116 protein-coding genes (2 of these 116 running past the window's edge) are annotated in these 115,343 nt (G+C 47.9%); 1 reads left to right on the top strand and 115 read right to left on the bottom strand.

The window, feature by feature from the left end; translation table 11 throughout:
- From dapG to H7F26_RS15335, 98 genes are all read right to left on the bottom strand, one after another.
- On the bottom strand, positions 1-406 hold the 5' end (the start) of the coding sequence (dapG, locus tag H7F26_RS15820) for an aspartate kinase (RefSeq protein WP_003181894.1). It extends 809 nt beyond the left edge of the window; the window shows 406 of its 1,215 coding nt (coding positions 1-406); the start codon lies at positions 404-406; its stop codon lies beyond the left edge, outside the window.
- Between the two features lie 90 nt (positions 407-496).
- Positions 497-1,537, bottom strand: a complete 1,041-nt coding sequence (gene asd / locus H7F26_RS15815; protein WP_003181892.1) for an aspartate-semialdehyde dehydrogenase — start codon at positions 1,535-1,537, stop codon at positions 497-499.
- A 126-nt stretch (positions 1,538-1,663) separates the two neighbouring features.
- Entirely contained in the window at positions 1,664-2,257 is a 594-nt protein-coding gene (dpaB, locus tag H7F26_RS15810) for a dipicolinate synthase subunit B (RefSeq protein ID WP_025804556.1), read from the bottom strand.
- On the bottom strand, positions 2,254-3,153 hold the full coding sequence (gene dpaA / locus H7F26_RS15805; protein ID WP_003181889.1) for a dipicolinic acid synthetase subunit A: 900 nt from the start codon (positions 3,151-3,153) through the stop codon (positions 2,254-2,256). The genes dpaB and dpaA overlap by 4 nt, the downstream gene beginning before the upstream one ends.
- 142 nt (positions 3,154-3,295) lie before the next feature.
- Complete coding sequence (locus H7F26_RS15800) at positions 3,296-3,556, bottom strand: YlmC/YmxH family sporulation protein (protein WP_003181887.1); 261 nt, start codon at positions 3,554-3,556, stop codon at positions 3,296-3,298.
- An 85-nt stretch (positions 3,557-3,641) separates the two neighbouring features.
- On the bottom strand, positions 3,642-4,871 hold the full coding sequence (locus H7F26_RS15795; protein WP_003181885.1) for a M16 family metallopeptidase: 1,230 nt from the start codon (positions 4,869-4,871) through the stop codon (positions 3,642-3,644).
- Positions 4,872-4,907: 36 nt separating this feature from the next.
- Complete coding sequence (locus H7F26_RS15790) at positions 4,908-5,822, bottom strand: polysaccharide deacetylase family protein (RefSeq protein ID WP_011201653.1); 915 nt, start codon at positions 5,820-5,822, stop codon at positions 4,908-4,910.
- 194 nt (positions 5,823-6,016) lie between these two features.
- A complete protein-coding gene (gene pnp / locus H7F26_RS15785; RefSeq protein WP_003181881.1) occupies positions 6,017-8,134 on the bottom strand; it encodes a polyribonucleotide nucleotidyltransferase in 2,118 nt (705 codons plus the stop codon).
- Between the two features lie 201 nt (positions 8,135-8,335).
- The gene (gene rpsO, locus H7F26_RS15780) at positions 8,336-8,605 is read right to left on the bottom strand and encodes a 30S ribosomal protein S15 (protein WP_003181879.1); all 270 of its coding nucleotides are present in this window, start codon (positions 8,603-8,605) and stop codon (positions 8,336-8,338) included.
- A gap of 185 nt (positions 8,606-8,790) precedes the next feature.
- On the bottom strand, positions 8,791-9,750 hold the full coding sequence (gene ribF / locus H7F26_RS15775) for a bifunctional riboflavin kinase/FAD synthetase (protein WP_003181877.1): 960 nt from the start codon (positions 9,748-9,750) through the stop codon (positions 8,791-8,793).
- A 15-nt stretch (positions 9,751-9,765) separates the two neighbouring features.
- Positions 9,766-10,695 carry a tRNA pseudouridine(55) synthase TruB gene (gene truB, locus H7F26_RS15770; protein ID WP_003181875.1) on the bottom strand — a complete coding sequence of 310 codons (930 nt, stop codon included), beginning with the start codon at positions 10,693-10,695 and terminating at the stop codon, positions 9,766-9,768.
- A 71-nt stretch (positions 10,696-10,766) separates the two neighbouring features.
- The gene (gene rbfA, locus H7F26_RS15765) at positions 10,767-11,120 is read right to left on the bottom strand and encodes a 30S ribosome-binding factor RbfA (RefSeq protein ID WP_003181873.1); all 354 of its coding nucleotides are present in this window, start codon (positions 11,118-11,120) and stop codon (positions 10,767-10,769) included.
- Positions 11,121-11,138: 18 nt separating this feature from the next.
- The gene (locus tag H7F26_RS15760) at positions 11,139-11,417 is read right to left on the bottom strand and encodes a DUF503 domain-containing protein (protein ID WP_003181871.1); all 279 of its coding nucleotides are present in this window, start codon (positions 11,415-11,417) and stop codon (positions 11,139-11,141) included.
- Positions 11,414-13,564, bottom strand: a complete 2,151-nt coding sequence (infB, locus tag H7F26_RS15755) for a translation initiation factor IF-2 (protein ID WP_009328498.1) — start codon at positions 13,562-13,564, stop codon at positions 11,414-11,416. The genes H7F26_RS15760 and infB overlap by 4 nt, the downstream gene beginning before the upstream one ends.
- A gap of 20 nt (positions 13,565-13,584) precedes the next feature.
- Positions 13,585-13,887 carry a YlxQ family RNA-binding protein gene (locus H7F26_RS15750; protein WP_003181867.1) on the bottom strand — a complete coding sequence of 101 codons (303 nt, stop codon included), beginning with the start codon at positions 13,885-13,887 and terminating at the stop codon, positions 13,585-13,587.
- Entirely contained in the window at positions 13,888-14,163 is a 276-nt protein-coding gene (gene rnpM, locus H7F26_RS15745; protein ID WP_009328499.1) for an RNase P modulator RnpM, read from the bottom strand.
- Between the two features lie 13 nt (positions 14,164-14,176).
- Positions 14,177-15,295, bottom strand: coding sequence for a transcription termination factor NusA (nusA, locus tag H7F26_RS15740; RefSeq protein ID WP_017474804.1), 1,119 nt, complete (start codon positions 15,293-15,295; stop codon positions 14,177-14,179).
- Between the two features lie 31 nt (positions 15,296-15,326).
- The gene (gene rimP, locus H7F26_RS15735) at positions 15,327-15,800 is read right to left on the bottom strand and encodes a ribosome maturation factor RimP (RefSeq protein WP_009328500.1); all 474 of its coding nucleotides are present in this window, start codon (positions 15,798-15,800) and stop codon (positions 15,327-15,329) included.
- A 193-nt stretch (positions 15,801-15,993) separates the two neighbouring features.
- Positions 15,994-17,181: a glycoside hydrolase 5 family protein gene (locus H7F26_RS15730; RefSeq protein ID WP_003181860.1), complete on the bottom strand. Its 1,188-nt coding sequence runs from the start codon at positions 17,179-17,181 to the stop codon at positions 15,994-15,996.
- A 63-nt stretch (positions 17,182-17,244) separates the two neighbouring features.
- On the bottom strand, positions 17,245-18,927 hold the full coding sequence (locus tag H7F26_RS15725; protein WP_011197981.1) for a cellulase family glycosylhydrolase: 1,683 nt from the start codon (positions 18,925-18,927) through the stop codon (positions 17,245-17,247).
- Between the two features lie 133 nt (positions 18,928-19,060).
- Positions 19,061-21,175 carry a glycoside hydrolase family 48 protein gene (locus H7F26_RS15720; RefSeq protein WP_003181856.1) on the bottom strand — a complete coding sequence of 705 codons (2,115 nt, stop codon included), beginning with the start codon at positions 21,173-21,175 and terminating at the stop codon, positions 19,061-19,063.
- A gap of 27 nt (positions 21,176-21,202) precedes the next feature.
- A complete protein-coding gene (locus H7F26_RS15715) occupies positions 21,203-23,167 on the bottom strand; it encodes a glycoside hydrolase family 9 protein (protein WP_003181854.1) in 1,965 nt (654 codons plus the stop codon).
- A gap of 414 nt (positions 23,168-23,581) precedes the next feature.
- Complete coding sequence (locus H7F26_RS15710) at positions 23,582-27,898, bottom strand: PolC-type DNA polymerase III (RefSeq protein WP_003181852.1); 4,317 nt, start codon at positions 27,896-27,898, stop codon at positions 23,582-23,584.
- A gap of 88 nt (positions 27,899-27,986) precedes the next feature.
- Entirely contained in the window at positions 27,987-29,705 is a 1,719-nt protein-coding gene (locus H7F26_RS15705; RefSeq protein WP_003181850.1) for a proline--tRNA ligase, read from the bottom strand.
- 109 nt (positions 29,706-29,814) lie between these two features.
- Positions 29,815-31,080, bottom strand: coding sequence for an RIP metalloprotease RseP (gene rseP, locus H7F26_RS15700; protein ID WP_085959892.1), 1,266 nt, complete (start codon positions 31,078-31,080; stop codon positions 29,815-29,817).
- Between the two features lie 6 nt (positions 31,081-31,086).
- Positions 31,087-32,238: a 1-deoxy-D-xylulose-5-phosphate reductoisomerase gene (gene dxr, locus H7F26_RS15695; RefSeq protein ID WP_003181846.1), complete on the bottom strand. Its 1,152-nt coding sequence runs from the start codon at positions 32,236-32,238 to the stop codon at positions 31,087-31,089.
- Positions 32,239-32,284: 46 nt separating this feature from the next.
- Positions 32,285-33,088 carry a phosphatidate cytidylyltransferase gene (locus H7F26_RS15690; RefSeq protein WP_016885472.1) on the bottom strand — a complete coding sequence of 268 codons (804 nt, stop codon included), beginning with the start codon at positions 33,086-33,088 and terminating at the stop codon, positions 32,285-32,287.
- A gap of 12 nt (positions 33,089-33,100) precedes the next feature.
- A complete protein-coding gene (locus tag H7F26_RS15685; RefSeq protein WP_003181841.1) occupies positions 33,101-33,883 on the bottom strand; it encodes an undecaprenyl pyrophosphate synthase in 783 nt (260 codons plus the stop codon).
- 129 nt (positions 33,884-34,012) lie between these two features.
- On the bottom strand, positions 34,013-34,555 hold the full coding sequence (frr, locus tag H7F26_RS15680; RefSeq protein WP_202604249.1) for a ribosome recycling factor: 543 nt from the start codon (positions 34,553-34,555) through the stop codon (positions 34,013-34,015).
- Between the two features lie 16 nt (positions 34,556-34,571).
- Positions 34,572-35,294, bottom strand: coding sequence for a UMP kinase (gene pyrH, locus H7F26_RS15675; protein ID WP_009328506.1), 723 nt, complete (start codon positions 35,292-35,294; stop codon positions 34,572-34,574).
- A 149-nt stretch (positions 35,295-35,443) separates the two neighbouring features.
- Entirely contained in the window at positions 35,444-36,325 is an 882-nt protein-coding gene (gene tsf / locus H7F26_RS15670; RefSeq protein WP_003181832.1) for a translation elongation factor Ts, read from the bottom strand.
- Positions 36,326-36,425: 100 nt separating this feature from the next.
- Entirely contained in the window at positions 36,426-37,166 is a 741-nt protein-coding gene (gene rpsB, locus H7F26_RS15665; protein ID WP_003181828.1) for a 30S ribosomal protein S2, read from the bottom strand.
- Positions 37,167-37,319: 153 nt separating this feature from the next.
- The gene (locus tag H7F26_RS15660) at positions 37,320-37,832 is read right to left on the bottom strand and encodes a DUF6115 domain-containing protein (RefSeq protein WP_003181825.1); all 513 of its coding nucleotides are present in this window, start codon (positions 37,830-37,832) and stop codon (positions 37,320-37,322) included.
- Positions 37,833-37,926: 94 nt separating this feature from the next.
- Positions 37,927-38,691 (bottom strand): FliA/WhiG family RNA polymerase sigma factor, encoded by a 765-nt coding sequence (locus H7F26_RS15655; RefSeq protein WP_003181822.1) that lies wholly within the window; start codon positions 38,689-38,691, stop codon positions 37,927-37,929.
- 22 nt (positions 38,692-38,713) lie between these two features.
- A complete protein-coding gene (locus tag H7F26_RS15650; protein ID WP_003181820.1) occupies positions 38,714-39,220 on the bottom strand; it encodes a chemotaxis protein CheD in 507 nt (168 codons plus the stop codon).
- Positions 39,217-39,846, bottom strand: coding sequence for a chemotaxis protein CheC (locus H7F26_RS15645; protein WP_003181818.1), 630 nt, complete (start codon positions 39,844-39,846; stop codon positions 39,217-39,219). The genes H7F26_RS15650 and H7F26_RS15645 overlap by 4 nt, the downstream gene beginning before the upstream one ends.
- A gap of 10 nt (positions 39,847-39,856) precedes the next feature.
- A complete protein-coding gene (locus H7F26_RS15640; protein ID WP_003181816.1) occupies positions 39,857-40,333 on the bottom strand; it encodes a chemotaxis protein CheW in 477 nt (158 codons plus the stop codon).
- A 23-nt stretch (positions 40,334-40,356) separates the two neighbouring features.
- Positions 40,357-42,378, bottom strand: a complete 2,022-nt coding sequence (locus tag H7F26_RS15635) for a chemotaxis protein CheA (RefSeq protein WP_003181814.1) — start codon at positions 42,376-42,378, stop codon at positions 40,357-40,359.
- A gap of 5 nt (positions 42,379-42,383) precedes the next feature.
- Positions 42,384-43,457 carry a protein-glutamate methylesterase/protein-glutamine glutaminase gene (locus H7F26_RS15630; protein WP_003181813.1) on the bottom strand — a complete coding sequence of 358 codons (1,074 nt, stop codon included), beginning with the start codon at positions 43,455-43,457 and terminating at the stop codon, positions 42,384-42,386.
- Positions 43,454-44,341, bottom strand: coding sequence for a MinD/ParA family protein (locus H7F26_RS15625; RefSeq protein ID WP_003181811.1), 888 nt, complete (start codon positions 44,339-44,341; stop codon positions 43,454-43,456). Before H7F26_RS15625 ends, H7F26_RS15630 begins: the two co-directional genes overlap by 4 nt.
- Before the next feature lie 2 nt (positions 44,342-44,343).
- Entirely contained in the window at positions 44,344-45,456 is a 1,113-nt protein-coding gene (gene flhF, locus H7F26_RS15620; RefSeq protein WP_003181810.1) for a flagellar biosynthesis GTPase FlhF, read from the bottom strand.
- Positions 45,453-47,489 carry a flagellar biosynthesis protein FlhA gene (gene flhA, locus H7F26_RS15615; protein WP_003181808.1) on the bottom strand — a complete coding sequence of 679 codons (2,037 nt, stop codon included), beginning with the start codon at positions 47,487-47,489 and terminating at the stop codon, positions 45,453-45,455. Before flhA ends, flhF begins: the two co-directional genes overlap by 4 nt.
- A gap of 33 nt (positions 47,490-47,522) precedes the next feature.
- Positions 47,523-48,602 (bottom strand): flagellar biosynthesis protein FlhB, encoded by a 1,080-nt coding sequence (flhB, locus tag H7F26_RS15610; protein ID WP_003181806.1) that lies wholly within the window; start codon positions 48,600-48,602, stop codon positions 47,523-47,525.
- The gene (fliR, locus tag H7F26_RS15605; RefSeq protein WP_003181804.1) at positions 48,602-49,378 is read right to left on the bottom strand and encodes a flagellar biosynthetic protein FliR; all 777 of its coding nucleotides are present in this window, start codon (positions 49,376-49,378) and stop codon (positions 48,602-48,604) included. Before fliR ends, flhB begins: the two co-directional genes overlap by 1 nt.
- Before the next feature lie 7 nt (positions 49,379-49,385).
- Positions 49,386-49,655: a flagellar biosynthesis protein FliQ gene (gene fliQ / locus H7F26_RS15600; protein WP_003181801.1), complete on the bottom strand. Its 270-nt coding sequence runs from the start codon at positions 49,653-49,655 to the stop codon at positions 49,386-49,388.
- A gap of 15 nt (positions 49,656-49,670) precedes the next feature.
- The gene (gene fliP / locus H7F26_RS15595) at positions 49,671-50,336 is read right to left on the bottom strand and encodes a flagellar type III secretion system pore protein FliP (RefSeq protein ID WP_009328512.1); all 666 of its coding nucleotides are present in this window, start codon (positions 50,334-50,336) and stop codon (positions 49,671-49,673) included.
- Positions 50,329-51,003 (bottom strand): flagella biosynthesis regulatory protein FliZ, encoded by a 675-nt coding sequence (fliZ, locus tag H7F26_RS15590; RefSeq protein ID WP_003181797.1) that lies wholly within the window; start codon positions 51,001-51,003, stop codon positions 50,329-50,331. Before fliZ ends, fliP begins: the two co-directional genes overlap by 8 nt.
- Before the next feature lie 12 nt (positions 51,004-51,015).
- Positions 51,016-51,378, bottom strand: coding sequence for a chemotaxis protein CheY (locus tag H7F26_RS15585; RefSeq protein WP_003181796.1), 363 nt, complete (start codon positions 51,376-51,378; stop codon positions 51,016-51,018).
- A gap of 26 nt (positions 51,379-51,404) precedes the next feature.
- On the bottom strand, positions 51,405-52,538 hold the full coding sequence (gene fliY / locus H7F26_RS15580) for a flagellar motor switch phosphatase FliY (protein WP_003181794.1): 1,134 nt from the start codon (positions 52,536-52,538) through the stop codon (positions 51,405-51,407).
- Positions 52,528-53,526: a flagellar motor switch protein FliM gene (gene fliM / locus H7F26_RS15575; RefSeq protein WP_003181789.1), complete on the bottom strand. Its 999-nt coding sequence runs from the start codon at positions 53,524-53,526 to the stop codon at positions 52,528-52,530. Before fliM ends, fliY begins: the two co-directional genes overlap by 11 nt.
- A gap of 35 nt (positions 53,527-53,561) precedes the next feature.
- Positions 53,562-53,993 carry a flagellar basal body-associated protein FliL gene (gene fliL / locus H7F26_RS15570; protein WP_009328514.1) on the bottom strand — a complete coding sequence of 144 codons (432 nt, stop codon included), beginning with the start codon at positions 53,991-53,993 and terminating at the stop codon, positions 53,562-53,564.
- Entirely contained in the window at positions 53,990-54,205 is a 216-nt protein-coding gene (locus H7F26_RS15565; protein ID WP_003181786.1) for a swarming motility protein SwrD, read from the bottom strand. The genes fliL and H7F26_RS15565 overlap by 4 nt, the downstream gene beginning before the upstream one ends.
- A 42-nt stretch (positions 54,206-54,247) precedes the next feature.
- Positions 54,248-55,039: a flagellar basal body rod protein FlgG gene (flgG, locus tag H7F26_RS15560; protein ID WP_003181784.1), complete on the bottom strand. Its 792-nt coding sequence runs from the start codon at positions 55,037-55,039 to the stop codon at positions 54,248-54,250.
- 27 nt (positions 55,040-55,066) lie between these two features.
- Positions 55,067-55,534, bottom strand: a complete 468-nt coding sequence (gene flgD, locus H7F26_RS15555; protein WP_003181782.1) for a flagellar hook assembly protein FlgD — start codon at positions 55,532-55,534, stop codon at positions 55,067-55,069.
- Positions 55,534-56,913, bottom strand: a complete 1,380-nt coding sequence (locus H7F26_RS15550) for a flagellar hook-length control protein FliK (protein ID WP_003181780.1) — start codon at positions 56,911-56,913, stop codon at positions 55,534-55,536. The genes flgD and H7F26_RS15550 overlap by 1 nt, the downstream gene beginning before the upstream one ends.
- 1 nt (position 56,914) lies before the next feature.
- Complete coding sequence (locus H7F26_RS15545; protein WP_003181778.1) at positions 56,915-57,526, bottom strand: MotE family protein; 612 nt, start codon at positions 57,524-57,526, stop codon at positions 56,915-56,917.
- Between the two features lie 13 nt (positions 57,527-57,539).
- Positions 57,540-57,983: a flagellar export protein FliJ gene (fliJ, locus tag H7F26_RS15540; RefSeq protein WP_003181776.1), complete on the bottom strand. Its 444-nt coding sequence runs from the start codon at positions 57,981-57,983 to the stop codon at positions 57,540-57,542.
- Positions 57,984-57,985: 2 nt separating this feature from the next.
- Positions 57,986-59,299, bottom strand: a complete 1,314-nt coding sequence (fliI, locus tag H7F26_RS15535; protein WP_009328517.1) for a flagellar protein export ATPase FliI — start codon at positions 59,297-59,299, stop codon at positions 57,986-57,988.
- Positions 59,299-60,066 (bottom strand): flagellar assembly protein FliH, encoded by a 768-nt coding sequence (gene fliH, locus H7F26_RS15530; RefSeq protein ID WP_016885763.1) that lies wholly within the window; start codon positions 60,064-60,066, stop codon positions 59,299-59,301. Before fliH ends, fliI begins: the two co-directional genes overlap by 1 nt.
- Positions 60,050-61,066, bottom strand: coding sequence for a flagellar motor switch protein FliG (gene fliG / locus H7F26_RS15525; protein WP_003181768.1), 1,017 nt, complete (start codon positions 61,064-61,066; stop codon positions 60,050-60,052). Before fliG ends, fliH begins: the two co-directional genes overlap by 17 nt.
- A 13-nt stretch (positions 61,067-61,079) precedes the next feature.
- The gene (fliF, locus tag H7F26_RS15520; RefSeq protein WP_003181766.1) at positions 61,080-62,681 is read right to left on the bottom strand and encodes a flagellar basal-body MS-ring/collar protein FliF; all 1,602 of its coding nucleotides are present in this window, start codon (positions 62,679-62,681) and stop codon (positions 61,080-61,082) included.
- Positions 62,682-62,731: 50 nt separating this feature from the next.
- The gene (gene fliE / locus H7F26_RS15515; protein WP_003181764.1) at positions 62,732-63,049 is read right to left on the bottom strand and encodes a flagellar hook-basal body complex protein FliE; all 318 of its coding nucleotides are present in this window, start codon (positions 63,047-63,049) and stop codon (positions 62,732-62,734) included.
- A gap of 13 nt (positions 63,050-63,062) precedes the next feature.
- Positions 63,063-63,515 (bottom strand): flagellar basal body rod protein FlgC, encoded by a 453-nt coding sequence (gene flgC / locus H7F26_RS15510; RefSeq protein ID WP_009328519.1) that lies wholly within the window; start codon positions 63,513-63,515, stop codon positions 63,063-63,065.
- Complete coding sequence (gene flgB, locus H7F26_RS15505; RefSeq protein WP_003181758.1) at positions 63,515-63,904, bottom strand: flagellar basal body rod protein FlgB; 390 nt, start codon at positions 63,902-63,904, stop codon at positions 63,515-63,517. The genes flgC and flgB overlap by 1 nt, the downstream gene beginning before the upstream one ends.
- A 353-nt stretch (positions 63,905-64,257) precedes the next feature.
- Positions 64,258-65,037, bottom strand: a complete 780-nt coding sequence (gene codY, locus H7F26_RS15500) for a GTP-sensing pleiotropic transcriptional regulator CodY (RefSeq protein WP_003181756.1) — start codon at positions 65,035-65,037, stop codon at positions 64,258-64,260.
- 38 nt (positions 65,038-65,075) lie between these two features.
- Positions 65,076-66,479: an ATP-dependent protease ATPase subunit HslU gene (gene hslU / locus H7F26_RS15495; protein ID WP_003181754.1), complete on the bottom strand. Its 1,404-nt coding sequence runs from the start codon at positions 66,477-66,479 to the stop codon at positions 65,076-65,078.
- Positions 66,480-66,495: 16 nt separating this feature from the next.
- Positions 66,496-67,041 carry an ATP-dependent protease subunit HslV gene (gene hslV / locus H7F26_RS15490; protein WP_003181752.1) on the bottom strand — a complete coding sequence of 182 codons (546 nt, stop codon included), beginning with the start codon at positions 67,039-67,041 and terminating at the stop codon, positions 66,496-66,498.
- A gap of 13 nt (positions 67,042-67,054) precedes the next feature.
- Positions 67,055-67,969, bottom strand: coding sequence for a tyrosine recombinase XerC (gene xerC, locus H7F26_RS15485; protein ID WP_003181750.1), 915 nt, complete (start codon positions 67,967-67,969; stop codon positions 67,055-67,057).
- 66 nt (positions 67,970-68,035) lie between these two features.
- Positions 68,036-69,340 carry an FADH(2)-oxidizing methylenetetrahydrofolate--tRNA-(uracil(54)-C(5))-methyltransferase TrmFO gene (trmFO, locus tag H7F26_RS15480; protein ID WP_003181748.1) on the bottom strand — a complete coding sequence of 435 codons (1,305 nt, stop codon included), beginning with the start codon at positions 69,338-69,340 and terminating at the stop codon, positions 68,036-68,038.
- A gap of 75 nt (positions 69,341-69,415) precedes the next feature.
- Positions 69,416-71,491 carry a type I DNA topoisomerase gene (gene topA / locus H7F26_RS15475; protein WP_003181746.1) on the bottom strand — a complete coding sequence of 692 codons (2,076 nt, stop codon included), beginning with the start codon at positions 71,489-71,491 and terminating at the stop codon, positions 69,416-69,418.
- Positions 71,492-71,695: 204 nt separating this feature from the next.
- Entirely contained in the window at positions 71,696-72,598 is a 903-nt protein-coding gene (dprA, locus tag H7F26_RS15470; RefSeq protein ID WP_003181744.1) for a DNA-processing protein DprA, read from the bottom strand.
- Positions 72,599-72,711: 113 nt separating this feature from the next.
- Entirely contained in the window at positions 72,712-73,614 is a 903-nt protein-coding gene (sucD, locus tag H7F26_RS15465; RefSeq protein ID WP_003181741.1) for a succinate--CoA ligase subunit alpha, read from the bottom strand.
- An 18-nt stretch (positions 73,615-73,632) separates the two neighbouring features.
- On the bottom strand, positions 73,633-74,793 hold the full coding sequence (gene sucC / locus H7F26_RS15460) for an ADP-forming succinate--CoA ligase subunit beta (RefSeq protein ID WP_003181739.1): 1,161 nt from the start codon (positions 74,791-74,793) through the stop codon (positions 73,633-73,635).
- A 176-nt stretch (positions 74,794-74,969) separates the two neighbouring features.
- On the bottom strand, positions 74,970-75,251 hold the full coding sequence (locus tag H7F26_RS15455) for a FlhB-like flagellar biosynthesis protein (protein WP_003181737.1): 282 nt from the start codon (positions 75,249-75,251) through the stop codon (positions 74,970-74,972).
- Positions 75,248-76,936 carry a hypothetical protein gene (locus H7F26_RS15450; RefSeq protein WP_017474806.1) on the bottom strand — a complete coding sequence of 563 codons (1,689 nt, stop codon included), beginning with the start codon at positions 76,934-76,936 and terminating at the stop codon, positions 75,248-75,250. The genes H7F26_RS15455 and H7F26_RS15450 overlap by 4 nt, the downstream gene beginning before the upstream one ends.
- Positions 76,937-76,960: 24 nt before the next feature.
- Positions 76,961-77,728, bottom strand: a complete 768-nt coding sequence (locus H7F26_RS15445; RefSeq protein ID WP_003181732.1) for a ribonuclease HII — start codon at positions 77,726-77,728, stop codon at positions 76,961-76,963.
- Positions 77,729-77,805: 77 nt separating this feature from the next.
- Positions 77,806-78,657 (bottom strand): ribosome biogenesis GTPase YlqF, encoded by an 852-nt coding sequence (gene ylqF / locus H7F26_RS15440; RefSeq protein WP_003181730.1) that lies wholly within the window; start codon positions 78,655-78,657, stop codon positions 77,806-77,808.
- 114 nt (positions 78,658-78,771) lie between these two features.
- Positions 78,772-79,119 carry a 50S ribosomal protein L19 gene (gene rplS / locus H7F26_RS15435; protein WP_003181728.1) on the bottom strand — a complete coding sequence of 116 codons (348 nt, stop codon included), beginning with the start codon at positions 79,117-79,119 and terminating at the stop codon, positions 78,772-78,774.
- Positions 79,120-79,257: 138 nt separating this feature from the next.
- The gene (gene trmD, locus H7F26_RS15430) at positions 79,258-79,989 is read right to left on the bottom strand and encodes a tRNA (guanosine(37)-N1)-methyltransferase TrmD (protein WP_003181726.1); all 732 of its coding nucleotides are present in this window, start codon (positions 79,987-79,989) and stop codon (positions 79,258-79,260) included.
- On the bottom strand, positions 79,986-80,510 hold the full coding sequence (rimM, locus tag H7F26_RS15425; RefSeq protein WP_003181725.1) for a ribosome maturation factor RimM: 525 nt from the start codon (positions 80,508-80,510) through the stop codon (positions 79,986-79,988). The genes trmD and rimM overlap by 4 nt, the downstream gene beginning before the upstream one ends.
- A 4-nt stretch (positions 80,511-80,514) precedes the next feature.
- Complete coding sequence (locus H7F26_RS15420) at positions 80,515-80,901, bottom strand: YlqD family protein (RefSeq protein ID WP_003181722.1); 387 nt, start codon at positions 80,899-80,901, stop codon at positions 80,515-80,517.
- Between the two features lie 137 nt (positions 80,902-81,038).
- Complete coding sequence (locus H7F26_RS15415; protein ID WP_003181721.1) at positions 81,039-81,284, bottom strand: KH domain-containing protein; 246 nt, start codon at positions 81,282-81,284, stop codon at positions 81,039-81,041.
- Positions 81,284-81,556 (bottom strand): 30S ribosomal protein S16, encoded by a 273-nt coding sequence (rpsP, locus tag H7F26_RS15410; RefSeq protein WP_003181719.1) that lies wholly within the window; start codon positions 81,554-81,556, stop codon positions 81,284-81,286. Before rpsP ends, H7F26_RS15415 begins: the two co-directional genes overlap by 1 nt.
- Before the next feature lie 107 nt (positions 81,557-81,663).
- Complete coding sequence (ffh, locus tag H7F26_RS15405; protein WP_003181717.1) at positions 81,664-83,004, bottom strand: signal recognition particle protein; 1,341 nt, start codon at positions 83,002-83,004, stop codon at positions 81,664-81,666.
- A gap of 15 nt (positions 83,005-83,019) precedes the next feature.
- The gene (locus tag H7F26_RS15400; protein ID WP_003181715.1) at positions 83,020-83,343 is read right to left on the bottom strand and encodes a putative DNA-binding protein; all 324 of its coding nucleotides are present in this window, start codon (positions 83,341-83,343) and stop codon (positions 83,020-83,022) included.
- Positions 83,344-83,476: 133 nt separating this feature from the next.
- On the bottom strand, positions 83,477-84,463 hold the full coding sequence (gene ftsY, locus H7F26_RS15395; protein ID WP_003181713.1) for a signal recognition particle-docking protein FtsY: 987 nt from the start codon (positions 84,461-84,463) through the stop codon (positions 83,477-83,479).
- Between the two features lie 16 nt (positions 84,464-84,479).
- Positions 84,480-88,040, bottom strand: a complete 3,561-nt coding sequence (gene smc, locus H7F26_RS15390; protein ID WP_026699221.1) for a chromosome segregation protein SMC — start codon at positions 88,038-88,040, stop codon at positions 84,480-84,482.
- A 99-nt stretch (positions 88,041-88,139) separates the two neighbouring features.
- Complete coding sequence (gene rnc / locus H7F26_RS15385) at positions 88,140-88,889, bottom strand: ribonuclease III (RefSeq protein WP_009328527.1); 750 nt, start codon at positions 88,887-88,889, stop codon at positions 88,140-88,142.
- 141 nt (positions 88,890-89,030) lie between these two features.
- Positions 89,031-89,264, bottom strand: coding sequence for an acyl carrier protein (gene acpP, locus H7F26_RS15380; protein WP_003181706.1), 234 nt, complete (start codon positions 89,262-89,264; stop codon positions 89,031-89,033).
- 76 nt (positions 89,265-89,340) lie between these two features.
- On the bottom strand, positions 89,341-90,084 hold the full coding sequence (gene fabG / locus H7F26_RS15375) for a 3-oxoacyl-[acyl-carrier-protein] reductase (protein ID WP_003181704.1): 744 nt from the start codon (positions 90,082-90,084) through the stop codon (positions 89,341-89,343).
- Positions 90,071-91,030 carry an ACP S-malonyltransferase gene (fabD, locus tag H7F26_RS15370; RefSeq protein WP_003181702.1) on the bottom strand — a complete coding sequence of 320 codons (960 nt, stop codon included), beginning with the start codon at positions 91,028-91,030 and terminating at the stop codon, positions 90,071-90,073. The genes fabG and fabD overlap by 14 nt, the downstream gene beginning before the upstream one ends.
- A 17-nt stretch (positions 91,031-91,047) precedes the next feature.
- A complete protein-coding gene (gene plsX / locus H7F26_RS15365) occupies positions 91,048-92,040 on the bottom strand; it encodes a phosphate acyltransferase PlsX (RefSeq protein ID WP_003181700.1) in 993 nt (330 codons plus the stop codon).
- Between the two features lie 17 nt (positions 92,041-92,057).
- Complete coding sequence (fapR, locus tag H7F26_RS15360; RefSeq protein ID WP_003181698.1) at positions 92,058-92,624, bottom strand: transcription factor FapR; 567 nt, start codon at positions 92,622-92,624, stop codon at positions 92,058-92,060.
- Positions 92,625-92,740: 116 nt separating this feature from the next.
- Positions 92,741-94,789, bottom strand: coding sequence for an ATP-dependent DNA helicase RecG (gene recG / locus H7F26_RS15355; protein ID WP_009328528.1), 2,049 nt, complete (start codon positions 94,787-94,789; stop codon positions 92,741-92,743).
- Positions 94,767-95,669, bottom strand: a complete 903-nt coding sequence (gene sdaAA / locus H7F26_RS15350) for an L-serine ammonia-lyase, iron-sulfur-dependent, subunit alpha (protein WP_009328529.1) — start codon at positions 95,667-95,669, stop codon at positions 94,767-94,769. Before sdaAA ends, recG begins: the two co-directional genes overlap by 23 nt.
- 18 nt (positions 95,670-95,687) lie before the next feature.
- Complete coding sequence (sdaAB, locus tag H7F26_RS15345; protein WP_003181691.1) at positions 95,688-96,350, bottom strand: L-serine ammonia-lyase, iron-sulfur-dependent subunit beta; 663 nt, start codon at positions 96,348-96,350, stop codon at positions 95,688-95,690.
- Between the two features lie 180 nt (positions 96,351-96,530).
- A complete protein-coding gene (locus tag H7F26_RS15340) occupies positions 96,531-98,201 on the bottom strand; it encodes a DAK2 domain-containing protein (RefSeq protein ID WP_026699222.1) in 1,671 nt (556 codons plus the stop codon).
- Positions 98,202-98,218: 17 nt separating this feature from the next.
- Positions 98,219-98,581, bottom strand: a complete 363-nt coding sequence (locus H7F26_RS15335; RefSeq protein WP_003181687.1) for an Asp23/Gls24 family envelope stress response protein — start codon at positions 98,579-98,581, stop codon at positions 98,219-98,221.
- Positions 98,582-98,868: 287 nt separating this feature from the next.
- Between H7F26_RS15335 and rpmB the strand changes: the two genes are divergently transcribed.
- Complete coding sequence (gene rpmB / locus H7F26_RS15330) at positions 98,869-99,057, top strand: 50S ribosomal protein L28 (RefSeq protein WP_003181685.1); 189 nt, start codon at positions 98,869-98,871, stop codon at positions 99,055-99,057.
- Between the two features lie 104 nt (positions 99,058-99,161).
- Here the strand turns inward: rpmB and spoVM are convergent, their stop codons facing one another.
- The 17 genes from spoVM to H7F26_RS15245 form a co-directional block, all read right to left on the bottom strand.
- Positions 99,162-99,242 carry a stage V sporulation protein SpoVM gene (spoVM, locus tag H7F26_RS15325; protein WP_003221545.1) on the bottom strand — a complete coding sequence of 27 codons (81 nt, stop codon included), beginning with the start codon at positions 99,240-99,242 and terminating at the stop codon, positions 99,162-99,164.
- An 85-nt stretch (positions 99,243-99,327) separates the two neighbouring features.
- On the bottom strand, positions 99,328-99,972 hold the full coding sequence (locus H7F26_RS15320; protein WP_026699223.1) for a thiamine diphosphokinase: 645 nt from the start codon (positions 99,970-99,972) through the stop codon (positions 99,328-99,330).
- A 75-nt stretch (positions 99,973-100,047) separates the two neighbouring features.
- Positions 100,048-100,704 carry a ribulose-phosphate 3-epimerase gene (gene rpe / locus H7F26_RS15315; protein WP_003181681.1) on the bottom strand — a complete coding sequence of 219 codons (657 nt, stop codon included), beginning with the start codon at positions 100,702-100,704 and terminating at the stop codon, positions 100,048-100,050.
- 3 nt (positions 100,705-100,707) lie between these two features.
- Positions 100,708-101,592: a ribosome small subunit-dependent GTPase A gene (gene rsgA / locus H7F26_RS15310; RefSeq protein ID WP_026699224.1), complete on the bottom strand. Its 885-nt coding sequence runs from the start codon at positions 101,590-101,592 to the stop codon at positions 100,708-100,710.
- Positions 101,593-101,604: 12 nt separating this feature from the next.
- The gene (gene pknB / locus H7F26_RS15305; protein WP_003181678.1) at positions 101,605-103,578 is read right to left on the bottom strand and encodes a Stk1 family PASTA domain-containing Ser/Thr kinase; all 1,974 of its coding nucleotides are present in this window, start codon (positions 103,576-103,578) and stop codon (positions 101,605-101,607) included.
- Positions 103,572-104,336 (bottom strand): Stp1/IreP family PP2C-type Ser/Thr phosphatase, encoded by a 765-nt coding sequence (locus H7F26_RS15300; protein ID WP_026699225.1) that lies wholly within the window; start codon positions 104,334-104,336, stop codon positions 103,572-103,574. The genes pknB and H7F26_RS15300 overlap by 7 nt, the downstream gene beginning before the upstream one ends.
- Positions 104,337-104,343: 7 nt before the next feature.
- Positions 104,344-105,429 carry a dual-specificity RNA methyltransferase RlmN gene (rlmN, locus tag H7F26_RS15295; RefSeq protein WP_003181673.1) on the bottom strand — a complete coding sequence of 362 codons (1,086 nt, stop codon included), beginning with the start codon at positions 105,427-105,429 and terminating at the stop codon, positions 104,344-104,346.
- A complete protein-coding gene (gene rsmB, locus H7F26_RS15290; protein WP_003181671.1) occupies positions 105,429-106,775 on the bottom strand; it encodes a 16S rRNA (cytosine(967)-C(5))-methyltransferase RsmB in 1,347 nt (448 codons plus the stop codon). Before rsmB ends, rlmN begins: the two co-directional genes overlap by 1 nt.
- Positions 106,765-107,715 carry a methionyl-tRNA formyltransferase gene (gene fmt, locus H7F26_RS15285; RefSeq protein WP_003181670.1) on the bottom strand — a complete coding sequence of 317 codons (951 nt, stop codon included), beginning with the start codon at positions 107,713-107,715 and terminating at the stop codon, positions 106,765-106,767. Before fmt ends, rsmB begins: the two co-directional genes overlap by 11 nt.
- Before the next feature lie 4 nt (positions 107,716-107,719).
- Entirely contained in the window at positions 107,720-108,202 is a 483-nt protein-coding gene (def, locus tag H7F26_RS15280) for a peptide deformylase (protein WP_009328532.1), read from the bottom strand.
- Between the two features lie 29 nt (positions 108,203-108,231).
- Positions 108,232-110,649, bottom strand: a complete 2,418-nt coding sequence (gene priA, locus H7F26_RS15275; protein ID WP_017474812.1) for a primosomal protein N' — start codon at positions 110,647-110,649, stop codon at positions 108,232-108,234.
- Positions 110,646-111,863 (bottom strand): bifunctional phosphopantothenoylcysteine decarboxylase/phosphopantothenate--cysteine ligase CoaBC, encoded by a 1,218-nt coding sequence (gene coaBC, locus H7F26_RS15270; protein ID WP_003181663.1) that lies wholly within the window; start codon positions 111,861-111,863, stop codon positions 110,646-110,648. The genes priA and coaBC overlap by 4 nt, the downstream gene beginning before the upstream one ends.
- Before the next feature lie 81 nt (positions 111,864-111,944).
- Entirely contained in the window at positions 111,945-112,145 is a 201-nt protein-coding gene (gene rpoZ / locus H7F26_RS15265; RefSeq protein WP_003181661.1) for a DNA-directed RNA polymerase subunit omega, read from the bottom strand.
- A 2-nt stretch (positions 112,146-112,147) separates the two neighbouring features.
- The gene (gene gmk / locus H7F26_RS15260; RefSeq protein WP_003181659.1) at positions 112,148-112,762 is read right to left on the bottom strand and encodes a guanylate kinase; all 615 of its coding nucleotides are present in this window, start codon (positions 112,760-112,762) and stop codon (positions 112,148-112,150) included.
- 7 nt (positions 112,763-112,769) lie between these two features.
- Positions 112,770-113,039, bottom strand: coding sequence for an extracellular matrix/biofilm regulator RemA (remA, locus tag H7F26_RS15255; RefSeq protein ID WP_003181657.1), 270 nt, complete (start codon positions 113,037-113,039; stop codon positions 112,770-112,772).
- 75 nt (positions 113,040-113,114) lie between these two features.
- Positions 113,115-113,990, bottom strand: coding sequence for a YicC/YloC family endoribonuclease (locus H7F26_RS15250; protein WP_003181655.1), 876 nt, complete (start codon positions 113,988-113,990; stop codon positions 113,115-113,117).
- A gap of 110 nt (positions 113,991-114,100) precedes the next feature.
- Positions 114,101-115,343, bottom strand: partial view of a calcium-translocating P-type ATPase, SERCA-type gene (locus H7F26_RS15245; protein WP_003181653.1) — the final stretch only. Its footprint extends 1,430 nt past the window's final position; 1,243 of the gene's 2,673 nt are visible here — the last part of the coding sequence; its start codon lies off the right edge, out of view — the gene reads right to left on this strand; the stop codon is at positions 114,101-114,103.

Below are 115,343 nucleotides of genomic sequence, written 5' to 3'. Positions count from 1 at the left end.
CCGCATCATGGTCGGCCAGCATGCTGACAAGCCGCTCCGGCTTCATTTCGAGAATCTTTGCATTCGTATGGTTGTTGTCTGTTAAAAAGCCCGCTTGCGCACCGGTTAAAGCAGCAGCTTTAATCCCGTTTTCCAAAAGCATGCTGGCGAACACAACAGAGGAAATCGTTTCCCCGCATGATAAAAGCATATCCTGCTCACGCTCGGTAATTGTATCCTGTCCGCCGTAAAGCAGATCAAGCAATGAATCAGTCGCATACGGATCGCCTTTCCGGCCCATGGCCGATACGACGACAACCGCTTTGTATCCTTCATTGACCGCTTCCTTAATATGGTTTAAGGCAAGCTTTCTGCCGCGGTCATCTTTTACAGACGTTCCGCCGAATTTTTGAACGATGATTTTCACTTTATTTCACTCCAAGTTGATTTCGGACGTAACAGAAGAGAGCAGGCCTTCATTTTTGCCTCACTCTCTTCTCACATCCCGTTAGAAATCTTAAACTAAATTTAAAGCTTTTAGGCTTTCTGCGATTTGTACGGAATTCCATGCCGCGCCTTTCAGCAGGTTGTCGGAAACGATCCACAGATGGAAACCGTTCGGGCGGTCAAGGTCTTTTCTCACCCGGCCGACAAATACGTCTCTTTTCCCTACTGCATCTGCAGGCATCGGATAGACCTGTTTAGCTGGATCATCCTGCAGAACGACGCCTGGAGCTTCTTTTAACAGATTTTTAATATCCTCTGCTGTCACATCATCACGGTCTGTTTCGATGTAGACGGATTCTGAATGCCCTGTTGCAATCGGCAGTCTGACACATGTGGCTGAAACTTGAAGCTCAGGCATGTGCATGATTTTTTTCGTTTCATTTATCATTTTCATTTCCTCAAACGTAAAGCCGTTTTCCTGGAATTTATCGATTTGAGGAATAGCGTTAAATGCGATTTGGTAGTGTTTTTCATCACTCTTCACCGGCATGATCTCAGGCTCGAACGGTTTGTCGTTCAAAATGGCTTCGGTTTGCCCGTAGAGCTCTTTTACAGCTTCGTTTCCGGCTCCAGACACCGCCTGATAAGTCGATACGATGATTTTGTTTAAACCGAAAGCCTTGCGGATCGGTTCGAGCGCAACAACCATCTGGATGGTTGAACAGTTCGGATTTGCAATAATCCCGTTGTGCTTGTGCAAATCTTCCTCATTGACCTCAGGTACGACGAGCGGAGTGTTTTGGTCCATCCGGAACGCGCTCGTATTGTCAATGACGATCGCCCCGCGTTTGACAGCCTCGTGAGCAAGCGCCTGCGAAACGCTTCCCCCGGCGCTGAAAAGCGCGATGTTGACGCCTTCAAAGCTCTCAGGACGAGCTTCTTCTACTGTGTACTCTTCGCCTTTGAAAGTCAGTTTCGTACCTGCTGAACGTTTTGAGGATAATAAAGTCAGTTTATCCAGTTCAAAATTCCTGTCTTCTAGTGTTTTTAACATTTGCTGTCCTACAGCGCCTGTCGCACCAACTACTGCTACATGTAATCCTCTGCCCAATTGTAAAACTCCTTCCACCTTAATCGTCGTAAACGATTGGTTGACTATGCATTTTACATTTTATTTTAACATAGATGTGTGCCGTGGTGATTGATATTTTTTGTTACATCTTTATTTTCAAAAGATTTATTGATCATTATGGACCAGGATAGGCTGTATTTGTTTATGGGAGAGCGCTTCTTCGACCGCCGGCACTAAAAGATCCATTTTGGCGACGAGCGAATTCGGCTTTTTGTAAGGGTCATCCTGGCCGAACGGAATAAAGTAAACATTTTTTGCCGCCATCAGCCTCATCAAGTTGACGCCGTTCAAGCCGAGCGCGTCATTCGTTGAAATGCCGAGGACGACGGGACGGGAGTTTCTCATCGTCGCTTTGGCCGCCATGAGAACCGGACTGTCCGTCTGGGCGTTTGCAAGCTTGCTCATCGAATTTCCCGTCAATGGCGCAACAACCATGCAGTCCAGCGGTGTTTTCGGCCCGAGAGGCTCAGCTTTCGGAATGGAATCAATGACTTCAAATCCAGTCAGCTCTTCTATTCTTCTGACCCATTCTTCCCCTTCTCCAAAGCGTGTATCCGTCGACTTGACAGTATGCGTCACGACCGGTCTGACTTCAGCCCCTTTGTTGATCAGCGCTTCAATCTGCGGAAAAACGGCATCATACGTACAATGTGAACCCGTTAGGCCAAATCCGATTCTTTTTCCTTTGATCGACATTATGACAGCCCCTTTCGGTCAGTTGTTAATTCAGACAAAAGGTTGCACAAAACATTGGCAATGATCTGTCCCGCCGTTTTAGGCGCGACGATCCCGGGAAGTCCTGGAGCAAGCAGCGCTTTAATGCCTTGCTTTTCGGCAAAATCAAAATCTGTGCCTCCGGGACGGGTTGCTAAATCGAGAATTAATGTTCTGGGTGTCATTCGTGAGAGGACATGTTTATCGAGAATCAGGCTTGGAATGGTATTGATGCATATGTCGATATTTTCAACATGCTCTGCAAGTTCGTTTGTGTGGAAAGGAGTGAGGCCCATCTCCATGATTCTGGCGAGGTGGGCGGAGTCGCGAGCTCCGACTTTTACGCGTGCGCCGAGCGCCGAGAACGTCCGGCTGATGCTCATTCCCGTCCGCCCCAGCCCGAGAACCATTACATTCGAGCCGTGAATCGTAAAGTCTGTATGCTGTATGGCCATCATAATGGCACCTTCGACTGTAGGTATCGAGTTGTAAATCGCAATATCGTCTCTTTCAAAGAGCTTGATAAGACGACGGTTCGCCCCTTTGGCCATGCCGTCTAAATATTGGTTTGAAATCCCTGAATAAATCGCGCAGTGCGGCTTGGTTTTTTCTAAATGTTCCTGTTTTAACACCACTTTTTCATTGGAAAAAACAGTCGCAACCGTTCCTTCCATCGATGTGCCCGATACAGGCAGAATAATGCTGTCTATTGTGCCAAAATCAAGTTCGTTCAGCTTTAGTTTTGTAGCTCCGGTAAACCCGTGATCAAGCTGATCAAAACCGATTAAAAAGACCTTTGCATCCTGTTCCGTCAGCTTGCGGATGATCTCGAGCTGCCTTGCATCGCCGCCGATGATTGCAATCGTCAATCCGGTTAACATGGCTCTAACATTCACCTTCTTTTTTGACAAGGATCTAATTCATAAGCTAATTTCATCATATGACAAAAAGGAAATAGCGGTGAATTGAAATCCAGAAAAACAAAAAGCCCGCCCCCATGGGACGGGCGGGTTTCCACCTTGCTTACTCCTCTTTTGTCACGCTGCTTTCCGGAACATCCAAAATGATCATATCCGAGCCGATTTTTTGAATTTGCGACCAGGGCACCTTAATGTCATTCCCCTGTTTTCTTCCTAGTCCGAACCATTTAACAGAAGGGATGATAAGAGCGGTAATCTGACCGTCCTGCTCATTGATCTCAAGGTCCGTCTGCCCCAGTACGCCGAGCCGTTCGGCCCGCTTAACATCAACGATTTCTTTTCCCGAAAGTTCACTCAGCCTCATGAAAAAAACCCCCTTTTGTTATGATGTATGAACCGATAACAAAAAACATGCCTGCCTAAAAAGACAAGCATGTTTTAAGGAGGCATTATTTCGGCAGCTCACCCGACGGGCTGATTAATGCAGATGAGTAATCATCGGTGAAAATCCGGTTGGCAAGATTGTTCACACGCTCGAGGCTGACGGCATTCAACTTTTCGATGATTTCATCAAGCGTCCGGTGTTTACCGAGCAAAAGCTCATTTTTGCCGTTGCGGCTCATTTTGCTGTTTGTGCTTTCGAGACTGAGCATCAGGCTGCCTTTCATTTGCTCTTTGCTGTTTTCAAGCTCTTTCGGTGTAATACCGTCGCTTTTCAGCGCACGCAGTGTTTCATGAATCGTTTCTGACAGGAGCTGAAGCTGATTTGCGCCGGTTCCCGCGTAGATGGTCATCATGCCGCTGTCTTCATAGGAAGTGTGGTAGCTGAACACGGAATATGCAAGACCTTTATCTTCGCGGACATCCTGAAAGAGGCGGCTGCTCATGCTTCCTCCCAAAATATTATTGAGAACGATCAAATCGTAGATTTCCGGATGGCCTGCTTCCAGCCCGTTGAAGCCGAGGCAGAGGTGAGCCTGTTCGGTTTCCTTTTTGCGCGTCATTTTCTCATGGTGAAAATCCGGTTTTGTCATGCCGGTTCTTTTGCCTTTGGCTTCATATGAACCGAAATGCTTTTCAGCTTCTTTTATAAAAGTTTCCGGCACATTTCCGGCTATGGAAATGACGACTCGGTCAGGCGTGTAATATTCGTTCATATATTTTCTGAGCGAATCTCCGTCAAATTCGGCAAGTGTTTCCTCTGTGCCGAGGATCGGATAGCCGAGGGAATGGCTGCCGTATGACGCCTTGCTCAAGAGATCGTGGACGATGTCATCAGGTGTGTCCTCATACATTTTAATCTCTTCATAGACGACGTTTTTTTCTTTTTTTAATTCTTCTTCGTCAAATGATGAATGAAAGAACATGTCAGAAAGCACTTCCAGAGCATAGCTTGCATGCTCATCGAGCACTTTGGCGTAATAGCACGTATATTCCTTTGAGGTAAACGCGTTGACCTGTCCGCCGATTCTATCGAAAGACTCTGCGATGTCCCTTGCAGTGCGCGTTTTTGTCCCCTTGAAAAACATGTGCTCAAGAAAGTGCGAAATGCCGTTAATTTCGGGTGTTTCATGTCTTGATCCGGTTCCAATCCAAACTCCGATGGCCACAGACCGGACGGTGGGATTGTTTTCGAATACGATTCTTACCCCATTTTGACAAGTATACCGTTTAATCAAATTTGTTCCTCCTATTCAAAGAACGGGCCGCACATCCTATTCTTCAACAAGCCTTTTTTCATTCATCAGCTGTGAAACAGTTCCGATTTGATAGCCTTTTTCATGCAGGTTCTGTATCAAAACGGCAAGACTTTTTGCAGTTGGATCTGTCGGATGCATTAATATCATGGCGCCGTTATGTACTTTGCTTAATACCCGTTGCTGTAAGACGGCCGGCTGCGGTTTCTGCCAATCGATCGTATCAACTGTCCACATGATCGTTCCCATCCCCATCTTGTGAGCCTGATCCACAACCTCTTTGCGGAAGCTGCCGCTCGGCGGGGCGAACCACTTCGGCTTGACGCCAAGCGTTTCCTGTATTTGTTCATTTGTCATCCGCAGCTGTTCTGAAATACGTTCTCTCGTCAGTTTGCTCATATCCGGATGATTGTATGAATGGTTTCCGATTTCATGCCCGCCGTTTTGTATGGCTTTGGCCAGCTCGGGGTGATGCTTCACCCATCTGCCCTCCAGAAAAAAGGTGGCTTTGATACGATGCTGTTGTAAGACGGGAAGCATCTCTTCTAAATATTCATTACCCCAAGCGACATTGATAATAAACGATACCATCGGTTTATCCGGGTGTCCGCGGTAGATCGGCTCAGGCTTTAAGGATTCTAAATGAACGTCAGGCTTCACTTGGTCATAAACGAGCAGTTTCTCATCAAATTCACCGGCCTGTTTCATTTTTTTGTACGATTTTTCGATGTTTACTTTTAAGCCGTTGTAGCCGGGCATCGCTTTCCATATGTGATCAATTTTCGCATTCTGGGCCTTCACTTCATATTCAGGCGCTTTTTGCAAAAGCTCCTGGTACAAATCGTCCTTTTGAGCGGCAACCGTGACCGCGTCTTTTTTCATCGCATCTATGTAATGTTGTGAATACGGACGGTTCATCATCTGATAGGACATCAGCAAAAGAAAGAAAAAAACGGAAATCCGAACAATCGTTCCTTTCAATTGTATTCCTCCCTTCCCCACAAAATATGTGAGAAAAGGACAAGATAGAACCGGACCGTTTTCACGGCTTAAAACAAAGAAGCCGGGTTACCCAGGCTTCCTGTTGCTTGAAGACGAAGACAGAAGCAAGATAGACACCGTTTTTTTTACGATTTTTGTTCTTCTTTTTCCTTCTGTTCACGCAGTACAGCTTTTCTTGATAAGTTGACGCGTCCTTGTTTATCGATTTCAGTAACCTTTACAAGGAGCTCGTCGCCGATTTTGACGACATCTTCGACTTTTCCTACCCGTTCGAGCGCAAGCTCTGAAATATGGACAAGACCGTCTTTTCCGCTGAACAGTTCAACGAAAGCTCCGAATTTTTCAATCCGCTTCACTTTACCTAAGTAAAGCTGTCCGACTTCAACTTCTCTGACAAGGTCTTCGATGATTTTCTTCGCTTTTTGGTTCATGCTTTCATCGGTAGAAGAAATGAAGATTGTGCCGTCTTGTTCAATATCGATTTTAACGCCTGTATCTTCAATGATCTTATTGATTTGTTTTCCGCTTGGTCCGATGACGTCGCGGATTTTATCCGGATTGATCGACATCGTCAAGATTTTCGGCGCATAAGGAGAAAGCTCTTTTCTTGATTCAGCCAATGTGCTCAGCATGCTTTCAAGGATCTCCATTCTGCCTTTTTTCGCCTGCTGAAGAGCCTCTTCCAAAATCTCTCTCGATAAGCCTTCGATCTTAATATCCATTTGCAGAGCTGTGACGCCTTTGGACGTTCCCGCCACTTTAAAGTCCATATCCCCGAGATGGTCTTCCATACCTTGAATATCGGTTAAGACGGTATAGTTGTCACCTGATTTGACAAGACCCATCGCGATTCCGGCAACCGGGGCTTTAATCGGCACCCCTGCATCCATCATCGCTAGCGTGCTTGCACAAATGCTCGCCTGGGAAGTGGAACCGTTTGATTCAAGCACTTCAGAGACGAGGCGGATGGTGTACGGGAAGTCTTTTTCAGACGGAACAATCGGCTCAAGCGCTCGTTCCCCGAGGGCTCCGTGCCCGATTTCGCGGCGTCCCGGCCCGCGCATCGGCCCTGTTTCCCCGACGCTGAACTGCGGGAAGTTGTAATGGTGCATAAAGCGTTTGGATTCTTCGACGCCGAGACCGTCTAAAATCTGCACATCGCCAAGCGCACCGAGCGTACAAATGCTGAGCGCCTGAGTCTGTCCCCTTGTAAAAAGTCCTGAACCGTGTGTTCTCGGAAGCAGTCCGACTTCTGAAGAAAGCGGGCGGATCTCATCGACAGCCCTGCCGTCAGGACGAACTTTTTCCTCCGTAATCAGACGGCGCACTTCATTTTTAACAAGCTGGGACAAAATGTCTTTCACTTGTTTCAGCGTTTCTTCATCGTGTTCCTCTTCTTCAAACTTGGCCAAAACCTCGTTTTTCACTTCGCTGATCGCGTCCTCGCGCGCATGCTTTTCATGAACCTGAATGGCTTTTAAGAGGTTCGATTCGGCCATTCCCCGCACTTTTTCTTTCAGATCGGAATCGATCTCATACAGGGTGATTTCTGATTTTTCTTTCCCGACAGCGGCGACGATTTCCTCCTGGAAGGCAATCAGCCGTTTGATCTCCTCGTGACCGAACATGATCGCTTCAAGCATGATCTCTTCCGGAACTTCGTCTGCTCCCGCTTCAACCATGTTGATCGCGTCCTTCGTTCCCGCTACGACGAGATGAATGTCGCTTTTTTCAAGCTGTTCAAGTGTCGGATTGATGATGAATTTGTTGTCAACCCGGCCTACCGTCACTCCGGCGATCGGCCCTTCAAACGGGATGTCGGATACGCACAGCGCAAGAGATGATCCAAACATTGCCGCCATTTCTGACGAACAATCCTGGTCAACGCTCATGACGATGCTGACGACTTGAACTTCATTCCGGAAGCCGTCTGCGAACAGCGGGCGGATCGGCCTGTCGATTAACCGGCTGGCGAGAATCGCTTTTTCGCTCGGTCTTCCCTCTCTTTTAATAAACCCGCCCGGAATCTTTCCGACGGCGTAAAGTCTTTCTTCGTAATTTACGGTTAACGGGAAAAAGTCTACGGTTTTAGGTTCTTTTGAAGCCGTTGCGGTGCTGAGCACTGCAGTGTCTCCATAACGCACCATGACAGCTCCGTTTGCTTGTTTTGCAAGCTGGCCGGTTTCTACTGTGAGCTTGCGGCCGGCCCAATCTATGGAAAAGACATGTTTCTCTTGTCCCATTCTTATATGAACTCCTCTCTTCGGATAGTTTTTAGGTTACTCCTATTATGAACGAAATGAATTGAACATATCAATGGCAAAGTGCTATGTAAAGAATGAATCGGTGTCATTTAAAATCATTTATATGAACAACGCGTTTTAGAGTTGCCGGATATTCGTTCTTATACGATAAAAAAGCGGGAATCCTCCCGCTTTTTACGATTATCGACGTAATCCAAGTTTGTTGATCAACTCACGGTAACGAGTTACGTCTTTGTTACGAAGATACGTAAGAAGATTACGACGTTTACCTACCATTTTAAGAAGACCGCGACGTGAGTGATGGTCTTTCTTGTGAGTGCGTAAATGCTCGTTCAAGTTGTTGATTTGATCTGTTAGGATAGCGATCTGAACTTCCGGTGATCCCGTGTCAGATTCGTGGGTTTTGAACTCATTGATGAGTTGTGTTTTACGCTCTTGAGTAATTGCCATCCTGTTTCACCTCCATATAATATTAGCCCCGATTACCTAGCAAACGCCGGTGATTCGATTTGCCAAGTGAACGGTTTTAAAGCTACAGACAATATGATACTAAAAGTTCGGGTCTAATGCAACCATTTATGATGAAGTTTACCTTTTTATCACCATTGTTGACGCGTATTGCCGTTTCCATACATCTAGATTCCGGCCGGCTTCCGCTCTCTGAAGAAGCGGATCGCTTCTTCTTTGTCTCTAGAAATCTGTTCGACAAGCTCGTCAACGCTGCCGAATTTTTTTTCGCTCCTCAGCCGCTTATACCATTCAACCTTGATTTCGGAGCCGTATATGTCACGGTCAAAATCGAATAAGTTGACTTCGATTGAAGGCTGACCCGGCCGTTTTTCGTAAAACGTCGGCTTGTATCCGACATTGCAGACGCCGTTGTAGACAGCGCCGCCGATTTCGGCTTTAACGGCGTACACACCTGTCGGCGGGACGATGTATGTGTCTTTAAGGCCGATATTCGCGGTCGGAAATCCGATCGTGCGGCCTCTTTTATCGCCGTGGATCACAAAGCCTTTCACATGGTACGGCCTGCCGAGCAGTTCAGCAGCGTACTCGACGTCACCGGCTCCCAGAACGCTGCGGATCCTCGTGGAGCTTACCTTTTGATCCTGATTGGAATATTTTGCGACAGACGTGCTTTTAACACGGCCTTTCGCATACTCCTGGAAGTTTTCCATAGTGCCTTTGCCGAATTTCCCGAAGGTAAAGTCAAATCCGGCTACAACATGAGTGACATGAAAGCCGAGTATATATTGATCGATAAATTCCTCAGGTGATAGAGAAGCGAATTCAGGGGTAAATGTGACAACGTATAAAAAATCGACCCCTAAATCTTCAATGATGCTGATTTTGTCTTGCAAAGGCGTGATTAAATCCTTCGGCTCCCGGCCTTTTTTGAGCACGGCAGAAGGGTGGGGATGAAAGGTCATCACGGACGTTTTGACCCCTTCTCTTGCCGCGGTGTTTTTTGCTGTAAGAATCACTTGCTGATGTCCCAGGTGAACACCGTCAAAATAACCTAATGCCATAACTGATGTCGGAAAATCCTCACGCTTCAAGTCGTGTGGGTGGGAAATATGTATCGTCTTCAAGAACGGTCACCTTTTCTATTGTTCGCTTTTTTGCACGAGTACTTTTGCCGGCTTCAACAAACCGGTTTTGGTCGGATGCGGATAATAGACGGCTGTGCACCGGCCTGCTTCCGTAAAGACCGCAATGCGGTCTTCGCTCGTCAAATGAGAAAAGCTGCCGGGCGTTTCAAGCACCGCTCCATTTTCCACTTTCTTAGCTAATGTATCACTAATTATCCATTTCGGCAAATGATCAAGCGCACGTTCGATGGGGACGAGCTTTTCAGACAATGTTCCGTCAGCGATCAAGCCTTCGACGTCTTCAAAGGTCAAGCATTCGTCAAGGGTGAAAGGGCCTGACGCGGTCCTGACCAGATTGGACATATGCGCGGGATATCCGAGCTTCTCCCCGATGGTTACCGCCAAGGTCCTGACATATGTGCCTTTTGAACATGTCACAACAAACCGGAAGCGGGCTTTATCCCCCTCATGGCGGATCTCGGATGTCAGTTCGATATGATGGATGGTGATGGTCCGCTTCGGCCGTTCAACCTCGATTCCAGCCCGCGCGTATTCATACAGCTTTTTGCCGCCTACCTTGACAGCTGAATACATCGGCGGAACCTGCTCAATCGTTCCTTCAAGAGATCTCAGGACGCTCTGCACGGTCTGTTCATCAGGCGGCGCTAAGACGGGTTTCTTTTCTGTGACTTCCCCCGTCTGATCCTCTGTCTCCGTGGAACAGCCAAGCGTGACCTCTGCATCATATGTTTTGGACTTTTCGGTCAAATACTCGACGATTTTGGTTGCCCTCCCGACGCAGATCGGGAGAACGCCCGACACCTCGGGATCCAGTGTACCGGTATGGCCGACCTTTTTTGTTTTCAGCAGTTTGCGGATCTTCATGACGCAGTCGTGCGAGGTCATGCCGACCGGTTTATGTAATAGAAGGACTCCGTTATACATTCGTGCTTCTTCGCCCCTTTCTCATTTGGAGCTAAAAAGGACAGGCAGTCGCCCGCCTATCCTTTTTCAGCTTATGATTCTTCTTTGTTTGCGTTCAGCTCGTGAATCAATGTTTCGATACGGTTTCCGTAATCGATCGATTCATCGAACTCAAAATGGATTTCAGGTGTTTTGCGAAGCCTGATTCGGTTTCCAAGTTCGGAACGAATAAAGCCCTTTGCTTTTGCCAGGCCTTTGAGCGTTTCTTCCCGTTTCTTTTCATCGCCTAAAACGGAAATATACACTTTGGCAATTTGCAAATCACCTGAGACCCTGACGTCGGTGACTGTTAAAAATCCGATTCGCGGATCTTTCAGCTTTCTGCCGATAATGTCACCAAGTTCTTTTTTCATCTGCTCTCCCACACGGGTAGCTCTCATCGTCATGACCATACCACCTCTACGTTAAAACCACTCTGTTCTCGTGATCGTCCGTTCAATTTCCGGAAAAGAGTCAATAAAGGCGAGGACCCGCTGCAGCTCTTTTTCCGTTTGCACGCGAGAGGAAGAAACGGCGGCGATACCAAAGCTTGTGCGCTGCCAAGTGTCCTGATAGTCAATTTCTGAAACAGAAACGTTGAACTTGGCGCGGATTCTTGTGATGATCCGCTTCAGCACCGCCCGCTTTTCCTTGAGTGATGATGCATCGTAAATGATGCATTCGCATTCAACGAAACCGATCACTTTCTTTCAATTTCTTGCATGACATACGCTTCGATCATATCGCCTTCGCGTATGTCGTTGTATTTCTTAATGGTGATACCACATTCATAGCCTTGTGAAACTTCTTTGACATCATCTTTAAAGCGTTTCAGCACATCGACTTCCCCTTCAAAGATGACGACGCCGTCGCGGATCAAGCGGATTCCGCTGTCGCGCGTGATCGTACCTTCCGTTACATAGCCTCCGGCAATCGTTCCGATTTTAGAGACTTTGAATGTTTGACGGACTTCAACCATGCCGATCACTTTTTCTTCATACTCAGGATCAAGCATGCCTTTCATGGCTGCTTCGATCTCATCGATGACTTTATAAATGATGCGGTGGAGGCGGATATCCACATTTTCGGCTTCGGCGGTACTCTTAGCATTTCCGTCAGGTCTGACATTAAACCCGATCACGATTGCATTTGATGCAGAAGCTAAAATAATGTCTGATTCGGTAATCGCACCTACGCCTGTGTGGATGATTTTGACTCTGACGCCTTCGACCTCAATTTTTTGCAAAGCTGCGGCCAGCGCTTCAACAGAGCCTTGAACATCGGCTTTTACGACGAGGTTAATTTCTTTGACATCGCCTTGTTTAATCTGTTCAAACAAGTCATCAAGGCTGAGCTTCGCTTTATCGCTGCGCTGTTCTTCAAGCTGTTTGGTAGCGCGCGCTTCGCCGACGGAACGGGCTGTTTTTTCGTCTTTGAACACAAGGAACTGATCCCCTGCGTTCGGAACTTCGTTCAACCCGGTGATCTCAACAGGAGTTGACGGTCCCGCCGATTTCACGCGTCTGCCGACATCATTGACCATCGCACGAACGCGTCCGAAAGTGTTCCCGACGACGATCGGATCTCCGACGTGAAGCGTTCCGTTTTGAACGAGCAACGTTGCGACAGAACCTTTACCTTTATCAAGCTCGGCTTCGATGACCGTTCCTTTTGCCCTGCGGTTCGGATTTGCTTTGAGCTCCTCGACTTCGCTGACGAGCAGGATCATTTCGATCAGCTCATCGATTCCCTCTCCTGAAAGTGCGGAAAGAGGAACAAAAATCGTCTCGCCTCCCCATGCTTCAGGAACAAGACCGTGTTCAGTCAGCTCCTGCATCACGCGGTCAGGGTTTGCCGTCGGTTTGTCGATTTTGTTGACAGCGACGATGATCGGCACTTCAGCCGCTTTCGCATGGTTGATCGCTTCAACCGTCTGCGGCATGACCCCGTCATCTGCAGCTACGACGAGAATCGTAATGTCCGTAACTTCCGCACCGCGTGCGCGCATCGTTGTAAACGCGGCGTGGCCCGGAGTGTCGAGGAAGGTAATCTTCTTGCCGTTTTCCTCGATCTGATAAGCGCCGATATGCTGAGTGATGCCTCCGGCTTCGCCTTCAACGACCTTCGTTTTTCTGATGCTGTCGAGAAGCGTTGTTTTTCCGTGGTCGACGTGACCCATGATCGTTACGACAGGAGGACGGATTTCGAGGTCTTCTTCGTTATCCGGCTCTTCGTATTTTTCGAATTCGGTTTCTTCATGGACGATCACTTCTTCGACTTCGACGCCGTATTCTGAAGCGATCAGCTCAACGGTATCTTTGTCAAGATCTTGGTTGATCGTCGCCATGATGCCGAGAAGCATTAATTTTTTAATGATTTCTGACGGTTCTTTTCCGAGCTCTTCGGCAAGCGCGCCGACCGACATTGAGTTGGTAAATTCGATTTTTTCAGGCAGTTCTTTTTTCGGCTTGAACTGCTTCTCCTGAGGAGATTGATGATTTTTACCGCGTTTGTTCTTTTTGTTGTTGTTGTTTTTCTTCTTGTTTTTATTGTTAAATTGAGTATTCTGCACGTTATTCTTCTTTCCGTCTCGATTTTTGTTTGGCTTACTTCCGGCATTCAGTTTTGCGGCTTCTTGCTGCGGCTTTTGTCCGCCTGTACCGGCATCCTTTTTATTTCCCGCAGGTTTAGCGCTCTTCTTGAATTTTTGATCGAGCTGTTTGATCGCATTTTCTTCGATCATCGCCATATGGTTATTGACTTCGATATTCATATCTTTCAATGCCGCGATAATATCCTTACTTGAAACATTTATGGCTTTTGCATATTCATAAACTCTCATTTTAGCCATTCGTTCACCCCCAAAAAAAATTAATCGAGCTTTCGGAGCAACGTATTCGCAAAACCTTGATCAGTGACAGCAACAACCACACGGGATTCTTTGCCGATTGAACGGCCCAGAAGCACACGATCACCGACTTTTTTCACCGGTACATCGTAGTGCCTGCATTTGTCGGTTACTTTTTTCTCCGTGTTAGCCGATGCGTCGTCTGCAAGCAAAACAAGCTTTGCGCGCGAATGCCTGATTTCTTTCACAACCAGGTCTTCTCCGGACACGACCTTTCGAGCTCGATTCGCCAGACCCAGCAAGGAAAACCATTCTGATTCCGACATTTATCTGTTCTCCTTTTCCGCCAGTTCCAGCAGTTCATCAAAAATCTGATCATCAATCTGTGCTTGAAGCTGATTTGCTAAGCTGTTTCTCTTTTTTGCAGTTAAAATGACGTCTTTATCAAGTGTAAGGTAGGCTCCCCGGCCGTTCTTCTTGCCGGTCGGGTCAACGGAAACTTCGCCTTCCTTCGAACGGACGACGCGGATGAGCTCTTTTTTAGGCTTCATTTCCCCTGTTACGACGCATTTTCTAAGCGGGATCTTCTTTCGGCTTTTCACCAAAGGTCACCTCTTATTCATCCGATTCTGGAGTTTCGCTTTCCAAGAAAAGCTCTTCCGGCTCCTCTTCTTCAAGCTCCCTTGGATAAATTCCAAGCTCTCTTGCATCTGTTTCGCTTTTAATATCGATCTTCCAGCTTGTCAGCTTGGCTGCCAGGCGGGCGTTTTGACCTCTTTTTCCGATGGCGAGCGACAGCTGATAGTCAGGAACGACAACCGTTGTCGCTTTATCCTCTTTATTGACGATGACGTCGAGCACTTTTGAAGGGCTCAGCGCATTGGCGACAAATTCAACCGGGTCGTTTGACCAGTGAACAATATCAATTTTCTCGCCTTTCAATTCATTGACGATCGCCTGAACGCGCTGACCCTTCGGTCCGACGCAGGCGCCGACGGGATCGATGTCGGGATTATCCGTGCGGACGGAAATCTTCGAGCGGTCTCCCGCTTCTCTCGCCACGGATTTGAGCTCGACCGTTCCATCGTAAATTTCCGGCACTTCGATTTCAAAGAGACGCTTTAATAAACCTGGATGAGTTCTTGAAACGTAAATCTGCGGACCCTTCGTCGTTTTTTCGACTTTTGTAATGAACACCTTGATCCGGTCATGAGGCTTGTAGACTTCATTCGGCATCTGTTCTGCAACCGGGAGAAGCGCCTCGATTTTTCCTAAAGAGACATAGATGAACTTATTGTCGATCCGCTGGACGATGCCTGTCATGATATCTTCCTCGCGGTCGATGAATTCAGAATAGATGACGCCGCGCTCCGCTTCGCGGACGCGCTGGGTCACGACCTGCTTTGCCGTCTGGGCAGCGATGCGGCCGAAATCTTTCGGCGTCACTTCGATTTCCACGACATCTCCGACAATGTAGTTCGGATTGATGTTTACGGCATCTTCAATCGAGATTTCAAGGCGCGGATCATACACTTCATCCACGACATCTTTGCGGGCGAAAACGCGGATTGAACCGGTGTCGCGGTTTAAATCTACCCTGACGTTCTGCGCCTGGTTGAAGTTCCGCTTATAAGCGGAAATGAGCGCAGCTTCAATTGCTTCAATAATAATGTCCTTACTGATTCCCTTTTCTTTTTCAAGAACAGTCAGGGCATCTAACAACTCACTACTCATGTTTATGGTTTCCCCCTTAAACAGTCAAAAATTAATTGAACGAAACAGCCAGCCTCGCTTTGGCTACTTTGTCATATGGAATATTGATCGTTTTCCGGCGCGTTTTGATCATCACCGTGACCTCCACGTTTTCACCGTCAAATGCGGAAAGCTCGCCTTCAAACTCTTTATTGCCTTCAATAGGTTCGTACGTTTTAATATATACGTTTTTTCCGAGCGCCTTCATGAAATCGGCTTCTTTCTTTAAAGGCCTCTCAGCTCCCGGGGACGATACTTCAAGAAAATAGTTTTGCTTGATCGGATCAGCCTCATCGAGCTTTTCACTAAGAGCTTCGCTAACCTTGGCACATTCCTCGATGTCTACGCCGTCATCTGAATCAATAAACACGCGAAGAAACCAGCTCTGGCCTTCCTTGACAAATTCGATGTCAACGAGCTCAAGCTGAAGATTGTCTAGTATAGGCTGGACCATTTCGCTGACGGTATCGATCACTTTGTTACTCATACTTTTCCTCCTTGTGCAGGCTCCCATTCATCAGCTCCCTCGTAAAAACCCTGCTTCAAAAGCAGGGGATTTTAGAAAAAACGATGAACATGTCGAGACAAAATTGCCTGTTCAATACAAAAGAGCGGGTTTCCCCACTCTTCGCCTCGGCTATCGTTAGCATTTCCAATAAAACTATACCATAACCATATTTTTATTGCAAATCATGACAGCGTTTAGTCTGAAGCATTTCGGAAGCGGCTGATTTTTCATTCATCCGCTCCGCGTGCTCTGAAATGACAGAAGCGGCAGAGCTCGGATAAACGATCCGAAAACCGTCATAGTCCGGATAAAGGGTCCCGTCATCCTGAATGCCGGTCAAAATCCAAAATTGGCTGCCCGCACCGCTCTGCTTTTCTATGAGTTCAAGCCAGGTTCTGTAGACGTAGTCCCTTCTGGACTTATCCTGATAGCCGTACTCTTCTAAAACGACCGGCTTGCCGATTTCTTTTCCATCGCAAATATGGTCTGTGATCCACTGATTCCCCCACTCGGCCGTTTTGCCCCAATGATCCGGATAGAGGTGATATGTGCCGTAATCAATATGCTTCAGAGCGGTCAGCCTTTTCCAATCCACACCCTCTCCGCCGTTGTAATGCCAATCAGGGTGCCCTTCTATATGATAAAATCCTTCATCTCCAACCGCTACAAGATGGTTCTGATCAATGGATTTAATAAATTCGCTCATCTCATCCGCCCATTCGACAAGTGTATTTCCGGTCCTGTCAGACTGGACCCTCGGTTCATTGGCAAGCTCCCACGCCATAATCGCGGGATCATCTTTATATTTGACGCCATTATATGTGTTGACTCGGTTCAGCATATAGGATACATAATTTTTATACGCCTCTTTAATGTCCGGATGAGTATAAAAGGCGTCATGTCCATCCGCCTGAAACCACCTGACATATTGATTCATTCCGCCGAAATCATCCCAGTTGTTCACAAAAGGGATGACTAGTTTTATCCCTGTCTGCCCCGCTTTATAAATGGCATAGTCAAGCTTTGAAAAGCCTGATTCATCATATATGCCCGGCCTTGGCTGCATGACTGTATTTTCCTGCGGCTGGCCGTCAAGAAATCCCCAGATGCGGATCACTTTCAAATTCATCGCTTTCATATCTTCGAACACATCATCGACCATTTTTTTAGATTTATAATGAAAATAATAGTTATTCGTCCCGGCAAAATAAAATTCTTTCCCATTTAAAGTGAACGATGTTCCGGCTGTCTCAACAAAAGGAGACGCGGCTAGTGCAGGCCGGGGATTGCCAAACTGAATGGCGGAAAGTGCAAGCAAAAACGGCATCAGCACTGTCAATAAACCCTTTTTCGTCATCATTATTTTTCCCTGCTTTCATAAAGAGGATGCATGGACGGCGTCATTGAGAGGATAGCCGGCCGTTCAAGGCGTGATTTTCACCTTCACGACCGCCTCCACGCCTTTCGGCCACAGTTCAAATGTAAAGGTGGAATCGCTTTTCAAATACTTTAAAACCCGCTCTTTCAAATACAAATCCCCGTCTTTTTCGTAAAAATCTTCGTCATAGTTCAAGTAGGGCGTCCATGACCATACTTCTTCAAGAACCGGCCTTCCTGTAGAATCGACGACTCCTTTAACCGTGGCCAGCTTCGTTCCGTTCAGTGACGCCGGGATTTTGAGATCACCGCTGATTGCCGATTGACTGATGGTGAATTCGCTTTTTTCAAGCTTCGGGTCATCATAAAGAATGATATCCATAACCTGGCTGGCTCCTTTATGAAACGTAAAAGTGAGCTGCGCTTTTACCCCAGGCTGCCCCGCCCCGTTCAGCAGCTTTGCCAAGCAGGATGCCTTAATAGAGACCGTTTTTCCGGCATTGTCAACTGTATAATCACTGCCTTCCTTTAATGGTTCAGATTTCTGATAAATGCCAGTCAGCACATTGCCGTTCAGCTGAATGTCCACCGTCTGATCGCTGATGCTTTGACCTTTTTTGATAAAAAGATCTGCCGGTTTGATGATCGCATTGGGAACGCCGCGTCCCGCCTGAATGACAATCTCTTTAACAACAGGATCACGCCACTGTCTCTCAGCCCGGTCAAACTGGTCATTCCCGTTGTCCCACCACATCGGGACCATTTGATATTTGTGGGCAAGGCGGACAAACGTATCATGATAGAGCCATTTTGAATGCTTTTCATTGGCGCCGAGGGTACCGTATTCACCGATGATAACCGGGTATCCTTCCCTTACAAATTTTTCATAAACCGGTTTGATATCCTCCTCCATCTCGGAGATTTCGGCTGCCGATCCCCAAGTCGTCCGGCCCCACCAGTTTGATACGTAATCCCAAGGAGAATAGTAGTGATATGTGAGGACAATCCGGTCATCATCAGGCGGTTCAAATGAATGAAGCAATTCATCTTTGTTATCTTCAAGCCCCCCGACGATTACGAGCCGCTGGCCGTTTTTGCCGCCGGTCGAACGGATGATGTTCAGCATCTCTCGGTTAAGCAGATTCATTTGATATGCGCTCATTCCGGTCGGCTCATTGACAATTTCAAACAGGAGGCGTTCACTTTTGTTTTTGAAGCGCTCGGCAATCTGCTTCCAGACTTTCCCCAGCTTATCTAATGTCTCCTGCTGGCTGTTTCCCATCCGGCTGATCCATAGCCAAGAATCGTGGTGAATATTTAACACGACGTAAAACTCTCTTTCCAAAGCCCAATCTGTCACTTCTTCTACCCGGTTCATCCAATCGGTATCGATCGGATACTCTGGAGCGCTGCCGATGTGGGAATCCCATGTCACCGGAATCCGGACGCTTTTAAACCCCGCATCGCGAATATCATCAAAAGTATGCTCGCGAACCGGCGGATTGTTCCAAGAGCCTTCTGTCGGAACAGCATCCAGCGTGTTGCCAAGGTTCCATCCAGGGCTCATGTTTTCCAAAAGATCAGCCGGGGTGATGATGCTCTGCTTTTCTTGCTTTGCTGGCCCGCTTGTTCCCGAAGCTTTCGGAACTGCGGATAAAAGAACGGTTCCCATGATCAAAACGAACAGAATGATCGACTTTAAACATAAGGCTAACCATTTTTCTCTCAAACTTTTGATCTCCTTTTTAGATAATCGTGTAAAACACTCGCTAAAATCCTAAATCCTGCCTTTAAAAAAGAAGGCGGCTGAACGCCGCCTTTGCCCAAACGGCCAAGCGCATCTAATATTCTCCTATTGATTGTTATGCATTTCCGATTAAACGGTCATACTCAGCATAAGCTGTCGCCATATCGACCTGAGACCAGAAACGGTGATATACAAAGGTCGGCAGTCCGTTTTCCCATTTGCCCGTATTCGGATTCCACGAGGTCTGATATTTGTTTTCCAAATAAGGCCACATCGGATCATTTTTAATTTTCGGCCGGAGCTCCGCATGACTGATATAGACGCCGTTACCGCCTTTTGCCGGATCAGACGGCACAGTGTTGGGGCCAGGGATGGTATTGCCCTGCCCGTTTCTGCCGCTCCAGCCATTCGGAAAGTAGATTTCCTTCGTAAAGTAGCGGATATAATCTTCATGTTCTTCCTCTGCTGCGATACCGATTCCGTCATTTTTACTCCATGCTGCATCAAGCAGTTCTTTTGCCAGATTTTTGGCTTTGTTTCCAAGAGCGGTAAAGCCGCCGGTTTCGGCTTTTGTTCCGGCCGCAAAGAAGACGAGCGTTTTAATATAGCTGCCGAGAACGCCGACATCTTGAGAAGGATTCTTCGTCGTGACATGCAGTCCCGGATTTCCGGTAAATGAATCAAATCCCTTCCACGGATCAGGCTGGCCGCTCCATTCAAGGTTTGCCGGAATCCAAAACTCGCCTGGGTCGGATTGTACGGCGATCTGCGGGTTTTGGCCGCCAAGGACGCGTTCTCCCGCATCATTTAAATAATAGCCTTCTTCGTCAGTAACCGGCCGTTCGCCCACAAACACATAATCAAGTGAATATGCGATCCATTTTTCAATCACATGCTTTGCCATGTGGAAGTTTTCAGACGATTTGTCACCTTTCTCTGCGAAAATATAATACAGTTCCGCCACCCTTTCCAGCGGCCAGACTTGCATCCCGAACCAATTGTTAGAAGGGGGATCGTGATATACAGGCGCTTCTGTGTAGGCCATTTCGTAAAATGTGCTGACATTCTGCGGATATGCGCTGTAGTTGCCGTTCCAGCTGTTCGTGGCGCCGCCGGCAACGGCTCCTTCTGAAGAAAGCAGCCATGTGTAAAGTTCTAGCTGCCTTTTCAGCGCCTTTTCCCAATCGCTTCGCGCTGTGGATGAATTTGGAATCAATCCGCCTTCAGCCGTTGACAGTGCATAAGAGGCAACAGGGTTTTGATAACCTTGATGCACATGGCTCGCACCGATCCGCCACGCCCAGTTTGCATACTGTCCCAATCCGCCTCCCCAAGCGGTGTACCACGCCATTAAATAATGACATGCATTTTTTCCAGCACCGCGGGAAGGCGAGCCGTCAGCGGCACTTCCAATCTCTTGAAAGTATTTGTCATACATGCCGTAACGGAGAAAGTCCCCCATTTTTTTAGCTTTTTCTAAATAATTAGTATTGCTGTAGCCCCATTGCCTGGCCCAGAACATCGCCTGAACGGCGCGCGCATCTGCATCCGTTGCATTGGTGTAGCGCCATTGCGGTGCTGGAGCCTGATTTTCTTTTGTAAAAAGGCTCATGAAACCTTCATTCGGTTTTCCGAACGTCTGATTATCCTGAGACGGATGCGGAACCGTTTCCCAAACGGATTCCTGTTCGCCCCGCTGGTAAGTGTTCACATAAACGGCAGTGTGCGAAGGGTTCAGAAGATTTCCGAAGCCATACCAGTTGTCAACATCTAACAGCCAATGCATTAAATACGTTTCGTTGCTTCCATATGTCGCTTTAAGCTCGGCATCGAGCGGGTCATTTCCTGCCGGATACTGTCCGGTCAGCGCTGAAGGGTACAGATCTGGGTAGGGGTGTTCTGCAGCATAAGTGGCTGGACTTGAGGGGTTGTAGTAGTTCATGGTCGGCTGTTCTTCGTTTCCGTCTCCTTCATTGACCGGGATAATATATTTCTCCATATTGTCCCAGGCGGCTTCTAGCTTTGACCAGTCCTGTGTGTACCGGCCATACATCGCTTCAAGCCACAGCCAATAGCTGTACGCTTCAGATGTCGTCATATGACCGTAGTCGGGCGCCTCACATATGAGCGTTTCAACCGAGTGATAGGGAATTCCTTCGGGTGAGAAATAACCGTTGTTCGGATTTTTAATTTGCTCATACAGCTGCATAAAACGTGTTTTATTATCCATGATGTTCCTCCTCTTGAAGTTCAATATCTAGTAACCGGGCTCATGTCCGAAAACGAGCCGTCCATCATCATAAACAGGAATATACCGCGTCTTCAGAAGCGCATGTGACAGACCCTGATAAGAGTGGTCATTTTCCGGGTTCCAAAAAGACGTTCCGTCTGGTGCCGAAAGGCGGAACTGCACTTCTTTTTTATGGGCGGATTGACCGCCTGGATAAATCAAAACCCCGCTGAAGCTGACTTCTGTATAGTAAATGTGCTTTGAAGCGTCATGCGGCTTCAGCTCTGATACCGAGGCCCCTTCGTTATAGCCGGCTGTGACTTTTATATCTTCGGCGGAATATCCCGCTTCTACAGCTTCCGTCAAGTCAACGTAGTAGCGGAAAGACAATTGATCGGTTTTCTTTGCCGGCCATCCCGAACGGTTATTGAGCTGCGCCCGGATTTCAGTATAGCTGTTTCCGGAGCTGTTGATTGATGCCTCTGCAAAATATTCGTCCTCAGGTGTTTCCTTCTCCGGAAAATCAGGCAGCGGAACATGGCCTTTCCCGAACAGCTGAAACATTTTCGCTACGTTGCCGGTAAAAGCGGCATTATAATCGATCGCAACTTCGTTTGACGCATAATCTGTTATGTCATCTCGGTACGAATCGTCCCTTCCCGGACCGCCGACTAATGCGCCGTATAGGGTATGGCGATGGTTTTCAGGCACATTCATCTGATTGGCCCATGAACCGTGTGCTGTACGGTGATGCGGATGTTTCGGCGGATTTTTACCGTATCCAACGACAAAGCTTCGCTGCTGCGGATTATCTCCTAGCATATACTCCGTTTGCCGAACAGCAAAATCCCGATATCTTTTCGCTTTTTCTGTATCCACCCAATCGGAATAAACGAAAGCGAGAAAAGCGGCATTCGAAGCGTATCGCAATGATCCCCACTGCTCAAGCCAGGCCAAACCGCCCGGCGTATACGTGATCCGTTCTATGCTTCCATTATGACTGTAGCCTGTCGACCAATAATCAAGATTGCGTTCGACAGATTTGACAAAACGGGAATCGTTTGTCAGACGAGCGAGCAGCAGCTGTGCTCCGTAAGTGACGTCATCCCAGGAAAGCGTCCAGCGGTAAGGCCAGTTTGCGGGATCGCCCCAATCTGAGACCGAAGCAAGGGCTTTATCCAAATATTGTTGTTCTTCTGTTGCCAAGTAGAGCCAGACAGCTCCCCATGTCAGTTCATCTTTATACCCGCTCCACGAATTATAATATTGCTGTGCGTCTGTAATGCAGTCTGAATATTTGCCGCGGTAGCGGTCGGCAAAATCATACAATTGCTTGGCATGAGCCAGTAATTTTTCAGAGTAAGAAGAATCTGTCGGCTTGAAAATAATTGATGCTGATGCTAGCGCTGCGGCTGTACCACCAGCAAGGTCTGACCCCGGACAGCCGGCATCGATCTTATAGGCAGGGCGCTTCATCGGCATTACTTCGGCCGGCCCCCACCATGCGTGGTCTAGAGCGCCATTTCCGACTTGGCCCCACAATTCATAAGGAGCCGTATGGGCTTTAAGAAAGTAGTCTGTCGCCCATTTAATATTGTCCAGCGCCGCATCAAGCTGACCCGATTCTTTGTAGGCATCTCGGTACTCATAGACCGACCATGACAGGATTGCGGCAGAATAAGCCATCGGCAGACCGAACTTCACGTGGTCGCCGGCATCATACCACCCTCCCGTTAAATCGAGGCCAACGTCTTTTCCGTCCTCAAGCCCGGAGTCTCCTCTCCAATTCAGCCGGCTGTTTTCCGGAAGTCTTCCCGAGCGCTGTGCTTCATAAAATAACAAAGACTTTTGCAGCAGTTCAGCATAATTATGAGGATATTCTTCAGCAGAAGCTGCACGGGTCTTTTCTGAAAACGACGCTATGCTCATAGAGAAGATCACTAAAAGTGCCAAACAAAGCGCTTTCATTTTTAAAAATACTTTCTGTTTCACGTACTGCTTCCTCCCCATCATGTTCGTTAAGATCAAGCAACTCCATCTGTCTACAACATGCTCACCTCCTTTTAGATTTGCCGGCGAACAAAACAAGGCCAAAGTTGAAAAACCGAAGATATTGATTGCACATTAAATCAGCACACGACTGCAAGCGAGGAATTTGATAAGTAACTTAGTTTATTTGTTCAATAAACTAAGTTATGAGAGTAGAAATCTAATAGACAGCACATTCCAAACGAAGTGTTATATTTTGGAAATTCTAACATTGATGTTTATTTATTGTCAACAGATCTGACAGCCCTTTATTTTTTTGTGATCATTTCTCCCCTGGCATTTGTCACCCAATTCCGAAAAAACGCTCTTTATGCCGTAAAACAGATAAAAAAACTGCCTGCTTTAAGCAGGCAGTTTCTAGAATAATGACAGCTGGTTCTGATCTGGAAGCGACTCGAGACAGCCGTGGCGCTCCAAGTATTCCATGATCGTTTTTGACACCTTTCCTCTTTTTTGCAAATCTTCTTTGGAAAGAAATTCGCCTTCTTCCCTCGCTTTGACAATATTCAAGGCGGCGTTTGTTCCAAGCCCCGGTATTGAATTAAACGGCGGAATCAAGCTGTTTCCATCAATGATGAATTCTGAAGCGCTCGATCTGTATAAATCGACTTTTTGGAAAGAGAAGCCCCTTTCGCACATTTCAAGCGCCAGCTCAAGCACCGTGAGCAAACTTTTCTCTTTTGGAGAAGCGTCAAGGCCTTTAGAGTTGATATCATCCATGACGGCTCTGATCGCTGTCGATCCTTTGATCATCGTTTCGATGTCAAAGTCGTCGGCCCGCACGGTGAAGTATGCTGCGTAGTAGAGCAGCGGATGATGGACTTTAAAATAAGCGATCCTGACCGCCATCAAAACATATGCCGCAGCGTGGGCTTTCGGGAACATGTATTTGATTTTTTTGCAGGAATCGATATACCAGTCCGGAACATTATTATTCTTCATTTCTTCTTCCCACTCAGGCGTCAGTCCCTTTCCTTTACGGACAAACTCCATAATCTTAAAGGCGAGGGATGGCTCAAGCCCCTGGTAGATTAAGTACACCATAATGTCATCACGGCAGCCGATCACTTCGCTCAGTTCACAAATATTGTTGTGAATCAGCTCCTGCGCGTTGCCGAGCCATACGTCCGTACCGTGTGACAGGCCGGAAATCTGTACGAGCTCGGAAAATGTCGTCGGCTTGGTGTCCTCAAGCATCTGTCTGACAAAGCGGGTTCCGAATTCAGGGATGCCGAGTGTACCGGTTTTACAGCCGATCTGTTCCTCGGTTACCCCTAAAGACTCTGTCCCTTGGAAAATTTTCATCACTTCAGGATCATCGGTCGGAATCGTTTTCGGATCAATCCCGCTAAGATCCTGGAGCATACGGATGACCGTCGGATCATCGTGTCCGAGAATATCAAGCTTCAGAAGGTTGTCATGGATGGAATGGAAGTCAAAATGCGTCGTCTTCCATTCGGAATCTGTGGCATCCGCCGGAAACTGGATTGGTGAAAAGTCGTAAATATCCATATAATCCGGCACAACGATAATTCCGCCCGGGTGCTGCCCTGTAGTCCGCTTGACGCCTGTACAGCCTTGGACAAGTCGGTCGATTTCCGCCCCGCGCATATGCAAATTGTTGTCGTTTGCATACCCTTTGACATACCCGTAAGCCGTTTTTTCGGCGACTGTTCCGATCGTTCCCGCACGGTAGACGTTATCCTCTCCGAACAGGACTTTCGTATAGTTGTGGGCATGCGGCTGGTATTCGCCCGAGAAGTTCAAGTCGATATCAGGAACCTTGTCCCCTTTAAACCCCAGGAACGTCTCAAACGGAATGTCGTGGCCGTCTTTTCTGTAGGCCGCTCCGCACTTCGGACAGTCTTTGTCAGGCAAATCAAATCCCGAACCGACCGATCCGTCGTTGAAAAACTCGGAATGGCGGCAATCCGGACAGACGTAATGCGGCGGCAGCGGGTTGACCTCGGTAATTTCCGTCAATGTTGCGACAAGGGAAGAACCGACCGATCCCCTCGAACCGACGAGATAGCCGTCATCAAGGGAGCGTTTTACAAGCTTATGAGAGATCAGATAGATGACGGCGAATCCGTGGCCGATTATGCTTTTCAGCTCTTTTTCGATCCGTTTTTCGACGATTTCGGGCAGGTCCTCGCCGTAAATGCTTCTTGCTTTCTCATAGCTCATGCGGCGGATTTCGTCATCTGCGCCTTCGATCTTCGGTGTGTAAAGATCGTCTTTGATCGGCTTGATTTCTTCGATTCGCTCGCTGATCATGCGGGTGTTCTTGACAACGATTTCTTTCGCTTTTTCCTCACCCAAAAATGAAAAGGCCTCAAGCATTTCATCCGTCGAACGGAAATGAACGTTCGGCAGCTCGTGCCTGTTGAGCGGATTTGCGCCGCCTTGCGAGGAAACTAGAATCTTCCGGTAAATTTTGTCCTCAGGGTTCAGATAATGGACATTTCCAGTTGCTACTACTGGGATATTCAGCTTCTCGCCGAGCTTTGTGATGTTGGCGATGATTTCTTTTAACGCTTTTTCATCCCTGACGAGTTCGAGCTGAAGCAGGTGCCGGTAGACTTCAGGCGGCATGACTTCAAGGTAGTCATAAAATGAAGCGATGTCTTCAACTTCTTCCGGCGATTTCTGCATCATGCCTTCAAATACTTCGCCTTTGTCGCACGCCGAACCGATTAAAAGCCCTTCTCTGTACTTTTCAAGCTGTGACCTTGGGATCCTCGGCACCCTGTAAAAATAATGGATATGCGACAGCGAAACAAGTTTGAAAAGGTTTTTCAAGCCTGTCTCATTAACCGCCAAAAGTGTCGCGTGATATGGCCTTGAACGCTGATAGGCATTGGACTGCCCCATATTTTCATTCAGCTGATCGTGGTACAGGATATTTTTTTCGGCCGCATCTTTCAGCATTTTCACAAGGAGATAACCCGTCGCTTCGGTATCATAAATCGCCCTGTGATGCTGGGTGAGCTCGATGTCAAACTTTTTACAAAGCGTATTCAGCCTGTGGTTTTTGAATTCCGGATAAAGAAAACGGCCCAGCTCAAGCGTGTCAATGACCGGGTTCTGCACTTTCTCCGAATTCAGCAGGCGCTTATAGGCGACATTGATGAAGCCGATGTCAAAGCTTGCATTGTGAGCGACAAGCGTGTGATCACCGACCCATTCTTTAAAATCGCGGATGACCTCTTCGACTTCGGGCGCATCTTTCAGCATATCATCGGTAATCCCCGTCAGCTCGATGATCGTAGCCGATAAAGGTCGATGCGGGTTGGCAAACCTTTCAAAGCGTTCGATGATTTCCCCGCCTTTTACTTTAACGGCGGCCAGCTCGATGATTGTATCATAGACGGCAGACAGCCCCGTCGTCTCGACGTCGAACACGACATATGTTTCCTCTTCAAGCAGACGGTGCACGGGATTGTAGGCAATCGGCACGCCGTCGTCGACGAGGTTGGCTTCAAGTCCGTAGATCATTTTCACGCCATGCTTTTTGCTTGCCGCGAATGCATCCGGAAACGATTGGACTACGGCATGGTCAGTGAGCGCGATAGCCGGGTGCCCCCATTTTTTCGCCTGTTCGACAAGCTTGCCGATGCTTGATACGGCATCCATCTGGCTCATTGGTGAATGGAGGTGGAGCTCGACTCGTTTTTCGTCCTCTGGCGCTGTATCCTCACGGGTTTTCGCTTTGATTTCATTGACATCGTTGGCGATCATCACCAAATCGCGGACGAATGTATCGTTTTGTATGCTTCCTCTCGCCTTGACCCACATCCCTTTTTTCAGGGACTTCATCAATACAGCGTCTTCTTTTTCGCGGGCGAACATTTTGACGAGAATGCTGTTTGTATAGTCGGTTATTTTAAAGATGCAAAGCGTTCTGCCGCTTTTCAGCTCTCTTGTTTCAGCGTCGAATACATAGCCTTGCACCGTAATTCTCCGCTCTTCATCCATGATGCTGTCAAGCGTTCTGATTTCTTCAGAGTCTTTAATCTGGTAGCCGATCTGAAGAGGGCCTGCCGGCGCTTCATCGTCTTGTGCTTCCTTATCCTGCTTCTCCATTTCGATTAAAGCCTGAAGGGCCCTCTCTTGATCTTCGGCCATTTTTTGCTCTCTGAATTTCTGAATCTCTTGATCTGATACAAAAATTTCTGTGTCCAGCTGGAGCTCAGGAAAGCCGAATGTGCGGTAGCTTGACTGGATGAGCGAGCTGTATTTCTTTTTTAAAGCGGACGCTTCTGTATCTGTTTTCGTTTTAAGCAGGATTTTGTTTCCCGTAAGCTTGGGCTTTTGGTCGTTCAAAAGCGCCAAGATCGGCGGAGAAATACCATCGAGTTCCTGAATGCAGCGCGTCCAGTAATCCTGAACAAGCTGCTCGTCAATCGAAGGGTTTTCCGCCTCGATGGAACAGGTGACCTGGGCGATATGGGAAAAGGTGCGGGTCAGCTGGCTGTGAAACCGTTCGAAGATTTGATAAGGCAGCACATTTCTCAATTTAAAGTGAAAGTGCCATGTCTTCTTGTTTTTATGAACGGTCAGCTTTATGATTTGTCCGCCTTCAAGGTGGCGGATCATCGTATCTTCCGTTACATTCAGCTGCTGCAGAAGAATTTGAAACTGTCTTCTGTTGACAGAAAGCTGGTCTTCCAAGACAGATTCCTCCCTAAAAGAAAATCATAATTGAAGGTACCTTGGGACGATTCCCGAGGTACCTTCCTTTACTCTAGTTTACCATGTTTTAAGAGTGAGAAGATAAGCTCTTGACTTGTTTTTCGATAAAGTCAAACAGCTCATCAGCAGCGATTTCAAAGGATTCTCCGGTTTTGCGGATCTTCACTTCGACAACGCCTTCGTCAGCTCTTTTTCCGACCGTGATGCGGATCGGCAGACCGATCAAATCGGAATCTGCAAATTTAACGCCGGCCCGTTCGGCACGGTCATCAAACAGTACGTCATAGCCGTTCGCTTTAAATTCTTCATACAGCTTTTCGGCAAGCTGAACTTGCGCGTCATTTTTCATATTAAGCGCGAGGATATGCAGGTCATACGGCGTCACTTCCAGCGGCCAGATCAAGCCTTTATCGTCATGATGCTGCTCAACGATGGCCGAAAGCGTCCGGGAAATCCCGATTCCATAGCAGCCCATCAGCATCGGCTGAGCGCGTCCGTTTTCATCAAGGTATGTGGCGTCCATCGCTTCAGAATAGCGGGTGCCGAGCTTAAAGACTTGTCCGACTTCGATTCCTTTTGCAAAACGGATCGTTCCTTTTCCATCCGGTGAAGGGTCTCCTTCCTGGATAAAGCGGAGATCGGCGAATGTCACATTGTGCGCATCCCGGCTGATATTCACGTTTTGATAATGGTAATCTGTTTTATTCGCTCCAGCTGCTGCGTTTGCCATCGCCTTCACAGCAAAGTCTGCAAAGATTTCGATTTCGCGGTCGAGCCCCACCGGTCCGACAAAACCGGGTTCAGTGCCTGTTATCTCTGCAACCTCTTCGGCGCTCGCGAATTCGATTATTTCTGCTTGAAGCAGGTTTTTCACCTTAACATCATTGACTTCGTGATCCCCTCTCGTCAAGACGAGGACAAAACGTCCGTCTGCTTTCATCAGCATTGATTTAATGCAGTCTGACGGGGATATGCCAAGAAATGCGGCAACCTCTTCGATCGTTTTGACCGAAGGTGTGTGGACTTCCTGCAGCTCTTTCATTTCTGCCTGCTCGCCGGCATCTGTTTCCTTCACTTCAGCCATTTCAATGTTGGCGGCGTATGAAGACTGATCAGAATACGCAATTGTATCCTCACCGACATCGGACAATGCCATAAATTCATGGGTATCCTTTCCGCCCATCGCGCCTGAGTCTGCAATGACCGGTCTGAAATTCAGGCCGCAGCGCGTAAACACATTCGTATACGCCTGATACATATCATTGTACGTTTCATCAAGGCTTTCGGCGGAGGAATGGAAGGAATACGCATCCTTCATGATGAATTCCCGGCCTCTCAACAGACCGAAGCGCGGGCGCTTTTCATCGCGGAACTTCGATTGGATCTGGTAAAGGGTCAGCGGAAGGCGCTTGTACGATTTCACTTCATCTCTGACGATGCTTGTGATGACCTCTTCGTGTGTTGCGCCTAGGGCAAATTCACGGCCGTGGCGGTCTTTCAGCCTCATGAGCTCAGGACCGTACGTATACCATCTTCCCGATTCCTGCCAAGTTTCCGCCTGCTGGAGCGCCGGCATCAGCATTTCGACGGCATTGATTTTCTCCATTTCTTCGCGGACAATGCTCTGGATTTTATGAATGACTTTATTGGCAAGAGGCATATAGCTGTATACACCGCTTGTGTTTTGTCTGATAAACCCTGCTCTGAGAAGAAGCTGATGGCTTTTCGCTTCAGCATCAGCCGGCACTTCGCGGAGCGTAGGAATTAAAGTCCTGCTCTGTCTCATTCATTCGCACCTCATTTGTTTCAGTTGGTTACTTTTTTGAGTCGGGAACGGTGTCCCTAAAAAAGAGCCTTTTAAAAGGCTTGGCTGCACTTAAAAAAGGCGATTGGTTTTACAGAAATAAGCGCTGGATATCGTTCCATGTGACGACAAGCATTAGGAGCATCAAAAATGCGACGCCGATAAAGACGACAAACGCTTCTTTTTCGCGGTTGATCGGCTTCCCGCGGATCGCTTCAATAAACAGGAACAACAGTCTTCCGCCGTCCAGCGCAGGGATTGGCAGAAGGTTGACGATCCCGAGGTTGATGCTTAAAAATGCGGCCAGCTTCAGCAGGTTGATAACGCCTGTCTTGGCCACTTGGTCTGTCATGTCATAAATGCCGACAGGACCGGCCAGCATGTCGATTGAGAATTGTCCTGTGACGAGCTTTCCGAGATTGGTGACGATGCTCTGGGCCACTGTCGCCGTTTCGGTCGCACCGTAGGAAATCGATGTCAGAACGCCTGTTTTCACAGGATTGTAAGCGCCGAATCTGCCGACGGTTTCATCCCCTGCCTTGACAGCTTCAGGTGTTACGTATTTCGTCAGCTTGACATTGTCGCGCATCAAAACGATTTTCAGTTCTTTTTCAGGGTGTTCTCTGACCGTGTTGACAATATCCGTCCACGACCTCATGTTCTCCCCGTTGATCGTTTGAATGCGGTCTCCCTCCTGGAGGCCTGCTTCCGCCGCCCGTCCGTTGTCTATCAACTTGCCGAGCACCGGCTCGTCAGACGGCACTCCCTGCATCAGTCCGAGCATCACGAGTATGACATAAGCCAAAATAAAGTTCATGATCGGTCCGGCAGCAATCGCTTTGATGCGCTGCCAAACCGTTTTCGAATGAAATTGGCGGTTGTAAGGAGCGATCTGGACTTCTTCCCCGTCTACGATGAAAAAGGACGTTTCACTGACAGAAAATGAAGAGAGATGATCTTCATTGCCGTGCTCATAGCCCGTAATCCTCATCTGGTGCTCCAGGTCGGCCTGCTCCACTTCAATGACCAATGCGTCGGGATACTTTTCTTTTTGGTTGATAATGATCTTTTCGACCTTGTTTTCGCTGTCGAACAACAGCCCGACCGTATAACCGGGCTTCACTTCAATCATCTCAGGATCTTCGCCGGCCATTCTGACAAAGCCGCCGATCGGAAGAAGCCTGATCGTATAAACGGTCTCATTTTTCTTAAACGAAAAGATTTTCGGACCGAAGCCGATAGCAAACTCCCGGCACAGTATTCCGGCTCTTTGAGCAAGGATGAGATGACCAAGCTCATGGAAAAATACGAGCGTTCCAAAAATAAGAATAAACGCGATCACAGTATTCACGAACATACCACCTTATGTGAGTAATGTTTGGACAAACTTTCTGGCGTCTTTGTCCACTTCACGGATCTCTTGAAGGCTCGGCTTTGCGATCACCTGATGGCGTTCCAAAGCCTTTTCAATGATGTCTTCTATTCCGAGAAAGGAAATCCTGCCCGAAAGAAATGCCGCAACGGCTTCCTCGTTGGCCGCGTTTAAAACAGTCGGCATTGTACCGCCTATTTTACCTGATTCATAAGCGAATTGTAAGCAGCGGAACCTTTCAAAATCAGCTTGGGCAAAATTCAGCTGTCCGACTTCCCAGAGATCGAGGGATTTTGCTTCATTAAACGGCAGGCGTTCCGGATGGCTGAGCGCATATTGAATCGGCACTCTCATATCAGGTGTGCCAAGCTGGGCGATGACGCTGCGGTCGTGGAATTCAACCATTGAATGAATAATGCTTTCTTTGTGAAGGAGGACATCGATCTGGTCATAGGGCAGATCAAACAGCCAGTGGGCTTCAATAACCTCGAGTCCTTTATTCATCATTGTAGCCGAATCGATCGTGATTTTTGCACCCATCGACCAATTTGGATGATTGAGGGCTTCTTCCACTGTGACGCCTTCAAGTTCCCGCCTTGTTCTGTCCCTGAAGCTGCCGCCTGAAGCCGTGACGATCAGCCGTTTGATATGCTTCGGATTTTCCCCCTGAAGGGCCTGGAAAATCGCGGAATGTTCGCTGTCGACGGGCAGGAGCGGGACATCGTATTTTTGGGCGTGTTCTTTCACTATATGACCGGCTGTCACGAGAGTTTCCTTATTTGCAAGCGCAATTGTTTTTTTATGCTCCATCGCCTTTAAAGTCGGAAGAAGACCGACGCTGCCGACGAGAGCATTGACGACGATATCCGCTTCCGGGATAACGGCCGCTTCGATTAAAGCTTCCTCCCCGATCCCTGTTTTAAAGGTGTAGGAGAAAGAATGCTGTTTTAATGTTTCATATGTATGCTCATCCCCAACGCCTACATACTTCGGTTTAAAGGTTTCAATGATTTCTGCCGCTTTTTCGGCGTTTTTGCCGAAAGTCATGGCGGTCAGCCGAAACTTATCGTCATGCGCTTTGATGACATCAAGCGTCTGTTCTCCTATGGAGCCTGTCGCTCCCAATAGACATATGTTCTTCAAAATTGCCGCACCTCTGTTTCTTTCTAGCTATCAGTACCCTTTTCTATCATAGCCCGAACGGCTGAAAAAGAACAAGCAGGAAGTACAGAACCGGCATGACAAATAAAAAGCTGTCAAAGCGGTCCAGCATTCCGCCGTGTCCCGGGAGGATCCGGCCCGAGTCTTTCACCTGGTAATGCCTTTTGAACGCAGACTCGGCCAAATCGCCGATCTGACCGACGATTGACAAAAGCACGGTAATGATCAGCACAAACAGATAAGCGTGCGGAAAACCTGTGGCGGCCTGATAAATCGCGGAAAAAACGACCGCTGTCAAAATTCCGCCCCAAAAGCCTTCTACCGTTTTGTTAGGGCTGATTTCAGGCCAGAGCTTCCGCTTTCCAAACGCCTTTCCGATAAAATAAGCGCCGGAATCTGTTGACCAGACGACGCCGATCGCAAAAAAGACATAGCTGAGTCCGATGTTTCTGATTTCAATAAAGTAATAAAACCCGAATCCGATATAAACTGCTGCCAGCGCCACGAATGCCGCTTCGTCAAAAGTAAACGAGTTTTTGCTGAGCACCGTATATGCCAAAAGCAAAAGGACCGCCAAAAAGACGACCTCCCCTTTGGTTATACCCAGCCCAGCGTCTTCCGCGTATTGGCTTGGACACAGCAAAACCGCCAACAGCAGCATGCTGATGATACCCGGAGCGCTGATCAGCTTCAGGCCTTTCATTCTTAAAAGTTCAAATAGAGCAAGTATACCTATTGCATAAACTAGCAGGGCGAACGGCAGCTCGCCGAAAATCACGAGCGGCAGAAAAACCGCTGCCGCGATCACACCCGTCAATATTCTCTGTTTCATCTGCACCATCCTCTAAATTCCGCCAAACCTTCTCCCGCGACGCTGATATTCTCCGATAGCCTGAAGCAAGTGAACGTCTTTAAAATCAGGCCACAATACATCGGTAAATAAAAATTCGCTGTAGGCAAGCTGCCAAAGCATGAAGTTGCTCAGCCTGATCTCGCCGCTTGTGCGAATCAGCAAATCAGGGTCCTGCAAAGTTTCTGTCATTAAATAATCGGAAAATAGCTTTTCGTCGATTTCCTCGGTATTCAATGTGCCTTTTTTGGCTTCTTCGGCAATTTTCTTTGCGGCTCTGACGATTTCTGCACGTCCCCCGTAATTCAATGCAAAATTAAGAATAAGTCCATCATTGTTCTCCGTATCACGGATGGCTTTTTCAACCGCGCGGATCGTGTGGGGCGGCAGTCCTTCCCTATCGCCTGTCATGCGGACCCGGACATTTTCTTCGACCAGCTCCGGGAGATACGTTCCCAGAAACTCTTCAGGCAGCTTCATCAGAAAGTCAACCTCAAGCTTTGGACGCTTCCAATTTTCCGTCGAAAAGGCATACAGCGTCAACGCTTTGACACCGAGCTCATTGGCAAGCTTTGTCGTCTGTCTGACCACTTTCATGCCTTCGTGATGACCCGCGATGCGGGGCATCGCCCGCTTCTTTGCCCAGCGGCCGTTTCCGTCCATAATAATGGCGATATGTTCAGGAATTTCTCCTTTTAAAATATTTTCTTTTGTGTAACATTCCATGTTGGAAGCAGCCGAATGCTGATTCTTCCAATTTTTGAGTATATTGAGCATGAGAGTCCTCCATCACCCAAAAGGTTGCTTTCCTGTTATATCGTTCTAGATAACAACAGTATTAACAAAAAAACCCCCTGTAAACATGAGAGGGTCTTTTCACTATTATCTATTGTACAGAGTTTTTCATTAAACTTCCATGATTTCTTTCTCTTTATCTTTTGTGATCTCATCAATTTTTGACACATATTCATCTGTCAGCTTTTGTACGTCTTCCGTTGAAGAGCGCAATTCATCCTCAGTCATTTCACCATTTTTCTCTAGTTTTTTCAGATCGTCATTTGCATCGCGGCGGATGTTGCGGACCGCGACTTTGGCATCTTCCGAATATTTTTTCACGAGTTTGGCAAGCTCTTTTCTGCGCTCCTCAGTTAGAGGAGGGATCGTGATCCGGATGATATTGCCGTCGTTTGACGGAGTTACACCGAGGTCGGCTTTTTGAATCGCTTTTTCGATATCGCCGAGCGCCGTTTTGTCATATGGTGTGATGACGAGCATGCGCGCTTCTGGAACTGTAATGGACGCAATCTGGTTTAAAGGCGTCTGCGCTCCGTAATACTCAACTGCCACTTTGTCCAGCAATGACGGATTTGCACGTCCTGCGCGGACAGTGGCCAATTCGCGCTGATAAGCGCTTATCGCTTTTTGCATCCGTTCTTTTGTTTCATTCATCACTTGAGTTGACACGTTATTTCCCCCTTACGATTGTACCGATTTGTTCGCCTAAAACGGCTCTTTTAATATTTCCTTCTTCCATAATAGAAAAGACGATCAGCGGGATGTCGTTATCCATGCAAAGTGAAGAAGCGGTTGAATCCATGACAGCCAAACCGTCTTTCAACACATCGAGATAAGACAATTTTTCATATTTTACGGCTGTTTCGTCAGTTCTAGGATCGGCATTGTATACACCGTCGACATTATTTTTGGCCATTAAGATGACGTCGGCTTCGATTTCAGCCGCTCTGAGCGCTGCTGTCGTATCCGTTGAGAAATATGGATTGCCTGTACCGGCAGCGAAGATAACGACGCGCTTCTTTTCAAGATGGCGAATCGCTTTTCTTCTTATGTATGGCTCAGCGACCTGCCTCATTTCGATGGATGTCTGAACTCTTGACTGAATCCCGAGCGTTTCAAGGCTGTCTTGCAGCGCAAGGGAATTCATAACCGTTGCAAGCATTCCCATGTAGTCCGCTGTTGCGCGGTCCATTCCGAGATCGCTGCCCGTTTTTCCGCGCCACAGGTTGCCGCCGCCGACGACGACCGCCACTTCAACATCAAGCTCGGCGATTTCTTTCACCTGTTTGGCGATGGACTGGATCACGGTCGGGTTGATGCCGTTTCCCTGTTCACCCGCAAGGGCTTCTCCGCTAAGCTTTAATACGATACGATTATACTTTGGTTTTTCCATAATAACCTCCAAGTGCATGCTTGCCGTTATTTATTATGCAAGAGAAAAAAAGGTTTGTAAACTGTTTTAAAAATAGGGACACAAATTGTGTCCCCTATTTTCCTTGAAAAGATCCTGCCGTGTGTTTTATGGCAAGCGGCTTTTCAATCTTATTTTTTCACTTGGTTCATAACTTCTTCAGCAAAGTTTTCTTGGCGTTTTTCGATACCTTCTCCAACTTCGTAGCGGACGAACGTTTCAACCGTTGCGTTTTTCGCAGCAACGACCTGTTTCACTTTTTCATCCGGGTTTTTAACGAACGCTTGATCAAGCAGGCAGATTTCTTCGAAATATTTGTTCAGGCGGCCTTCAACCATTTTTGCGACGATGTTTTCAGGCTTGCCTTCTTGAAGCGCCTGCTGAGTCAAGATTTCGCGCTCGCGGTTCGCTTCTTCTTCTGACACTTGGTCGCGGGAAATGAAGCGAGGGTTTACAGCTGCAACGTGCATTGCGATGTCTCTTGCTGTTTCTTCGTCAGTTGTGCCGTTAAGGACAGTCAATACGCCGATTTTTCCGCCCATGTGCAGGTATGCGCCGAATGCAGCGTCATCGCCTTTTGTCAGGACAGCGAAGCGGCGAAGCGTGATTTTTTCTCCGATTTTAGCAACCGCGCTTGTGATGTATTCTTCTACAGTTGAACCGTTAGCCATTTTTTGACCCATAGCAGCTTCAACGCTTTCAGGCTTTTCAGCCAGAATGTGGTCAGCCAGGTCGTTCAAAAGCTCCTTGAAGCCTTCGTTTTTCGCAACGAAGTCCGTTTCAGAGTTCACTTCAAGAATAACGCCTGTGTTGCCGTCGGTTTTGATCAAAGTCAAACCTTCAGCCGCGATGCGGTCAGCTTTTTTGGCAGCCTTTGCGATTCCTTTTTCTCTTAGAAGATCGATCGCTTTATCCATGTTGCCGTCAGTTTCAGTTAACGCTTTCTTGCAGTCCATCATGCCTGCGCCAGTTTTTTCGCGAAGCTCTTTTACCATTTGTGCAGTAATTGCCATTTTTGATTTCCTCCTTATATATCAAACAAAATATGTAAATGTTGATCTGGTGAAAAAAAAGGTGATAAAAGGCAGACCCCCTTATCACCTTTTGACCAGGTTAAGCAGTTGTTGTTTCAGTTGTTTCTGCTTCTTTCGCTTCTGTTTCAGCTGATTCTTCACCTTGTTTTGCTTCAAGGATGGCATCTGCCATTTTAGAAGTCAGCAATTTAACAGCGCGGATGGCGTCATCGTTCGCAGGGATGACAACATCGATTTCATCAGGATCGCAGTTTGTGTCAACGATTCCGATGATCGGAATGTTCAGTTTGCGCGCTTCTGCAACCGCGATGCGCTCTTTGCGAGGATCGATAATGAACAGTGCGTCAGGAAGCTCTTTCATTTCTTTGATTCCGCCGAGGAATTTTTCAAGACGCTCTAATTCTTTTTTCAATTGAACGACTTCTTTTTTAGGAAGTACGTCAAATGTGCCGTTTTCCTGCATTTTTTCGATATCTTTAAGGCGTTTGATACGCTTTTGGATCGTTTCAAAGTTTGTTAATGTACCGCCAAGCCAGCGTTGGTTGACATAGTACATTCCAGAACGTTCCGCTTCTTCTTTAACAGAGTCTTGAGCTTGCTTTTTCGTACCGACGAAAAGGATTTTTCCTCCGTCAGCTGCAAGGTTTTTCGTGAAGTTGTATGCTTCTTCAACTTTTTTGACTGTTTTTTGAAGATCGATGATGTAGATTCCGTTACGCTCCGTGAAGATGTAACGCTTCATTTTTGGGTTCCAGCGGCGCGTTTGGTGGCCGAAGTGAACACCAGCTTCAAGCAATTGCTTCATAGAAATGACTGACATGTGTTATTTCCTCCTAATATAATGGTTTTTTTCCTCCGCTTAGGTCATTTTTATGCAGGACTGCACGCGAGAATCGCACAGCACCGCTTGCATAAATCGTTAAGCGTGTGTAATTAACACCAAGAAATAATATAACATAAGCTTTCTCGACAATCAAGAATCGTTTTTGAGCTTTCCGCGAAATTTTAAGAAAAGCTCGATTTCTGTTTTCCCGCTTTTCAGCTGTCTTGCGATTTCCTCCGGAGAGAGCCCCTTTTCATATAATGCGAGAGCTTCTTCTTCATAGGATATGGATGCTTCCTGCTCCTTTTGATTGAGCTCATCCTCTTCCTGCTCCACCTCATTGATCATCGCTTCGATGTGAAGCGGCAGATCGCGCGATTCGTCCGCTTCCGGAAGGACGGGGGTTTGAGCGGGAATTTCAGGCTGTGTTTCCGGTCTTTGCGGCTCTTTTTCGGCATTCGCCCGAATCTCTTGAACGAGTTTTTCATTTTCGTCTTTTAACTCCATCAAAAAAGCGGTCAATGTATTCTCGGTTTCTTCCAAAAGCTGTTTTTGCTCTTTCTCCGCTGCCTTGAAAGCGCTGAGCCTCGTATTCAAAATGATGACGAAATAAATCAATATACCGTGGAGCGTGAAGCTCACAAGCCATAATATTGTTGACATATTTTTCACTCGCTAACCATGAAATTTAATCAAAAAAAGACTTCCCGTCGGACGCTTAAAAAATGCTGCCGGTTTCATGCCGGCAGCTTACATGCTATTGTACCACTTTATCCAGCAGATGCTTCAATTTCAAAAGCGCCTTGGAGTGAATCTGTGAAATACGGGAAGTCGACAAATTCAAAACCTGTCCGATTTCCGTCAGCGTCAGCTCTTCTTTATAGAATAAGCTGATCACGAGCTGCTCTTTTTCTGATAGCTCGTTTATTTTTTCCGCAAGCTGGGAGATCAGTTCGTCTTTGAGCATTTTTTCTTCAGGCGTGCTCGTTTTGTCGTCCCTTATCATCACCTGGACGTTCTCCCCGTCTTCATGGTCGTGAAGCTTCTCATCAATTGAAAGGAGGTTCGCAAAGAAACCTTCATTGATTGTGGTCACGACGTCTTGTTCGCTCATTCCCAGCTCAGCTGCGATTTCGCTCGGCGAAACATTTCTTAAGTAACGCTGTTCGAGCTTTTCGATCGCTGCTTCCACTTTCTTCGTTTTTTCACGGGACGTTCTCGGAAGCCAGTCTTCTTTGCGAAGACCGTCGATGATAGCGCCTCTGATTCTGAAGGAAGCGTATGTATCAAACTTCAAATCCCTTCCCGGATCAAATTTTTCAAGGGCATCATACAAACCCAGCATGCCAAGGCTGACCAAATCGTCTTTATGAACGGACTTGGGCAAGCCGACGGCTATCCGGCCGACATGATATGTCACAAGCGGCATATAGCGGCGGATTAAATCATCGCCTGCCTGAGGATCTTTCCATTCTTTCCACCGCGACCAAAGCATCTGATCTTCATAGTTCAAGGATTGCATCTTTATCCCCCTATATTGCTTATTAAATCGTTGTTACACCTTGTTTAACTGTCCGGATGACAAGTTCAGCTGATTGCGGATCGAACTCGATCGTCCTTCCGCTGTTTCCGCCTGTATCCTCGCTTACAATCGGAATGTTTAAGAGAGATAGATGTTTTTTAATCGCAAGCACATTTCTTGGCCCGACTTTCATCAAATCATTTGTCATCTTAAATTTAAACATTTCGGCTCCTCCGGCCATTTTCGCTTTCAAAGCGTATTTTCGGCATCCGGCTTCAAGCAGCATCTTGACCGTCGCTTCGACGGCTGTGTCCGCGTATTTTGCCACGTTGATGTCCGGCGTCTTGGATAAGGAAGAGTCCGGAAGCATGACGTGGACGAGACCGGCCGTCTTTGCTTCCAAATCATACAGCACGAGCCCGACGCACGAACCGAGACCCGATGTTCTGATCTTGTCGGGAGTGCGGACGATTTTTACATCGGCAATTCCCACTCTGATAATCGATGTTTCTTTTTCTAAGATTTTCATAGCGCTGCACCCAATGCATGAAAGAGCTTTTCAAAAGAATCATAGTCCGGCAGAAGGAACAAATGCGCTTTAACTTTCCGGTTGTGCTCCTCGTCAAAAATGGAGTTGTCGATCACGATAACTTGATCTCCGACTTGGCTGAGCTCGATCAGCCCTTCGCTGATGACGGCTCCGAACATATCTAGCGTCAGTTCTGGGACGCTCGGGTACATTTGCCGGTTTGTCAAATCAGCGAGAGCGGTCAAATAAGATCCCGCCATAATGTTTCCGAGTTCGTGCAGGGCAGAGGCTCCGATATCGTTCGGCGTCATGCTGTCAATCTCGAATTCCGGATTGCCGACAAGCTCCCTGATCAGCTGCTCGGCCTCTGAAAAAGGCATGATCACGAACATAGAACCTGGAAAATCCCCTTCCATGCGCAAAAAGATGCTTGCGACAGGAAGATCTGCACCGCCGAATAGGTTGACAAGCTCATCAAACGACATCAGCTTGACAAACGGCACTTCCATTTCGATTTTCCTGTTCAGCAACAGGGCCAGGGCGGAAGCGGAATGGCCCGCTCCGATATTCCCGACTTCCCGCAATATATCAAGATGCTCTTCTCTAATTCCGTTAAATACGCTCATCATTGGCTCCTTATTTCTTCACATTTTCAGAAGCGGCGGCAAGGCTCGACTTCCGGTTTAAAACAGCTTCAGAGTCAATCAGATTGAGAAGTCTGGACCCTTGCTTGACGATGCCTTTAATCCATTGCCTGCCGTCTTTTCCTACCGTTTCGGGAGCCGATTCAATTTCCTCTTCCTCGACTGTGATGACATCGTTCGCCTCATCCACCACCCAGCCGACTTCAATGTCCTGATGGGTGATGATGATGATTCTCGTTTCATCAGTAATCGTGTCTCCAGGCGCTTCAATCCGCTTTCTTAAATCGATGACAGGTGTGACAACACCTCTCAAATTAATGACGCCGCAAATATACGGTTCCACTCCCGGCACCCTTGTTGGCTGCTGCCATTTTTCAATGGACATTACTTCTGATACAGAGATGGCATACTCTTTATGATTTACTTTGAACACAATCATTTTCTCACCGGTGGTAGTCTGTGTGGTCAAGAGGATCGCTCTCCTTTCGCTTTCTATTTAATAAGGGCGTTGCAGTCGATGATCAGGGCTACTTGTCCGTCTCCCAAAATCGTCGCGCCGGAAATGGCAAAGACGTTTGTTAAATAATCGCCGAGTGATTTTAATACGACTTCCTGCTGGCCGATAAAGGAGTCGACAACAAATGCCGTCAGCTTGTCTCCTTTTTTCACGACGATGACGTGAAGCTGATCAAGATCATCTGAAGAATCCTCAACATTAAACTGTTCTTTCAGGTAAACCACCGGTACGATATGGCCCCTGAAATCGATCACTTCGCGGTCGTGCGTTTGAAGAATATCTTTCTTATCGATGACAGCCGTTTCTATAATAGAAGAAATCGGAATCGCAAACGTTTCATTTTCAAGTTTGACTAACAGCACGGAAATGATCGACAGTGTAAGCGGAAGCTGGATGGAGAAAAGCGAACCTTCGCCTTCGCTCGATTTGATGCTGACAGAACCGCCCAACGATTCCAGCTTGCTTTTGACAACGTCTAAGCCGACTCCGCGTCCTGAAATATCCGAGATTTGATCTGCGGTTGAGAATCCCGGCGCAAAAATGAGCGCGTCGATTTCATGATCTTCGATCGTTTCGGCTTCGCGTTCAGTAATGACGTTGCGCTCAAGCGCTTTTTCGAGCACCTTTTTGCGGTTGATGCCGGCGCCGTCATCCTCCACCTCGATAAAGACATGGTTACCGCTGTGGTATGCTTTCAGGCGGACTTGACCGGTTTCAGGTTTACCGTTTTTCACCCTGACTTCAGGCGCCTCGATCCCGTGATCAAGGCTGTTTCTCAAGAGGTGGACAAGCGGGTCGCCGATTTCGTCTATTACCGTTCTGTCAAGCTCTGTTTCCGCTCCGAAAATCGACAGCTCGATCTTTTTATTTAATTCTTTTGTCAGCTGGCGGACCATGCGCGGGAATCGGTTGAACACCGTTTCTACCGGAACCATTCTCATATTGAGGATGATCGACTGCAGGTCGCCTGAAATTCTAGTCATCCGTTCGACGGTTTCCGTTAATTCGCTGTGTTCTAGCTCTTTGGCGATCTGCTCTAAGCGCCCCCTGTCAATGACCAGCTCTTCAAACAGGTTCATTAATGAATCGAGGCGGTCGATGTTGACGCGGATCGTCTTCGTTCCGCCGCCTGCCGCAGGTTTCGCCGCGTCTTTTTTGCCGTCCGGCTGCTTAGCCGGTTTTTTCTCCGCCTCTTTCGGTGCGGTTTCTTTTTCGGATGCGGCGGGCTTCGCTTCTTCTTGTGCCGAAAAATCGTTTTTCAGCTCGGTCACTTCTATTTTTTCAATTTCAGATACGCCGTTGATTTTGTTGAAAATCTCTTCTTTTCCGTGTTTGCTTAAAAAGCAGATGACGAATTCGGAATCAAAATCCTCCGATTCAAGGACTTCTGTTTCCGGAATCGTTTTAACGACTTCGCCGACCTCGTTCAGCTGCTCAAATACCATGTACACCCGAACGCCCTTCAACAGACAGTCCTCTTTCAATGCAACTTTGATTTCGAAACATTTAAAGCCTTGTTCCTCAGCTTCGGCGATGACCGTTCGTTGAAATTCGTCATAGGACCATTTCGTTTCGGAAGACGCCGCTTCAGGCGCTTCTACCGCTGCTGCCGTCTCCTTGTTTGCCCCTGTCACATCAAGCTTGGCGCAGACTTCGGAAACATCTCTTTTGCCGTCGCCGCCTTCGATGATCGAAAGGACGATTGCTTCAAGGTCATCGAGCGCTTCAAACATGACGTCCATCCACTCTGACGTGATGGTCATTTCTTCATTTCGAATCGCATCCAGCACGTTTTCCAGACTGTGCGTTAAATGAGCCATGTCTTCATAGCCCATCGTTGCGCTCATCCCTTTCAAGGTATGAGCCGCTCTGAAAATATCATGGACAAGCTGCAAGTCTGTCGGATTTTTTTCGAGTTCGAGCAATTTTTCGTTACAGGTTTGCAAATGTTCTCTGCTTTCTTCAATAAAGACGTCTAAATATTGATTCATATCCATATGAGTCACGCCCTCTCTTTTTTCATATACGTCATAATGGCTGCGGCAATCTCATCAACATGCTTGATGTCGTTTGCAAGCCCGTTGTTAATGACCGATTTCGGCATTCCGAAAACGACGGACGACTCGGCTGCTTCGGCGATCACCGTTCCGCTCCCATGTTTCAAAAGGCCTTTTACGCCTTCTGTTCCGTCGCTTCCCATCCCCGTCATAATGACGGCGATTTTTTCAAACTCCCGAAGTGAGGCCAGGGATTGAAACAAGTAGTCAACAGAAGGCTTGTGGCGGCTTTCTGTGTCGCGGTCATCGAGCGTGATCACCAATTCGCCCTTTTCAAGGCCGACCGCCATGTTTTTTCCTCCGGGTGCAATGTAAACCCAGCCGTCTTTCGCTCTCTCACCGTTTTCAGCCTCCTTCACGGTTACTTCTGAGAGGTGGTTCAGCCTGTTCGCTAATGAGGCCGTAAAGCCCTTTGGCATGTGCTGAACGATAAAAACAGGCGCCTTCAACGTTTTGGGAAGCTTGGGAAGCACTCTTTGCAGCGCCCTCGGCCCCCCTGTCGATGTACCAATGCAGATGAGCTGTTTTCCAGCCCGAAAGCGGACTGAATCGCTGCCGCCCACAATCGGCTGCTTCGCCGTCTCGATGGCGGGCTTTGAGATCGGAACTTGCCGGCCTTTCAGTTTCACCCGTCCTGCTGTCAAAACCTTCTCAATCAGCATGTCTCTTACTTTATATAAATCTATTGAAATCGAACCCGACGGCTTCGCGACGAAATCGATCGCCCCAAGCTCCAGACATTCGATCGTGATATCTGCTCCCTGCTGCGTCAGGCTCGATACCATGACAACCGGAAGCGGATCGCTCGCCATAATCCTTTTCAACGTTTCTTTTCCGTTCATCACAGGCATTTCAATATCCAATGTGATCACATCCGGACGGAGCTCCTTGATTTTTTGGAGCGCTTCCTCGCCGTTTCTTGCCGTTCCTGCTACAGCAATCTCGTGATTGGATGTTAAAAACTTGGTGATCATGTTTCTCATAAAAGCAGAGTCGTCAACGACAAGAACACGAATCATAATGTATTGCCCCTCCTCAGGAATGAAGATAATTTTTCGATAAAGGACCGGTTTTCGCCCATTTCCGTTCTGCCGTTATGAAGCAGCGATTCGGCCAGCAGGTAAACCGCCCTGCTCGGCTTGGAACGCGGACTCTTTATCAGAAACGGCTGCTGCTCCACAACGGCTCTTGAGACCAGGGGATCCTCAGGAATCGGCCCTGCATATGCAAGCTTTTGCTGCAAAAAAGCGTTTACCGTGTTGGAAAGGCGGAGAAAAGCAGAAATTCCGTCTTTTTGGGTTGTACAGCGATTGACAACGACTTTCAGCTGAAGATCGCGTCCGGTTAATGCCAAATGCTTGATCGCACTGTATGCGTCCATGATGGATGTCGGCTCCGGCGTGGTGACGACCAGAATTTCATCCGCTGACAGGACGAAAGGCAGCTGATCTTTTGACAGCCCCGCTCCCATGTCAAATATGACATAGTCGAAGCTTGTCAAAGCCCGCGTCAATTCCTTCAGAAAAAACGCCCAGTTTTCCCTGTTCAATTCGAACATTGCATCCAGCCCGGTTCCGCCCGAAATGTATTGAAGGCCTCGCGGGCCGGCTGACAAGGCGCGCTCAAACGGCATTTTTTGCTGGAGGAGGTCCATCACCGTGTAGAGCGATTGCCGGCCGATCAGAATATCAATGTTCCCCATACCGACATCAAGATCGATCAACAGCACGCTCTTTCCTTTTTCCAGAATGGCGAGAGCCGTATTCAGCGATACATTCGACTTCCCGACGCCTCCTTTTCCGCTCATGACAGCGAGCGTTTTCGCTTTTGGATGAGCGATAGCGGCGGGCGGTTCGGCAAAGCGTTGCCCCATCCGCCTTCGTAAGCTTTCTGCCTGATCCATGTTCAACACCCCGTAAGCAGTCTGACAAATGCTGCGTTTGACAAGTAGCGGATATCCTCCGGAACATTTTGTCCGTTTGTAATATAGCCGAGGCCGATTCTCGATTCGGCGAGCAGATTCATGACGCTTCCCAACGAATCGGTCTCATCCACTTTCGTGAATATCAACTGATCGATCGGAATGCTTGAGAACTGCTTAATGAGCTCCTTCATATCCTCGTACTTGCTCGTCGCGGACATGACGAGAAACGCCTGTATCTTACGCTCAAACGGAATGATTTCCTTCAGCTCCCTGACATATTGCCCGTCTTTGAAATTCCGGCCCGCCGTATCAATGAAGACGTGGTCAAAATCGGCGAACTTTTGCTGGGCAGCTTTAAACTCTTCTTTCGTGTAGCACACCTCAAGCGGCGCATTCAGAAGCTCGGCATATGTCCTGAGCTGTTCAACCGCTGCAATCCTGTACGTATCGGTCGTGATAAAAGCGATTTTTTTCTGCTTTTCCAGTACAGAAGAAGCGGCGAGCTTTGCCAATGTCGTCGTTTTGCCGACTCCGGTCGATCCGAAGAGCACGACATATTGCGAATGAATCGCCACGTCCTGTTCCAGATTATCGGGAAGAAGATCGGCCAAAGCATCTGTTAAGTGCGCCAGCGTCTTTTCATCCGTCCACTCTTCGCCGTCTCTTAAAGAAGTGCTGATCAACCGGCCGAGCGCTTTCGTACGGATGGCCGGCGATACCCCTTTCTTTGCCAGGAGCTGGTCCGCCTTTTTCAGCGGTTCAGGCAGCACATCAACAGGCTGCTCATGATGCCGCATTTCCAGCAGTTCTTTCAGCTCTTTCACTTGGCTTGCCAAATCAAGATGGTCCGGCTGCGGGACAGGCGAAGGGCTTTGTTCCCGGAAAACGGGCTTTTGACGCTCTTGCTTCCTTGCGTCGGAAAAGTCCTGGTCGACGACCGCGATCACTTCAACCCCGGTTTTTTTCACAAAGCCGAGAAATTTTCTCTTTTGAATTTTTTTAGAATTCAAGATTACGGCGTCATTCCCGAGCTCCTGTATAATTTGCTTTGTGGCTTCCTGCATAGAACCAGCTACAAATTTTTTGATTTTCATTGAATATCCACCACTCCGATGCTTTGAACTTCTACATTGGCTTCCAATTCGTTATAGGAAAGAACCGGCAGATCAGGGAAATAGCGCTCAAGCAGCTGCTTGACATACATTCTGACAGGCGGCGAACATAGAAGGATCGGCACTTCCTGCCTCAATGAGAGCTGTTCGATTTCTCTTGCTACAGATTGAATGATATTTTCGGATAATGTTGGTTCAAGAGATAAAAAGTTGCCGTGTTCAGTCTGCTGAATTCCTTCCGCCACGGCCTTTTCGACGCGGCCCGAACAAGTCACCACTTTCAGCGTCTCATTTTCCTTCGCATATTGGGCGGTGATCTGCTTGGCCAGAGCCTGTCTGACATACTCGGTCAGCATATCTGAATCCGTCGTCAGCTTTCCGTAGTCGGCCAGCGTTTCAAAGATTGTCACCAAGTTCCTGATCGATACTTTTTCTTTCAGAAGTTTTGCCAGCACTTTCTGAATGTCACCGACAGACAGCGGATTCGGCGAGACCTCTTCGACCAGTACAGGATAAGATTCTTTCAAGTGGTCGATCAGCTGTTTCGTTTCCTGTCTTCCGATCAGCTCATGGGCGTGCTTTTTCACCTGCTCCGTAATATGGGTCGATACGACTGAAGCCGGATCGACAACCGTGTACCCGAGCATTTCGGCCTGATCTTTCTGAGATTCCGGTATCCATTTAGCCGGAAGACCGAAGGACGGTTCGATTGTGTCAATCCCTTCGATCTGATCGTCTTCGCCTGTCGGAGACATCGCCAGAAAGTGATCGAGGAGAAGCTCGCCTTTCGCGACTTCGTTTCCTTTAATTTTGAGCCTGTACTCGTTCGGCTGAAGAGCGATGTTATCCCTGATTCTGACGACCGGAATGACAAGTCCGAGTTCAAGCGCGAGCTGGCGCCTGATCATGACAATTCTGTCCAACAGATCGCCGCCCTGATTTGCATCTGCAAGCGGAATCAATCCGTAGCCGAATTCAAACTCGATCGGATCAATATCAAGCAGATGGACGACGCTTTCGGGGCTTTTTAATTCATCCACTTCAGCTTCTTCCTCAAGGATATCCTCCACTTTTTCCTTCTCTTCACCGGCTTTGGAGAGCATATAGCCGCCTGCGGCGAGAAGAAGAGCCAGAGGGCCTGTCAGGAGAATGCCGATCGGCGTGAAAATCCCGAGCAGGAAAATCGTTCCCGCCGTGACATACAAAAGCTTCGGATAGGCAAACAGCTGGCCTGTAATATCGTGGCCGAGGTTTCCGTCCGACGCCGCTCTTGTCACGACGATACCCGTCGCCGTTGAGATCAAGAGCGCAGGCAGCTGAGATACGATTCCGTCGCCTACAGACAGGAGTGTAAAGTGTGAAGCGGCTTCCTGAATGCTCATTTGTTTTTGCAGCATGCCGATGACAATTCCGAAAATGACGTTGATAAGGACGATGATGATCCCTGCGATCGCATCCCCTTTCACGAATTTGCTCGCTCCGTCCATCGCTCCATAGAAGTCGGCTTCACGGGCCACCTTCTCACGGCGCACCTTCGCTTCCTGCTCGGTCACCATTCCGGCATTCAAATCGGCATCAATGCTCATCTGTTTTCCCGGCATGGCGTCGAGCGTGAATCTGGCAGCAACTTCAGATACCCGTTCCGCCCCTTTCGTTATGACGATAAATTGAATAATGATCAAAATGATAAAGACAACGAGACCGACCAAAACGTTTCCGCCGACAACGAAAGACCCGAACGTCTCGACTACTTTTCCCGCATCACCGTTGGACAGAATCGAACGCGTCGTCGATACATTCAGCCCAAGGCGGAACAGCGTCAAGAGGAGCAGCAAAGAAGGAAAAATCGAAAATTGCAGCGGTTCTTGCATGTTCATTGTGGTGAGAAGCACGATTAACGCAAGAGAAATATTAACGATAATTAAGATGCTCAACATCCATGTTGGAAAGGGTATGATAAGCATTGCCACAATGAGGACAACGCCGGATAAAATAGATAAATCTCTTGCAGACATGCTGTTTCTCTCCTTTTAAAACTGAAAAATTCACTAGATTTTTTGCTTTGTTTTGTAAACATAGGCCAGGATTTCGGCTACGGCCTTAAAGAATTCTTCCGGAACGGCCTGGTCGATCTCAACCTGGTCATAGAGCGCCCTTGCCAAAGGCCTGTTCTCGACCGTCATGACATCGTGTTCTTTGGCGATCTGCCTGATTTTCAGAGCCATTAGATCGACCCCTTTTGCGATGATAAACGGCGCATCCATTTTGTTTTCGTCGTATTTCAATGCGACGGCGTAATGGGTCGGGTTTGTGATGATGACATCCGCTTTTGGCACTTCCTGCATCATGCGGCGCATCGCCATTTCCTTTTGCTTCTGCTTGATCTTCGACTTGATCAGAGGATCGCCTTCGGTTTTTTTGTATTCGTCTTTGATGTCCTGTTTTGACATGCGAATATTTTTTTCATAGTCAAATTTTTGATAGAGGTAATCGAGCACCGCGAGAAAAATTAATGCGACTGCAGCGGAAACCCCCATTAAAAAGGTTAGCCAGCCGACATATGACAAAGCCTCGCCAGCCGACAGCGCCGGGATTCTGAGAATTTTGTCAAAGTTCAGCCATAAAACGGCGAATGTCACGCCTCCGACAATCACGATTTTTAAAATCGATTTAAGCAGTTCAACGATCGCCCTGATGCTGTAAATCCGCTTGAATCCATTAAGCGGGTCAAGCTTTTTCAAATCAGGCTTGATCGCTTCAGGGGCAAATAAAAACCCGACTTGCATATAGTTGCTCAATACCCCAGAGACGACGGCTGTCAGCAAAAGCGGTGCCATAATGAGGCCCGATTCAAGCACAACACTTTGAAACAGGCCGGGAATATTGGCGACTGACACCTTCATCGTGATTAATTCTTTGTAATACTTTTCGATCAGGCCGAGCAGGCGGTCTCTCATAAAAGGTCCGATGAATAAAAAGGATAAAAACACGATGAGAAGAGTGACCGCCGTATTGACATCTGCACTTTTGGCAACCTGACCTTTTTTTCTGCTTTCCCGCCGTTTTTTCGGCGTCGCTTTTTCCGTTTTTTCACCTGCGAAAAATTGCAAATCCAACGTCAGCTTCATCATGCCACCCCAAGCAAAGTTAATAGATCTCTCATTGTCCGAATGGCAAATTCGAAGACGTGCTGCATCATGCTGAACATAACGGCCATGCAGATGATGAGCATGATAAAGGTGATCGCGATTTTCAAAGGAAGCCCGACGACAAACACGTTGAGCTGCGGCACCGTTCTCGCCACAATCCCCAATGCCAGATCGACTAAAAACAAACAAGCCACAACAGGCGTAGACAATTGAAATGCTGTAATAAACATCGTATTGAAGCTTTTTGCGATAAACTCGGCAAATTCTTCGCTTCCAAACGACAGCGCCATCTTGTCGACCGGAATGTATTGATAGCTGTAATAGATCCCGTCAAGCAGGAGATGATGCGCATTCAGGCTCAGCATGAGAAGCAGCGCCATCGTATATAAAAACTGGCCGACAAGCGGGCTTTGCGCCCCTGTCTGTGGATCGATCACATTCGCCACCGCAAATCCCATTTGAAAATCAATGAACGATCCGGCGATTTGAACGGCTGAGATCATCATGTAAGCGATCAGCCCAAGCAGAAGTCCGATGAGCGCTTCCTTCATGGCCAACATCATGTAAATTCCGTCAACGTCAAGGTGAGGAGGCTTTTCAATCGCTTGAAAACTGACGAGCGCAAGAAAAAATGCAAAACCTATTTTATGAACGGCCGGAATTGTCCGATAAGAAAATAGAGGCACCGTTACATAGAATGCTGTGATTCTGACAAACACAAGTAAAAAGGCTGGAAATGATTCGATTATTGACATGTTAAAACTACCCTGCAAAACGGTTTAAATTAGAGAACAGCTCAGTCGCGAATGACAAAATCGTCGACAGCATCCACGGGCCGAAAACGACGAGTCCGACCAAAACGGCGACGATTTTCGGAATGAATGCAAGAGTCTGTTCCTGTATTTGGGTGGTTGCCTGAAAAACGCTGACGATCAGCCCGACGAGAAGAGCGAGCGCCAAAAGCGGCCCGCTGATAAGCAATGTAACGTATACAGCCCTTTCAGCCATCGATATAACAAATTCTGAATTCATGTATTAGCACCTACTCTAAAAGCTTTGCAGCAAAGATTTAACGATTAAATACCAGCCATCTACAAGCACAAACAGCAAAATCTTAAACGGCAGTGAAATCATGACCGGCGGAAGCATCATCATCCCCATCGACATCAAAACACTTGCCACAACCATATCGATAATCAGAAACGGTATAAATATCATAAATCCCATTTGAAACGCGGTTTTCAATTCCGAGATGACAAACGCAGGAACCATAGTTGAAAGCGGAATATCATTGATGGACTCAGGCGTTTCCATCTTTGCGTAATTCATAAATAAAGCCAGATCTTTCTGTCTTGTATGCTTGCTCATAAATGTTTTGATCGGGGCTTCCGCTTTTGTATAAGCTTCATCCAAGGTGATTTTATTGTTCATTAAAGGCGTCAGCGCTTCTTTATTAATCTCTGAAAAAGTCGGCCCCATAATGAAAAATGTCAGGAACAGTGCAAGTCCGATCAGCACCTGGTTTGGGGGCATTGACTGTGTTGCCAGCGATGTCCGGACAAAGGACAGGACGATGACAACCCTTGTGAAACAAGTCATCAAGATCAAGATACCCGGAGCGATCGAAAATACTGTCAAAAGCAGCAAGAGCCGGACGCTGGCGCTGACATTTGCCGCATCGCTTGAATTAAATAAATCCATAAACTCATTCATGTTGATTTTGGCCTTTCTTTCTGCCTTCTGCGCGATTTTGTTTCAGTTCCGCAAGCTGTGCTTTTAACGACTCGGAAAAAGATGCCGTGCCGCTATGTTTTTGCACGCCTGGAACTTTGACTTGATCCATCCATTTCTGCCATTCAATCTTGCTGTTCATCGCAGCTTCATGCTGCGTGAGAATTTCTTTATATTCCTTTTCATCATCGATCTCTTTCAGCAGCTGGATATTTTCGCCGACACCGACGACCAGCACCCTGTTTCCTACTTTAATCAGCTGTACGGACTTGTTTTGCCCGAGTGAAGTCCCGCCGATGTTTTCAACATACTGGAAGGGTTTTAGCAAACGGTTGCGTTTATTCATGAATTTGACCAAAGCATAGATCAGAAAAATGACGAACAGTAACGCGCCGATCATTTTCACAAAATCAAATATGGAAACGGAAGGAGACGGGGGTTCGGTCTCCGCCTCTTCCTTTAGAGAACTTTTTTCCTCGGTTTTGTCTTTGTCTTTTGCTTTTTCTTTCTCTTTGCCCGCACCTTTTTGCTCAAACAGATGATCAACGGTCTGGTCCCCCGATTCCTCTGCGAGAGCCGGAGCGTACGGCAATGCGAGAAAGGCGCATAGACAAAGGCCGGCTATGAAAATAAGAGGTTTCTTAAACAAGTTGTACACCCTTTAGCTTAGCGTTTTATTGATGGCTTCCATGACGCGGTCAGCCTGGAACGGTTTGACGATAAAGTCTTTCGCTCCCGCCTGGATGGCGTCGATAACCATCGATTGCTGGCCCATTGCCGAACACATGATGATTTTTGCCTGCGGATCGATTTCCTTGATTTCTTTAAGAGCCGTGATTCCGTCTTTTTCCGGCATCGTGATATCCATTGTGACAAGATCAGGTGAATGCTCTTTATACTTTTCAACAGCCTGTGCCCCGTCTTGCGCTTCTGCGACGACTTCAAAGCCGTTTTTCACCAAAATATCTTTAATCATCATTCTCATAAATGCTGCATCATCAACTACTAAAATCTTGTAAGCCATTATTAATCTCTCCAATCAATCTGTTATTATCGTAATTTGCTGATTCGTTCAGCCTGACTCAAAATGTCTGTCACCCTGACGCCGAAGTTTTCGTCTATGACGACGACTTCGCCTTTAGCAACGACGCGCTGGTTGACCAAGATGTCAACAGGCTCACCGGCGAGTTTGTCAAGCTCAATGATACTGCCGGTTGACAGTTCAAGCACCTCTTTGACGCTGCGGTTTGTCCTCCCCAGCTCGACCGTGACGGACAAAGGAATATCCATGAGCATGTCAAGGTTTTGAAGGTGCGGCTGCGCTTCAGTCTGAGGGGCAAAGGATTGAAACTCTGCCGGTGCCACCTGCACAGGCTCTGAAACTTTTGCCGTCCCTTGCCGTTTAGGCGCAGGCTCCTGTCTCTGTGTCTGAGCAGGTGCCGAATTCGGATTAGGCGCCGGTTTTTCCTGTACGGGCGTCTGTACCTCTTCAGTCTTCACAGGCTCTTCTCCGCCGTCCTGATTTGTTAATTCATCAATCAGATCTTTTGCAAAGGTCAGCGGATAAAGCTGCATAATATGCGAATCGATCAGATCTCCGACTTTTAGTCTGAAAGATACTTTGACGAGCGGGTCCTCTTTCGGAATTTGCTCTGTCCCTTCCCCTTCTTTCACATCAAGGAGGTCAACTTCCGGCGGAGAAATATCGATCTTCTTGCTGAAGACGGTGGACATCGATGTCGCAGCGGAACCCATCATTTGGTTCATCGCTTCCTGAACGGCGCTTAGATGAATTTCGCCAAGCGACGGATCTGCGTTCGTCCCGTCTCCCCCCATCATCAAGTCAGCAATGATCGCGGCATCTTCCTGCTTGATGACGAGAAGATTGTTTCCTGAAAAACCTTCTGTATAGCTCACACCGATTGAAACATACGGGTGCGGGAACTCATCATTTAAATGGCTTTTTTCAATCACCGAAACAGTCGGCGTTGTAATTTCGACTTTTTGATTCAATAAAGTGGACAAAGCTGTTGCAGAGCTCCCAAAGGAAATGTTTCCGATTTCCCCGATCGTATCCTGTTCCATCAGGGACAACCCTGATTCTGGCTGCTCTTGAGCCGTATCATCGCCGCCTTTAAGCAGCGCATCAATTTCATCCTGTGATAACCTATTGTTATTCTCCATATTCTTCACCTCTTATGTCGTGATCTAGAATTTGAATCGCAGTCTTTCGATTCATTCGGCCGGCTTGTGCTAGAAATTTCGGTTTATCTCCGACCAAAACAGTAAGAGGTTCTGCTACTGATTTGTCCAAAGTGATACAATCTCCAATTTCTAAATTTAAAAACTCTTCAATGGTTAATTCCGATGATCCGAGTTCTGCGACAATTGGAATTTGCGCCGTCAAAATCCGCTTTTCTATCGACTTTGTTTCCTCCGGTTTTGGTTCAATTCTGTCTGATTGCATCCAGTAGTGAACGGAAAGCTTAGGAATGATCGGTTCCAGGACGACGTGCGGGATGCACAGGTTGATAACCCCGCTGATGTCTCCTATTTGCGTGTTCAGCGAAATGACAACGACCGTCTCATTCGGCGATACCATTTGCACAAACTGCGGATTCACTTCAAAATCGGACATTTCCGGCTCGATTTCCGTGATGGATTCCCACGCATCTTTGTAATTCGTGAGACAGCTTTCGAATAAATTGGACATGATTTTCGTCTCAATCTCCGTCATGCTGTCAATTTTGTTGTGGCTCGAGCCGATCCCGCCCATCACCCGGTCCATCATCGTATAGGCGATGGTCGGGTTGATCTCCATCATGATTCTTCCTTCAAGAGGGCGAACCTCAAACAGATTGAGGATCGTCATATTCGGAATCGATCTGATGAATTCCTCATACGGAACCTGATCAACCGAGCTGACCGAGATTTGGATATAGGTTCTCAACTGAGCTGAGAAATAAGTCGTTAGCAGCCTTGCAAAGTTATCGTGAATCCTGGTCAAGCTGCGGATTTGATCCTTTGAAAAGCGGAGCGCCCGTTTAAAGTCATAGACTTTTACTTTTTTAACGGACTCTTCTTTTTTCAGCTCGTCGGCGTCCATTTCACCGGTCGATATCGCTGAAAGCAGTGCATCGATTTCATTTTGGGAGAGCACTTCTCCTGCCATCTGTTTTCACCTCCATGGTTCTGTCATCTATGTTCCTACTGCAGATTAAAGGAGGTAATGTACACAGTTTTCACTTTTCCCTCTTTCATGTAGTTCGTGTTCAGCTTTTCTTTCAGCTGTTCTTTAAATTTTTCTTTTCCTTTTTGTCCTTCAAGCTCATCTGCGTTCGTGTTCGCCAAAAGGGAGATGACTGAATCTTTAATTTGGAAATCCCGCTTTTCAAGCTCTTCTTTCGCCTCTTTCGAATCGGTTTCAAGCTTGATTGACAAACGGACTACATTGTCTGATTTCAAGTTTGTCGTGATTTCGGCGACTTCAACTGAAGATTCGACCACTTCATCGATCGAAGGTTCTGCGTTTTGATCTTTTTCACTTGCGCTTCCCTTGATGACAAAGAACGCAGCGGTTCCCAACACAGCAATTGCCAAAATAATCGTCATCATAATTCCTAGAAGTTTTTTATTCATTCAGATTCCTCAATTCTTTGGTCACAAGAAAGTATTTGGATTTTTTGATAGAATGACACGATTGTATCCACAACTGTATCTTCATCTTCTTTGACAACAAACTTTTTTCCGTTGGACAGCGTAATTGTCGTATCCGGAAAACATTCAATTTGCTCAATGAATAGTGCATTCAGAATAAAGGGCTGTCCGTTTAATCGCGTAACTTTGATCATGTGTTATCAAGAGGCGCCTTCACGAGGGCGCCTCCTTCCCTCCTATCGCTTCAGATTGACGAGTTCCTGAAGAATTTCATCAGAGGTTGTAATGATTTTCGCATTGGACTGGAAGCCGCGCTGCGCGATAATCATTTCGGAAAATTCTTCTGAAAGGTCGACGTTCGACATTTCAAGCGCACTCGTTTGAATTTTTCCTGAGCCGCCTTCCCCAGGTACAACGACTTGCGGATCTCCCGAACTCAATGTTTCGCGGTAAAGGTTGTCTCCAGCTTTTGATAATCCGGATGTGTTGCTGAATGTCGCAAGCGAGATCTGGCCGGCGGTCTGGTTCTCGTTGTTTTGATCGACATAAGAAACGGTTCCGTCAGGAGCGATGCTGAAGCTTTGCGCGTCTTGCGGAATGTTGATTCTTCCATTATTGGCCGTTAAGACGAACAGCCCGTCAACAGTGACGAGGTCACCTTCATCAGATCGGTAGAAGTTTCCTGATCTTGTGTAGTACACTTCATCTCCTGATCCGACGCGGAAGTAGCCGTCTCCTGTAATGGTCATGTCAAGCTGGCGGCCTGTTGTCGAAGGCGCTGCGTTTGTGTGAATGATATCGATCGATCCGATCGTTGCACCGAGTCCGACCTGCTGGCCGTTTACAGAGCCGCGGTTTGCAGTAGACGACGACGCGCCGGAAAGCTGCTGGCTGACAATATCTTTAAACGTAACCCGGCTTTTCTTATAGCCTGCCGTATTGATATTCGAGATGTTGTTGGCGACGACATCAAGCTTTGTCTGAAAGTTTTTCATGCCGCTGATTCCTGAGTATAGTGAACGTAACATAATTATTCCTCCCTGAATTGTCTGTTTTTATTTATCAGAATGGCTTACCGCCGTCACATTCCACGGATTGACTTCGGTTCCATCGTCAAGGACAAGCAGATACTGTCCGTCTGAGCTTTTAACTGATTTGACGAGCGCCGTTTTTTCTTCGCTGTCTTCGCCTTCATAGGTGACTTCTTTTCCGATCCAGCTGACATACATCGTCATCGGGTCCTGAAGTCCGACGAACGTCGACATCGTTGTGTTCAGATTCGTTAGCTGCTCTAGGCTTGAAAAGGTCGCCATTTGCGCAATGAATTCGCGGTCTTCCATCGGATTTAAGGGATCTTGGTACTGCAGTTGTTTCATCAGCAGTTTCAAAAATTCATCCTTCCCAAGATTGGAGCCGCTCCCTGCTTTCTCGGCTTTTTTTGCCTCGGATAAAAAATCGGATGTCGTCGATTTCGTGTTTGTTGTTCCTAAGGCGGTTCTGGTATCAATTGAAGTATCAGACATTAGATCTCCTCCTCGCTGTCCTGTGATCGAGTCTCGATAAGCTCATCCAGAAACTCCTGAAAATCCTCATTTTCCTGCTTACTTTGCTGATCTTGCTTCGGCTGATGCTGGTTTTTCTCATCGTCCGCCAGCTGTCCGAAAGTCTGATCGCTGTTTTGAAGCGGAACACCGAAGCGGTCAATTTGCACAGACATGTTGGGCAGCGCCTGTTTAAGATGCGCGAGATTGTGTTCGAGCAGCTCTTTAGCCGACTGGGTCGATGCGATGATTTTGCTTGAAAACATCCCGTGCTGTTTGACGAGCTTGATCGTGATAAAGCCAAGATTTTCAGGATTCAGGCGGATCGTGAAACTGCCTGTCGACCTGCCGAACGGCGTATACTTCATCTGTTTCCATGAGCTGAGAATTTGTTCTGAAAAGCTTTTCGGCTGAGCGGAAGCTTCCTCTGCCGCCGAAGGCTGGAGACCCTGGATCAGCGCTGTGCCTGTCCGATGATTGGCCAGTACAGAGGATTGAATCGGCTGTTCCTTTTGGCCTTGCTTTCCTTCAGTTTGAATTTCTCTTCTGTTCAAAACAAAGGACAACGGCTTCTCAGAAAGAGAAACATCGGTTTTCTTGCTCATGAGCATTGCCTTGAGTTCGCTTTCGGCCATTTTCCACTCTTTTTGATCCGGTTCAGCGTTTGCGTTCATCATCTGCTCCATTAAGCTTTTCAAGCTTTTCAGCTCGGTGTTTGACATGGACAAAAGCTGCGATTGGCTCGGATCTTTCGTGAAAAATTGACGTTTAAGCTCATCAATCAGCCCTTCTGCTCCCGCCTTTGTTTGAAGAGCGGCGAGAAATTCCGGCGCCTGTTTCAATAATTCTGCGATTTGCGAAGTTTTGAGTGACGGTTGATTTTCATTTACAATCGCAGCTAGCAGCTGCTGAATCTGGCCGAGAATTTGCAGGTCGGGCTTTTTCGGCTCTTCTGTCCCGCTTTCGTCGGCAGGCAAAGCTTTAGCATCAGCCGTTTTGCCTGATTGTTCAGGCAGGGCGGCTTTTTCAAGCAGCTCTTTTATTTGTTGTAACAGCTGTTCTGCCAATGCCAGTTCATCCGGAGATGCATTCAGCTCTTCAAGCTGCTGAAGGGAATTCAGCCAGTCTTCATTGAAAGAGCTGTCTTCCTTATTTGAAAGCCATTGCTTCAGTTCATGCAAAAGCCCTTCCAACGGCGTATCCTGAGAAGGCTCTTCTCCCTTTTGAAAAGGGGAAAGTGAGCTGTTTTCCTTCTGGAGCACATTCTGAAAGAGCGCGCCCAACGGCGTCCTGCTCGTTTTTGCAGGTGCAGTGTCCACCGCAGGTTTGGCATCAAAGGAGATTGCGTCAAAAAGCCTCAAGCTATTCCCCCCCTTCTTTTTTCGCTTCGTTTTTCGCCTCGTTTTTCACAAGCTTTTCTGTGAATACAGCCGCTTTATCAGGAGACATTTTTGAGAGGATCTCAGTCACTTTCTTTTTGCTTAAAGAATCTAAAATATTGATTGCCTCTTCCTCTTTTAATTCGCTTAAAATTTTTGCAGCTTTATTGCTTTGCATGCTTTCATAAATTTTGACGACTTTTCCGTCTCCTTGACCTTCGGCGTTCTTTTTATCCTGCTCTTTTTCATCTTTTTCCGTTTTTTCGAGCGAGCTGATTTTTTGTTTCAGCCTTTTAATCTCTTGATCACTCGTTTTTAAGTCACTCGTCAGCGTTTCGATTTCGCTTTTTTGTTCATCGATCGTCTTTTGGAGCTTTTCTGCTTTGTTCTCCTGCTGTTTAGTTGCGTGATCTATGTCCTGATCCTCGCCGTTTTTCACAAGCTCTTTTACGACGGGAATTTTTGAGGCTGCATCCTGAAAATTGACGCCCAAAAGCCACATGCCGACGAACGCTACAACGATTAAAAAGATCAGCGGAATGACGATGACAAACAAAAATGTCTGAAATTTACCGGCTTTTTTTTCTTCGGTCATCGTTTTTCTACCCCTAGCTTCCTTGAGTTATGTACTGGGCAATGGAGATATCGTCCATTTCCTTTAACTCATTTGCTTTGTTTTGCAGCGAATACATTTCAAACTGCTTTTCTTTCATTTTTTCAAATTTTTTCAGCTCGATATTTTTCTCCGTCAAATCGTGCTGTTTTTCATTCATTTCATTTCTCTTCATCATGACGAGCTTTTGATAATGGTAGATTGTCGTTTCAAGATTTGTGACAAATTGCTGATAATGCCGCATTTCCTGAACGCTCATCCCCGTCTGCATCTTGATTTCCTTGTTTTTTTCCAGCGTTTCTTTTTGGCTCATGCTTTCATACAGCTTTTCCGCGACCTTTTCGAATTCGGAAACTGAGTGCTGATATTCAGCAAATGATTGGTCTTTTTCATTTTCTTTAAGCTCGAGGAGCTTTTGAAATTTAAATGAATAAGCCATTCTTAATCCTCTCTTCCTGTAAGACTCTTTAATAAGGAAATGCTCTCTTCCAGCGATGCCGCTTCATCCACTTCCTGCTTGAGGAAGCTGATCAGCTTAGGGTGGAATTGTATGGCCTCATCAATTTCTCTGGAAGACCCTTTTTTATAGGCTCCTATGTTGATCAGATCCTCTGAGTTTTGATAGGTTGACAGCATTTCCCTGAACCGGTTCGCTGCTCTGATATGGTCTTTCTCGGCGATGTTCGACATCACCCTGCTGATGCTTTTTAAAATGTTGACTGCCGGAAACTGGCCTTTATTCGCAAGGGCTCGGTCAAGAACGATATGGCCGTCCAAGATTCCCCTTACAGTATCGGCGATCGGTTCATTCATATCATCGCCGTCGACAAGAACCGTATAGAAAGCAGTTATTGACCCGCTTTCCGTCGTTCCTGTTCGTTCTAAGAGCTTAGGTAAAATAGCGAACACTGAGGGTGTATAACCTTTTGTCGTCGGCGGTTCGCCCGTCGCCAGGCCGATTTCCCTCTGGGCCATGGCGACCCTTGTCACCGAGTCCATCATGAACATGACGTTTTGTCCTTTGTCGCGGAAGTACTCGGCAATCGCTGTTGCTGTATAGGCCGCTTTCAGACGCATCAGCGCCGGCTGGTCAGATGTAGCCACTACAACGATCGTTCGCTTCAGCCCTTCTTCGCCGAGATCTTTCTCTATGAACTCCCTGACTTCCCGGCCCCGCTCTCCGACAAGAGCGATGACATTCAAGTCTGCGGCCGTCTCTCTCGCAATCATTCCCATAAGCGTGCTTTTTCCGACGCCGCTTCCGGCGAATATCCCGACACGCTGTCCTTTTCCGACGGTCAGCAGACTGTCGATCGATCTGACGCCGACCGCCATTTTTTCTCTGATCGGCGGCCTTTTCATCGGATTAGGCGGCGCCTGGTCTGTCGATACTTGAGCCAGACCTTTCGGAAGCACGCTGCCGTCAAGCGGATTGCCGAATGCATCGACAACTTGTCCGATCAACCCGGAGCCGACTTTGACCCTAAGCGATTCGCCCGTCGCTTCGACAATGCTGCCGGGGGCAATATTGGCCGCTTCCAAATATGGCATCAGAAGAATATTTTGGTCTTTGAAGCCGACAACTTCAGCTTTAATAGCCTTTGGCCCGTCACCTTTTGTATAGATTTTGCAGACATCGCCGATTGAACATTCAGGTCCTTTGGATTCAATCATCAGGCCGACCGCCTGTTTGACTTTTCCGTATCGTTTGTAGGAATCTGCGGTTTCTATACATTCAAGCAGCTGCTTGAGCATCACCGGACAACACCTGCCGTTTCAAGCAGGCTGAGCAGTTTTTGTTTCAGCTGCTGCAATTGAGTGTCGATGCCTGCATCGATTCTTCCGAAAGCCGTTTCAACATAGCACGTTCCTTTCGGCGCTTTTTCATCGGCGTATATCGCGATATGGGCGCCGTATTGGAGGAGCTGCTCAAGTTCGTTTTTGTGGCTTTGAACCTCGGTGTAGTACTCCGGATCTACATAGATGGCAATGTCATCGAATTCCTTCATTTCCGACAGCACCTGTTTTACGAGGGCTGTAAAAGCTTCTTTGTCGTCAGCCTTTTGATTCCAAACTTTTTTAGCCAGTGACACGGCAAGTTCGACAATTTCTTCGGATGATTGTTCGATTTTTTCTTCATAGTCACGTCTAGCCGCCCGGACGATGGCATTGGCTTCATCCAAATACGCTTGATAAGCGCTTCGGGCCTCGGCCTTTCCCTCTTCAAATCCAGCTTGAAAGCCTTCTTGTTTCGCCTGGTCTATCAGCGCTTCGCGTTCTGTTTCCCAGCTTGACCGTTCCTCTTCGATTTGCCGTCTGACCTGTTCGAGTTCAGCGCTCGCTTTTTCGTATATTTTTCCGGCTTCTTGTCTGGCATGGTCGAGGAGGTATTCCGGATCCTGTCCGGTATCAAGTTCGGTTTCTGTCTCAGGAAGTTTGACTTCCTTTAATGAAATCGTCCGCCTTTCTTTTTGCGGTATTGATGATAATCGCTGTTTAATAATGTTAGACAATGATATCATCTCCTCCGCCTCTGGCGATTACGATCTCACCTGCTTCTTCAAGTCTTCGGATGACGCTTACGATTCTCGATTGAGCTTCTTCTACGTCACGCAGACGCACAGGGCCCATGAATTCCATTTCCTCTTTAAATGTTTCAGCCATACGCTGCGACATGTTGCTGAAGACGATGTCTTTGACCTCTTCGCTGGCCACTTTGAGAGAAAGAAGCAGATCGTCGTTTTCCACATCGCGGATAACCCTTTGAATAGCGCGGTTATCAAGCGTAACGATATCTTCAAAGACGAACATCCGCTTTTTAATCTCGTCGGCAAGCTCAGGATCCTGAATTTCAAGGGCGTCAAGGATCGTTTTCTCCGTACCTCTGTCAACTCCGTTCAACACTTCGACTACGGCTTCGATACCGCCGGTCTGCGTGTAGTCCTGAGTGAATGTGGACGATAGCTTTTGCTCCAGAATCTGTTCGACTTCATTGATGATTTCCGGCGACGTCCTGTCCATAACAGCGATCCTTCTTGCAACCTCTGCCTGCACATCCTGATTCAGCTCTGACAATATCTGACCCGATTGCACGGGATCGAGATAAGACAGAATCAATGCGATCGTCTGCGGGTGCTCATGCTGGATAAAGTTCAGAATCTGCTCGGGATCCGCTTTTCTGGCAAAATCGAACGGTCTGACTTGAAGAGACGATGTCAGCCTGTTGATAATGCTGGCGGCTTTGTCTTCGCCGAGCGCTTTGTCAAGCACCTGCTTGGCGTAATGAATGCCGCCTTGAGAAATATATTCTTGAGCAATAGCCGTTTCATGAAATTCCTGAATAATCTCATCTTTTTTCTCAGGTGATACAGCTCTGACATTTGATATTTCAAGCGTCAGCCTTTCGATCTCTTCATCTGTTAAATGCTTGTAAACGGAAGCTGACACATCAAGCCCTAAGGATATCATGAGAATGGCCGCTTTTTGTTTGCCTGTAAGCCTGTCTTGTTTCATTTTTGCCATTTCAATACTCCTCCTAATCCTCGGTCAGCCAGCTGCGCAGTAATTTGGCGAATTCTTCAGGCTTGTCTTTCGCCATTTTTTCAAGCTGTTTTCGTCTGACAGTTTCTTCTGTCTCTTTTTCATTGTTCACATCAGCAACCCGAATCGGCTCCTGAGGCGTTTCATACCATTCTTCCTCGTATTCGTCATCTCTATTTTTACGTCTTCTGACAAGCCAGATGATGAGGCCGATTACAGCAACAAGCGCTGCTCCGCCTGCGATGTAAGCCCACATCGGTATGCCGCCTGTTTCCGTTCCTTCATCGATTGTCTGCTTGCCGTCGAACGATTGGACAGAAACAACGATTTTATTTTCAACATCCTCATCTGTCAGAGGCTCTTCTTCATAGTTCTTGTCAATCGATGTTTTCACAATGGTTGAGAGGATTTTTTTAATATCGTCCTCCCTTTCAGCAGGCAGTGACTGCGGGTTGTTTGCATCAGGCGGTTCAACCATGACCTGGACGCCCAGATCTCTGATTTTGTACGGGCTCTCAGCGATTTCTTTATGGATTCTGTTGACTTCATTGTTGATTCGTTCTTCGCTTTTCTCATAGTCTCCGTTGCCTGTTCCGCCTTCTGTTTCAGCATAGTTCGTTACATCGTTTTCACCTGTTCCGTTGACGCCTCCCGCTTGTGCTCCCTGTCCGGAATATGTTTCACTGACGCGCTCTGCGCTGACCGTGATTCCTTCCATATTTTCTTTGTCGACAGGTTCAACCAGGTCTTCCGTCCTGTTTTCTTTTGTGAAATCGATGTCAGATGTGACGGATACAACCACTTTATCCTGTCCCATCATCGTGCCGAGCATGGTTTGGATTTGTCTTTGCAGGTCCTTTTCGATCTGGGCCTTGACTTCCCTTTGGGAAGAATAGCTGTCGGCGTAAGAACCGGACTCTTTGCCTGTTTGATCGTAATATGTGGAGTTTTGATCCATGATCACGATGTTTTTCGGGTCAAGGTTCGGCACGCTTTTCGATACGAGATGATAAAGGCCGTTGATTTCATTTTGATCAAGCGTGTGGCCGGGCTTCACCTGAAGAACAATCGAAGCGGATGCTTCCGGCTTTTCCTCTCCGACAAAGACGGATTCCTTCGGCAGGTTAATCATAACCTTCGAATCTTTAATCCCGTCTATTCCTTTGATGAGGTTGGATAGCTCGGTTTGCGTGGCTTTCACTTTCAAAACGTCAAATTCGTTGTCCGTCATGCCAAAACCGGCATTTTCGCCAAAGAATGAATAATCGATGCTCCCGCTTTTCGGAAGGCCCTCTGCGGCAAGATCGACTTTCAGTTCATCGACTTTTTCTTCCGGAACTTTGATGACTGAACCGTCAGTCGCAACTTCAGATGGAATACCTTTTTCATCGAGCACCTGTTTGATTTGGCCGGTTTCTTCAGCTGACAAATCTTTATAGAGCGGCACCATTTTATTTGACGAAGCAACAATTCCAATGATGATTGACAGGATGACTGCCAGAGCGACAATGCCGATCAGCAGAATCTTCTGCAGCTTTGATCTGTTTTTCCAAAAATCAGTTATTTTCGTTTTAATTTGCAATAAATTACGATTCATCTTACTCCCCCGGTAGTTACACTAATTCTCTTCGCTTTCAGACTCCTTTCTTACATTTGCATTCTCATGATTTCCTGATAAGCTTCAACCGCTTTGTTGCGGAATTCCGTCGCAGCCGTCAATGTAATGTTTGCCTTCTGGGCTGCAATCATCACTTCATCAAGGTTGACATCCTGACCGAGAGCAAGCGCGTTTGTCAGTTTATCAGATTCATTTTGAGATTGATTCAAAGCATTGATAGAATCTTTCAGCACGTTGGAAAAGCTGACTTGGTTCTCTGAACCGTCCTGCTTGTTCTTGATCTGATTTGTTGCATTCGTTCCCGCCTGCACGGATTGAACTCCAAACGGAGAGATTCCATTAACCATTCGTGTCATCACCCTACTTTCCGATTTCTAATGCTTTCATCAGCATTCCTTTTGTCGCGTTCATTGCTGTGACATTGGCTTCATATGACCTTGTGCTGCTCATTAAATCGACCATCTCTTTTAGCGGATCGACATTCGGCATCTGCACGTATCCGTCTTCGTTTGCGTCGGGATGGGTCGGATCATAAACGAGCTTAAACGGTGTTTTGTCTTCGCTTATCTTGGTCACCTTCACCCCTTCGCCGACTCTCGCCGATGCATTCATCGATGATTGGAGAACGGATGAAAAGGATTCGCCTTTCGGAGCCGTCGATACAAGCTTTCTTCTATACGGCTGCCACTGTCCGTCAACCAGCTTCGCTCTCGTCGTATCCATGTTTGCCAGGTTGGAAGAAACGGTATCCATTCTGACTCTCTGTGCAGTCAACGCTGAAGCTGAAATGTTGATGCTATTGAATACCCCCATTATTTACCTCCTGTAATCGCGGTTCTTAGCGAGTTGAATTTTCCGCTTATTCTTTCAACCAGCGCTTGATACTGGATTTGATTTTTCGCCATTTCACTCATTTCCTGATCAACGTCCACATTGTTCCCGTTTTCTTGATAAGTTGTATTCTTTCTCGACACAACTGAATAATTTGGCTCATTCCCTTTAAAGTCAATGTGTCTATAGTCTGTTTTTATGGCATTAATCCGGGAGGACTCCTCATTCAGCACATTTTTGAAGGATACTTTTTTCGCCTTGTAGTTCGGTGTATCTACATTGGCCAGATTGTTCGTTATGACTTTTTGCTTAATGTTCGCTTGATTCAAGGCTCCCTCTAGTCTATGTATCGTTCCTGAAAATATATCCACCGTCCAAATACCTCCAATCTTTTTCCATCTGTCTTAAAATCTTGTCGAGAATTGTAAAAACCATAAGCCTATTGTAAGGAATAATAGGCTTAAAGTCTATGATCTGGAAGCAAAAAAAAATCGTAAGAAATATCTATTTTATGAATAGGTATTTTGACCTAGATTATAAGAACTATGTAATGTTACGTTCATTAAAGTTTCAAAAAATTATGTTAGTATATCTTTTATTCAAGTAACGCATTGATTTTGCACCGCGTTTTAGTTGTTTTTTGATATGAAAAAATTACGATAATATAGTTTAAAACATGAAATAAAAAAAGCCGCAGAACGGCATGTTCTGCGGCTTTCGCCTTTTAATGAGACTTTAGTTTTTCTAACTCCATCAAAAATTTGTTGTTCAGCACTTTGATGTATGTGCCTTTCATCCCTAGTGACCTTGATTCAATGACACCGGCGCTTTCAAGTTTACGGAGCGCGTTGACAATGACCGAGCGGGTGATGCCGACGCGGTCTGCAATTTTACTAGCGACAAGCAGGCCTTCATTTCCGTCAAGCTCCTCAAAAATATGTTCAATTGCTTCAAGCTCGCTGTAAGATAGTGAACTGATCGCCATTTGAACGACCGCTTTGCTGCGCGCTTCCTCTTCGATCTCTTCCGCTTTCTCTCTGAGAATTTCCATTCCTACGACAGTGGCGCCATATTCGGCAAGGATCAGATCGTCATCCTCGAATTTCTCCTGAAGGCGGGACAGAATCAAGGTGCCCAGTCTTTCGCCTCCTCCGATGATCGGAACGACCGTGGTCAGACCCGCTTGGAACAAATCGCGGTTTTCCACAGGGAAAGCTGTGTATTCGCTGTTGATGTCAAGGTTAGATGACGTTTCCGGAATGTTGAACAGGCTTTTTGTATAATCTTCAGGAAACTGGCGCTCTTCAAGCATTTTTTTCATCCGGTCATTTTCGATCTGCTGGTTGATCGAGAAACCGAGAAGCTTTCCTCTGCGGCTGACGACGAAAATGTTCGAATCAATCACATCGCGAAGCGTTTCGGCCATTTCTTTAAAATTAACCGGCTTCCCTGCCGCATTTTGCAGCATTGCATTAATCTTTCTTGTTTTTTGTAATAAAGCCATAATAAATTGATCCTCCTAAATTACTCTTATTTAATTGTTTATAAAATAAACTGGCTTAAATCCTTATTCTTAGCGATCGAACCGAGCTTTTCTTCAACATATTGAGGCGTGATGACCACTTCTTCCATCGTCACATCCGGAGCCTCGAATGACAGTTCTTCCAAAAGACGTTCCAAAATGGTGTGAAGCCTTCTCGCCCCAATATTGTCTGTGTCCTGGTTCACATGATAAGCCACTTCTGCAATCTTACGAATAGCATCGTCAGAAAATTCAAGAGATATACCTTCCGTCTTCAATAAAGCCTTATACTGCTTAAGAAGAGCGTTGTCAGGCTCAGTTAAAATTTTCACAAAGTCATCGATGCTCAGCTTTTGAAGCTCAACGCGTATTGGAAAGCGCCCCTGCAGCTCAGGAATTAGATCTGAAGGCTTCGCCATGTGGAATGCACCTGCAGCAATGAACAGAACGTGATCCGTTTTGACCGCACCGTACTTTGTCATGACGGTAGATCCTTCAACAATCGGAAGAATATCGCGCTGCACGCCTTCTCTTGAGACGTCTGCCGATGAAGAAGCACCGCTCTTTTTGGCGATTTTATCGATCTCATCGATAAAGATGATTCCCGACTGTTCGGCTCTCTGGACAGCTTCCTGGGCAGCTTCGTCCATATCGATGAGCTTTGCCGCTTCTTCATTCGTCAGCACTTTTCGCGCTTCCCTGACCGTAAGCTTGCGGCGCTTTTTCTTTTTCGGCATCAGGCTGCTGAGCGCATCCTGCATGTTCATGCCCATCTGTTCCATACCCGAGCCTTGGAGCATATCAAACATGGACGGCTGCTGCTCCTCCACCTCAACGGTGACATAATGGTCTTCAAGTTCGCCGAGAGCAAGCTGATGCGCAATCCGTTTCCGGTTGTTTTCGATATCCGCGTCTTCTTGCTTTTCCGCTTCACCAGTTTCTTGATCCTGATTTCCGCCAAACAGCATTTCAAAAGGATTTTTCGCACCTGTCTGTTTTTTTCTTCCCGGTACAAGCAGGCGGACGAGGCGTTTATTTGCGTTTTCTTCAGCGATGCCTTTCACTTCGTTCATTTTTTCCTCTTTGACGAGGCGGACTGACGTTTCCACAAGATCCCTGACCATCGACTCCACATCTCTGCCCACATAACCGACTTCCGTGAACTTCGTCGCTTCGATTTTGACGAACGGAGCGCCGACGAGTTTCGCGATTCGTCTTGCAATCTCGGTTTTTCCCACACCTGTCGGGCCCATCATCAATATGTTTTTCGGAACGATTTCTTCGCGCAGTTTTTCATCAAGAAGACTTCTTCTGTAGCGGTTCCTCAATGCCACGGCGACCGCTTTTTTCGCATTGAGCTGGCCGACGATGTATTGATCAAGCCTTTCGACGATCTGCCTAGGAGTCAGCGGCTTTTTTTCCATATGCCTCATATCCTTTCTATTCAAGTTCTTCTACAATGATCTGATCGTTCGTATACACACAGATTTCGCCCGCGGTTTCAAGTGAAGCCCTCGCAATCGCTTTCGCGTCAAGCTGGCTGCCGGCATGACGTTTCAGCGCCCTTCCGGCTGCAAGCGCGTAGTTTCCACCTGAGCCGATCGCCAAAATGCCGTCGTCCGGTTCAATCACTTCGCCTGTTCCGGAAACGAGCAGCATGCTGTCGGCATTCATGACGATCAGCATCGCCTCAAGCTTTCTGAGGACTTTATCGCTTCGCCACTCTTTTGCAAGCTCGACTGCCGCCCGCTGCAAATTGCCGTTGTATTCTTCAAGCTTCGCTTCAAACATTTCAAAGAGCGTGAAAGCGTCTGCAACAGAACCGGCAAAACCGGCAATGACCTTTCCGTTGAAGAGTTTTCTTACCTTTCTTGCGGTATGCTTCATGACGACAGCCTGACCGAACGTAACCTGGCCGTCTCCCGCCATCGCGCTTTTTCCGTTGTGCTGGACGGCAAATATCGTCGTTGCGTGAAAAGATGACATAAAAGAACCTCCTTTATTTCCCTTTATGTGCCCGAGGGTGATGAGACATATATGTCTTTCTGAGCATATCTTTAGATACATGCGTATACACCTGGGTTGAAGAAAGATTTGAATGCCCAAGCAGTTCCTGAACGCTCCTCAGATCCGCACCCTCATTTAACAAATGGGTGGCAAATGTATGGCGGAGCATATGCGGATGTATATGTAATGTACCCGAAGTCTTCTTGACCAGTTCTCCCAAAATGTAACGAACCCCCCTCGGGGTTAAGGGCCCGCCCCTTTGATTCAAAAAAATAAAAGGGCGGGGCTCTTTCGCTTTTAACAGAAGGATGCGTCTTCCATTTTGCAAATACAGATCCAAAGCCTCCCGGGCGAATGAACCAAATGGAATATACCTTTGCTTCCTGCCTTTCCCGTGGACCAAAACCGTATCTAAAAACAGATCCAAATCAGATTCCTTCAGGCTGCAAAGTTCGCTTACCCGCATGCCTGTCGCGTAGAGAAATTCCAGGAGCGCCTGATTTCTTTGGCCGAGCGGTGTACTCAAATCCGAAACCTCAAACAGTTCTTCAAGTTCCTTTTCATATAAAAACTTCGGAATCCGCTTATCCTGTTTCGGGAGACTGACAAGCAGAAACGGGTTTTCTTTTACCAGCTTTTCCCTTAATAAAAATTTATAGAAGCTACGCAGAGCCGAAATTTTCTTGCTGATCGTCCTGCGAGTGAGCCCTTTTTCATGCGCTTCTGTCAAGAAAATTCTCACATCCGGATAAGTCACGTCTTCAAAACCCTTTATGCCCTGAACGTGTAAAAAGCGTTCAAAGTCTTCAATGGAAGAAATGTAACCCACAATTGTATATTTTGAATAATTCTTTTCTATTTGTAAATATTCAATGAATAAAGTTAAAAAATTCTTAACATTTGCCATCATTACACCTCTTCGAAAAGGGCTTTTAAATGTTATCACATAACAAGTTCATCTGGCAATGAATAACTATAGCGTTTTCGAAATATTTCGAATTGTCTCCAATGCGCGCGAAGCATACTGTTCATTTCGTTCCTGCTTGTTTTTAATTTTAACACCCAATTCTTTGAACAGGCCGAAGTTTGCATTCATCGGCTGGAAGTTTTTCTTGTTTGTTTCCGTAATGTAATGGGCCATGCTGCCGATCGCTGTTTCATTTGAAAAAGTGACAGGTTCTTTTCCCTGGATGAGCCGAGCCGCATTTATACCGGCAACAAGACCTGAAGCCGCTGATTCAACATACCCTTCAACACCTGTCATTTGACCGGCAAAAAACAGATCGTCCCGCTTTTTAAACTGGTAGGTCGCTTTTAACAGACTCGGCGAGTTGATGAACGTATTTCTGTGCATCACGCCGTAGCGGACGATTTCTGCCTGTTCCAGTCCCGGAATGAGGCGGAGCACTTCTTTTTGGTCGCCCCATTTGAGGTGGGTTTGAAAACCGACGATATTGTAAAGCGTGCCGGCTGCATCATCTTGGCGCAGCTGCACAACGGCGTACGGACGCTTTCCTGTTTTTGGGTCTTCAAGTCCGACAGGCTTCATCGGGCCGAACAGCATGGTTTTTTTGCCGCGCTTCGCCATGACTTCAATCGGCATACAGCCTTCAAAGAAGATTTCCTTTTCAAATTCTTTCAATGGAACGGTTTCCGCAGACACAAGGGCGTCATAAAACCTGTCAAACTCTTCTTCTGTCATCGGACAGTTCAAATACGCTGCCTCCCCTTTGTCATAGCGGGATTTCAAATAGACTTTATCCATGTCAAGGCTGTCCTTTTCAACAATCGGCGCAGCCGCGTCATAAAAGTATAGATAGTCCTCGCCTGTCAGCTCCCGGAGCTTTGCGGAAAGCGCTTCTGATGTCAGCGGTCCTGTCGCAATGATTGTCGGTCCTTCCGGTATTTCCGTGACTTCTTCATGAAGCACGGTCACATTCGGATGATTCTTTACTTTTTCGGTAACGTTTGCGGCAAATTCATGCCTGTCTACGGCAAGCGCACCGCCGGCAGGAACAGAACATTCGTCAGCAGCAGCGATGATGGCCGAGTCAAGAACCCGCATTTCTTCCTTTAATACACCGACAGCATTCGTTAATGAATTCGCCCGAAGCGAGTTGCTGCAGACAAGTTCGGCAAATTTATCTGTATGGTGCGCCGGCGTTTGCTTGACTGGCCTCATTTCGTATAAACGGACATTGATACCGCGCTTAGCAAGCTGCCATGCCGCTTCGCTTCCTGCAAGTCCTGCACCGATGACATTTACTGTTTGATTCATATTCACATCTCCTAATTTATGAATTGACTTATTCTTTTAACACAACAAAGAAGGTGAGCAAAGCCCTGCTCACCGCTACTTTTGTTGTTCTTCCTTATAATCGCAATTAACGCACTGCACTTGAACGCCTTTTTTGAGCTTTTTCTCCACAAGCATGTCCTCGCATTTCGGACATTTCCGTTCAAGCGGTTTATCCCATGATACGAATTCACATTCAGGATAGCGGTCACAGCCGTAAAAAATGCGGCGTTTTTTCGATTTGCGCTCGACGATGTTGCCGGTTTTGCATGATGGGCATTTGACGCCGATCTCTTTTACGATCGGCTTGGTGTTGCGGCAGTCCGGAAAATTGGAGCAGGCCATAAATTTGCCGTACCGGCCCATTTTATAGACCATCGGATGTCCGCACGCTTCACAGTCAACACCTGCATACTCCGGTTCGATCTCCACTTCCTGCATCTCGGCTTCCGCTTTTTCAACGCGCTTTTCAAAGTCCTTGTAAAAGGAATCGATGATCTGCACCCATTGAATGTTTCCGTCTTCAACGTCATCAAGCTCTTTTTCCATTTTGGCGGTGAACTCAACGTTAATAATCTCAGGGAAAAACTCCATGATCAAGTCAAGCACAATTTCACCGAGCTCAGTCGGAATAAAGCGTTTATTATCAAGGGCGACATACCCGCGCTTTTGGATCGTGTCAAGCGTCGGCGCGTATGTGGATGGACGTCCGATTCCCAGTTCTTCAAGCGTTTTGACCAGCCTTGCTTCCGTATAGCGCGGAGGCGGCTGTGTGAAGTGCTGTTCGGGCTCGATGTCTTTTGAAAGCACGGTATCGCCTTCAGCGAGATCCGGAAGCATCTTATTCTTCTCTTCCATCTGATCGTCTTTGCCTTCAACGTACACTTTCATGAAGCCTGAAAACTTGACTTTACTGCCGTTTGCCCGAAATGTCAACCCGTTGTTTTCAAGGTCGACGCTCATCGTATCCAGTGTCGCCGGAGCCATTTGGCTTGCGACAAAGCGCTCCCAGATCAGCTTGTATAGCCGAAGCTGGTCTCTTCCCAATACCGCCTTCAGATCGGAAGGCTTTCTGAGCACCGAGGTCGGCCTGATCGCTTCGTGGGCATCCTGGGCGTTTTCATTCTTTTTGGCCGGCTTTCGCTTGCTACCCAAAAATTCTTTTCCGTACTGTTCGCCGATGAATGATGCCGCTTCTTCTTGAGCAGTATTCGAGATACGGGTTGAATCCGTTCTCATATAAGTGATTAACCCGACCGTTCCTTCTTTGCCGAGATCGATTCCTTCATAAAGCTGCTGGGCGATCATCATCGTTTTCTTTGCCCGGAAATTCAATTTGCGCGCCGCTTCCTGCTGAAGCGTCGACGTCGTAAATGGGAGCGCAGGATTTCGCTTCCGTTCTTTTTTCGTTACCTTTTTGACCTCAAATTTGTTCCCTTTGATCCGGGATAGGATTTGCTTCACATCATCTTCGCTTTTCAGCTGGTGCTTTTCCCCGTTGATTCCGAAGAAGCTCGCTTCAAACGTTTCTTTACCTTTGAGAAAAGACCCTTCAATTGTCCAATATTCTTCCGGTATAAAATCGTTGATTTCTTTTTCCCGGTCAATGATAAGGCGGAGCGCAACAGATTGGACACGTCCCGCACTCAAGCCTTTTTTTACTTTTTTCCATAATATCGGACTGATTTTGTACCCTACAAGGCGGTCCAGAATTCTTCTCGCCTGCTGGGCGTCGACAAGATCCATATTGATCATGCGCGGATGCTTAAATGATTCTTTGATCGCATCTTTTGTAATTTCATTAAATACGACGCGGCAGTCGGAATTCAGGTCCAAATCAAGGCTGTGCGCCAAATGCCACGCAATCGCTTCCCCTTCCCTGTCGGGGTCGGCTGCGAGATAAACTTTTTTTGCCTTTTTGGCGGCCGTTTTTAATTCTTTCAACACGGGGCCTTTCCCGCGGATCGTAATGTATTTTGGTTCAAAGTTCTGCTCGATGTCAACGCCCATCTGGCTTTTCGGCAAATCTCTGACGTGCCCCATCGAGGCTTTTACTTTATATTTTTTTCCTAAGTATCGCTCAATCGTTTTTGCCTTTGCAGGCGATTCCACGATGACTAAGTATTCGGACATAACATTATCCCCCTCAAGAGGTGTTCTCTCTCTTTTCAATTTAGCCTTTTTATTGTATTCAGCATAATCGTCGTTTATATAGTCATTATTTTTACGAAAAGTGTCTGATTTAATCCTTCTATATGTTGAACGCCGATTAAAGCGTTTAAACTTGAAATCCTCACTATTATTAAATATTACAATACGGTTTGTCAAACGATAATTCTAAACAGGCTCTGTATATTGAGCGTTTGAAGGCGGAAGTTCGTTCAAAATGTCTTCAATAGTTAATACGAGTTTCGCCCCTTCCTGGATCAGCCTTGAAGGACCGAAAGAGTTGGCATCAAAGATCGGACCCGGCACGGCGAACACCTCCCGCCCCTGCTCAAGGGCTTGGTATGCTGTAATGAGCGATCCGCTCTTTTCCTTGCCTTGGACGACAACGATTCCTTCCGTTAATCCGCTGATCAGCCGATTTCGCATGGGAAAATGCCATTTTTGCGGTTTAATGTGAGGAGGGTGCTCTGATACCAGCAGGTGGCTTTCGGCCATTTGTCCGGCGAGCTGGCGATGTTCACGGGGATATATGCTGTTGAATCCGCCCGCGATAACGCCGATTGTCCTTCCCTTTGAACGGATGCTCTCCTGATGGGCGAGACCGTCAATTCCTTTTGCAAGACCGCTGACGATCGTCCAGCTGTTTTTGCAAAGCTCCCTGACAAGCTGGACCGCAGCTCTTTTTCCGTATAATGACGGGCAGCGAGTTCCGACGATTCCGATCAGTCTTTGTTCATGGAGAAGTTTTTTGTTTCCTTTTAAAAAAAGGACGGGAGGCGGGTCATGAATGGTTTTCAGGCTGGCTGGATAATCAGGGGAAGATATGGCGGTCATGCGGACGCCGGCCGCCTCGTAAGAACGGATGAGCCGTTTAACATTAGACAGTTCTTGTTCCGCCAGTTTTCGTATGGAGCACAAGTCTGATCTTTTTAATGAAAGCTTCGTTAAAAGATGGTTTTTTTCGCCCGTAAGAGACAAGGAAGGGTCCTGCTTCCACCACTTGGTCAGCAGAGAAGGGGAGAGTGTGCCGCGAAGGCGGAGCAATATCAAAAGCTCGCTGCTGTCGTTCATTCAAAAACCTCCAAAAATTTTTAAAACAAAACAATCTGAAAGTACTAAACGATATAACCAGTTATGAAAAAGCAGGAATAGACCAATCGGACTATTCCCGCTCTTTTTAATCATCAGTGTGTTTTACACGTTTCGTAAAGACCTTTTTCCTTCAGCACTTTAATCAATGTTTCTCCCATGACAGAAGGCGTTTCAGCCACTTCGATTCCGCAGGCATTCATCGTTTTGATCTTTTCGTCCGCCGTGCCTTTTCCTCCGGAAATGATGGCGCCCGCATGCCCCATGCGCTTGCCCGGAGGCGCTGTCTTTCCTCCGATGAAACCGACGACAGGTTTGGTCATGTTGGCTTTCACCCATTCAGCCGCTTCCTCTTCAGCTGTTCCGCCGATTTCGCCGATCATGATCACCGCATGTGTATCAGGATCTTCATTAAAAGCCTTCAGCACATCGATGAAGTTTGTGCCGTTGACGGGGTCTCCGCCGATGCCCACTGCTGTCGACTGGCCGACTCCTGCTTCGGAAAGCTGATGAACCGCTTCATATGTAAGGGTTCCTGAACGCGACACAACGCCGACATGGCCTTTTTTATGGATATATCCGGGCATGATCCCGATTTTGCATTCCTCAGGCGTAATGACTCCCGGGCAGTTCGGACCGATGAGTCTCGTTTTCTTGCCTTCCATATACCTTTTGACTTTTACCATATCAAGCACCGGAATATGCTCAGTAATGCAGATGACAAGATCAAGCTCAGCATCTGTCGCTTCCATAATCGCATCGGCCGCAAAAGCCGCAGGAACGTAAATGACAGACGCATTTGCCCCGGTCTGCTTTACAGCCTCTTCGACCGTATTGAACACAGGCACCCCTTCGACCTCTGCTCCGCCTTTGCCCGGTGTGACTCCGCCGACAATTTTCGTTCCGTATTCAAGCATCTGCTTTGTGTGAAACAAAGCGGTTGAACCCGTTATCCCCTGAACAATGACTTTTGTGTCTTTATTAATAAATACACTCATTTTGCTCCCCTGCCTTTCTTACTTCACTAAGGATACGATTTTCTGCGCGCCGTCAGCCATTGATTCCGCAGACGTAATATTGAGTCCTGAATCATCGAGGATCTTCTTGCCGAGATCGACATTGGTGCCTTCAAGGCGAACGACAAGCGGCAATGTCAGACCGACTTGTTTTGTCGCTTCAACAACGCCTTCTGCAATGACGTCGCATTTCATGATGCCGCCGAAAATATTGACAAAGATCCCTTTGACGTTTTGATCAGACAAAATGATCTTGAACGCTTCCGTTACCTTTTCGGCTGTCGCGCCGCCTCCAACGTCAAGGAAGTTGGCCGGTTCCCCTCCGTAGTGCTTGATAATGTCCATGGTCGACATCGCAAGCCCCGCTCCGTTGACCATGCAGCCGATGTTTCCATCGAGCGAAATATAGCTTAAATCATACTTGGATGCTTCGATTTCCTTCGGATCTTCTTCATCGAGATCTCTGTACTCCAAGATGTCTTTTTGTCTGTATAGCGCATTGCTGTCAAAGTTCAGCTTGGCGTCAAGGGCCATGACTTTTCCGTCCCCTGTGACGACGAGCGGATTGATTTCAGCAATGGAACAGTCTTTTTCAGTAAACGCCTTGTACAGCCCCATCATAAACTTAACGGCCTGGCCGACAAGCTCTTTCGGAATATTGATGGCGAAGGCGATTTTTCTCGCCTGGTAGCTCTGCAGTCCGACAGCCGGATCGATCACTTCTTTGACGATTTTTTCCGGTGTTTTTTCAGCGACTTCTTCAATTTCCGTGCCGCCTTCTTCAGAGGCCATCAGCACGATGCGTGAAGTCGCCCTGTCGAGAACTAGACCGACATAGTATTCTTTTTTGATATCGCAGCCTTCTTCAATAAGTAAGCGTTTTATTTGTTGGCCGTCGGGACCCGTCTGGTGAGTGACAAGCGTCTTTCCCAACAATTCTTCCGCATAGGCTTTGACTTCTTCTTTTGATTTTGCAATTTTAACCCCGCCAGCTTTACCGCGTCCGCCGGCGTGAATTTGAGCTTTCACGACATAAACCGAGCTGGACAGCGCTTCCGCTGCTTTGACCGCTTCATCTGCTGTAAATGCCACTTTACCTTCCGGAACAGCCACTCCGTATTTTCTGAGTACTTCTTTCCCTTGGTACTCATGGATATTCATTTTCCCATCCTCCTAACTTATGTAGCAAAAATAAAAATAGACTGCGCTTTCATTTTATATAATCATAGATCGATTGTCTAGGTTTCGATGAGAAATCGTAAAATCCTTCTAAACATTCACACTTTTATTTTATTAAAAATATAAAATTAATAGAGGAAACGGCTTTTTTTCAAAAGTCATTCCCTCTTTTTCATTTTTTCATCAAGCGTATAGACGAATGAAAAGATCTCGGCGACGATCTCGTAAAGCGCTTCAGGAATGTGGTCGTCAAGCTCCAAGTGGCGCATCAATTCGACAAGCGTCGCATCTTCCTGAATCGGAACACCGGCTTTCTGCGCCTCTTCAATGATCTTCTCCGCCGTGTATCCCGACCCTTTGGCAACCACCTTCGGCGCCTTGTCCTTCATTTCATCGTAGTGAAGCGCAACAGCTCTTCTTAATGGAACAGATTCCTTCATATTTTCACATCCACTGCGCTCTCTGTAATTTGTTCAAAACGGGACTCCAAAAACGGAGCGAGCTTCATGTTTTCCCGTTTTTTTGCTGAGACGCCTGACAAGCTGTAGCCCAGCTCTTTCAGGTTTTCCTTTAAAGCCGGGACCAGCGGTTCAATCAAAGACTCCAAATCGAACTTTGTTTCAATTGTAACCGTCATGACGTTTTGCTGGATCAAACAATCGATCACCGTCTCTTCAAGGGCTTCCAACTGAAGGTAAAACATGAGGCGGCACTGGGAAGGGTCGATTTTTCCGTCGTCTTTTTTCTGCCCTTTTAAGAAAACGTTCAAATCCTGGACGCCGTTCTTTGAAAACAGAGGGTACGACAGAAAAAGCTGGCTCTGGGCAGGCTGATCATTCTGCAAAAACAGCTGTCCGTTTAAACGGTGAAAGATTTGGTCCGCTTCCTGTTTTACAGGAGCCGGAAGATCGGAAGCATGCCTCATTTCATTCAGCACGAGCTTTAAAGATTGCAGGCCCTGCTCTTTGAGAACGGCGCCGTTTTCCATCGCTCTCAACAATGAGAGCTCATCTCTGACGCCTAAAACATCTTTGATCTTGAGGAGAACGGATAATACATCGGCTTTATTCGTCAATGCAGGCGCTGTTTCTTTCATGATATGCTGCAAAAGTTCCGTCTCTTTTGGCGTGAATCCTTCCAGAACGGCCGGAGCTTGTCCGAGAGCTCCGCGCGATTCAAGCGCTCTGATGACGCCTGCCGCTTCTCTTGCAATATGCGTCCCGTTCGTTTCGGCTTGTGCCGCCAATTTAGCGAACACGTCTTTAGCTGCTGCGATTTGCGGATTGTGCTGGGCTGCTTTTGCTTCCTGTCCGTATGCGCCGCCAGCGTCTGCTTTTTGCGGAGGTTTTCCGCCTTCTGACTGAACCTGCGGCTTTAATGGCAGAACGGCCTGCAGTTCTCCTTTTTCCAGCGATCTGATGTGTTCCGCAAGCTTTTGAATCAGCCTTTCGGCATGCACCTCAGTCTCCGCTTGTAAAACTGGCAAAAGCGCCTGTTTCAGCTTTTCCATGCCTGGGGATGGCTGAGCGGCGTTCGCGATCATATCAAGCGTTCTCGCAATCTGCTCATTGAGCGGAACGGGGCTTTTGACGGCCATAATCGAATCGAGCACGCCGGGGTGGACGGGAAGTTCGCGTTTAAGAGCGAACATGACGGCATCGGCGCCTTTTTGGGCATCGGACTTCGGCAGATTTTCAAGCCACTTGATGGCGGCTCTTAAATCGTTTTCCCTGATCGGCTGCTGCTCCTTCAGCAACGCTCCGACCAGAAAGACGGCTTCCTTCGTCCGCTTCAGAGAAAGCCCGTTCAACAGCTTAAAGGCGGCATCCTGCACGGTCTTCGGGTTTTTGTCAAACGCTTCAACGACCTGAAGGCGGCCTGTCGCTTCATCCGGCTTCTTTTCATACGAAAACCAGTAATGAGCGCCCGCTTTCAGGGGTGCCTCAAGCTTCCCCTGCCATTTCGTATTGCCGATTTGTATTTCGGCGAACTGCTCGCTGATAAAGCGGAGCACTTTGCCGAGCATCAGCCTTTTCTGATCCGTCTCCGTTCCGCTGATCCGCTGGAGAGAATCCGCTTGTTCAAATTGTTTTCTTAAGCTGTTATGTACATCGTTCAGCATCATCAAAGTCATTCTTCCTCCGGAACGTTATTCATGTGCTTTAACAGGGGCGAACGATCTTCGGTGTATCGGCGACGGGCCGTATTTCGCCAGGGCATTCAGATGCTCCTTCGTTCCGTAGCCTTTATGCTTTTCAAACCCGTAGAGAGGATACTTTTCAGCGTATTCATCCATCAGCCTGTCCCTCGTCACCTTTGCGATGCATGCGCCTGCTGCTATCGAGGCGCTTTTGGCATCCCCTTTAATAATCGATGACTGCTCTGTATCGACCGCAAGCGACATGGCGTCGATCAGAAGATAATCCGGTGCGACGTCCAGCGCTTGGACCGCTTTCAGCATCGCCGCTTTGGAGGCTTCATAAATATTCAGCTCATCGATCTCATGGGCGTCCGCGATCCCGACGCCGACTGCTGCGGCTTCTTCCATTATGTATGAATAATAGTCTTCTCTTTTTTGCTTTGACAGTTTTTTCGAATCTGTCAGCCCTAATATTTCACAATCTTCTTTGAGGATGACAGCGGCGGCGACAACCGGCCCTGCGAGAGGCCCTCTGCCCGCCTCGTCGATTCCGGCGATATATTGATAGCCCCGCGCTCTCAGCGACCGTTCAAAAGACGTCATCGCCTGCCACTCTTCCCGCATGGCCGAAAGCCTTTCATTTTTCTTCAGCCAGGCGTCGACGAGCGCTTGAACGCTTTTTCGCTCATCATTTTTGCACTGCTCTATAAAAGGGTCCTTTTCATCGCTCACCGATTGAAGATGTTCTTTAATTTCTTTGACGGTTAATGTTTTCACTTTCTCTTCTCCCCTAATGTTCTTATCGGCGCATCTTCTGCAAAAATAAAGGCCCGCTCTTTTAAAAGCGCGCCTTTTTACATATCCTCCGGCTTTTCAAAAGAAAGCGGGCCGAATTTTTCGGTGCGGATATCGCGGATGATGACTTCTGTCGTCTTGTCGTAATTGATCTCGCCTCCGGCCATGAGGCAGCCGCGTTTTTTTCCGATCTCATCAAAAAGCGCTGCAATTTCTTCAGGAATCTCCTCCAGGTCATAGCGCTTTTTTAAGCGTTCGGGGTAATTCTCTTCCAAAAAGCGCAAACCGTAGACGGCGACATCCTGCAAGTTGATAATCGAATCTTTAATTGCGCCTGTTGCCGCGAGCCTCAGCCCGACAAGCTCGTCCTCAAACTTCGGCCATAAAATCCCCGGTGTATCGAGAAGCTCCAGCTCTTTTCCGACCTTCACCCACTGCTGTGCAGTCGTTACTCCGGGTCTGTCGCCCGTTTTGGCGATGTTTTTTTTCGCAAGCCGGTTGATCAAGGTCGATTTGCCGACGTTTGGAATACCGACGATCAATGCTCTGATCGCGCGCGGCTTTACACCTTTTGCTTTCATTTTATCAAACTTTTCTTTCAGCAGCTCTTTTGATGCAGGAAGAATTTGATTGAGCCCCTGTCCGTTGACCGAGTTGATGGCGAGGGTAGGAATTCCGTCTTTTTCAAAGTGCTGCTTCCAAGCCTTTGTCACGGAGGAGTCCGCTTTATCCGCCTTGTTGAGCAGCATGATTCTCGGCTTGTTCTTTAAAATGTCTTCGATCATCGGGTTTCTTGAAGACATCGGAATTCTGGCGTCGACCAGTTCGTATACAATGTCGATCAGCTTGAGTTTTTCCGTTACTTCCCGCCTCGCTTTGGCCATATGCCCGGGGAACCATTGGATCACCATTTGTCTGCCACCTACTTTCTGTTATTGCTATTCTTTTAATGGTGCGATGCATTTATACTTGTTTGACAAAAAAAGAGCTTGTTATGGTTAACAAGCTCTTTTCGTTCGTTATCATTATCGTCTGATTTCTTTAATACGAGCCGCTTTTCCACGAAGTTCGCGCAAGTAATAAAGTTTCGCACGGCGTACTTTACCATGACGGACAACTTCGATTTTCGCGATTTTCGGTGTGTGCAATGGGAATGTACGCTCAACTCCGACACCGTAAGAAATCTTACGAACTGTGAAAGTTTCGCTGATTCCGCCACCACGACGCTTAATCACGACACCTTCAAAAACCTGGATACGCTCACGGTTACCCTCGACAACTTTAACGTGTACACGTAAAGTATCACCAGGACGGAACGCAGGCAAATCAGTGCGCAATTGTTCTTTTGTGATTTCTTCAATCAATTTTTGCATCGTCTTCAACTCCTTCCAACAGATGCTCTTGCGCGAGTTAACCGGCACAGCGGAACATCGTTTTCAAACTTAAACGAGCGTTCCCGTTCAAGTCACAAGTAGTATCATACCACACCTTTTTCCCGGGCGCAATAGAATCTACCGGTTTTTCCATTCAGAAATCCACTTTCGCTCTTCTTCTGACAAAGGATAGTTTTCCAGAAGGTCGGGACGCCTTAAAAATGTGCGCCTGAGAGACTCCTTCCGCCGCCATTCTTTGATCTTCGCATGGTTCCCGGATGTCAGAACGTCCGGCACCTTCAAGCCTTTATAATCTGCCGGCCGCGTGTAATGAGGGTGTTCAAGAAGCCCTGTGCTGAAAGAGTCTTCAAGGTGCGATTCTTCCTTGCCGAGCACGCCCGGCAAAAGCCGCACAACGCTGTCTGCGATCATCATCGCCGGCAGCTCTCCCCCTGTCAAAACGAAATCTCCGATCGAAATCTCGTCTGTAGACAGGTGCTCCCTGATCCGTTCATCATACCCTTCATAATGGCCGCAAATGAACATTAAATGCTCTTCCCGCGCCAGTTCTTCCGCCTTCTGCTGGGTATAGCGTTCACCCTGGGGGCAGACGAGGATGATTCTCGGAGACCCTCCGGCTTCAGCCGTCAGCTTTTCGACCGCGTCAAAGACGGGCTGCGGTTTCAGCACCATTCCGGCTCCGCCGCCGTATGGATAATCGTCAACGGTTTGATGCTTGTTGTCGGAATAGGCCCGAAAGTTCACCACGCGAAAACGGACAGCGTCCTTGTCCTGAGCTTTTTGCAGGATCGACGAGCCGAGCACGCCTTCAAACATTTCCGGAAAAAGCGTTAAAAAATCGATTTTCATTCGTCAAGTAATCCTTCCATGATATGAATCTTGATCGTTTTATCCGCTACGTTAATCTCTTTGACAACGGCGTCAATATAAGGGATGAGCGCGTCTTTCTTTCCCGGTCTGGCCACGACCCAGACATCGTTGGCGCCCGGCGTTAAAATTTCTTTCACCTTGCCGATTAAATCCCCGTCTTCCGAGAAAACATCGCAGCCGATGATTTCGTGAAAGTAGTATTCGTCTTCCGCCAACTGGCTTAATTGGTCTTCGGGAACTTTAATCAAGGCATTCTTTAATTTTTCGGCTTCGGTGAGCGTTTCAACCTCTTTAAACTGCAAAAGGTGGAACTGTTTGTGAAGCCTGTGGGCGCTGACGGTCACCTGGACAGGCTCGTCTTTTCCTTCCAGAAACAAGTAGAGCGCGTTTCCGGGCTTGTACCGCTCCTCAGGAAAATCGGTTCTTGAAATGACGCGGACTTCGCCTTTTACCCCATGAGTATTAACAATTTTCCCTACATTAAACCATTGTTTCAGCATTTCTTCACCTCGGACGAATTTCAATGACGATCCCGTCTTTAATCACGATTGTTTTTCCCGCCGTCATATCATGCCAATTATCCCCGACTTCAATGTCCATTAAAGCGTCGATTTCTTTTTCCTTTACTTCGCTGCCAAGCGGCAGTGTGTGGATTTGATTGATTTGAAAAACGATCATTTTAATCTTGTCCTGTCGTTTTTCAATTTCTTTTTTAAATGATTCAGTCGCCGCCGGATTGTGGTGTTCCTTTTCGTGTTTCCTGAGCTGAAAATAGAGCTGGTTGCATTCGCGCTCAAGGATTTCCTTTCTTTCTTCAAAAGAAGCCAGCAGCTTTTTTTTGCTGTTTTCAGTCAAAACCTGCATGACGGTAACACGTTGGATAATTTGCATGGCATCATCACCTACTGTCCCGTGATTTTTCCTTTCCCTGAAATCCGGCAGCCTGGCATAAGCTGACGATCGGAATCGTTCATCTGTTTCTATTTTTCTTACATGTTAAAAAAGGGGGAGGTTTTCACCCTCTCCCCTTAGTCTGCGATCTCAAGTTGAACTTTCTTAGAAGACTGTGCGCCTGCCGCAAATACGACAGAGCGTATCGCTCTTGCAGTGCGCCCTTTTTTGCCGATGATCTTGCCGGTATCCTCTCTGTTGACAGACAGGCGGAACATAATCCGCTCTGGATTTTCCTCTTTGAAAACCTGAACATCATCCGGGTGATCCACAAGCGGCTTGACCAGTGATACAATCAGCTCTTCCAAGTGCAGATCACTCATTATTTGCTTTGTTTAGCGTTGTGGAATTTTTCCATAATGCCTTCTTTTGAGAACAGGTTGCGAACCGTGTCAGACGGTTTAGCTCCTGTTTGAAGCCATTTAAGCGCAAGCTCTTCGTCGATTTTGACTTCCGCTGGTTTTGCAAGCGGGTTGTAAGTTCCGACTGTTTCGATGAAGCGGCCGTCACGCGGTGAACGAGAATCTGCTACAACAATACGATAGAAAGGAGATTTTTTAGCTCCCATACGTTTTAAACGAATTTTTACTGCCATTTTACTAGCACCTCCGAAAATATTTCAACAAGATAGTATATTAACAATGATAAAAGTGTTTGTAAAGTGTTTTTTCTTAACAACGTTTTTATCATCTGAAAACAGGTTTACATGAAGGGCAGTTTAAACCCTTTTTTCTTGCCTTTTGTCATGTTTGTCATCTGTTTCATCATTTTTTTCATTTCTTCAAATTGCTTTAAAAGACGGTTGACTTCCTGGACGGATGTCCCGCTTCCTTTAGCAATCCGTTTGCGCCTGCTTGCATTGATGATCTCAGGCTGCTCTTTTTCCTTCCCGGTCATCGACTTGATGATCGCTTCGATATGGCTGAGCTGTTTTTCATCAACCTTCACGTTTTTTAAGCCTTTCATTTTGCCTGCGCCGGGCATCATTTGAATCAGGTCTTCAAGCGGCCCCATATTGCGGACCTGTCCGAGCTGTTCCAAAAAGTCGTCGAGCGTAAAGCTCATATTTTTCATTTTTTGCTCGAGTTCCTTCGCCTTTTCTTCGTCTACGTTGGCCTGGGCTTTCTCGATAAGGGTGAGCACATCGCCCATTCCGAGTATCCGCGAAGCCATCCGTTCAGGATGAAACGGCTCCAGCGCATCAAGCTTTTCGCCCATTCCGGCGAATTTGATCGGCGTGTTTGTCACGGCGCGGATTGACAAGGCCGCTCCGCCTCTAGTATCGCCGTCAAGCTTCGTCAAGATGACACCTGTCACACCGAGCTGTTCGTTAAAGCTTTTGGCAACATTGACCGCGTCTTGACCCGTCATGGAGTCAACGACAAGGAAAATCTCTTCCGGCTGAGCGGTTTCTTTTACCTGCTCAAGCTCATCCATCAGCTCTTCATCAATATGAAGGCGTCCCGCCGTATCGATGAGAACGTAGTCGTGATGATCTTCTTTCGCCTTTTCGATGGCCTGCTTGGCAATCTCCACCGGACTGACCTTGTCACCCAGTGAAAATACCGGCATATCGAGCTGCTTGCCGAGCGTTTCCAGCTGTTTGATCGCCGCCGGGCGGTAGATGTCTGCTGCCACGAGCAGCGGATTGCGGTTATGTTTTTTGCGAAGCAGGTTGGCAAGCTTTCCAGTCGACGTCGTTTTACCGGCCCCTTGCAGACCGACCATCATGATGACGGTCGGCGGACGCTTTGCAGCGGCAATCTTGCTTTCCTCGCCGCCCATCAGCTCCGTCAGCTCTTCTTTTACCACTTTAATGACCTGCTGTCCGGGCGTCAGGCTTTTCATAACGTCTTGTCCGACAGCTCGTTCGCTTACCTTTTTCACAAAATCTTTCACGACTTTAAAATTGACGTCCGCTTCAAGGAGCGCTAAACGGACTTCGCGCATCATCTCTTTGACGTCTTGCTCCGTTACTTTTCCTTTTCCGCGGATTTTTGAGATCGTTTGCTGCAGTCGGTCGGCTAATCCTTCGAATGCCATATTAAGTGCCGCCTCCTAATCTAATTTCTCAAGCGCATCAATCAGGGACTCCGCCTCAGGCTGACCGTCAGTCAGCTTTCTCAGCGCTTCAAAAATCTTTTTGCGCTCTTGAAATTTTTTAAACAAAAGTAGCTTTTCTTCATATTGCTCAAGCATGGCTTCGGTCCGTTTGATATTGTCATAGACCGCCTGCCTTGAGACATGATATTCTTCAGCTATTTCGCCAAGGGAGAAATCGTCTAAGTAGTAAAGCGACATGTAGCTTTTTTGTTTTGATGTCAACAACGACTGATAGAAATCGAATAAGTAATTCATTCTCGTTGTTTTTTCAAGCGTCATGAGACTCTCCCCTTTGTTAAGTCAAATCCCTTTACGATACACTAGTTTACGCTGAAATATTTGATCTGTCAAGTTTTTATCTTGTCATACCGGACGGCAAAAAAGAAAACCCCCGCAAAGGGGTTTTCCGCGCCTACTCTTCTTTCTCGATCAGATCGGAAAACAGGCCGTATACATATGACTCTGCTTCAAACGGCTGCAGGTCATCCATTTTTTCCCCCAGCCCGACAAACTTGACCGGAATCTGCAGCTCATGGCGGATGGCGAGGACGATGCCGCCTTTTGCCGTTCCGTCGAGCTTCGTCAGCACGATGCCTGAGACATCAGTCGCTTTGGAAAATTCGCGCGCCTGTGTCATTGCGTTCTGCCCTGTCGTCGCATCCAGTACGAGCAGCACTTCATGAGGCGCATCAGGCACTTCGCGCTGAATCACGCGCTTTACCTTTTCTAGCTCTTTCATTAAGTTCACTTTATTTTGCAGGCGTCCTGCCGTGTCGCAAAGCAGGACATCGGCGCCGCGCGCTTTCGCGGCTTGAACGGCGTCATAGATAACAGCCGCAGGATCCGAGCCTTCCGCCTGTTTGACGACATGCGCGCCGACGCGCTCTCCCCACACTTCAAGCTGGTCGATCGCGCCGGCCCTGAATGTATCTCCGGCAGCAAGAACGACATTTTTGCCTTCTTTAATGAATTGATGGGCAAGCTTGCCGATCGTCGTCGTTTTGCCGACGCCGTTGACGCCGACGAATAAAATGATGTTTAGGCGGCCGTCTTCGACGCGGAGCTCTGATGCTTCCTGCTCCCCGCCTTCATAGATTTCAACGAGCTTTTCAGAAATGACGGACTGCACCTCTTTCGGGTCCTGAATATTTCTTCGCTTGACCTCGCTCTTCAGCTCGTCAATCAGCTCCATAACAGTCGCAACGCCGACATCAGCGCCGATCAGAACCTCTTCAAGCTCTTCAAAAAAATCCTCGTCCACTTTCCGGTAGCGGGAGACAAGCTCATTGACCCGCTCCTGAAACGTATTTCTCGTTTTCGCCAGGCCTTCTTTAAATTTGCCTGAGACCGAATCGGTCTGCTGTGTGATTTTTTCTTTCAGTTTTTTAAAAAAGCTCATGTCCTGTAACCTCGCTTTATTGAACTAATTCTTTTGTTTCTTCAAGCTTGACTGAGACCAGCTTGGAAACGCCTGATTCCTGCATCGTCACGCCGTAAAGAACATCGGCTTCTTCCATTGTTCCTTTCCGGTGGGTGATGACGATGAACTGGGTTTCATGGCTGTATTTTTTCAAGTATTGGGCAAAGCGGAACACGTTCGCTTCATCAAGGGCCGCCTCGACTTCATCCAGCACGCAGAACGGAACCGGTCTGACTTTGAGGATCGAAAACAGGAGCGCGATCGCCGTCAAGGCCCGTTCCCCGCCGGAAAGCAGGCTCAGGTTCTGCAGCTTTTTGCCCGGAGGCTGGGCGATAATATCGACGCCCGATTGGAGCAGGTCATTCGGATCTGTCAGCTTGAGCTCGGCTCTTCCGCCGCCGAACAGCGCCCGGAAGACGTCTTCAAAATGGGAGCTGATCTGCGCAAATGTTTCCGCAAAACGCTTCGTCATTTCCTCATCCATTTCCTCGATGACCTTAAAGAGCGTATTTTTCGCTTCGAGCAGGTCGTCTTTCTGCTCTGAAAGGAAGAGGTAGCGTTCATTGACCCTTTCGAATTCCTCAATGCTGCCAAGGTTCACCGTTCCCAGCTCTTCGATCGCAAGCTTGATCAGCTTGACGCGCTTCCTCGCTTCTTCAGGGGAAAGCTCCAAAGGATATTTTTCCCTTGCCCCTTCAAATGAAAGGCTGTACTCTTCCCGCAGGAAAGAGAGCAGGTTGTCGAGCTCGACTTCCATGCGGCCGAGCTTGACTTCTTCATCTTTTAAGAGACCGGCCATCTGCTTATACTGGCGCTTCATTTCTTTCAGTTCGAGCTCTTCGGTTTCAAGGCCTTTTTGCAGCTTCATCCGCTGTTCTCTTCTTGAGGCGATGAGCTCTGCGGTTTTATTTTTATCGTTCAGCTTCTTTTTCGCAGCTTCTTCAAGTTTTTCCTCACCGGAAGAATTGGAGGACATCTCTGTCGTTAAGAAAGAAAGATCCTCTTCGGCCACCTTGAGCGCTTCCGCATTCTCGTCATACTCTTCTTCAAGCCTTGCGAGCTTTTCCCGTTCGTTTGCACACGACTGTTCGGTTTTCGCCAGCACCACTTTCAAATCGGTCAGCTCGCTTTGCAACGCTTCTTTCGTCGAGGTCTGCGTCTGTTTCCGCTCCGTCATGGCTTCGATTTCGGAATCAAGGCGCTGCAGCTCGCCGGCGATCGATGCGAGCTTTTCTTCAAGCTCTTCTTTACGCCGCTTCTTGTCTTCGTCCCCTTCAAGCAGAGCCGATTTTTCCTGGTCATAGAGCTCCAAATGGCTGTTGACGTTTTTCTCGGCGATTTCGAGTTCGTACAGACGGCCTTTGATTTCCTGCTGCTCGGATCTTAGGCGTTCTCCGTCCTCGCGAAGTGACTGTAGCTTGGCATCAAGCTCCTGAATGGTCTGCTTCAGGGCTTTCACTTCTTTTTCGAGCAATTCGGTTTTTTCTTCCATCTCGGCGAGGCGTTTTGTCTGGGCTTCCAGTTCCCTGTTTCGTCCCAGAAGCGAGCTGCTTTTTTTCTTGACAGCTCCTCCCGTCATGGAACCGCCCGGATTGACGACATCCCCTTCAAGGGTGACGATCCGGTATCTGTGGCCGAGCCGCTTGGCAAGGTCGTTGGCGCCCTTTAAATGCTCGGTGATCAGCACGGTGCCGAGCAGATTTTGCACGACGCTCCGGTAGGCCGGATCAAATGAAACAAGCTCGCTGGCGATGCCGATGAACGACGGGTTTTCTTTCGCCGTCTCGATGTCTCTCGGCTGGATGCGGCGCTCTTTGATGACGGAAAGCGGGAGGAAGGTCGCCCTTCCGAACGAATGCTTTTTCAAATATTGAATCGCCCGTCTGGCGGCGTCTTCATCTTCTGTGACAACATGCTGTGCTGTTGCGCCGAGCGCGATTTCGATCGCTGTTTCATACCGCTCGTCCGTCTTTAACAGCTCTGCAATCGCGCCGCGAATTCCCGGAAGCTCGCTCTTGGCCTTTAATACTTCTTTGACGCCTTGATAAAACCCCGAAAAGTCCTCCTGCATCGCTTCAAGCATTTCCTTTTTAGAGCGCGCCTGCTGAACGTATTGATAAGCCTGGTAAAGGGCGGATTCCTTTTTTTCGTACTGGCTTTTTTTCTGTTCATAGCTTTTTTGCGCGTCCCTGAATGCTTGAATCTGGCTGTGAAGACGCTCGTCCACGAGGCTGAATTCGTGTTCGGTTTTCATCTTTTGGTCGGCGATTTCCTTCCGCTCGCTTAAATATTTTTCATTGTTTTGTGCGAGCCGTTTCTGCTGTGCCGCAGATTGGGTCATTTGGTCTTCAAGAAATTGAAGCTCGTTGCGGACGGAAGCCTGTTCGTTCAACAGCTCGAAATAATCGCTTTTCAGCTGTTCGATTTCTTCCTCTACATTTTCGCTGTATCCGGATAAAGCCTGATTTTTTTCTTTCACCTGTCGGGCAAGCTCTTTTGCTTCAGTCTCGAGCTTTTCAAACACAAGCTTCTGCGCGGCGATTTTCTCTTTCAGGGTTCGCTCTTTTTCACTGCGCTGGACGATCGCTTCTTCAAGCTGAGCTCTGTTTTGCGTGGCGTTTTTTTTGCGTTCCTTCAGCACTTCTTTCCGGCCTTCAAGCTTCTCCAGTTCCTCGCTTGTCAAAAGCAGCACTTGCTGAAGCTCATCGACCGATTCGTCGAGCGCTTGAATTTTGTCTCTTGCCTCTTCGATTTTGGCTTCTTTTGCCTGGATGGCCGCAGAAGAGGACATTTCTTCGTCTTTCGCCTTTTCGACTTTTTGCTGAAGGGCTTCCCATTTTCCGTGAAGCTCTTCGATGTCATACGCCGTTAACGCGATTTCGATTTTTTCAAGCTCATCCTTCTTTTCAAGGTAGTCTTTGGCGATCGATGCCTGCACTTTCAGCGGCTCCACCTGTCCCTCGAGCTCGTGGAGGATGTCTTCGACCCGGTTCAAATTGTCCTGTGTCTCAAACAGCTTGTTTTCGGCTTTTTTCTTTCTCGTTTTGTATTTTAATACGCCGGCCGCTTCTTCGAAGATGCTTCTCCGCTCTTCAGCCTTGCTGCTTAAAATCTCTTCGACTTTGCCTTGGCTGATGATGGAAAACGCTTCTTTTCCAAGCCCTGAATCCATAAAAAGATCGATGATATCTTTCAGGCGGCACGGCTGGTTGTTGATGAGAAATTCGCTTTCCCCCGATCTGTAGACTCTTCTCGTCACACTGACTTCGTGAAAATCGATCGGCAAAAAGCGGTCATCGTTGTCAAGCGTCAGCGTCACTTCGGCAAGGTTCAGCTTTTTCCGCGAGTCGCTGCCGGCAAAAATGATATCTTCCATCTTGCCGCCCCTGAGCGATTTGGCGGACTGTTCACCGAGCACCCAGCGGATCGCGTCGGTGATGTTGCTTTTTCCGCTGCCGTTCGGGCCGACGACGGCTGTCACGCCTTTTACAAAATCTACAGAAATTCGTTCTGCAAACGATTTAAATCCTATCACGTCTAAACGTTTGAGGAACATGGTGATCCTCCTTATGTATTAAAGTATTACAATTCTATCATAACCCTATGGAAAAGGCTCAAAATACATTGAAATCCCCCTGGTTTTTGCAAGGGGGATTTATTGTTTCATATGGTGTTTTTGCAGCTTCGCGAGCGCTTCTTGAGCGGCATGCTGTTCAGCTTCTTTTTTGGAACGGCCGCTTCCCACCCCAAGTACTTCTCCTTTTAGCGATACATTTGCTTCAAATTCGCGGTTGTGCGCCGGTCCTTTTTCCTGAAGGATTTTATACTCCAGTATGCCTCGCCCGTCGCGCTGTACAAATTCCTGCAGCTGGCTTTTAAAATCCATCACATGAGAAAAAGCACCATCGTCGATTTTAGGGAAAACGTACGCTTTCAGAAAAGTCACGACGGCTTCGAGCCCCTGATCCAGATAGAGCGCACCGATAAAAGCTTCAAACACATCGGCTAAAAGCGCCGGACGCTTTCTTCCTCCAGTCATTTCCTCTCCTTTTCCCAATAGAACAAGCTCTCCGAAAGAAAGCTCATGGGCCAGGGAAACCAAAGAAGGCTCGCATACGATCGCCGCTCTCAATTTCGTCAAATCACCCTCGCTCATCGCCGGGTATTTGGCGTATAAAAATTGAGAAATCGTCAGTTCCAAAACGGCGTCTCCTAAAAATTCAAGCCTCTCATTATCTTCATATGGCTTCTTTCGATGCTCATTCACATAAGATGAATGTGTAAACGCTTGATATAAAAGCTTCTCGTTTTGAAATTGAACCGAAATCCGTTCCTGAAACTTTTTAAACTGCTCCGCTTTTTTTTGAAACATTTTTTTGTCTCTGAAATGTGAATGTTTTGACATAGCAACCTCCATATGGGCACATCAAGTTCACCTCACCTCCTATGAAAAGGCAGGTTCGTTTATCATTGGGCAAAACATTAAAATTAAAGCCGCATTTATAAAGGGATAAAGCCCCGTCTTTAAACGGGACTTTAAATGAGCTTACTGCTTACTATTTATGTAGTTCACAGCGTCACCGACTGTTGCAATCTTTTCAGCATCTTCGTCAGAAATCTCCATATCAAACTCGTCTTCAAGTTCCATGACAAGCTCAACTACATCCAGGGAATCAGCGCCTAAATCCTCTTTAAAAGAAGCTTCAAGAGTGACGTCAGCTTCATCCACGCCGAGGCGGTCTACGATGATTTTTGTTACACGCTCTAATGCGTCTGCCATAGCTATTCACCTCCCCTCAAGTATTATAGTTGATTCGTTTTTAAAAAACCAGAGATAATTCAATTTTTGATTTCGTTTAAACCATAGCCATTCCGCCGTTGATGTTCAGCGTCTGGCCGGTCATGTAGCTCGCATGGTCAGATGCGAGGAAAACAACGGCGCTGCTGATGTCAGACGGCTCGCCGAACCGTGCAAGCGGAATCTGCTTCAGCATTTCGTCTTGAATGTCTTTTGTCAGCTTGTCCGTCATTTCCGTCGAAATGAATCCCGGAGCGATCGCATTCACAGTGATGTTTCTTGACGCCAGTTCTTTTGCCAGCGTTTTCGTCAAGCCGATCACGCCTGATTTAGCCGCGACATAGTTGGCCTGCCCGGCGTTACCGACGACGCCTACAACCGAGGTGATATTGATGATCCGGCCGCTTCTTTGTTTCATCATCTGTCTTGTCACAGCTTTTGAACAATTGAACACACCTTTTAAGTTTATGTTAATGACGTCGTCCCATTCATCTTCTTTCATTCTCATGAACAGATTGTCTTTAGTAATGCCCGCATTGTTGACAAGGATGTCAAGCGTGCCGAAGCGTCCGACCGCTTCCTTCATCATCGCCTGAACCTCATCCGCATTGGAAACGTCCGCTTTAAAAGCAAACGCATCGCGGCCGAGCGCTTTGATTTCGTCTACGACTTCGTTCGCTTTCGCTTCATTTCCCGCGTAGTTGACGACGACATTTGCTCCGTTTTTCGCCAGGTCCAGGGCGATCGCGCGGCCGATCCCTCTTGAGGCTCCTGTCACAACGGCTGTTTTATTTTCCAGCATTTTCGTTTTCCTCCTTCAACGTTTGAACGGCAAGTTCAATTGTGTTCGGGTCTGATACAGCAATCGTTTTGACTCTGCGGTTCACTTTCTTCACAAGCCCTGACAAAACCTTTCCGGGACCGATTTCAATGAAGGTCGTGACGCCTTCGTCAATCAGGCGGCTGATTGTTTCTTCAAAGCGTACAGGGGAATACAGCTGTTCAATCAGTTTATTCTTAATGTCGTCTTTATCCGTTACAAAGTCGGCCGTTACGTTGGAGACGACCGGAATGGCTGCGTCGTTGATCGTGCACGCATCAAGAACTTCACGAAGCTTATCAGCTGCCGGCTTCATCAGCTCAGAATGGAACGGCCCGCTGACTTCGAGAGGAATCGCGCGTTTTGCGCCCTTTTCTTTCGCAAGCTCTGAAGCGAGCTCCACGCCTTTAGCTGTTCCCGAGATGACGATTTGCCCAGGGCAGTTCAAATTGGCGAGCTGAACAAGGTTTCCTTCTTCGGAAATTTTGTCCGTCACTTCTTTCAGCGCCTGGCTGTCCATGCCGAGAATGGCCGCCATCGCGCCTTCTCCCGCCGGCACGGCTTCATTCATGAATTCGCCGCGCTTTCTGACGGCATAAACCGCATCTTTAAACGACAAGGCGCCGGCAGCGACCAATGCGCTGTATTCGCCGAGGCTGTGACCTGCCGCATAGTCGGCTTTAATGCCGTATTCCTTCAGTTTTTCAAGCGCTGCGATGCTCGCCGTTAAAAGGCTTGGCTGCGCGTTGTATGTAAGCGTCAGTTCCTTTGCATCCCCTTCAAACATGAGGGTGCTCAGTTTTGTTTCAAGCGTTTGATCCGCTTCTTCAAAAATCTTCTTCGCATTCGGTTCTTTTTCATACAATTCGTGTCCCATGCCGATATGCTGCGAACCTTGGCCCGGGAATAGAAAAGCAATCTTGCCCATGTGTTAAAACCTCCAGACTATTCATCTGCTTTTTGTTGAATTTTTTCTTCGATAAATGCCGCGACATTTTGGCTGACCATCTCTCTGGCCTGGCGGATCGCGTGATAAACGGCGCGTCCGTCAGATGATCCGTGCGCTTTGATGACGGGCGCCTTTAAGCCGAACAATCCGGCTCCGCCGTATTCAGAGTAATCCATTTTCGTTTTCATTTCTTTCAGCTTCGGCTTCAGTGCAGAAGCGGCGAGCTTCGCCGTGAAGCTCGAAGTCAGCGTCGTTCTCAGCATTTTAAAAATGGACAGCGCCGCGCCCTCGACCGTTTTCAAGGCAACGTTACCGGTAAAGCCGTCTGTGACGATGACATCAGCGACTCCGTCCAGCATATCGCGGGCTTCCACATTGCCGATGAAATTCAAATCGGTTTCCTTCAATTTTTGAAAGGTCTGCTTGGCAAGCTCATTTCCTTTTTTATCTTCGGTTCCGACGTTCAAAAGTCCGATGCGCGGATTTTTGACGCCCAGCACCTGTTCTCCGTAAACAGATCCCATAATGGCGTATTGAACGAGATGTTCGGGCTTGGCGTCCACATTCGCTCCGACATCAAGAAGGAGAAAGCCGTCTCCGGAGACGGTCGGCAATGTCGGTGCCAACGCAGGCCTTTCAATCCCTTCAATCCGGCCGACGATAAAGAGCCCGGCCGTCATAAGCGCTCCGGTGTTTCCGGCGGAAATGCAGGCATCAGCCCTGCCTTCGGCGACTTCTCCGGCCATCAGAACCATCGATGAATTCTTCTTTCTTCTGACGGCTCTGACTGGCTCGTCTGTCGCTTCGATGACTTCTTCCGCGTGTTTGACGGTGATCCGCCCGTGTTCTGTTAAATGGGCGGCTATTTTTTCCCGGTCGCCGATCAGCGTGATCTCGAGGTCTTCAAAATCTTCGACCGCTTTCATCACGCCTTCAATAACCGCTTTGGGAGCATTGTCTCCTCCCATGGCATCTACAGCAATTTTCATGACTTACGCGCCACCTTCTATGATTGTTTTGAACGATACATGACAAATTCGCCTGAAAACACAGGCTCTTCGGCAACATAGCTGTTCACTTCAACAACCGTTCTGCCTTTATCTTTATCAAGCTTCACGACTTTCGCTTTTGCAACGACCCGTTCGCCTTGCTTGACCTGCCTTGTAAAGCGGATGTCCGCTTTGGCCGTCAATGCGAGCTCATCGTCGATGAGGGCGACGGCGAGCGAGTTGGCCTGGGCAAACAAATGGTGCCCCCTGGCGATTTGATTTCGGCTGAAAACATGCTCCCTTCTGATCTCAAGAATTGAAATCGCGTGCTCATCCAGCTCCAAATCAATGATCTCGCCGATGACCTCGTCAAGCGGCAATGACTTGACTTCATCTTCAAGAGACTTCTCGGCAACACTTTTGATTCTTTCTCTCAGTTCAGGTATGGAAAGTTCCAAACGGTCCAAGCGAATCGTCTGAATGCTGACGTTAAATTTCTCCGCTAACTCCTCGTCCGTAATAAACGGGGTCGTACGAATCGTCTGCTGCAGCAATTCTTGGCGTTCTCTCTTACTTTTTCTCATATTATTAAACACCATCCGCGCAATTATGACTAGGTACTAATAGTAGTATATAATTTCATAGATTGGAATGCAATCTTTCTTTACCCGCCGACGATAAATTTTAGCTGGACTTCAGATCAGCTCAGCTTCTCTCCGTCCATAACCCCGCTGTTTTGCAAGTGTTCCCGCAGGCTTTTATATTCGGCATCCGTCCAGAACGCTTTTGAAGAGACAAGTTCTGCAGCGTCTCTTCTTGCCGTTTCCAGCGCGCGGTAGTCGTGAACCATGTCGGCGACTTTAAACTCCGGCATCCCGCTCTGTTTCTTGCCGAAAAAGTCCCCGGGCCCTCTGAGTTCAAGATCTTTTTCAGAAAGCTCAAAGCCGTCCGTCGTCTCAGACATGATGCTCATGCGCTCTTTTCCCGTCTCAGATTTCGGGTCTGCCATCAGGATGCAATACGACTGGTGATCGCCCCGTCCGACCCGGCCGCGAAGCTGATGCAGCTGGGAAAGACCGAACCGGTCGGCATCATAGATCAGCATGACCGTCGCATTCGGAACGTTTACCCCGACTTCAACGACGGTTGTGGAAACGAGAATCTGGCATTCGTTTTTGCTGAACTGCCTCATTACCTGTTCTTTCTCGTCATTTGACAGCTTTCCGTGCATGAGACCGATCTGCCATCTTCCCCTGAAGGCATGAGTCAGCATGCTGTGCACATCAATTGCATTTTGAACGTCGAGCTTGTCCGACTCTTCAATCAAGGGACAGATCACATACGCCTGTCTGCCTTTTTTCAGTTCTTTATCGATAAACGCGAGAATCCGTTCGAGCATGTCGTGCTTTACCCAATACGTCTCGATCCGCTTTCGCCCAGCCGGCATTTCATCGATGACGGACACATCCATTTCCCCGAAAACCGTGATCGCCAGTGTTCTCGGAATCGGCGTCGCCGTCATAAACAAGACATCGGGATCTTTCCCTTTGCTTCTCAGTTTTTTTCTTTGCTCGACGCCGAAGCGGTGCTGTTCATCGGTGATCACGAGCCCGAGCTGTTTAAAGTGGACATCGTCCTGAATAAGGGCGTGCGTCCCCACCAAAATATCAATTTCTCCTTCTTTTAATCTTTCTAAAAGCTCTCTTCTCCTTTTCCCTTTCACAGAGCTTGTTAAAAGCGCCACATTGACGTCGTGCTGCTCAAAGAGGGATACAAGCGAATCGGCGTGCTGTTCCGCCAGTATTTCGGTCGGCACCATCATCGCCCCCTGGAATCCGGAAAGCAGCGAGGCGTATAGCGCAATCGCGGCGACGGCTGTTTTGCCTGAACCGACGTCTCCTTGCAAAAGCCGATTCATTTTATACCCTGAAGCCATGTCCCTTAATATGTCGTCGAGCGCTTTCGCCTGCGCGTTTGTCAAAGGAAACGGAAGGCTTTTGACAAACGAATTGACGTCTTCGAGCCGAAAGGTGTGGCTGATTCCGTCGGACGCTTCCCGCTCGAACTTTCGCAAAGCCTGCATTTTCAGCTGAAACAGCAAAAATTCCTCATATACAAAACGGCGCCGCGCATGCTTTAAAGCTTCCCTCGACTCGGGCTTGTGCATCGCCTTTACCGCCTCCTGGTAAGACAGAAGTTTGTAGGCGGTCCGAAGCTTTTCCGGAAGAGGATCTTCGGCAAACGGCAAATGGCTGCGGACAGCTTCCTGAATCAATTTCCTCATCGTCTTTACGGTGATGTTTTCTTTGACGGAGTATACGGGTTCAATCGACTGATCACCCTGGTGCGGCCCGTTTTTCAGCTCTTGCACCATCACGGATTGTCTGTGCTTGTCCCATTTTCCGGTTACGGTAACAATCGAGCCGATCGCAAGCTTTTTTTTCAAATAAGGCCTGTTAAAGCAAACCGCTGTGATCAAATAGTTCCCGACCAAAAGCCGGAACGTGAGACGGCTCCGCTTTTTCCCGTAATAGGCAAGAGAAGGCTCGCTGTGAACCTTCCCTTCCACCGTCACTCGTTCATCGTGTGCCACATCTTCCAAATCGCGCAATTCATAATCGTCATATCGGTACGGGAAGTAGTTTAAAAGATCGAGAACCGTATAGATTCCGAGCTCGTTCAACGTTTTTTCCGTTTCCGTCCCGACGCCTTTTATAACAGATATACTAAGTTGCAGATTGTGTTCCACGTGCAGCTGACGCTCCTCCGAATATTTTTTTCTCCAATTCTTTGCCCGTCGGTGTTGCGGCAAGACCGCCCCGGCCTGTTTCCCTCAGTGCCGTCGGCATCGTCTGTCCGATTTTGTACATCGCATCGATCACTTCATCGCATGGAATGCGGCTTGTAATGCCGGCAAGCGCCATATCAGCCGCGACCATCGCATTGGCTGCGCCCATCGCGTTCCGCTTCACACACGGCACCTCAACGAGCCCTGCGACAGGATCGCAGACTAGACCGAGTACGTTTTTTAAAGCGATGGCCATCGCTTCGGCGCACTGTTCAGGGGTTCCGCCCGCCATTTCGACGATGGCGGCAGCCGCCATGCCCGAGGCCGATCCGACTTCAGCCTGACAGCCTCCGGCGGCTCCCGAAATGCTCGCATTGTTGGCAACGACGAATCCGAACGCTCCCGATGTAAATAAAAAGCGGACCATCTGCTCTTTCGTCGGGTGAAGTTTCTCTTTTACCGCAAAGAGCGTCCCCGGGACAACGCCGGCCGATCCGGCTGTCGGCGTTGCGCAAATCGTTCCCATCGCAGCGTTGACTTCATTTGTCGCTACCGCTTTGCTGACAGCGTCAAGGATGACATCCCCTGACAGCCCTTTGCCCGATTTAAGGTAGGCCTGAAGCTTAACGGCGTCTCCGCCCGTCAATCCGGAGTGCGATACGACGCCCTCAATGCCTTTTTGAACAGCGTCTTCCATGACAGCCAAGTTGGCTTCCATCTGCTTGAATATATCTTCCCGCGTCCGGCCTGTCACCTCGATCTCCTGTGTGATCATGATTTCAGAGATGGACACGTTCTTTTCCTTTGTCAGTTGAATTAATTCTTTCACATTTCGAAACATATCGTCTCACCCTCCTTTTTAGTCAGCGATCTGGGTCACCTCAATGATGTTCGGCAGCGCTCTCAATTCATCAAAAACAGCCGGATCAATCGTTTGATCGACCTCAATCGTCATGAGCGCTTCCTGGCCGACGTCTTTGCGGGCAACTTCCATATGGCCGATGTTGATTGCGAACTTCGCAAGCACATTGGCTACGCCTGCAATCGTTCCGTAGCGGTCGTTATGGACGACTAAAATAGCGGGGTGATTACCCGATAATCTGAGTTCGAAGCCGTTCAGCTCAATGATCTCGATTTTCCCTCCGCCGATTGAGATGCCTGCGAGTTCAAGGGAGCCTTCATCATCAGAGATGAGGATGCGGGCTGTATTGGGATGCTTCGGTACCGCTTCTTCTTCCCGGAACTCGATGGCGATTCCCTTTTCTTCGGCTAGACGGATCGAATCTTTGATTCTTTCATCAAATGTATCAAAATCCAAAAGGCCGCCGATGATCGCAACATCTGTTCCATGTCCTTTATACGTTTCGGCAAAAGAACCGTAGAGCGATACAATAATTTGTTTCGGCTCCCTCCCAAACACGCTTCTGGCGACTCTGCCGATTCTGGCCGCGCCGGCCGTATGAGAACTTGACGGTCCGATCATGACGGGCCCGATAATATCAAACACACTTCTGTACTTCATCCTTATCCCCCTTTTACAAACAGATTCCCCCGCTGTACGGAGGAAAAAAAGCCGTTTTTTTTAGACTAATCGATCATTTCCCAATTGGCAAGCAGACAACGTCCGTTGCGGGCTGAGGCTTTAAAAAAAGCCAAAAGAAGAGAAGGGCTTTTATCAACATGCCCTTCTGCCTTTGATTCGTTATTCGACAGCCAGAATGTAGGAATACAGCGGCTGTTTTCCGTCGTGCACTTCTACTTCGACGTCTTCGTACGTCTCGCTGATGTAGGCTGCGAGTTCTTCGGCCTCTTCTTCCGGGGCGTCTTCCCCTTTGATCACGGTGACGATTTCGCTGTCTTCATCGATCATGCCTGCGATCAGCTTTTTCGCTGCTGTTAACTGGTCTGACGCCGTCTCAACGATTTTCCCGTTTAATATGCCCATAAAATCGCCTTTTTTAATATCGATGCCGTCAATGTTTGTGTCTCTGACCGCATAGGTGATCTGTCCGCTTTTCACCTCGCCGATCGCACCGAGCATAGCGGCTTCATTCTCGTCCGCTGAAAGGGCCGGGTTGAATGCGAGCAGTGCGGCCATTCCTTGAGGAACGGTCTTCGTCGGGATGACAATTACATGTTGTCCGGCAACATCCGCGGCCTGGTTCGCCGCCATGACAATGTTTGAATTATTCGGCAGAATCACGACCGTGTCCGCATTGGCGTCTTTTATCGCCTGAACGATGTCTTCCGTGCTCGGATTCATCGTCTGGCCGCCTTCTATGATCTTTGTGGCGCCGATGCTTTCGAAAAGCTCGGCAATCCCTTCACCCATGGCCACTGTGACGATGCCGTACGGCTGTTTATCTGCCGGCGCTTTTTCTGCCGGTGCTGTCTCCTGTTTGTTCTGGCTGAGAATCGCGCTGTGCTGTTCTCTCATATTTTCGATTTTCATGTTGATTAAGCTGCCGTATTTTTGCGCGTAAGTCATGACTTCCCCTGGATATTCGGCATGGATGTGCACCTTGGCGATATTTTCGTCTGAGACGACGAGAAGCGAATCACCGAAGCGGCTTAAATCCTGGCGGAACGCATCTTCATTAAAGTTTCTTTTGCCGCTGTCGAGCTTTACCATAAACTCCGTGCAGTAGCCGAATTCGATGTCTTCAGTATTCATGTGGCTTTGAGCGTTTTTATGGTGCTCGGCGCTGACAAGGTCATCCAATGACGGAAGAGCTGCCGCTTTATCAGAAAGCTTTTCTCCCTTTAAAGAAGCGAGAAACCCTTCATACACGTAAAGAAGCCCTTTTCCGCCGCTGTCGACGACACCGACTTCCTTTAAAACCGGAAGCAGCTCAGGCGTCCGCTCCAAAGAAGCCTCCGCTTCATTTACGACAGCTTCCATCACCTTGATGATATTGGTTTCAGTTTGAGCGGCGAGCACTGCTTTTTTTGCGGCATCTTTGGCAACCGTCAAGATCGTGCCTTCGACCGGTTTCATGACGGCCTTGTAGGCGGTGTCCACTCCGGCCTGGAACGCGGCGGCAAATTCTTTCGCGTTAATTTCCGATTTCTGTTCAATCGATTTGCCAAAGCCTCTGAACAGCTGGGATAAAATGACGCCCGAGTTTCCCCGCGCCCCCATCAGAAGCCCCCTTGACAGGCTTTGTGCCACTTTGCCGATATTGGCGGTGTCGATTTGCTCCACTTCTTTCGCACCGGATGTCATCGACAGATTCATGTTCGTTCCCGTATCTCCGTCCGGAACCGGAAATACGTTTAACGCATCAACTACATTTGCGTTTTGAGACAGATGGTGTGCGCCGTACAGAATCATATCTGCAAAAGCTTTTCCATCCAGATTTCGTATAGACACTCTTGTTTTCCTCCTAACTACGGGTTCGTCACTCGTACTCCTTGAACGTAAATATTTACGGAATCCACTGCAAGACCCACTGTATGGTCGAGCGTATATTTGACTTTTGTTTGAACATTATGTGCCACTTCTGAAATTTTTGTTCCGTAGCTGACAATGATGTACATGTCAATATGAATACGATCCTCTTCCTGGCGGACGATGACGCCTCTTGCAAAGTTTTCTTTTCTGAGGATTTCAGTCAGTCCGTCTTTAATTTGGTTCTTGGATGCCATACCTACGATCCCGTAGCAGTCGATCGCTGCGCCTCCTGCAACCATGGCGACCACTTCGTTTGATATATCAATCTGTCCGTATTTTGTTCGGAATTCAATGGACACGTTGGTTCCTCCTTTTCGAGTCTCGCTTTTGACCTCTGGATATAAATCATTCTACTATAAGGACCTTCTTTTTAAAAGAACAGGCAGGCTTCTCTCCAAACCTAACCCTACTTATACTACAGCGCGTTCATTTTTTCAAGATGTCAAGGAATTTTTCTTGAAAGCAGAGCAATCAATAGTTGCAAACGGTTTTCAGCTGTGGTAAATTATTAAAGTATCTGAAGCATCACAGGTGATCAACTGATAAAGAATGATGATGTTTTTTTTGATAGTTAGGAGGGAAACAAATGGCACGTAAATGCGTTATTACAGGCAGAAAATCACGTTCTGGCAACTCTCGTTCTCACGCGATGAACGCTTCTAAACGCACATGGGGCGCTAACGTTCAAAAAGTGCGCATCCTTGTGAACGGCAAGCCTAAAAAAGTATATGTATCTGCTCGAGCTTTGAAATCTGGAAAAGTTGAGCGTGTATAAGAAAAAATAAACGCCTGCCAAGAGCGACTGTACGCTTTAGGCAGGCGTTTTTTCGTTCTTTTGCCATCCGGGCCGCTCCGCAAAAAAAGCGCACCCGGCGCTTCTTAGTCTTTGCGAAACGAGCCAAGCATCGCCCGGACGATTCCCCCTAAAAACTTCGGTAATTTGATGGTGTAAAATTTCATTCCCTTCCCTCCTCAAAGAGTCCGCAACCGCATCCACCTTCAACATCGGATCCCAAACACAAAGCGAGCGGAAGCGCCAGGATATTTAATCAGTGCTTCTTATCATTATTAATATGCCTTCTGAAAACGAAAAAGCACCTTGTGAATGGATGAGTTCGTTACTAATACATAGTGTCGAACCGAGAGCAATATGACACTTATTTAAAGAATACTTAAATCCTTCGAGAGAAAGGTTTTTTACCGTCTCCGCAAACGGCAGGAATGAAATATACGGTTTTGTTTGATCATGCATGACGGTATAGGAGCCTGGGGGATGCATGCTGATCGTATTTTGGCGGTCGATCATGACGGTCTTGACGTTTTGCTTCATCGCGGTATAAAGAAGGTGCAGATTCCCGAGAAAATGGTCTGCTCTGCCTCCCGAAATGCCGAACATTCTAATAAATGAAGGACGCTGTCCGACAGCCCAGCTCAACGCAAGGTCCAAATCCGTCTGATCTTTTTCCGCCTGATAAATATGGAGGCGGGGAGCGGCCTTTTCAATCGCTTTTTTTTGCTCGTCTGTGATGCTGTCAAAATCCCCGAATGCTTCATCAGGCACGATCCCCGCATCCAAAAGGGTGACAGCGCCTCTGTCAACCCCGATCCAAAGCGCATCCCCGGCCTGATACTGCAGCAAGTCGGGAATAAGATGATCGGGGCCTCCCGCTACAATATTGATCGTTTTCATCGCATTATCCTTTCTGTGAACGCCCTAAAAAAAGAGCGCAGCTGCAGAAAGCCGGCTCTCTTTCATCAGGAAACCTTACCCAAGCGCACCTTTTATATCGGAAATGGCTTTTTTGCGGTCTTTTTCGTTATAAACGGCAGATCCTGCGACAAGCAGGTTCGCTCCCGCTTCAATACACTGTCTTGCCGTATTTTTGTTGACGCCACCGTCCACTTCAATCAGCAGATCGGCAAGTCCTTTTTGCTCAGCCATCTCCTTGACCTGCCTGATTTTCGGCAGGACCGAGGAAATAAACGACTGTCCGCCGAAGCCCGGATTCACCGTCATCAATAATACGAGATCAAGGTCTTCAAGCACATGCTCGATCTGCTGCACAGGGGTATGCGGATTCAAGACGACTCCCGCTTTGACCCCTTGCTCTTTGATGAGCTGGATCGTCCTGTGAAGGTGCGGGCATGCTTCAACATGGACGGACAAAATATCGGCGCCCGCTTTTGCAAAAGCAGGTATATAGCGGTCAGGCGCTTCGATCATTAAATGAACGTCGAGCGGAAGCTCAGTGATCGGGCGGACGGCTTCCACTACAAGCGGCCCGATGGTCAGGTTGGGAACGAAATGGCCGTCCATCACATCGATGTGGATGAAATCGGCGCCGCCTTGTTCAACATCTCGAATTTCCTCCCCTAGACGGGCAAAATCGGCTGAAAGAATAGAAGGAGCAACATATACCATATCTTAATACCTCGGCTTTCTATCTTTGATCTCTGTTAAAAATTCAACATAATGGTTGTAGCGATACTGGGCGATTTCACCGTTTTCCACGGCGCGTTTGACGGCGCAGTTCGGTTCTTTTATATGCAGGCATCCGCGGAACTTGCATTCGGCGCTCTTTTCGCCGATTTCCAAAAATGTCTGCCCTAAATCTTCAGCTTCAATACCGGCAAACTCAAGCGAGCTGAAGCCCGGGGTGTCCGCGACGAACCCGCCGTTTATATCGATCAGCTCCACATGGCGCGTCGTATGTTTTCCCCTTCCCAAGTGGGCGGAAATCCCGGCGGTTTTCAGTTCAAGGTCAGGGCTGATCGCATTTAAAAGCGAAGACTTGCCCACGCCGGACTGGCCGGCGAATACGGTGATTTTATCCTGAAAATGGGGGATGATGTCTTCGATGCCTCTTCCGCTTTTCATTGATGTCAAATAGACGCTGTACCCGATGTTCCGGTAGTCTTCGGCATATTGATGAATCTGCTCTTTCAGCGCGTCATCATCCACAAGGTCCATTTTCGTGATGCATATGATCGGCCTAATATCACCCGCCTCAACCAGCACTAAAAAACGATCCAAAAGCGACGTGCTGAATGTCGGCTCCTTTGCCGAAAACACGAGAACCGCCTGATCCACGTTGCTGATCGGAGGTCTGACCAATTCATTGAATCTGTCTTTAATCTCGAGAATGTAGCCTTCCTTATCGTTATCGGCTTGGTAGACAACATCGTCGCCGACGAGAGGGGTTACTTTATTTTTTCTGAAAACCCCTCTTCCTCTGCACTGAATGACCTGATCGCCATCCAATACATAGTAAAATCCACTTAATGCTTTAATGATTTTGCCCTCAGGCATATCGCACCTCCCTTATTCATCCTCAGGATATTCAATCGTTTTTGACCTGACTACTTTATCGTTGATCGTTACTTGATAATACCCTTTTTGGCCGGGCGCAATCCTGAATTTGATCGTCCGCTCTGCCGGCGCTGTGATTTTGAAATTTTCGTAGACGTCAGAAATGCTGTGTTCTTCATCATCGATCGAAATTTGGACGTTTTGTTCTTCGCCCGCCGCTCCCGGTTCATAAGGAATATCAATTTTCTCGGTCACCGTTTTGACGGGCTTTTGTTTAGGTCCGAGCGAAAACGTGACCTCGACTTTGTCTCCCGGCTTGACTGATGCCCCCGCCTCCGGCTTTTGTTTAATGACCTGACCTTCCGGCACGTCTTCAGAATGCGCCTCCTTTTCGACAAGGACAAGCTGATGGTCGTCCAAATAGCCCGAAGCCGCCTGTTTGCTGTATGTTTTTAAATCCCTTAAAGTAATGGCTTCCGGACCGAGGCTGACCGTTAATTTGACCTCGTCGTCGGCGGCAACGATTTCGGTTCCGGCTGCAGGGTCCTGTTCGATGATGGTTCCCGCTTCTTCTTCATCGTGCACTTCTTCTGTCTTGATGTTTTTAAAGCCTTTTTGCTCAAGAAGCTTCTTGGCGGCATCGACTTTCTGGCCGACCACATCATCGACTTCAGTTTTCTCTTTGCCTGAGCTTTTATATAGCTTGACAGTTGAACCTTCCTTCACGATATCGCCGGCTGCAGGGTCCGTCTTCACGATCAGCCCTTCTTCAATTTTATCGTCGGCAATGTCTTCAGCATTCGGATCAACTTCAAATCCTTCGTCTTCAAGCTTGATGACGGCTTCTTCATATTCAAGGCCGGCAACATCGGGAACGGCCACATCTTTCGGAATAAAGAGCGACGGAAACACCGTTAAAGCCAAGACGGCTGACGCAGCCAGAACGAAAAACACCGTCAGCAATATAAGCGGCCATTTCTTTCTTTTTTTCTTCTTGTTTGCTTTTGCCTGCTTCTTCTTTTCTTTTTTTGATAATGGAGCCGCTTCCTCTTCTCCGCCGCCGGATTGCGAGCTGCTCCCGTTTTCCGGCAGATTCTTGATGATCGGAACTGCTTTCGTCATCTCATCATCGGATGGAATCGTGAAGCGCTTTTCGTTGAGCCGGTCCGGGTCGAAAGCCGTTTTCAAATCGTTTTCCATCTCTTCGGCCGCTTCATAGCGATGGAATGGATCTTTTGCCATCGCTTTCAGGACGACGTTTTCTATGCTTTGCGGCACGGCCGGGTTCCATCTTTTCACCGACGGCGTTTCTGATTGGAGATGTTTCAGCGCGATGCTGACCGCCGATTCTCCTTCAAACGGCATACGCGCCGTCAGCAGCTCGAAAAGCACGATGCCGAGCGAGTAGATATCGGATTTTTTCGTCGATAATCCGCCTCTCGCCTGTTCGGGCGACAAATAATGGACAGAGCCCAAAACCGAGTTGGTGTGCGTGATGGTCGTCGAGCTGAGCGCCATGGCGATGCCGAAATCAGTCACTTTAATGTGGCCCATATGGTCGATCAAAATGTTGTGGGGCTTAATATCCCGGTGGACAATCTGGTTATCATGGGCATGTGCGATGGCGGATACGATCTGCTCCATGATTTGGACCGCTTCTTTCGGATGAAGTGGGCCTGTTCGATTTATGTATTCTTTCAGGGTCATCCCCTCGACATACTCCATCACGATATAATAGATGTCATCTTCTTCTCCGACATCATAAATGCTGACGATATTCGGGTGGTCGAGGCTTGCAGCGGACTGCGCTTCCCGTCTGAACCGCCTGATAAAATCGGCATCGTGAACGAAGTCAAACCGCAGCACTTTAATCGCGACTTCACGGTCGAGGATGATGTCCAGCGCTAAATAAACGTTCGCCATCCCCCCGCCGCCGATGGCGCGTAGGATTTCGTAACGTCCGCTGATCCGTCTGCCGATTAACACTTGTCTTCACCTTCTTCAATTTGAGAAGGAAGTTCCAATAGCGCGACGGTGATATTGTCTTCGCCGCCGTTGTCATTGGCCAGCTGAACGAGCTGATCCGCTTTCTCCTCCGCAGAAGAAAGAGTCGTGAGCATATCCTTCAGTGTCTCATCATCCACTTTATTCGTCAGCCCGTCAGAACATAATAGCACTTGATCACCCGGTTCGATTTCAAATGTGTGGGCTTCTACCTTCACTTCGGGATCTGTGCCGAGAGCTTTTGTGAGCACGTTTTTCCGCGGATGGTGTTCAGCATCCTCCTTCGAAATCCCCCCAGTCCGCACGAGTTCATTGACAAGCGAGTGATCTTCCGTCAGCTGTATGAAACTTCCGCCTTGCAGGAGATAGCAGCGGCTGTCTCCGATATGGGCGACCGTCAGCGTTTTTCCCGTGTATAAAGCGCAGACGACCGTTGTCCCCATTCCCTGGCACTCTTCGTGGGCCCTCGAATGGTCGAAAAGTTTTTGGTTGACGGCTGAAATCTGCTCTTTCAGCCACGCTTCGCTTTCAGCCGGCGAAGCCGGGACTTCTTCGGTTTCCTCCCAAATATCACGAAGGGCTGAGACGGCTATCCTGCTGGCGACATCGCCGGCCAGATGACCTCCCATTCCATCGCAGACAACAGCTAATACCAGTCCGTTTTTTTCTGTGAAAATGCCGGCATCGTCTTCATTGTGCTGGCGTATTTTTCCCCTGTCCGTTTTTAAGGCTGTTTTCAACCTTGATTCACCTCGTCTCTTCCTGGCGCTCCTTTGCACGAAGCTGTCCGCAGGCAGCGTCAATATCATGGCCTTGCTCTCTTCTGATCGTGACATTTACTCCATGAGACTTTAATGTTTTTTCAAAGGCGAAAATCTGTTCTTTCGGTGTTCTGACATAGTCTCGTTCAGGTACATAGTTGACCGGAATCAAGTTGACGTGGCATTTGATTCCTTTTAGCAATTCAGCCAGCTCTTCCGCGTGTTCAACCTGATCGTTGACACCGCCGAAAAGCCCGTATTCAAACGTAACCCTTCTGCCGGTTTTCTTAATGTAGTAATCGACCGCTTTCATCAGATCGGGCAGCTTGTAGGCTCTGTTGATCGGCATCAGCCGGCTTCTGATCTCAGTGTTCGGCGCGTGCAGAGAAATCGCAAAGTTGATCTGCAGCTTTTCGTCTGCAAACTCGTAGATTTTCGGAATGATCCCGCTCGTTGATACGGTGATATGGCGCGCTCCGATATTCAGTCCTTTATCATGGTTGACGATTTTCAAGAACGCAAGCATTTCCTGAAAATTATCGAACGGCTCGCCGATTCCCATAATGACGATTGAGCTGACGCGTTCATCTGTTTCATCAAGCGCCTGCTGCACTTTGACAACCTGTGCGACGATCTCTCCGGCTTCCAGGTTCCGCTTTAAGCCGCCGAGGGTCGATGCGCAGAACGTACAGCCGATCCGGCAGCCCACCTGTGTCGTTACACAAACAGAATTGCCATATTCGTGCCGCATTAATACGGTCTCGATCGTGTAGCCGTCATGAAGCTCGAATAAAAACTTCATTGTTCCATCTTGGGAAGTCTGTTTGACGGCCGTTTTCAGCGTCGTTAATACGAAATGCTCATTCAGCTTTGTCCGCAGCTCTTTTGAAAGGTTTGTCATCTTTTCAAATGACGTGACTCTCTTTTCGTATAGCCATTCGAATATTTGCGCGGCGCGGAATGGCTTCTCGCCGTTTTCCGATAGCCAGCTTTTCAGTTCTTCTATTTCAAAAGAATAGATGGACGGTCTTTCTGTCCGCAATTCTTTTCTTACTTTTTGTTTCGATTCCATTATTGTGATCCCTTCTTTCTCATGCTGCAAATAAAGAAGCCGTCCGTTCCAAAGTAGTGGGGAAGGATTTGAATGCTTCCATCCTTGACATACGGCGCCGCTTTTTCGGGCAGCCGCTCGGCGAGGGTGGGGTCCGCTTCAAATTCGTCGTGTTCTTCCAAAAAAGCATGCATGACTTGTTCATTTTCGGTCGGGTCCATTGTGCATGTGCTGTAAACCAATGTCCCGCCTGTTTTCAATAAAGGTGCGATTTCGTTTAAAATCGCAAGCTGAATCCCGGCGAGACGCGCGCTGTCTTCGGGCGTTTTGCTGTATTTGAGATCCGGTTTTCTGCGGATGACGCCGAATCCCGAACACGGGGCATCGACGAGGATCCGGTCGAACTGTTCCGGTTCGAAGACTTCTCCGGCTTTTCTGGCATCCAGCGCTCTTGCTTCAATGTTGGAAAGTCCAATCCGGCCTGCCGCTTCTTTGATCAGCTTTACTTTATGCTGATGAAGGTCCAGGGAGACGACCTTTCCCGTATCTTCGAGCAGTTCGCCGATATGAGTGGATTTTCCTCCCGGAGCTGCGCATGCATCCAGCACTGTTTCTCCCCGCTCAGGTCCAAGGGCTCTCGCTACTAGCATTGAGCTTTCATCTTGTATGGTGACTTCGCCTTCTTTGAAAAAAGGAGTGGACGCAATCGTTCCTTTCAGCAGTTTGACAGCGTCTTTGGACAAGTCGCCTTCTTCCGCCTCAATCCCCGCTTCATTCAGACGGGAAAGAAGCGTATCCCGGTCGTTTTTCAGCCTGTTGACGCGGATCGTCTGTTTCGGCGGGATCATATGAATCCGGCAGATTTGTTCTGCCGCTTCGAACCCGTAGGCATCCGTCCATTCTCTGACAAGCCACTCCGGATGGCTTGTCTCAACCGCAAGGCGTTCAATCGGATCGGCAATATCCGCAAAGGAAGGCACTCCTTCCCTCTGAACGGAGCGCAGAACACCGTTAACAAATGAAGATATTCCTTTATGCCCGCGTCTTTTAGCGATTTCAACGGCTTCAAAAAGAGCGGCCCGGTCAGGGATTTTCTCCAGGTATTCCATCTGATACAGCGACATTCTCAACAGATGGATGACCCAGTCTTTCACCTTTTCCGGCTTTTTAATAAACGGCTTCAGCATATAATCAAGCGCCAGCTTATTCTGAAGGGTGCCGTAAACGAGTTCTGTCAAAAGGCCTCTGTCTTTGTCGCTTAAATCGTTCGCTTTCATGGCAGACTGAAGCAAAAGATTGCTGTATGCCTGATTCTGGTCAAGCTTAATCAGTGCATCAAGCGCGACTTCTCTCACATTATTTTTCATCGTCATGACCCAATTTCATTCCGGCTTGAAGACCCGCTCCCCTGACAAAATCTTCAGCCTTCATTCTTTTTTTGCCGGCAGGCTGCACTTCCGTTAATTTTAACGCGGTGTCATTTCCGGTTGCGACGACAATGCCGTCTTTTTCAACGGTGACGATCTCCCCCGGCTCTGCCTGTTTTAAGGCTTGGCATTTTTTCGCGGCCCATACTTTCAGCGTCTGGCCGTTTAAGACCGTGTATGCGACAGGCCAAGGATTCAAGCCTCTGACTTGGTTGTACAGGACTTCGCCGGGCTTAGACCAGTCGATCAGTTCCTGCTCGCGTTTAATGTTCGGCGCGTATGTCGCTTTCTGTTCATCCTGTTTTTCCGGGGTTACCGAACCGTCAATGATTCTCGGAACCGTTTCGGAAAGAAGCGCAGCTCCGGCCTTGCTCAGCTTATCGTGGAGCGTGCCGACATTATCTGTTTCTTCGATGTCAACTTCAACCTTGGCGAGCATATCGCCTGCATCCAATTTTTCGACCATGTACATGATCGTCACGCCTGTTTTCTCTTTGCCTTCCAGAATGGCGTAATGGATCGGGGCTCCTCCGCGCAGCTCCGGCAGAAGAGAGGCATGGACATTGATACAGCCGTATTTCGGATAATCGAGGAGCTTTTTCGGCAGGATCTGTCCGAATGCCGCCGTTACGATTAAATCGGGTTCAAGCGCCAAAATCTTGTCCGTTTCCGCTTCTTCCCTCACTTTCTCAGGCTGGAGCACGGGAATGCCGCGGCGCAGCGCTTCCTCCTTGACAGGCGGCGGAGTCATCACCTTTTTTCTGCCTTTCGGGCGGTCAGGCTGGGTGACGACACCCACTACCTCATAGCCGTCATCAATCAATGTGCCGAGCACCGGGACGGAAAAATCCGGCGTTCCCATAAAAACGATCCTTGTCATCCAATCATCCTTCCATTTCCTCAAGTTCTTCCGCATCATAATAGCGCGTTACTTTTGATGTGAATAAAATACCGTCCAAATGGTCGATTTCGTGCAGCAGCGCACGCGCCAAAAAGCCCTCAGCTTCAATCGTAAACGGTTTCCCGCGGCGGTCGAACGCCTTGACCTTTACATAATCGGAACGCTTCACTTCACCGTATAGATCAGGAAAGCTCAAACAGCCTTCAGGACCCGTTTGTTCACCGCTCTCTTCGATGACCTCCGGGTTGACCAGTTCAATTCTTCCCGTGTCATCGCCGATATCGACGACTGCCGCTCTTTTTGAAACGCCGATTTGCGGAGCGGCCAGTCCGACTCCGTCCAGCTCAAGCATCGTATCATACATATTGTCGAGTAGTTTCTTTAATGATTTATCAAAAGACGCAACGGGTTCGGCAGGGGTCTCAAGAACCTCCGCCGGATACGTTACGATCGGTTTTACTGCCAATCTAAAAGCCCTCCATCACACTGTTATTTTTACATCATCATATATGGATTCATGTCGATCGAAATCGCCAATTGCTTTTGTTCAATGTCTCGTTTGTAATGATCCATAATGTTTTTAAGCAACGATGTAAGCTGGTTTTCCTGTTTGTATTTTATCACGCATTGATAGCGATATCTATCTTTGATCCTGGCGATCGGCGATGCGACAGGGCCGAGAATCTTCGCCTCGCTTGAAATGTTCTTTTTTAAATAGGTGGCGATTTTTTCAGTCACGAGTGCCGCCTTCGTCACTTCCTCGTGCGATACGCTGACCAGCGCCAAATAATAATATGGAGGATAGGCCTGTTCCCTTCTGTGCAGCATCTCCTGCCTGAAGAATGTTTCATAATCATGCGTTTTTGTGAGCTGAATGCTGTAATGGGAAGGTGTGTACGTCTGAATGATCACCTTGCCCGGCTTTTCGTGGCGCCCCGCTCTTCCGCTCACCTGCGTCATCAGCTGGAACGTTTTTTCAGCGGCTCTGAAATCGGGGATGTGAAGCATCGTATCCGCGCTCAAGACACCGACGAGCGTGACGTTTTCGAAATCGAGCCCTTTGGCGATCATCTGCGTTCCAAGCAGGATATCGGCTTCGCCTCTACCAAAGGATGTGAGCAGCTTTTCATGCGCTCCCTTTCTTGAGGTTGTATCGACATCCATGCGGATCACCCTTGCAGCCGGCAGAACCTTCGTCAATTCTTCTTCGACCCGCTGTGTGCCTGTACCAAAGTAGCGGATATGCTCGCTTCCGCATTCGGGGCAGCTTGACGGCATGCCGGTTTCATAGCCGCAGTAATGGCACTTCAGACGCTGTCCATACCTGTGGTACGTCAATGAAATTTCACAATGAGGGCACTGGATGACATATCCGCAGTCCCTGCACATGACAAATGAGGAATAGCCTCTTTTGTTTAAAAACAGAACGGCCTGCTCTCCTTTTTCAAGAGTTTCCTCAAGCCCGGCCATTAAGTCTTTGGAAAACATCGAGCGGTTTCCGCTGCGCAGTTCCTCTCTCATATCGACGAGAGACACGTCGGGCATGACTTGGTGATTGACGCGGTGCTTGAGAGAAAGAAGCTTGTACACGCCTTTTTTCGCCCTCGCGAACGATTCGAGCGTCGGCGTCGCACTGCCGAGCACGACCGGACACTGGTGGTATTCGGCCCTTTGAATCGCCGCTTCTTTCGCATGGTATCTCGGCATCTCCTCCTGCTTGTACGATGTTTCGTGCTCTTCATCAATTATAATCATGCCGAGATTTTCAAACGGCGCGAAAATCGCCGAGCGCGCCCCGACGACAAGCCGGACTTCTTTGCGGTGGATTTTCCGCCATTCATCATATTTTTCTCCTGTTGAAAGCCCGCTGTGCAGTACGGCTACCTGCGAGCCAAAGCGCCCTTTAAAGCGGTTGACCATCTGCGGCGTCAGGGAAATTTCCGGAACGAGAACGATCGCTTCTTTGCCGGCTTCCAGCACCTTTTCGATCGATTGCAGATAGACTTCCGTTTTTCCGCTTCCGGTCACTCCGTGAAGAAGAAACACATCGTGCCGCTTTTCTTCGATTGCATCCGCTATCGCCTCGTAGGCCTGCGCCTGCTCTTCAGTCAGCGGAAGCGGTTCGGTTTTTTTGAACATTCTGTCCTGATAAGGATCCCTGTAAACCTCCTCTTCGCTTTCCTTTAACAGCCCCTTGTCGATGAGCGCTTTCAAGGACGCGGAAGAGCCCCCCGTTTTGTCGATCAGATCCTTTGCCGGAACAGCGCCGCCCTCTTTGCGGTCGATGAAAAACTGAAGGATCGCTTTTTGTTTGACAGCTTGCGGAGAGAGGCCGGCAAGCGCTTCTTTTAAATGTTCTTTCGCGCAAAGGGGGGCGATCATTCTCCGCATTTTTTTGTTTGTTTTCTGCTTTACTTTATACGCCACTTCAAGATTGCCTTCTTGAACCTGGCGCTGAATCAGCTTTAATGTTCCGTGGTCATTTATATCGGAATAAGAAAGCGTCTCTTTTTGCGAGAACAAGGTTTTTAGCGGTTCGGGAAGCGGTTTATCGCCGATCACCTTGATTTCTTTGCCGTATTTTGCTTTCATAGCCGCGGGGAGCATCGCCTGCAAAGCCGTAATTTTAAAAGAAAGTGTTTTTTCTGTCAGCCAGTCTGACAGCTCAAGCAGCTCCTCCGTCAAAACGGGCGCCAGATCAAGGATATCCTCGATATCCTTAACCGAACGGCCGGCAAGCTCCGACGATTCTTTCACGCTGGTGACAAATCCCTGGATTTTGCGGGCGCCGAACGGAACGATCACGCGCATCCCTTTTTTAATCATACCTTTGAATTTGTCGGGGATGCGGTAATCAAACGGTCTGTCGATATTTTTCGTTGTAACATCGACGATCACTTCAGCGAAGTTCATGAAGACGTCCCGCTCCGTCCGGCAAGCTCAGCGGCTTCCTTCAAGACTGCGGCGGCAACCTCCCGCTTTGACATTAGAGGATGCGCCGTCTTTTTGCCGTCTCGATGAAACACCGTCACGATGTTGGTTTCCGTTCCAAAACCGGCGCCTTCAGCCGTGATATTGTTAGCGACAATCATATCGAGATTTTTCGTCTCCAGCTTTTGTTTGGCATAGTCTTCGACGTGCTGCGTTTCGGCTGCAAAGCCGACCAAGATTTGCTTTGTTTTCCGCTCTCCCAGCGCTTTTAAAATATCCTTCGTCCGTTCAAGCTCAATGACGAGGCCGCCGTCCTTTTTCTTCATTTTTTGATCGTGGACATGTTTTGGCCTGTAATCAGCGACAGCTGCTGTTTTAATGACGATGTCGCTCTCATCGAAAACAGACAGAGCCGCTTGATACATATCTTCTGCGGACTGAACATGAATCACGTCGACCCCTGCGGGATCATCAAGCGATGTCGGGCCTGCAATCAGCGTCACGTGCGCTCCCATTCGTGCCGCTTCCTCAGCGAAAGCATAGCCCATTTTCCCTGTCGAACGGTTGGAGAAAAAGCGGACGGGATCGACTTGTTCTCTTGTCGGCCCCGCTGTAATTACGACGCGCTTTCCTTCAAGCAAACCGCTTTTTTCGCTTGAAAAATACGACTCTGCCAACTGGACGATCCGCTCAGGCTCTTCCAGTCTGCCTTTGCCGATATAGCCGCACGCAAGGTAGCCTTCACTCGGTTCGATAAACCGGTAGCCGTCTTTGTAAAGAACGCTGATGTTCCGCTGAACGGCCGGGTGGTCGTACATATGAACGTTCATCGCCGGAGCGATCCACACCGGCGCTGTCGTCGCCAAAAGCGTCGTCGTCAGCATGTCGTCAGCGATGCCTGAGGCGAGTTTTCCGATCACATTGGCCGTAGCCGGAGCAACGATCACGAGATCCGCCCAATCTGCGGCATCGATATGGGCGATGACACGGGGATTCGGTTCTTCGAACGTATTGGTATATACTTCATTGCGCGAAAGCGCCTGAAAGGTGAGCGGAGACACAAATTCACAGGCGGATTTTGTCATGATGACTTTCACATTGGCTCCTGCCTGCACGAGCTTGCTCGTTAAGGCGGCCGCTTTGTATACCGCGATTCCTCCGCTTACTCCCAGCAGAATGTTGCGATTTTTCAGCATCGTATTTCTCCCCCTTATGTTCTGTTCGCCAGCCCTGAAAAAAATAACAACCTAGTGTATAGGTTGCTATTTTTAAGGCTATTAGCGATTTTCCTTTTCGAATGTAAGCAGTCCGGCATCAATTTCTTCCAATGCTTTGCCTACAAATTTATGCGACTTCGGATTTTCGATCTGCGCGTCTTTGTTCATCTGCATTTCGCGGGCGCGCCGTGCGGATACGGTAACGAGCGTGTATTTTGAATCCAGTTTGTTCATTAAAGAGTCAATTGACGGATCTAGCATATTTATTCAACCTCCAGCATTTTCTTATATCTTGGAGCAACTCGGTCGCGCCGTAAATGTTCGGCGAGAACGATTGCTTTGATTCTTTCGCACGCAAGCTCAATGCTGTCATTTTCGACAACATAGTCATAGGCGTCCATCAGTTCGATTTCTTCCTTCGCCGCTTTCATCCGGTTTTCGATCAGGGCTTCTGTTTCTGTCCCTCTTGTGACAATCCGGTTTTTCAATTCGGCGAGGCTCGGAGGCGCCAAAAAGATAAACAAGCCTTCAGGAAATGCCTTTCTGACTTGCAGCGCACCCTGGACTTCGATTTCAAGAAAAACGTCCCTTCCGCTTTCAAGCGTCTGTTCGACGTAGTCAACGGGTGTTCCGTAATAGTTGCCGACATATTCGGCCCATTCGAGCAGCTTGTTGTTCTCGATCATCTCTTCGAACTCTTCGCGCGTCTTAAAAAAGTAGTCGACGCCGTCTCTTTCGCCTTGACGCGGTTTTCTTGTCGTCACCGAAATCGAATATTCAAATTTTGTGTCCTCCTGAGCAAACAGCGCCTGCCTGACTGTTCCTTTTCCGACGCCGGAAGGGCCGGAGAGAACGATTAACAAACCTCTTTCTTTCATAAAGCTCTTATCCCTGCCCTTCATCCATAATTTCTTCTTTAACGGAAAGCCTTTGTGCTACTGTCTCAGGCTGGACGGCAGATAAGATGATATGGTCACTGTCCATAATGACAACCGCACGGGTTCTTCTTCCATATGTAGCATCTATAAGCATGCCGCGGTCTCTGGCATCCTGGATCATCCGCTTAATAGGCGCGGACTCAGGACTCACAATCGAGATCAGCCGATTCGCGGATATGATATTTCCAAAGCCGATATTGATCAGTTTAATCGTCATCCTATACGTTCCCCCTGTACTTGGACGTCTCTAGTTTAACCTGCAGAGAACATCCGTAAACAATACGCACAATCGCTATTCTATATTTTGCACTTGTTCTTTTATTTTTTCAATAGAGCTTTTCATTTCGACCACATGTTTTGTGATCTGGTGATCATTCGCTTTTGAACCGATCGTGTTCGCTTCACGGTTGAGCTCCTGGACGAGGAAATCGAGCTTTCTCCCCGCAGCTCCTCCCGCTTTGCAAATATCGCGGAACTGGCGGAAATGGCTTTTCAGCCTCGTCACTTCTTCCGTGATATCCGAACGGTCTGCAAACAGTGCGACTTCCGTCAGCAGGCGGCTTTCATCGAGACCGTCTGTTGACCATTCTTCAAGCCGCGCCTCAAGGCGTTCCCGATAGTGGTCGACGACCTTGGGAGCAAGCTCTGCGATGTCGTCTGTCAGCTTTTCAAGCCTTTCAATATGCTGAAGGCAGTCGTCCTTCAGCCTCAGCCCTTCCGCTTCGCGCATGCTGCACAATTCTAGAACGGCAGCCTCGACCGCTTCCAGAAGAACCTCTTCAAGCTTGTCATTTTGGATTGGCTCTTCTTCAACTTGGATGACATGCTCAAACTGAAAGGCGTCTTGAAGCGTGATGTCTCCAGAAAGCCCGCAGCGGTCTTTCATTTCGCGCGCGGCTTTCTGGTACTCTTCAAGCAGCGGCCAGTCAACCTGGATTTTCCGGGTGACCAGAGCCTCGTCGTCAACGGAAACAAACAGCTCCAGCCGCCCCCTTTGTATATGTTTAAAAATCGTTTGCTTTATTTTGTCTTCTAAATAGAGCAAAGGTCTTGGCATGCGGGCGTTTACTTCTTTAAACCGATAGTTGACAGATTTCAGCTCAACGGCTGCTGTCAGCCCATCCTTCGTTTTGCTCGCGCTGCCGAAACCGGTCATACTCCGTATCATAAAACACACCCAATTCCGTATAAGTGAAAAAGACTTTCTTTGATTTAAATTTACGCAAGATGAAAAGGCAATAGAAACCTCTATTACCTTTAAGATTATATCATACAAGCCTATTTTTTTCTTGTCAAAAGTGACCCGGCCAGTAAAAAAGTTGGAATCGCCGACATTCCGACAATCAGGAGCCAGTCTGCCATTAAAATCGGAACCGTATGAAAAATCGGCTGCAGCGGCGGATAATAAATAACGACAAGCATCAAAAGAATCGAAGACAGCACTGCACCGAGCAAATAAATGTTTTCAAACGGATTGCGGTCAAAGATGGACCGCTCGCTTCGGCAGTCGAACACGTGGATCAGCTGCGCAAGGACGAGCGTTGCAAATGCAACCGTCTGTGCATACTCAAGCGCTTCTGGATTGCGGTTATAAATGAACATAAACGCCCCGAGTGTCGCGATTCCGATTAAGAATCCGCGCGATACGACCTTCCAGCCGAGCCCCCTTGCAAACACGCCTTCTTTCGGACTCCGCGGCTTTCTCTGCATCACATCGTCCTCAGGCTGATCCATGCCGAGCGCCATGGCAGGCAGGCCGTCCGTTACAAGGTTGACCCACAGAATCTGTATCGGGACAAGCGGCAGCGGCAGAGCGAGCAGCATTGCAAACAGCATGACCAAAATTTCGCCGACATTGGATGCGAGCAAGTATCTGATGAACTTTCTAATATTTTCATAGATATTGCGTCCTTCCTTGATGGCCGATTTAATCGTTGCAAAATTATCATCGACAAGGATGAGTGAGGACGCCTCCTTGGCGACATCCGTTCCCGTAATCCCCATCGATATGCCGATATCCGCCTGTTTAATCGCAGGGGCATCATTGACTCCGTCTCCCGTCATGGCGACGATGTGGCCGTTTTCCTGGTAGGCGGTCACGATCTTCAGCTTATGTTCGGGCGACACCCTTGCAAATACGTAAACATCGTCAACAATTTCCGCCAATTCTTCCTGCGAGAGTTCGTTCAGCATCTGGCCGTCCATGACCTTTCCGCGCGGAGGCAGCAATCCGAGATCTTTTGCAATCGCCGTCGCCGTTATCACATGGTCGCCGGTGATCATGACCGTTTTGATCCCCGCTTCCCGGCATTCTTTAATCGCTGTTTTCACTTCGGGCCGCGGCGGATCGATCATCCCTAACAGCCCGATGAAAGTTAAGCCTGACTCCGCTTTTTCGAGCGGGGGATTTTCTGTATCTTTGATCGGTTTATACGCGACGGCAATCGTTCTCAGCGCCTGTGACGCAAGAGTTTCCAGCGCCGCGCTTGTTTCAGCGAGCCTTTCCTTTGTGAAGATTTCT

This window comes from Bacillus sp. PAMC28748 (assembly GCF_014250415.1).
Lineage (GTDB): Bacteria > Bacillota > Bacilli > Bacillales > Bacillaceae > Bacillus > Bacillus licheniformis.
This window is presented reverse-complemented; position numbering and strand designations above follow the sequence as displayed.

What these genes read in the sequence shown, in the direction of transcription:
- dpaA (WP_003181889.1), bottom strand. Translation starts at nt 3,153, where the DNA reads ATGTTAACCGGATTGACGATTGCAATCATCGGCGGCGATGCAAGGCAG.
- H7F26_RS15800 (WP_003181887.1), bottom strand. Translation starts at nt 3,556, where the DNA reads ATGAGGCTGAGTGAACTTTCGGGAAAAGAAATCGTTGATGTTAAGCGG.
- H7F26_RS15790 (WP_011201653.1), bottom strand. Translation starts at nt 5,822, where the DNA reads ATGTCCTATCAGATGATGAACCGTCCGTATTCACAACATTACATAGAT.
- pnp (WP_003181881.1), bottom strand. Translation starts at nt 8,134, where the DNA reads ATGGGACAAGAGAAACATGTCTTTTCCATAGATTGGGCCGGCCGCAAG.
- rpsO (WP_003181879.1), bottom strand. Translation starts at nt 8,605, where the DNA reads ATGGCAATTACTCAAGAGCGTAAAACACAACTCATCAATGAGTTCAAA.
- truB (WP_003181875.1), bottom strand. Translation starts at nt 10,695, where the DNA reads ATGTATAACGGAGTCCTTCTATTACATAAACCGGTCGGCATGACCTCG.
- rbfA (WP_003181873.1), bottom strand. Translation starts at nt 11,120, where the DNA reads ATGACGATGAGAGCTACCCGTGTGGGAGAGCAGATGAAAAAAGAACTT.
- infB (WP_009328498.1), bottom strand. Translation starts at nt 13,564, where the DNA reads ATGGCTAAAATGAGAGTTTATGAATATGCAAAAGCCATAAATGTTTCA.
- H7F26_RS15750 (WP_003181867.1), bottom strand. Translation starts at nt 13,887, where the DNA reads ATGTCGGAATCAGAATGGTTTTCCTTGCTGGGTCTGGCGAATCGAGCT.
- nusA (WP_017474804.1), bottom strand. Translation starts at nt 15,295, where the DNA reads ATGAGTAGTGAGTTGTTAGATGCCCTGACTGTTCTTGAAAAAGAAAAG.
- rimP (WP_009328500.1), bottom strand. Translation starts at nt 15,800, where the DNA reads ATGAGTAACAAAGTGATCGATACCGTCAGCGAAATGGTCCAGCCTATA.
- H7F26_RS15730 (WP_003181860.1), bottom strand. Translation starts at nt 17,181, where the DNA reads ATGATGACGAAAAAGGGTTTATTGACAGTGCTGATGCCGTTTTTGCTT.
- H7F26_RS15720 (WP_003181856.1), bottom strand. Translation starts at nt 21,175, where the DNA reads ATGGATAATAAAACACGTTTTATGCAGCTGTATGAGCAAATTAAAAAT.
- H7F26_RS15705 (WP_003181850.1), bottom strand. Translation starts at nt 29,705, where the DNA reads ATGAGACAGAGCAGGACTTTAATTCCTACGCTCCGCGAAGTGCCGGCT.
- rseP (WP_085959892.1), bottom strand. Translation starts at nt 31,080, where the DNA reads ATGTTCGTGAATACTGTGATCGCGTTTATTCTTATTTTTGGAACGCTC.
- H7F26_RS15690 (WP_016885472.1), bottom strand. Translation starts at nt 33,088, where the DNA reads ATGAAACAGAGAATATTGACGGGTGTGATCGCGGCAGCGGTTTTTCTG.
- H7F26_RS15685 (WP_003181841.1), bottom strand. Translation starts at nt 33,883, where the DNA reads ATGCTCAATATACTCAAAAATTGGAAGAATCAGCATTCGGCTGCTTCC.
- frr (WP_202604249.1), bottom strand. Translation starts at nt 34,555, where the DNA reads ATGAATGAAACAAAAGAACGGATGCAAAAAGCGATAAGCGCTTATCAG.
- pyrH (WP_009328506.1), bottom strand. Translation starts at nt 35,294, where the DNA reads ATGGAAAAACCAAAGTATAATCGTATCGTATTAAAGCTTAGCGGAGAA.
- tsf (WP_003181832.1), bottom strand. Translation starts at nt 36,325, where the DNA reads ATGGCAATTACTGCACAAATGGTAAAAGAGCTTCGCGAAAAAACTGGC.
- rpsB (WP_003181828.1), bottom strand. Translation starts at nt 37,166, where the DNA reads ATGTCAGTCATTTCTATGAAGCAATTGCTTGAAGCTGGTGTTCACTTC.
- H7F26_RS15660 (WP_003181825.1), bottom strand. Translation starts at nt 37,832, where the DNA reads ATGTCAACAATATTATGGCTTGTGAGCTTCACGCTCCACGGTATATTG.
- H7F26_RS15655 (WP_003181822.1), bottom strand. Translation starts at nt 38,691, where the DNA reads ATGCAATCCTTGAACTATGAAGATCAGATGCTTTGGTCGCGGTGGAAA.
- H7F26_RS15650 (WP_003181820.1), bottom strand. Translation starts at nt 39,220, where the DNA reads ATGAAAATCTTAGAAAAAGAAACATCGATTATCAGAGTGGGAATTGCC.
- H7F26_RS15645 (WP_003181818.1), bottom strand. Translation starts at nt 39,846, where the DNA reads ATGAGCGTATTTAACGGAATTAGAGAAGAGCATCTTGATATATTGCGG.
- H7F26_RS15635 (WP_003181814.1), bottom strand. Translation starts at nt 42,378, where the DNA reads ATGGATATGAATCAATATTTAGACGTCTTTATTGAAGAAAGCAGAGAA.
- H7F26_RS15630 (WP_003181813.1), bottom strand. Translation starts at nt 43,457, where the DNA reads ATGATTCGTGTTCTTGTCGTTGACGACTCTGCTTTTATGAGAAACATG.
- H7F26_RS15625 (WP_003181811.1), bottom strand. Translation starts at nt 44,341, where the DNA reads ATGGATCAGGCAGAAAGCTTACGAAGGCGGATGGGGCAACGCTTTGCC.
- flhF (WP_003181810.1), bottom strand. Translation starts at nt 45,456, where the DNA reads ATGAAAATCAAAAAATTTGTAGCTGGTTCTATGCAGGAAGCCACAAAG.
- flhA (WP_003181808.1), bottom strand. Translation starts at nt 47,489, where the DNA reads ATGTCTGCAAGAGATTTATCTATTTTATCCGGCGTTGTCCTCATTGTG.
- flhB (WP_003181806.1), bottom strand. Translation starts at nt 48,602, where the DNA reads ATGAAGCTGACGTTGGATTTGCAATTTTTCGCAGGTGAAAAAACGGAA.
- fliR (WP_003181804.1), bottom strand. Translation starts at nt 49,378, where the DNA reads ATGTCAATAATCGAATCATTTCCAGCCTTTTTACTTGTGTTTGTCAGA.
- fliQ (WP_003181801.1), bottom strand. Translation starts at nt 49,655, where the DNA reads ATGAATTCAGAATTTGTTATATCGATGGCTGAAAGGGCTGTATACGTT.
- fliP (WP_009328512.1), bottom strand. Translation starts at nt 50,336, where the DNA reads ATGAATGAGTTTATGGATTTATTTAATTCAAGCGATGCGGCAAATGTC.
- H7F26_RS15585 (WP_003181796.1), bottom strand. Translation starts at nt 51,378, where the DNA reads ATGGCTTACAAGATTTTAGTAGTTGATGATGCAGCATTTATGAGAATG.
- fliY (WP_003181794.1), bottom strand. Translation starts at nt 52,538, where the DNA reads ATGGAGAATAACAATAGGTTATCACAGGATGAAATTGATGCGCTGCTT.
- fliM (WP_003181789.1), bottom strand. Translation starts at nt 53,526, where the DNA reads ATGGCAGGAGAAGTGCTCTCCCAAAATGAAATCGATGCACTGCTTTCA.
- fliL (WP_009328514.1), bottom strand. Translation starts at nt 53,993, where the DNA reads ATGAATAAAAAACTTCTAGGAATTATGATGACGATTATTTTGGCAATT.
- H7F26_RS15565 (WP_003181786.1), bottom strand. Translation starts at nt 54,205, where the DNA reads ATGATCAAAGTTACGCGATTAAACGGACAGCCCTTTATTCTGAATGCA.
- flgG (WP_003181784.1), bottom strand. Translation starts at nt 55,039, where the DNA reads ATGTTACGTTCACTATACTCAGGAATCAGCGGCATGAAAAACTTTCAG.
- flgD (WP_003181782.1), bottom strand. Translation starts at nt 55,534, where the DNA reads ATGTCTGATACTTCAATTGATACCAGAACCGCCTTAGGAACAACAAAC.
- H7F26_RS15545 (WP_003181778.1), bottom strand. Translation starts at nt 57,526, where the DNA reads ATGACCGAAGAAAAAAAAGCCGGTAAATTTCAGACATTTTTGTTTGTC.
- fliJ (WP_003181776.1), bottom strand. Translation starts at nt 57,983, where the DNA reads ATGGCTTATTCATTTAAATTTCAAAAGCTCCTCGAGCTTAAAGAAAAT.
- fliI (WP_009328517.1), bottom strand. Translation starts at nt 59,299, where the DNA reads ATGCTCAAGCAGCTGCTTGAATGTATAGAAACCGCAGATTCCTACAAA.
- fliH (WP_016885763.1), bottom strand. Translation starts at nt 60,066, where the DNA reads ATGATATCATTGTCTAACATTATTAAACAGCGATTATCATCAATACCG.
- fliG (WP_003181768.1), bottom strand. Translation starts at nt 61,066, where the DNA reads ATGGCAAAAATGAAACAAGACAGGCTTACAGGCAAACAAAAAGCGGCC.
- fliF (WP_003181766.1), bottom strand. Translation starts at nt 62,681, where the DNA reads ATGAATCGTAATTTATTGCAAATTAAAACGAAAATAACTGATTTTTGG.
- fliE (WP_003181764.1), bottom strand. Translation starts at nt 63,049, where the DNA reads ATGGTTAATGGAATCTCTCCGTTTGGAGTTCAATCCGTGCAGGCGGGA.
- flgC (WP_009328519.1), bottom strand. Translation starts at nt 63,515, where the DNA reads ATGGGGGTATTCAATAGCATCAACATTTCAGCTTCAGCGTTGACTGCA.
- codY (WP_003181756.1), bottom strand. Translation starts at nt 65,037, where the DNA reads ATGGCTTTATTACAAAAAACAAGAAAGATTAATGCAATGCTGCAAAAT.
- hslU (WP_003181754.1), bottom strand. Translation starts at nt 66,479, where the DNA reads ATGGAAAAAAAGCCGCTGACTCCTAGGCAGATCGTCGAAAGGCTTGAT.
- hslV (WP_003181752.1), bottom strand. Translation starts at nt 67,041, where the DNA reads ATGTCATCTTTTCACGCAACGACGATATTTGCCGTCCAGCACAACGGA.
- xerC (WP_003181750.1), bottom strand. Translation starts at nt 67,969, where the DNA reads ATGGCAAATGTTAAGAATTTTTTAACTTTATTCATTGAATATTTACAA.
- trmFO (WP_003181748.1), bottom strand. Translation starts at nt 69,340, where the DNA reads ATGAATCAAACAGTAAATGTCATCGGTGCAGGACTTGCAGGAAGCGAA.
- topA (WP_003181746.1), bottom strand. Translation starts at nt 71,491, where the DNA reads ATGTCCGAATACTTAGTCATCGTGGAATCGCCTGCAAAGGCAAAAACG.
- dprA (WP_003181744.1), bottom strand. Translation starts at nt 72,598, where the DNA reads ATGAACGACAGCAGCGAGCTTTTGATATTGCTCCGCCTTCGCGGCACA.
- sucD (WP_003181741.1), bottom strand. Translation starts at nt 73,614, where the DNA reads ATGAGTGTATTTATTAATAAAGACACAAAAGTCATTGTTCAGGGGATA.
- sucC (WP_003181739.1), bottom strand. Translation starts at nt 74,793, where the DNA reads ATGAATATCCATGAGTACCAAGGGAAAGAAGTACTCAGAAAATACGGA.
- H7F26_RS15455 (WP_003181737.1), bottom strand. Translation starts at nt 75,251, where the DNA reads ATGAAGGAATCTGTTCCATTAAGAAGAGCTGTTGCGCTTCACTACGAT.
- H7F26_RS15450 (WP_017474806.1), bottom strand. Translation starts at nt 76,936, where the DNA reads ATGATGCTGAACGATGTACATAACAGCTTAAGAAAACAATTTGAACAA.
- ylqF (WP_003181730.1), bottom strand. Translation starts at nt 78,657, where the DNA reads ATGGTGATCCAATGGTTCCCCGGGCATATGGCCAAAGCGAGGCGGGAA.
- rplS (WP_003181728.1), bottom strand. Translation starts at nt 79,119, where the DNA reads ATGCAAAAATTGATTGAAGAAATCACAAAAGAACAATTGCGCACTGAT.
- trmD (WP_003181726.1), bottom strand. Translation starts at nt 79,989, where the DNA reads ATGAAAATCGATTTTTTAACGCTTTTTCCGGAAATGTTTGAAGGCGTG.
- rimM (WP_003181725.1), bottom strand. Translation starts at nt 80,510, where the DNA reads ATGCTGAAACAATGGTTTAATGTAGGGAAAATTGTTAATACTCATGGG.
- H7F26_RS15420 (WP_003181722.1), bottom strand. Translation starts at nt 80,901, where the DNA reads ATGCAAATTATCCAACGTGTTACCGTCATGCAGGTTTTGACTGAAAAC.
- H7F26_RS15415 (WP_003181721.1), bottom strand. Translation starts at nt 81,284, where the DNA reads ATGAGTGATCTGCACTTGGAAGAGCTGATTGTATCACTGGTCAAGCCG.
- rpsP (WP_003181719.1), bottom strand. Translation starts at nt 81,556, where the DNA reads ATGGCAGTAAAAATTCGTTTAAAACGTATGGGAGCTAAAAAATCTCCT.
- ffh (WP_003181717.1), bottom strand. Translation starts at nt 83,004, where the DNA reads ATGGCATTCGAAGGATTAGCCGACCGACTGCAGCAAACGATCTCAAAA.
- H7F26_RS15400 (WP_003181715.1), bottom strand. Translation starts at nt 83,343, where the DNA reads ATGACGCTTGAAAAAACAACGAGAATGAATTACTTATTCGATTTCTAT.
- ftsY (WP_003181713.1), bottom strand. Translation starts at nt 84,463, where the DNA reads ATGAGCTTTTTTAAAAAACTGAAAGAAAAAATCACACAGCAGACCGAT.
- smc (WP_026699221.1), bottom strand. Translation starts at nt 88,040, where the DNA reads ATGTTCCTCAAACGTTTAGACGTGATAGGATTTAAATCGTTTGCAGAA.
- rnc (WP_009328527.1), bottom strand. Translation starts at nt 88,889, where the DNA reads ATGTCAAAACATTCACATTTCAGAGACAAAAAAATGTTTCAAAAAAAA.
- acpP (WP_003181706.1), bottom strand. Translation starts at nt 89,264, where the DNA reads ATGGCAGACGCATTAGAGCGTGTAACAAAAATCATCGTAGACCGCCTC.
- fabG (WP_003181704.1), bottom strand. Translation starts at nt 90,084, where the DNA reads ATGCTGGAAAATAAAACAGCCGTTGTGACAGGAGCCTCAAGAGGGATC.
- fabD (WP_003181702.1), bottom strand. Translation starts at nt 91,030, where the DNA reads ATGGGCAAGATTGCTTTTCTATTCCCGGGCCAAGGTTCGCAGCATATC.
- plsX (WP_003181700.1), bottom strand. Translation starts at nt 92,040, where the DNA reads ATGAAAATTGCTGTAGATGCCATGGGAGGAGACAATGCTCCCAAAGCG.
- fapR (WP_003181698.1), bottom strand. Translation starts at nt 92,624, where the DNA reads ATGAGAAAAAGTAAGAGAGAACGCCAAGAATTGCTGCAGCAGACGATT.
- sdaAA (WP_009328529.1), bottom strand. Translation starts at nt 95,669, where the DNA reads ATGTTTCGAAATGTGAAAGAATTAATTCAACTGACAAAGGAAAAGAAC.
- sdaAB (WP_003181691.1), bottom strand. Translation starts at nt 96,350, where the DNA reads ATGAAGTACAGAAGTGTGTTTGATATTATCGGGCCCGTCATGATCGGA.
- rpmB (WP_003181685.1), top strand. Translation starts at nt 98,869, where the DNA reads ATGGCACGTAAATGCGTTATTACAGGCAGAAAATCACGTTCTGGCAAC.
- spoVM (WP_003221545.1), bottom strand. Translation starts at nt 99,242, where the DNA reads ATGAAATTTTACACCATCAAATTACCGAAGTTTTTAGGGGGAATCGTC.
- H7F26_RS15320 (WP_026699223.1), bottom strand. Translation starts at nt 99,972, where the DNA reads ATGAAAACGATCAATATTGTAGCGGGAGGCCCCGATCATCTTATTCCC.
- rpe (WP_003181681.1), bottom strand. Translation starts at nt 100,704, where the DNA reads ATGGTATATGTTGCTCCTTCTATTCTTTCAGCCGATTTTGCCCGTCTA.
- rsgA (WP_026699224.1), bottom strand. Translation starts at nt 101,592, where the DNA reads ATGCCTGAGGGCAAAATCATTAAAGCATTAAGTGGATTTTACTATGTA.
- rlmN (WP_003181673.1), bottom strand. Translation starts at nt 105,429, where the DNA reads ATGGAATCGAAACAAAAAGTAAGAAAAGAATTGCGGACAGAAAGACCG.
- rsmB (WP_003181671.1), bottom strand. Translation starts at nt 106,775, where the DNA reads ATGAAAAATAATGTGAGAGAAGTCGCGCTTGATGCACTGATTAAGCTT.
- fmt (WP_003181670.1), bottom strand. Translation starts at nt 107,715, where the DNA reads ATGACAAGGATCGTTTTTATGGGAACGCCGGATTTTTCCGTCCCGGTG.
- priA (WP_017474812.1), bottom strand. Translation starts at nt 110,649, where the DNA reads ATGAACTTCGCTGAAGTGATCGTCGATGTTACAACGAAAAATATCGAC.
- coaBC (WP_003181663.1), bottom strand. Translation starts at nt 111,863, where the DNA reads ATGCTGAAAAATCGCAACATTCTGCTGGGAGTAAGCGGAGGAATCGCG.
- rpoZ (WP_003181661.1), bottom strand. Translation starts at nt 112,145, where the DNA reads ATGCTAGATCCGTCAATTGACTCTTTAATGAACAAACTGGATTCAAAA.
- gmk (WP_003181659.1), bottom strand. Translation starts at nt 112,762, where the DNA reads ATGAAAGAAAGAGGTTTGTTAATCGTTCTCTCCGGCCCTTCCGGCGTC.
- remA (WP_003181657.1), bottom strand. Translation starts at nt 113,039, where the DNA reads ATGACGATTAAACTGATCAATATCGGCTTTGGAAATATCATATCCGCG.
- H7F26_RS15250 (WP_003181655.1), bottom strand. Translation starts at nt 113,990, where the DNA reads ATGATACGGAGTATGACCGGTTTCGGCAGCGCGAGCAAAACGAAGGAT.